Here is a 108179-nt window from a genome sequence, read left to right on the forward strand (position 1 = left end):
AACACATGTTTTTTTACCCTATACAAATGACAGATTTCCTGAGACGGTGTGGAAACCAGTTTCAGGTATTTTTTTGTTCATTTTTAGAAATAATGTATGTCATTATTAAATTAAATAATTATGGCTAACTAGAAGATTTGCCTTTAATAAGCTATCTTTGCTATTATCAATAGTGTTATAATAAGGGAATGAAAAAATTGTAGATACATGTTAGAAAACATATAGGAGGTACTTATAATGGCAGAGATTTCAAAAGATCAAGTGAAGCATGTTGCTCACTTAGCTCGTCTAGAGTTAGACGATGAAGCTGTTGAAAAGATGTCGGACGAGTTGAGTGCGATTATTGATTTTGCTGAACAATTAAATGAACTAGATACGGATTCTGTAGAACCGACTACACACGTACTTAATCTTAAGAATGTAATGCGAAAAGACGAACCGAAGAAATGGATTAGCCAGGAAGATGCATTGCGTAATGCTCCTGATCATAAAGATGGTCAAATTCGTGTTCCATCGATATTAGAGTAGGGAGGAGAAAATCATTATGAGTTTATTTGATTACACAATAAAAGAATTAGAAGAAAAGCTACATAACAAGGAAATTACCGTTGAAGATCTTGTGAAAGAATCATATCAACGTATTCATGAAGTAGATCAAGAGGTCCATGCTTTTCTTACATTAGATGAAGAAAAAGCGTTAGAAAAAGCGAGAGAACTTGATCAACTCGAAGATAAAACAGGTATCTTATTTGGTATGCCTGGTGGTATTAAAGATAATATTGTAACGAAAGGGCTTCGTACAACTTGTGCAAGTCAGTTCTTAGATAATTTCAATGATCCTTTGTATGATGCGACAGTCGTTCAAAAACTACAAAAAGAAAACATGGTCGCTGTTGGTAAGTTAAATATGGATGAATTTGCAATGGGTTCCTCTAATGAGAACTCTGGTTATGAACCAACACGTAACCCATGGAATATAGAGCACGTACCTGGTGGGTCTAGTGGTGGCTCTGCTGCTGCAGTAGCTGCAGGAGAAGTGCTATTTACATTAGGGTCTGATACTGGTGGTTCGATTCGCCAACCAGCAGCATTCTGTGGAGTAGTTGGAATGAAACCAACGTACGGTAGAGTTTCTCGTTTTGGATTGGTTGCCTTTGCTTCTTCTCTTGATCAAATTGGACCAGTTACTCGTACAGTAGAAGATAATGCACGAGTGCTTGAAGTTATTGCCGGACATGATCAAATGGATACAACAAGTGCGAATGTAGAAGTTCCTTCTTATACAGAAGCATTAAAACAAGATGTAAAAGGGCTTAAGATTGCAGTACCAAAAGAATATCTTGCAGAAGGTGTATCTAAAGAAGTAAAAGACGCAATTATAGAAGCGTTAAACGTATATGAATCCATGGGTGCTACATGGGAAGAAGTTTCTTTACCGCACTCTAAATATGCACTTGCAACTTACTATTTACTTTCATCTTCAGAGGCCTCTGCTAACTTAGCACGTTTTGATGGGGTACGCTATGGTGTGCGTTCAGAGAATGCAGATAACATGATTGATATGTTCAAAAAATCCCGTAGTGAAGGCTTTGGAGAAGAAGTGAAGCGTCGTATCATGTTAGGAACCTTTGCGCTAAGCTCTGGTTACTATGATGCTTACTATAAGAAAGCACAAAAAGTACGTACATTAATAAAAAATGATTTTGATAAAATTTTAGAGGAATATGATGTTATCGTTGGACCAACAACACCAACTCCAGCATTTAAAGTCGGAGAAAAAACAAGTGATCCATTAACGATGTATGCGAACGATATTTTAACCATTCCAGTTAACTTGGCTGGTGTACCAGGAATTTCTATTCCATGTGGGTTTTCTTCAGAAGGATTACCTATTGGGTTACAAATTATCGGTAACTATTTCGATGAAAGTACAGTATACCGCACTGCATACGCATATGAACAAGCAACGGAACATCACAAGAAAAGACCTCAACTTGGAGGTGCAAAATAATGAATTTCGAAACAATTATAGGTCTAGAAGTACACGTAGAATTAAAAACAAACTCAAAGATTTTTAGTCCAAGTACAAATGAATTTGGTTCTAATCCGAATACGAATGTGAACCCAATTGACTTAGGCTATCCAGGTACATTACCTGTACTAAATGAAGAGGCAGTTAACTTTGCAATGAAGGCTGCAATGGCTTTAAATTGTGAAATAGCAACAGATACAAAATTTGATCGTAAAAACTATTTCTATCCGGATAATCCGAAAGCTTATCAAATTTCTCAATTCGATCAACCAATTGGCGAAAACGGTTGGATTGAAATTGAAGTAAATGGTGAGAAAAAGAAAATTGGCATCACACGCCTACATTTAGAAGAAGATGCTGGTAAATTAACGCACGGTGAAGACGGATATTCCTATGTAGACTTTAACCGTCAAGGTACGCCGTTAATTGAAATTGTATCGGAACCAGATATGCGTTCTCCAGAAGAAGCATATGCATATTTAGAAAAACTAAAAAATATCATTCAATATACTGGTGTTTCCGATGTAAAGATGCAAGAAGGTTCTTTACGTTGTGATGCGAATATTTCTTTACGTCCAATTGGACAAGAAGAATTTGGTACGAAAGCGGAATTGAAGAACTTAAATTCTTTCTCTTATGTTCAAAAAGGATTAGAGTTTGAAGAAAAACGTCAGGAAAAAGAATTGTTATCAGGTGGAGAGATTCTACAAGAAACTCGCCGTTATGATGAGAAAACAAAAGAAACAATTCTTATGCGTGTAAAAGAAGGTTCGGATGATTATCGTTATTTCCCAGAGCCAGATTTAGTCCCATTATATATTGATGAGGAATGGAAAGAACGTGTAAGAAGCGAGATTCCTGAATTACCTGATGCTCGTTTAGAACGTTATATTAATGAGCTTGGGCTTTCTGCATATGATGCCAATGTATTAACAGCTTCCAAGCAAATGTCTGATTTCTTTGAAGAAGCAACTGCACAAGGCGCTGATATGAAGCAAGTTTCTAACTGGTTGATGGGTGAAGTATCTGCTTATATGAATAAACACTATAAAGAATTAGATGAATTGGCAATCACACCTGAAGCACTTGCAAAAATGATTAACTTAATTGAAGATGGAACCATTTCTTCTAAAATTGCTAAAAAAGTATTCGCAGAGCTTGTAGAAAATGGTGGCGATCCTCAGAAAATTGTGGAAGAAAAAGGGCTCGTACAAATTTCTGATCCAGAACAACTAAAACAGATTGTGAACGATATATTGGATGAAAATGAACAGTCCATCATTGATTTTAAAAATGGAAAGAACAAAGCAAAAGGCTTCTTAGTGGGACAAATTATGAAAGCAACAAAAGGACAAGCAAATCCACCATTAGTAAATAAAATTCTTGCAGAAGAACTTAATAATCGCTAATACTCTAAGAGAGGCTGTCATTATGAATTAATGGCAGCCTACAAAATTATCGAATATCCTTTTCAAACTATAAAAAAAGGACTATGATATTGGGTAGGCATGATTATTAAGATCGATATCAAGAAACCTAGGAGATACTTCTTCAAAAAGTAAAACACCCAAGGGTTCTCCGATATATATGATAAAGTTTCTATCTGTTGAACGTATGGGGAGGAAATAACATGAAAAAGGCCCGAATCATCTATAATCCAACTTCGGGACGCGAAGCAATAAAAAGAGCTTTACCGAATATACTTGAAAAATTAGAAGTTGCTGGTTTTGAGACATCTACACATGCGACAACATGTGAAGGAGATGCTACGGAAGCTGCAAAAATAGCTGTGGAACGCAGATATGATTTAATTATTGCAGCTGGTGGAGATGGAACGATTAATGAAGTAATAAATGGACTAGCAGAACAAGAACATCGTCCACAATTAGGAATTATCCCGGCCGGTACTACGAATGACTTTGCACGAGCTCTACATATTCCTCGAGATATTGACAAAGCAGTTGATATTATTATCGAAGGAAATACAATGGAGCTTGATATTGGTAGAGTCAATGATGATCATTATTTTATTAATATTGCTGGTGGAGGAAAATTAACGGAACTCACATATGAGGTTCCTAGTAAATTAAAAACGCTCCTTGGTCAGCTAGCTTACTATATAAAAGGTATTGAAATGCTCCCATTCTTGAAAGCAACAAGAGTGAAGATAGAATATGATGACCAGGTCCTAGAAGATGATATTATGCTGTTTCTTATTTCCAATACAAATTCTGTAGGGGGATTTGAGAAGCTTGCCCCAGATGCAAAATTAAATGATGGGTATTTCGATCTTCTAATCCTAAAGAAAACAAATCTTGCAGAATTTATACAGATCGCAACTTTAGCTTTACGCGGGGATCATTTTAGAAGTAAAAATATTATCTATACACAAGCAAAGCATATAAAAGTATCAAATGAAGAAAAAATGCAATTAAATATCGATGGAGAGTATGGCGGATTACTCCCCGGAGAATTTTTAAATCTGCGGCAGCATATTGAATTTTATGTGCCGAAGGACTTTATAGAAGCACAGGAAGACTTGGATTAAAAGTCTTCCTTTTGTATGTTTAGAAGTACAAAAAAGATGGGATTCTATTCTTGAGACGGCGCTTATGGTAGAATAATTATTTAAGACGAATATGGTAATAAAAAGGAAGAATGTTATGGCAAAAACGAAGCCTCCAGTAAATAAAAATGAAATATATACACTTACCTTCGAGGATTTAACACATGAAGGGAACGGTGTAGCAAAAATAGAAGGATATCCGTTGTTTGTACCGGATGTTTTACCAGATGAAGAAGCGAAAGTAAAAGTAGTAAAGATCAACAAGAACTTTGGATTTGGGAAATTACTTGAACTAACGAAAACAAGTTCCCATCGTGTAGAACCTACATGCCATGTACATTGCGGTGGATGCCAATTACAACATATGAGTTACGATCTACAGCTTCAAATGAAGCAAGATCAGGTGCATAATGTGATGAAGAAAGTAGCTCATCTTGATCATGTGCTGGTACATCCGATATTAGGGATGGAAGAACCTTCGCATTACCGAAACAAAGTACAAATTCCTGTAGGAGAGAAAAATGGAGAAGTGATTGTTGGCTTTTATCAGAAACGAAGCCATCGAATTCTAAAGAATCAAGATACTTGTCATATTCAAGATGAAGCAATTAATGAGGTATTACCTTTCACTCGACAATTGATGAATAAATATGGCATCCAAGCTTATGATGAAAAATCTCATCGAGGTCAACTTCGTCATATTATGGTTCGTGTCGGTCACCATACAAAAGATATTATGATTGTATTTGTGACGAAAACTTCCAAGTTCCCGGAAAAGGATCGAATTATTAAGGAATTAACAGAACAATTTCCTCAAGTGAAATCGATTGTTCAAAATGTGAATGATCAACGAACGAATGTGGTACTTGGTAAAAAGACAAAGGTTCTTTGGGGAGAGAATTATATATATGATAAAATTGGGGATCTTACATTTGCGATTTCCCCTAAATCGTTTTTCCAAGTAAATCCTATTCAAACAAAGGTCTTATATGATAAAGCATTAGAATATGCCAATATTGATAAGGACGATGTAGTAATTGACGCGTATTGCGGTATCGGTAGCATTTCCTTATTCTTAGCTCAAAAAGCAAAGAAAGTATATGGCATTGAAGTCGTTCCAGAAGCTATAGAAGATGCGAAAATGAATGCAGAGATAAATGGGATGAACAATGTGGAATTTTCTGTTGGACAAGCAGAAAAAGTGATGCCGAAGTGGAAAGAACAAGGATTAGATCCGGATGTCATTGTCGTCGATCCGCCTCGAAAAGGATGCGATGTCGATTTCTTAGAAGCAATGATTGCAATGAAACCAAAACGTATTGTCTATGTTTCTTGTAACCCTTCCACATTAGCTCGTGATCTTCGTATATTAGAAGATGGTGGTTTTGAAACAAAACAAGTACAACCTGTTGATATGTTCCCTAGCACAAATCATGTTGAGTGCGTAGCGGAATTGACTCTAAAGTTGTCTAACTAAAATAAACTCTTGCTAGTCCGACCCTGATTTCGTAAAAATAAACATTTGCGAAATCGGGGTTTTTTTAATACTATCCAGGTGTTTACCCCAATAAAATTTCAATGTTTTCCCACTCTTAGAACCACCAAAAACCACTCTATTACTGGAATCTACCGCTATCATTTCAATGATTATTTTTAATAATAATCCAATAAAATTACTAATCATTTTTATCCGAACAACTTGCTTTGTAAAAAAGCGTGAATGTATGATTATTCGGGTACATATATTGATAGACTTTTCAATGCAGTAAAAGATATAAAAACTTGTCCCATTTAACATAGAGTTAATGAAATTAGGAGGATATATATGACTGATAATAATAACAAAGAATCTTCAAACCAGACAAATGAAACGAAAGAGATCCCAGAAAGGCAATTTTTATTTCCAGTCCAGGTAATGCAGTCGTTTAGTAATAAAGGAAAAGAACACCTTGATACAAATACTCCTTCGCAGTTAGTCCTTGCTTTAAAAGCAGGTTCATTTATGACCTTTGGTGCTGTATTTTCTGTATTGTTAGCCATTGGTGTGGATGCAAAAGGACTAACATATATTTTACAGGGGATTGGCTTCACTGCAGGTTATCTAATGGTATTTATGTCACAATCAGTATTGTTTACGGAAGTTAATGTTCTTTTGCCAACATCTTATTTACAAAAGTCTTACTGGAGAAAGCATAAGTTTATCAAATTTTGGGCTGTCGCATATGTTGGCAATCTTATAGGTGCGTTATTTGTGGCATTATTAATAATTATTTCAAACTCTTTAACACCTGAATTTTCAAAAGAGCTTGAAACACTAATCTCACATAAAATGAAATTTACTGAATATGGATGGGTAGGCTGGTTCCAAGTAATGCTGTCAGGAATTTTAGCCAATTGGCTTATCGGTATGGCTACATTTCTAACAACATCTGCTAGGGACGTAGCAGGTAAGATATTAGGAACAGCCCTTCCCGTTATTTTGTTTGTGGCAGGTAATTTTCAACATAGTGCGGCAAATATGGGGTATTTTAGTTTAGGGATTTTAACAACTGATAACTATGCGTGGCATGATTATATATTGTTAAATTTAATCCCAGCCAGTATCGGAAATATTATTGGTGGAGCTATATTCATCTCCTTGTTGTTCTTATATGCTTTTCGGAAAGAGATGCGAGGTTAAACAAAAATTTATACTCCTCTATAGACTGAAGGCGTGTGACGTTTAATTCCTCTCTTTTTTTAGCGCTTTTATCTACAATGTACAACTAAATAAACCTTTGCTCGTAAAATAAAACAATTGTAAAATCACCCTGATTCCGTATAAACATTTGCGAAATCAGGGTTTTTGTGTTTATGGAATAGTCTTGGTTGAGTCAAATGTAATACGACAGAGAAATCCTAAACCAATAAGATAATAAAAGATGAATTTGTCGAATTTTTAATAAAAATGTAAAAAATATATTGATTCTAAATAAAGAGAGGTATAGAATTAACAGTAATTATCTAAATATGTAGACAAATTACGGTTTTCTATTAATTGTGATAAGGACTATAGAGAAAGGGATGAAATAATGGACAATCTTGTAAGGCAACTGAGTGAATTAAACGGTCCTTGTGGCTATGAACAAGATGTTGCTTATTTTATTAGAGACTATGTAAAGGATAAAGTGGAAAGTGTAGAAGTTGATGCAATGGGGAATGTAATTGCAAGGAAAAAAGGTGGCAAGCCGGGTCCGGTTACACTTATAACAGCTCATATGGATGAGGTCGGTTTTATCATAAAGAAAATTGAAAATAATGGATTATTACGTTTTGAAAAATTGGGTGGCCATGATGATCGTATTTTGCTGGCACAGGCTGTGAAAGTGCTAGGTTCAAAGCAAGAGCTTGATGGTGTAATCGGGACGATGTCTGCACATTTTGTGAAATTTGACGATCCAAAAAAAGTACGACCACACGCTAATTTATACATAGACATTGGAGCAACATCGAAACAGGATGCCCTTAAAATGGGAGTAGAGGTAGGAACACCTGTTACATGGGCTACTAAGAGCAGGTTTATTGGTCCTGAAGATAAACAATTGATTGTTGGAAAAGCACTTGATGATCGGGCAGGATGTGCCGTACTTTTATCCGTATTAGATGAGATTGACAAACAAGAATTTGCAGGAGAAATTGTTTTCCTTTTCACGGTACAAGAGGAAGTGGGATTACGTGGTGCACAAACGGCAATTAATGGTTTGGAAGATGTAGACGTAGCTATTGCAATTGATACGACTGCTGTAAGTGATACACCTGAAGAAACGATGGATCAAAGTCTTTTCCTTGGCGATGGGACTGGGATAAAGGTGTTAGATTTTAGCTTGATTGTACAAAAGAGCATATTGGAAGAATTGAAAAAAATCGCAGCCCAAGAAGAAATTATACATCAGATGGAAGTTTTTCCTGGGATTGGAACAGATGGGGGAGCAGTAGCTCTAGCCAATAAAGGTATACCAACAGGAGTGCTATCCATTCCTTCCCGTTATGCACACTCTCCTGTTGAAGCAATCAGTTTATCCGATCTAATTGCAACGAAAGAATTAGTGAAAGCATTTATATTCAATTTAACCGATAATACCAAATTTACATTTTAATACATAATGGAGGAAGATCAGCATGACAACACGTAAAATCTTAGCTGCACTTATCGTAACATTTGTGTTCAGTTTATTGCTTGCTGCCTGTGCCAGTGAGCCAGAAGAAAATAGTGACAGTAATTCAGAAGAAGGTGGAAGTCAGGACGGTGACTTAGTAATTGCTAGTCAAGCAGATGCAGTATCACTAGATCCTCATGCAACAAATGATACACCTTCTGCAAATATTCGTATTAATATTTTTGATAATTTGGTTACACAAAATGAAGATATGGAACTGCAGCCTGCTCTAGCAGAAAGTTGGGAGCAAGTAAATGATACAACATGGGAATTTAAGCTTCGAGAAGACGTCACTTTTCATGATGGTTCCGTGTTCAATTCAAACGTAGTAAAAGCAAATATCGAACGTATACTTGATCCTGATATTGGGTCACCAGTAGCATTTATGTACGATATGATAACAGAGGTTCAAGTGGTTGATGATTATACGGTACGCTTTAAGACAGAATATCCTTTTGCCCCGTTGCCAGCTCATTTAGCACATCCGGGTGGACAGATGGTGTCGCAGGAATTAATTGAAGAGGATTATGCAGCAATGGAAAATGGGGAAGATCCAAGCAATGTAATTAATTCAAATCCAGTGGGTACTGGTCCTTTTAAATTTGAGAATTGGCAAACTGGTGAATCCGTTAAGCTAGTGAAGAATGAGGGTTACTGGCAAGAGCCAGCAATGCTCAATTCAGTTACCTTTAAAGTAGTTTCAGAGGATTTGACTCGTATCTCTGAATTATCTACGGGTGATTCTCATATTATTACACCTTTAAGTCCATCCGATGTTGCAGAAGTTGAAAATACAGATGGAATGAAGGTACAGCGCCAGGAAAGTTCTTCTTTAGCTTATATAGGTTTCAATATGGAAAAAGAACCATTTGATGATGTGCGTGTACGACAAGCAATTTCGATGGCTATTAACAAAGAAGAAATCATTAATGGAATTTATGAAGGAGCTGGAATCCCAGCCAAGGGACCAATTGCACCAGGGATTTTTGGTTATGATGAGCAACTAAATGGATTGGAATACAATATGGAAGAGGCAAGGGCATTGTTAGAAGAAGCTGGTTATCCAGATGGATTCTCTGCAACGATCTGGACGAATGATGATCGCCAACGGATTGATACAGCAACAAATGTTCAGGCTCAACTTGCCGAAATTGGAATCGATTTAGAGGTTGTAACAATTGAATGGGGCGCGATGCTAGATCAAACTGCCAATGGAGAACATGAGATGATGGTATTTGGTTGGACAACTGTTACCGGTGATGCGGATAATGGCATGTATCCACTTTTCCATTCTGAAAATGTTGGATCAGCAGGAAATCGCACATTTACAGTAGATAAAGAATTGGATTCTTATTTGCAAGAAGCGCGTCAAACGGCTGATCCAGAAAAACGTCTAGATTTATATAGTAAGACACAGGAAAAGCTAGTTGAGCTTTCTCCATTTGTATACTTACTTCACCAAGAATATTTACTTGGAGTTCGTGATGAAGTGAAGGGTCTGACCCAGTTGCCAACGCAGTTACTGCAATTGAAAAATGTTTCTTTAGAAGAATAAATATTATAAAAGTCTGATGTCCACTGTTTTATGTGGATATTGGGCTTTTTTAGTGGTTCTAGAGAAAATCAGATTCTACTGGTTCACAACTTTAAATGAAAACGCTCAATCATTTCCTCCTTAAACCGGAAATAGGTTAGGTTTAGTTAAAAAATGGTATCAAATAAAATATAACTATAGAAGAAAAAGCTTTATATACAGGAAGCGAGCAGATGATGAACTTGGTCACTCGGTTATCCCCCAAGGCAGTTAGTCACTTAAGAATGAACCCATAAGCATAGTCCAAGCTATTTCACTCATATTCAGAGCCCGTCGGTAACAAACAAGCCTGAAACAAGCGGAAGCGGGATTTGTGTTTTTCTAAAGTGGTTATTTTTTAAAATATCTGTATTTTTTGGATATTTTTATAGAATTATAGGATATCAAGAATATAGGTGAATTGCTACAATCTTTGTAAGCGCTTAATAAATGAGGGGGAATATGATGAAAACGATTAAGCTTTTACTGCTGGGTGTAGCAATTACTTTTATTCTTGCAGCCTGTGGGGACAATGAGGAAGCACAATCCGAGGATGGGGTGATTGAGCTAACTTTATGGAATGATTGGACAGAGGATCGACCTGAAAATACAGTGTACAAAGATATAATAGAAAAATTCAATGAACAACATGAAGACATTCAAATTATTAACGAAAGTATTCCACATGATGATTATGAGATAAAGTTGCGGACACAGGCAGCTGGTAATCAGTTGCCGGATATGATGCGTGTCTGGCCAGGGACTCGTATTCAACCATTAGTTGAAGGTAATGCACTGCTGCCTTTAAATCCGATTATTGATCATTGGGAAGGATTGATTCCTGAAGAGATTTTACAGGATTATGCAGTAGATGGAAATTATTTTGCTATTCCATCTAATATTAGCGAAACAAGCTTGATTTTTTATAATAAAGCAATTGTGAGCGAAGCTGGGTATGATGAATTTCCAACAACTTATGATGAATTTAAAAGTTTAGTAGAGGAATTGAAATCAAATGATATTACACCAATTTCTCTTGGCAATAAGGCGATTTGGCCATTGCAATCTGTATTTATTTCAGGAATTGCGGATCGTTACACAGGAAGTGATTTCCTGGGAAATGTTCTAAATGTTGATGGTACGTTTGAGGATGAACAGTTCATTAATGCTTTATCTGTAATTGATGAATTGACCAAATTAGAAGCGTTTAATGAAGATATGAATACAGTAGATGAGGCTCAATCAAGAAACGAATTTATTAAAGGATCTACTGCAATGCATTTTGCAGGTTCCTGGGCAATCGGACCAATAATGGACAGTGTAGAGGATGTGGAAAATATCGGCGTTGCTGCGTTCCCTTCTTTTGAAGGTGGTGAAGGAGACCCATCTAAAATTTCTGGAGTTGCTGGTGGTGGAATTGCGGTTAATAGTAATTTAAGTGAGGCGGAACAAGAGGCAGCTTTTGAGTTTCTTAAATTTTACTATAGTGAAGAGCTGTTCCAGCAGCTTGTTCAGGCAAATATAATTGTACCCGCTGATGTAGAAATGGATGATAGTATTCCGCAAGTGTTTAAGGATGCAAATAGCATGGCTCAAAATGGGTTATCACCTGTTTATGACGCGACATTAACACCTGAATTAACTGACATTATTAATAATGGTCTCCAATCAATAACACTTGGTGATAAAACACCAGAAGAGCTTGCTGCAGAAATGCAGGCAGAATGGGATAAATCTAATGAGTAATCAATTAATTTACAGGTTGCCGGTTTTACTGGCAACCTGTGAAAATTGGAGTGATAGAAGATGCAGCTAACGCGTAAAAGCAAAGCAGCGATCATCATTGGGTTACTTCCAGCTTTTCTTATCTATGCTGTTTTTGCTATTTATCCAATCCTTCAATCATTTTATTACTCATTAATGGAATGGGATGGATTTACCGATATGACCTTTATTGGTCTTGATAACTTCAGAAATCTATTTGAAGATCCCTTGTTCTGGAACTCAGTCAAAAATAATCTTTACGTTGTTTTTGCTTCTGTTTTAGGTCAGGTACCAATAGCACTATTCTTCGCGCTTTTACTGAACCGTAAGATTAAAGGAGTAAAGTTTTTTAGAACAGTTGGTTTTCTTCCAGTAGTCTTATCAACGGTTGTAATTTCTTTAACATGGAGCCTTATTTATAATTCTCAGAATGGAATGCTGAATGAGTTTTTGCGAAGTATTGGTCTTGGATTCATGGCGCAAAATTGGCTTGGTGATACGAAATGGGTCATGATTGCCGTTTTAGTTACCGTGGTTTGGCAATTCGTTGGGTTGTACTTCATTATTTTTCTGGCGGCATTACAAAACGTGCCGACGGAAGTACTGGAAGCAGCTAAAATGGACGGTGCTTCAGAATGGACGACCACGTTCAAAATTACGATACCGATGATATGGGATACGATTATTGTGGCAGTTATTCTATGTATTTCTGGAAGCTTGAAGACATTTGATCTAATTTATGTGATGACGAATGGTGGTCCAGCCCATTCATCAGATGTTATGGCGCTCTATATGTTCCATGAGACATTTAATAACCTGCAATATGGGTACGGTAGTGCAGTTTCTGTATTTATCTTCTTCTTTAGTCTCATTTTAATTTTTATAGTTACGAAATTACTAGGAAAGAAAATGATATGAGGAGGGGTGTAAATGGAGTCCACTGTGACTACTAAAAATAACCGACGGACCAATGGAACGATAAAAAAACGAATATCAAGAATTATCATCTATACCTTGCTTGGCTTATTCGCAATTGTGAATGTTTACCCGATTATCTGGATGGCGATCAACTCTTTTAAGTCTGAACAGGAATTTACGGTGAATCAGTTTGGTTTTCCAAATGAATTTATATTGGACAATTATGCAAATGCATGGGAAATCGCTAATCTTGGTGTGTTGTTCAAAAATAGTATATTCGTCTGTGTCACAGCAACAGTCGTCACCGTAATTATTGGAGCATTGGCATCGTATTTCTTAGCTAGATTCAAGTTTAGATTTAATAAGATTATGTATACATTTTTTATATTCGGTTTATTAATTCCGATTCACGCTACGCTCGTTCCGATGTTTATTCTGATGAAAAATCTCGGATTGCTTAATACTGAAATTACACTATTATTCCCGTATGTGGCTTTCCATCTGCCAATTACGATATTTATTTTAACAAGTTTTATGAAAGCTTTTCCAAAGGATATTGAAGAATCGGCAATTATGGATGGTGCTGGAATATTCCGGATCTTTTGGTCGATAATCCTTCCTATGTCCAGACCAGCAATTGCTACGGTTGTTATTCTTAATTTCATCTATAACTGGAATGAGTTTTCTTTTGCATTAGTACTAATTAATGATCCAGAGTTGCAAACATTGCCACTTGGATTAGCGAATTTTGCTGGGCAATTTACAACCAACTATGGGGCACAGATGGCAGGATTAACGATGTCATTAGTTCCGATTGTCATCTTCTATTTATTTATGGAGAAAGAGATTGTGAATGGAATGACTTCTGGAGCCGTAAAGGGTTAATGAAGAAATAAATGCTAAAGGACTAGGTTGGATGAAGAGATGGGGATTAAAGAGGAAGTTCATTACATTTTTTCTTGCATTAATGATACCAATACTGTTTGTTAGTTTATTAATCTATTATCAAACAAGTATAGCATTGAAGAATCAAGCAATAGAGGAAGCAACGGAAAGACTAAGCAGAAATGAACAAAATTTATTGACCGTATTTTCAACAGTAGAAGCGATGTCGTCCTATATGATTTACGATCGTAATTTCCGGAAAATTTTTATCTCCGAAGAGCATGAAATGTATCAACCCGAATACCAAGAGGCTATGGAAGTTATTAAAGGCTATTTTACATTTCAGCTAATATCTAATCCATATATTAATTCCATTTTATTAGAAGGAAGAGATGGGCATTTGGTGAAACATGGAGAACCAGTTACTGGGGAAGAAGAGGAGTTGGATAAAGTCGCCAAGGAATCGAAAGGAAGTCCAGTATGGAGTAATCCCTATCAAGTGAAAAGTGATTGGAATGATGATAAAAATGTAATCAGCTTAACCAGAATAATTAATGATATGAACAATATCAGTGAACAAATCGGAATCGTACGGATACGACTTGATCAAATGGAATTGTATAACCAAATTGAGGTGCCGTCTCAACAGAGTGATTATTTTATTGTATCTGATAAAGGGGATGTCATCTTACATCCGGATGCAGATCTGGTCGGTAAGCAATTTCCAGACACAGGTTTGATTAAATGGGTCATGGATGGAAAGGAGGAATCATACAGCTATCAGGATGGAGAAAGCCATTTTGTAGTAGTAAAAAATCAACTTACGAATACCGATTGGTTTTCTGTTACTGCCATCGATGAAGATAGGCTTGCAGCGGATTTAACAGAAGTTCGAGCATTGATCGGGTATCTAATTGGTATCCTTCTTCTTGCAGGTATGCTGTTCTTTATCTTCTTTTACCATTCCAATATTAAACGAATAGTAGAATTGACTAAACAGACAAAGCAATTGGAAAATGGAAATTTTACTGCAAGTGTTCATGTGGACTCTGACGATGAGATTGGGAAGCTAGGGTACCGTTTTAATAAGATGGTTAAAACCATTCAGAAACATATTGATACAGAGTATCGATTAAAAATAAAGCAGAAGGAATCAGAGCTAAGAGCCTTGCAAAATCAAATAAATCCACATTTTCTCTATAACACACTTGATATGATCCGTTGGAATGCAAGACTGGAAAACGCACCAGAAACTGGTCAATTGATAGAACGACTTTCCAAAATATTTCGCATGAATCTAAATAATGGAAAATCCTTGGTAACGTTTGAGGAAGAAGTGGAATATAGTCAGGCTTATCTCGAACTACAAAAGAAACGATTAGGTGAAAAACTCGATTATCAAATTGTGATGGAGGAGCAACTTAAAGGCTTTTATGTTATGAAGCAAATGATTCAACCTTTAATAGAGAATAGCATTCAGCATGGTTTTAAGAACCTTCCGAAACAAGGGATTATTCGAATTCATTATTATCGTAATGAAAATCAAGCAGTAATTGATGTTATCGATAATGGTTGGGGATTTAGTGAACACAAGAAGAATGGTCAACTGCGTGCTGGATATGCTTTGAAAAACCTAAACGATCGGATCTCGATTGTTTTTGGAGAACCTTATGGGCTTTCTATTTTGGATCCAGATGAAGGTGCATTCCTTCGCATGATCCTTCCGCTATTAAATGAGGATAAATCAAAAGAATTAGGTGATTAGATGTCGTCATACAGAATATTGATTGTCGATGATGAACCGATAATTCAATTAGGTCTTCAGCAAACTATACCATGGGGAAAATATCAGATAGACAAGGTCGAGATAGCTTGTGATGGATTGGATGCCATTCGAATAATAGACGAGTTGGGCGGTATCGATCTTGTCTTATCTGATGTCCGCATGCCGAACATGGATGGATTACAATTAGCATCCTATTTACACAAAAACCATCCACAGACAAAAACTATGCTAATTAGTGGATATGATGAATTCGCATACGCAAAAAAAGCAATCCAGTCAGGTGTGAAGGATTACTTATTAAAGCCAGTGGACATAAATGAACTGGAATCTAAAGTGAATACCCTTGTAAATGAACTCGAAGAGGAACACAATGTGAAAAACGAAAGTAGACAAAAGGAAATAAAGAATACAATTTTTCAACAGGTTTATCATTTTCCAGAAGATACTGTAAACCCTAATAGATATCTAGATAACAAGATTTACCCATTTATCAGTACGGTAAAAGAATATGATAAACAAACTGCTCATCTATCTGAACAAGGTCTAGCATCCTTTAACGAACAATGGAAGGACACAATTGAGCAGACGACGAAAATGCTTGGGTTTGACACTGTATCGATTTTTGTTCATTGCAATCAATTACTTACCTGTTTGATACAACCAATAGATTCTGAAATTAATCCAATCCAGGTAGCTGAAATAATCAAGGACAAACATTCCTTTTCTTTTATAGGGAGCGATTCGGTTATTAATGTGATGGATTTAAAAAACAAATATAATCAGCTAAAAACAGTCTATGACTATTTACCGTTAATTAGAGAACATGATGTTATTTTCTCCAATTATCAAATGGACCGACCTGATATGCAAACTTATCCGTACAAAATAGAGAAGGAATTGATAGATACATTATTTCACAGGAAACCAATACAACATAACCAAGTAGGAAAAAAGATAACAGACTTATTTGACTATTTTCGAAGTCATTCATTTTTACTTCAAGAAGTACAAGAGGTATGTAGCCATATGCTGAAGGTAATTATGAAAGAATATGAGGCACTACTTGGGGAAATATCTGTAAAGTTAGATTGTCATTTCTTAAAAGAACTGGATCTCATTCTTTTTAATTCCTATTCTTCAATACAGTATTTATTTGAACAGGATTTGGAGCTAATTATCAAAAAGCTAGCTCATCATAAGATTGAAAAAGCAGATTGGCTCATTAAACAGGCAGAGGAATACATCAAGGAATATTTCCGTACGACAATAAAAGTTCAGGAGGTTGCGGATGTCATAAATGTATCATCCAATTATTTTAGCACCTTATTTAAACAGAAGACAGGAGAAAATTTCAATGAATATGTCAACAAATTAAGGGTAGACGAGGCCAAAACATTGCTCATAAATACCCCTTTTAAAGTAAGTGAAATTTCAAGACAAGTAGGCTTTCAGGAGTATAAATATTTTGTCAGTGTGTTTAAGAAGTTTTCTGGATTGACTCCAACAAATTACCGGAAATTAACTGCAATTGAATAGAAGCTACAAAGGAGGAGTTTGAATGAAAAATGTAACAATAAAGGTGCCGAGTAATTTTATGCTAGGGGCAGCAGTTTCGGCCTGGCAGACAGAGGGATGGATAGGAAAGAAGGACTCCCAGGACTCTTATTTGGATATCTGGTATAAAAACAATAAACATGTTTGGCATAACGGGTACGGTCCTGCCGGAGCAACGAATTTCTATCAACGTTATGAGGAAGATATTCATTATATGAAAGAAATAGGATTAACCCATTTTCGGACATCGATTAACTGGTCACGTTTTTTAGTAGATTATGAGAATGCTACTGTTGATGAAGAATATGCAGCATATATGGATAATGTTATTGAGAAATTAATCCAAAACGGTGTAGAGCCAATGATCTGTCTGGAGCATTATGAAATTCCAGCTGTTTTATTTGAAAAATACGGTGGATGGGAATCAAAGCATGTAGTGGAATTATTTGTTCAATATGCTAAAAAAGTTTTTGAACGGTATGGAGACAAGGTAAGGAACTGGTTTACCTTCAATGAACCCATCGTAGTTCAGACTCGCGTTTATTTAGATGCTATTCGCTGGCCATTTGAACAGAATACAAAAAAATGGATGCAGTGGAACTATAACAAAGTATTGGCGACAGCCAAGGTAGTAAGATTATTCAAAGAGATGCAACTTAAAGAAAAAAATGGAGCAAAAATAGGTGTCATCTTAAATCCTGAGGTCACCTATGCACGTTCAACTGCCGCACATGATCAACAAGCAGCAAAGATGTACGATTTGTTTTTCAATCGTGTATTTCTCGATCCCTCGATTAAAGGAGAATATCCGGAGGAATTATTTGATGTAATGAAGAAACATGAGATTACATTTGATTATACAGAAGAAGAGTTAGCTTTGATTAAGGATAATACGGTTGATTATGTCGGGTTAAATCTATATTTTCCACATCGAGTTAAAGCACGTACAGCTGTGTGGAATGAACAGACCCCATTTCACCCTGCGTATTATTATGAAATGTTTGAACTTCCGGGAAAGAAAATGAATCCCTATCGTGGATGGGAAATATATCCGCAAATTATGTATGATATGGGAATTCGGATGAAAGAGGAATATGGCAATATCGAATGGTTTATTGCGGAAAATGGGATGGGAGTAGAAAACGAGAAAAGATTTAAAGATGCTTCTAATATAATTCAGGATGATTATCGAATCGAATTTATTCGTGAGCATTTGAAATGGTTATTAAAGGCAGTAGAAGAGGGCGTAAATTGTAAAGGTTATATGCTCTGGGCATTTACCGATAATGTATCACCTATGAATGCTTTTAAAAATAGATATGGATTAGTAGAAATTGATTTGGAAAATAATCGTAATCGTCATTTGAAAAAATCTGCTTATTGGTATAAACAGCTAATAGAATTGAGGGAATTTGAAGCGGAAAATGATGAGAATTTCAAATAGGAAAGCAAGTAATCTTTACTAGCAGAAGATTTATAGATAAATCATTAAGGGGTGGATAAATGGACAGGTATTTAGCGTTCGATATTGGTGGAACCTTTTTGAAATATGGAGTGGTAGCTGAGAATATGACAGTGGTAGAAACCAATAAAGTGAAGACTCCAGATTCATTGGAAGGATTATTACGTACTATGGAGGAGATCTCACATTTGAATAACGAAGTGAAAGGAGTGGCGGTGGGCTGCCCAGGAGCAGTTTCGCCAGAAGGAATTATAAAAGGTTCTAGTGCACTTCATTATTTACATGGGCCAAATATAAAGCATTTAATAGAAGACCGACTAAACGTACCTATTTTTATGGAAAATGATGCACACTGTGCTGGCTATGCAGAATTTTGGAAAGGTGCCGCAAAAGGAAAGAAAGACGTACTTGTTATGGTGCTTGGAACTGGTATTGGTGGTGCTGTATTTAAAAATGCGGAGCTCCATAAGGGAGCAAATTTGCACGGTGGTGAGTTTGGCTACATGCTTTTGAACTCGGATATTCATGATAGTAATGATGTGTGGAGCAGAGTAGCTTCAACAAAGGCATTAGTGAGAGTGGTCGCCGAACGAAAGAACATTGCTGTGGACTCCCTTTCCGGTGAACAAATTTTTAGCATGGCAGAGGCTGGAGATGCGGATTGTTTGCAAGCATTAGATAGATTTTATCATCTATTAGCAGTAGGCATTTATAATCTCCAATATATTTACGATCCGGAAGTTATCTTACTTGGTGGGGGCATTAGCGCTAGAGAAAATTTAATAGAAAAAATTGATGAAAAGCTGGACGGAATTTTGGCAGTTGTGGATTTAGCGAAGGTCAAACCTAAGATAGCAGCTTGCAAGTTTAAACAAAATGCTAATTTATTAGGTGCTGTATATGGCTGGTTGAAAGAATTTAATCGTTCAAAAGTTGCTTCTATTTAATTGATTGCTGCTGGTTAAATTTTAATAGACGCTTTGAAGCGAAGTTTGTGGAAACAGGATGATTATGGAGTAGATGAATACAAAAAATCGTGAGTCTTAATCACTTTAATGGATGATTATAATCATATCGTGGTCAGAACTAGATTTACTAGTTTAAATAAAAGATTTACAAAGGGAGTTTAAAATGGAAAACAGCAAATTTATGCAGTTTATGGAACGGTTCTTTTTACCTATTGCAGATAAGCTCAATAACAATCGTTACTTAGGTGCTTTGCGTGATGGATTTATGGTAGCATTGCCTATCATTATCTTTGGATCAATTTTTGTCGTTATTGCTAATATCCCATTTTTAGATCAATTACTAAGTGAAGATGCTTACAATGCATATAAAGATGCACTCGGACCAGCATCAGCGGCTACGTTATCAATAATGGGGATGTTTGTTATTGTTGGAATTGCCTATAAACTGACAGCCTATTATGGTGGAGACGCTATTTATGGTGGAGTTACTGCATTAGCATCCTTCCTCATTTTGACACCTCAAGTACTAGAAGATGTCACAGGAGTAATTCCGACATCAAGTTTAGGAGCGGAAGGACTGTTTCTTGGAATCTTAACGGCATTTATTTCGACAGAGCTCTTTCGATTTTTTGTAAAGAAAAATTGGATGATTAAAATGCCACCAGGTGTTCCAGAAGCAGTATCAAGGTCGTTTAGTTCTTTAATTCCAATTTCGTTTACATTGTCTATATTTTTGTTAATTCGTATTCTTTTTAGCATCACACCTTTTGAAACGATACAAAACTTTATTTATTCTGTTATCCAAGAACCAATAACAGCATTGGGAAGCGGATTGCCTGCAGCGATCATTGCAGTCCTTTTAATCCAAGTTTTTTGGTTCTTTGGTTTACATGGTCAGATTATCGTTAATTCAATAATGGATCCAATTTGGATGACGTTGTCTTTAGAAAACTATGAAGCATATCAAGCAGGAGAAGAAAGACTGCATATCGTAAACAACCAATTTATCGATACGTTTATTGTTGGAATGGGCGGATCAGGAATGACAATGGCAGTTATCCTTGGTCTATTTATAATAGCTAAAAGTAGACAATTAAAGCAGCTCGGTAAGATTGGTGGTCCGCCTTCGGTATTTAATGTAAATGAACCTATTATATTTGGGTTACCAATTATTCTTAATCCGCTAGTTTTAATACCTTGGTTATTAGCACCAGTTATTATTACAATTGTTACTTATTTTTCCATGTCGATAGGTCTTGTTCCTGTTTCTACTGGAGTACATGTACCTTGGACGACCCCCATCTTCATCGGTGGGATGCTGACAACAAATTCGATAGCTGGTGGAATTATGCAGTTAGTGAACTTAGTAATTGTTACGCTTATTTGGATTCCTTTCCTAAAACTTTTGGATAAGCGGTATTTTAGTGAGGAATTGGCAGGTGCGAGTAAGGAAATTGCAGCTGGTAAAGATAAAGGATGATTGGTCTTGCTTAAGAAAACTATGGGGAAGACTAATCTTTTAATTGTTTAAAAAAAAAGAAGAGAATAGCCCTGCGTTACAGCAGGGCTTTTTAGCATAATAGTAAATAAGTTTTCTGGTGGTTATGTTGTTCATTGTTTTTAGTCTATTACAGTTCCTTGTAATTTCGTATAAAAGAATATTTTTATATATGAATTTTGACATCTTTTTCTTAAATACTTTTACAACTATAAGTAAAAGGAAAAATATGAAGGTAGGTTTCGCATTTATCCAATGTACTTTATAATATAGTAGTGCTCTATCCAGTCGCAATAGTGGCGATTATTGGAAGGGTCTATTTGAGGCAATCCGTTTGTTTAACGTGCGGAAAAATGATATAAGTGTAAAAGAAGAAAAGATATATTGGGATAAGGGTTAGCTATAACCCACAATGAGAGGATTGAAATGTAACAATGATAGATAATTTTTGGCGCGATTTACCACGTCCGTTTTTTATACTTGCACCAATGGAAGATGTGACAGATGTTGTTTTCCGTCATGTAGTAACAGAAGCAGCTAGACCGGATGTGTTTTTTACAGAGTTTACAAATTCAGAGAGTTATTGCCATCCAGATGGACGACAAAGCGTGCGAGGACGCTTAACATTTACGGAAGACGAGCAACCAATTGTCGCTCATATTTGGGGAGATAAACCAGAGTACTTCCGACAAATGAGTATTGGTATGGCCGAAATGGGATTTAAAGGCCTAGATATTAATATGGGTTGTCCTGTAGCAAATGTAGCAGGGAATGGAAAAGGTTCTGGTCTGATTAATCGTCCAGAGGTCGCTGCTGAATTGATACAAGCAGCAAAAGCTGGAGGGTTGCCTGTTAGTGTGAAGACAAGGCTTGGTTACACGTATATCGATGAATGGAAAGAATGGCTGAGACATGTATTGGAACAAGATATTGTGAATTTATCGATCCATCTTCGAACGAGAAAAGAAATGAGCAAAGTAGACGCTCATTGGGAACTTATTCCTGAGATTAAAAAACTTCGTGATGAGATTGCACCAGATACCCTGTTAACTATAAATGGAGATATTCCTGATCGCCAAACGGGTTTGAAACTGGTTGAAGAGTACGGTGTTGATGGAGTAATGATTGGACGAGGTGTGTTTAAGAATCCTTTTGCTTTTGAGAAGGAGCAGCAAGAGCATACCAGCCAAGAAATGCTTGACCTTTTACGATTGCATTTGGACCTTCATGATAAATATGACAAGTTAGAATCACGTTCATTTAAACCACTTCACCGTTTCTTTAAGATTTATGTTAAAGGGTTTAGAGGCGCAAGTGAGTTAAGAAATCAAATGATGAATACAAAATCCACTGCAGAAGTACGTGCATTACTTGATAACTTTGAAATAGAAAATACGATTGAAGTAGAGCAATAGAAGTTGTACAGAGCTACTATAACAAAAAAGGCTGAAAATCATAATTCCAGCCTTTTTTGTTATATACAATGCTTGCATTAAAGTTGTACTTGATTCAGTGCATTCAAAGGAGGCAGAATATTGATGAAAGTCTATGGGAAGGTTGTCGACCATCAATCTCGATGTGAACACTATCATTCTGAGAAAGATATTATCAGCATTAAATTTAAATGTTGCAATACTTACTATCCTTGTTATAAGTGTCATCAAGAGTGTGAAGATCATGAAATAGAGAGATGGCCGAAAAGAGAATTTGATAAAAAAGCTATCTTATGCGGTGTTTGTCAGACGGAATTAACGATAAATGAATACATGAAAATGAATTCTTGTAAAAATTGTAAGGCTCTATTTAACCAAAATTGCCAATACCATTATCATCTTTATTTTGATTATAAATAATAGAGAGCCCGCCCACTTAATAAAGAAAAGTTAGGCGGGCTCTGTTAGTTAGTAGAGTAAATATCTAATTTTTTGTTTTTATGAATATCTTCTGTCCCTGCATCTAAAGCAGTCTTATAATAATCGCATTTATGATCGATAATTGCCATTGTTTTAGTTAATTCTTCTAATTGCGCTTTTACATTTGCTTTTCTTTCCACGAAAGGCAGTAAGCCTTCCTTATCATAATAACGTAGTGTATATACAGTGAGATTCAGTTTATTTGCAACTTCACTGATAGAATATGTTTTCATCACCAGTATCTCCTTTCAGTTAAATTTATACTTCGAGTTAACTCTAGGATTTTGAAACAGTCTACCATATTATATTTTGATGGTCAAAATTAACTGATTTCTAAAAAATATTGGAGAACCTATTGACTTCGAGTTAACTATAAGGGTTACCATTATTTTGTAATAAACTTAAATTTCTAGGAGGTTCTTTTTATGTATACTGCTAAAGCAAGGGCTGTCGATGGGCCACATCAACCATTTCACGCAACGGAAATTAAACGACGTAATCTGGATTCACATGATGTATTAATTGAAATTAAATATTCAGGTATATGCCATTCTGATATACACACTGCTCACGGTGAATGGGGAGAAGTAAACTATCCCCTAGTCCCAGGACATGAAATTGCTGGGGTAGTATCAGATGTTGGACCTGAGGTCACCAAATACAAAGCTGGTGATCGAGTAGGAGTCGGATGTATGGTTGACTCTTGTGGCGAATGTGAGAATTGCCGCAGAGGAGAAGAACAATATTGCCATCAAGGAAATATTCAAACATATGGTGGTGTTGATAAATATGGTGAACCAACTCAAGGTGGATACTCTACTCATATTGTCGTAACGGAGGATTTTGTACTAAGAATTCCTGACAATATCGAATTGGATGTTGCAGCACCGTTACTATGTGCTGGTATTACAACATATTCTCCACTAAATCATTGGAATGCTGGTCCTGGCAAGAAAGTAGCTGTTGTTGGTATGGGTGGCCTTGGTCATATGGCTGTTAAGATTGCACATGCCATGGGAGCAGAAGTTACCGTTCTATCCAGAACATTAAATAAAAAAGAAGATGGATTGGAATTCGGAGCAGAAAACTATTATGCAACTAGTGAACAAGAAACTTTCGAGAAACTTGCGGGATCATTTGATTTAATCATTAATACAGTAAGTGCTAAGCTTGATATGGATGCTTACTTTAGTCTTCTAAATCTGGATGGTGCTTTGGTAAATGTTGGAGCACCGGCAGAGCCATTGTCCGTAAATGTATTCTCTCTCATTGGACATCGTCGCTCATTCGCAGGTTCTTTAATTGGAGGCATTCGAGAGACTCAAGAAATGTTAGACTTCTGTGCGGAGCATCACATTGTTCCAAAAATTGAAGTGATTTCTGCAGATCAAATTGATGAAGCATATAAACGAGTATTAGATTCAGATGTAAAATATCGTTTCGTTATTGATGTTAGCACAATTTAAATATAATAGTTAAAAGATTAAGATGTTCCATATACTTCGCGTTATGGGACATCTTTTTTTGAGCAGATGTTATCGATTAATGGATAAGGCTTCAATCTTTACAAAAAATATAATTACAATTATAGTTATTAAAGAGTAATTATATCTGTAATTATTATGAAGTATAAAGGAGATAGAAATATAATGGAATTCTGGGAAGCAAGTTTTATAGAAAAACAAGCGATGTGGGGATATCAACCAACTGATTCTGCTATTAAAGCAAAAGACATCTTTATCGATAAAAATGTAAAGGAGGTTTTATTACCAGGGATCGGATATGGGCGAAATGCGAAAGTATTCATAGAAGAAGGAATAGATGTTACTGGCATAGAAATATCAAAAACAGCAATCGATCTCGCTAGAAAAAATGGATTAGATATTCCTATTTTTCATGGTCCTGTGAGTGATATGCCTTTTGATAACAAGCAATACGATGGGTTATTTTCTCATGCACTAATCCACTTACTAAATAAAGAGGAAAGAGAACAGTTTTTCCGAGATTGCTTTAGTCAACTCAAGCCAAATGGATATATGATATTCACAACTGTTTCAAAAGAAGCTCCCATGTATGGTAAAGGGAAACAATTGGGTAAAGACTACTTTGAGACAAAGGACGGTGTGAAGTTGTATTTTTATGATGCGGAATCCATCGATCAAGATTTTAAAGATTATGGGTTAGTAGATTTTTTCGATGTGGAAGAGCCAAATAAAGATAGTAATAATAAACCGTCGATGAAATTTACGATGATTATTTGTAGGAAAGATGAAAAGTAAGTTTAGGCAGCTTTGGGAAAAATACTAAATTCTTGCCTTTTTGCTGTTCATTTCTATGGTGAAGTGGAATATAATAAACAGTTAAAGTTACGGGAGGGGATTGGATGAAGGTTACGATAACTAATGGAGAAACAATACATTACAAAAAAAGAAATGGTGGAGAAGCTATACTCTTATTGATCCATGGAAATTTTGCCTCTTCAGATCATTGGGATAAATTAATGGAACAGTTAACGATGAAATATACGATTTATGCCTTAGATTTGCGTGGGTATGGACAATCTACATATCATACACCAATAGAATCTTTTAACGATTTTGCAGAAGATATAAGATTATTTTGTGATGCATTACATATTCAAATGTGTCATGTGATGGGTTGGTCGAATGGTGGGGGTGTGGCTATGCAATTTGCAGCTAATTATCCAACAAGGGTGAAATCAGTAACTCTACTTAATTCTATTTCTACCAAAGGTTATCCAGCATTAAATTCGAATGGAGAAAGAATGACCACAAGGGAGGAAATTTCAGTTGATCCAATGATCAATAGAATGCTTCAAGCGCAAACGAACAAAGAAAGGTCATTTTTTGAAGCTGCTATGTTACAACTAATGTTTGTTATTAAAAAACCAGAGGAAACTAGATTTAAGAAGTACATCGAAGCAGCATTGAATCAACGGAATATAATCGATGTAGCCAATGCGGCAAATAAGTTTGATATAAGCCGCAACCTAAAAAATATTACTTCTCCAATTCTTATTTTATGGGGAAGGTATGATTTAATGGTTTCGGAGACAATGACATTAGAATTAATGGATGAAATGAAAGAGAATAATGTATCTTTTATTTATAAACAACTGAATACAGGGCATGCTCCATTAGTTGATAATATTGACAGCGTCATTTCAGAAGTAGATTCTTTTTTAGATATAACTTCTTAAATACGTTTACTGTATTATCAATTTTAGTTATAGTTAGATTATCATTAAATGATTGATTTTTCAAAAAAAGAGGTAAATAATTGAATAAGAGTAAATTGCTATTTATTATCATTACACTATATTTGGTTGTGTTTACTTTTTTTATTTCAAAATCTATTTATCTCTTTTTTACTGCCCATATAGAAAAATGGAATAGTGTGATAGATATTATCGCGATAGTCATATTGGTAGTTATTGTCCTCCCGATAACCATATTTATATCTGAAAAACTAACCACTTCTATTTTAAAGAGAAAGTTAGCAGAGAAAAAAATTTATTATACTTTATTACTGTACTAATGTTTATACCAATCATTGTTTTTTCAGTTAGCATGCTGAATGAATATAAAACGAAAAGTCTAAAAGACTACTCGAATACGATAAATCTAGTTTTGAATCGGTATTCGTGAATCATCAAAAGATGACAGAAGATCATCAAGCAGTTAAGAAGATGGTGGAATTTCTTAGTCAATACCAAGTGAAGAAGATAAACGATCGAGATTGGAATTCCGATGTCAGTAAAGAGACTGGTTTTATGATTGAAATTAGGACCGAGAACGAGGTCGTCATGGCTAGTATTTATGAAAATCAATTAATGTCGATAAATAATAATGGTGACTATTATAAAGTAGTGAATGGTCCAATTGAAATACGATGGGTATATGATTATATAAAAGGTTTTGATAATTTTTAGAGGCGCTCCGGTTATTATTTATTCGTACTGAAAACACAAAAAAACTTAGAAGGATGATATAGATGAATGAACAATCTGTAAAAGATATGTGGAATGACTATACAAAAATACAAAGAGATACTCCGAATTTTGATGAAGTAGATGTATGGGCATTTGGAGATGCTCCAGATCACGCTGACGGGCTCGCAAAATTAGTAATGGAAGGGAAGAAAACGGCTACCTCATCAAGCTATAGAAACTATCTAGTTGATGGTGATTCATTGCCTGAACGAGGGCTGCACAATATTATTCTCAATAGCGATGGAGAGGCAGTTGCAATCATTGTTACTACGGATGTAGAAATAGTACCTTATCATGAAGTAACAGAAGAACATGCTTATTTAGAAGGGGAAGGAGATCGTTCTTTGCGCTATTGGCAAGAAGTTCATGAAGCTTTTTTTACTAGGGAGCTGCAACGAATTGGCAAAGAATTTAGTGATGATATTCCAGTTGTTTGTGAAAGATTTGAATTAGTTTATAAACAAAAAAGTAAGTAATTGATTAGAAGGATAATAGAGAAGTAGTGGATCACTACCAGAGAGCAATAGAATTCCCTTTGTTTATAATAAATGCAATTAGTGCGATTCCGACTGATATTAAGAAGAGAGTTATTGCAACATATAAATTAAGATCTAAATATTTTCCAGTTTTAGCTAAACAATTATATTCGCCAAATATATAAGTTAGTTAATGGAGGTAAGAAGGACATTGGAAAAATGGAAGACTTTGCAATCTGAATACATACATAAAAGTGATTTTGGAAACATCAGAAAAGATAATTGTGAATTATTAGACGGAACAATAATCGAAGCTTATCATGTAAATGAATATCCTGATTGGGTTAATGCTGTAGTGATAACTAAGGAGAAAGAAATTGTAATCGTTGAACAATTTCGGTATGCAGGAAATGATACATTTTTAGAGATACCTGCAGGGAATCTTGAAGAATTTGAAACCTGTGAAGCGGGTATTGTACGAGAGGTAATGGAAGAGACAGGCTATATTTCACCTCATCGACCAATCTTATTAGGAGAATTTATGGTGAATCCTGCAACACAAACAAATAAAATTAAAACATTTTTAATACTAGATGCTGAAAAAGAGAAGGAACAAAACTTAGATGATATCGAGGATATAAATGTTCATCTGTTTAATTTTGATACATTTGGTCATATGCTCCGTAGTAGCTCTCTTAAAACTCAATTATTTACCTGCACATGCTTATTATATGGCGAAAGATTATTTAACTTGGGGCCGCAAATTAATAGGCAAATAAGTTACTGTAAAGATAAGGGGATTGATACGTTAAAGGGAGAATTCGATAATACAAGAAGATAATGACAATACTGGAGGAGAAGCAGTAAAAGGTTCAGACATAAATAAAAATCCTGAACCAAATAATAACAACAAGACTAAAGGGACTACAACACTTCCAAATACTGCAACGAATCTATATAACTATTTAACAATAGGTATCGTCATTATATTAACAGGAGCGGGAATTTTATTCTTTCAACGGAAAAGAAAGTTAGCTGTGGATTTATCCGAAAAAGGTAACTCATAGAGCTGATGAGTGCCGAAAAATATTGATATCGAGAAAAAAGGTAACTCATAGAGTTAATGAGTGCCGAAAAATATTGATATCGAGAAAAAAGGTAACTCATAGAGCCGATGAGTGCCGAAAAATATTGATATCGAGAAAAAAGGTAACTCATAGAGCCGATGAGTGCCGAAAAATATTGATATCGAGAAAAAAAGGTAACTCATAGAGCCAATGAGTTACCAAAATTCTTGATATCGAGAAAAAAGGTAACTCATAGAGCCAATGAGTTACCAAAATTCTTGATATCGAGAAAAAAGGTAACTCATTTAATCATTTCTTGTTTACTGTACAATCACTTTTATACATAATAAGTCCATTGACTATTTCCCTTTACCTCATAGTTCTCACTTAGTATTTTGCGTATCCGTTTTTTTGAAGAAATAATAGCGCACCAATCTTGAACTCTGTTTGTAGTAATTTTTAAATCAGGAAAGAGAACTTTTATTTCTTCCACGCTTTTAAGTACACTAGTATTCACATCTTCCTTTTTACCACAATAGTTACATACAAGATATTTACCATTAGCATGATTAAAATAGTGATTACAATCATGACAGTAAATTCCTTTTTTAAGATCTTTGTATTGGTATTTAGGGGTATTTTGAAAAGGAGATGGAGAGGTGTGCAATTTTAGTAGTTGTTCAGCGATCTGTTGTTGATGTTTAATGATTATGTTGGTGGAATTACGCTTGATTTTTTGTACAAATGATTGGACTTGAGTTGGTAAGACAAAGGGGGTTTTTACAGGAGCTTGATATAGTGTGAAGTGAGGATGTATAAAGATAACCAAAGACTTAATAGGGAGAGTATATTTAAATCCTGTCATCAAATTACGAAATAATGCTTCACTTCGATGCAGTTGATGAAGCGGTTGTATAATTTCAATATTCGGCATTTTAATTAACCTATCATTTTCATAAATATATTCGCCTTTATAGTTCTTTATTTCTAATAAATAAATTGTATCTTTAGTAATAATCACCGAATCGATTTGGAAAGTTGTATTATTATGTGTAAACAATAAATCTTGTAGTATTAAGTTATTACCATCGATCTCATCACATAATTGGTCGAATCTTCTTTCTCCTTCATATCCTTGTTTTATCTTTTCATAGATTTGCCGTTCTTTATTAGAGAAATCCATTCTGTGAACCAATAAATCATACAACATTAAATCCCTTGTTTTTTCTCTGCGCTTTGTAATCATAAATCAATTCCTTTCCTATTTTTCCTCTATTATATATGAATATTTAGACAAGTATATGAACTAGTGAAAAAAGAATGATATAATTTTAAGAAACGGTTATAAAGGGTGGTCTAATGAATTATTTACTTTTCACACTTTATGCTATTCTACTCGCAGTACTTGCATTTTTCACTGGAGAGATCGTCACGTTTATTATGTTAGGGATTATATTAGTGGCGTTGCAGAATATTCATGGCACTTTAAAAAATATTCTTAAAATCTTAAAGGAAAATAAAAGTCCTAAAGTGTAACCAAATATTGAAAATCTTTGGATGGCTGACTTACTTACATTCGGTCTTCATTTTGTAACGGCTTTTTAGTTGAAAATAACCTCTTCATTAAAAAAATGATCAAGATCATAAAAATTAGGGAATGATAATAGAAGAAGCTCGATAAGGAGAGAGGATTAATGAAGACAGTTGCAGTCATAATAAATCCAAATGCAGGAAATCAAAAATTAAAGAATGAAATAAATACAATTGAAGCGAGATTAAAAGATGTTTTTGAAGAAGTTACCGTATATACTACAGCAAAAGAAGGCGACGGTAAAAAGATCATTGAAAAAATCTATAGTAAATTGGATTTAATTATTGGTGGAGGTGGAGATGGAACAATATTTGAGCTTGTAAATGCTCTTGCTCCATTAGATCATCGACCAACCTTTGCGGTATTGCCAGGCGGTACATGTAATGATTTTTCTAGAACAATAGGAATGAATCAAAATCCGCTGGTTGCACTGGAACAAATAGTACAAAAACAAACAAAAACAGTTGATGTGGGAAAATACAATGATTATTATTTCCTGAACTTCTGGGGAATTGGACTAATATCTAAAGTAGCTGAAGAAATGGATGGAGGAAATAAAAAGTTACTTGGAAAAATGTCATATTACATCAATACTTCCAAAGTTGTTTTTCAGAATGAAACATTTCAACTGAAAATAACTAGTGAGGAAATGAACTATGATGGGGAAGCGGTAATGATGGTCGTTGGCAATGGACCTTTTCTAGGTGGTATGAAGTCATTTTTCCCTCATGCTGATATTCAAAATGGAAAATTTGATGTACTTATTATTAAGTTAGCGAAGTTACAACACTTTTGGACATGGTTAGAAACGCAAATGCAAAATGATTACCCAGATAATAGAAACGATGAAGTTATTTATTTTAGAACAAGTAAACTTCACGTGGAGAGTTCGCCAGAGCAAAATATTGATAGTGATGGAGAGGTGTTGACGCAAACACCTTCTGAAATTACAATACTACCAAAACATCTAAATGTAGTTATAGGTGATGAAGCATTTGGCACAGTTTAGATGAATAAGAAAGGGGATTGTATGAAAAAAGCAGCATTATTTATCTGTAGTGTGATTATAGTATATTTTGTCTTACAAGTAGGCTCGGGTATGATTTTAACGACATTATATGTACCTAATATATCGGAAGTGTGGCTTAGTATTGAAGGACTCTTACCTGAAATTACTTTCGGATCGAGTTCAATTGCTTTAGCTCCTGTCCTAATTTTTGGGGTTTTATCCATTTTCATCGCTTATGCGATTACATTGTTGTTCAGCAAAAAATTAAACATAAATTAATCAAAAGGAAGTCCAAGCTATGGTTAGCTTGGACTTCCTTTTGATAATATTACAGATGGTTCAGGATTGCTTGCTAATTGCAAAAGGATGAAAAGCTTAGGTGGAAAATTAAGTAAATAAACTGGGTGGATGCTATCAATTAAAAATTACTAAATAATTATGTAACAAAAAGATGTACCCTTATTGAAGGGTGCATTTTTGTCATTTATCATTGATTTCTCTTTTATTTCACAGTTCTCCAATCACTTCTAACACAAACCTTTTTACCCAAATAAATCTCTTTTAACAATCCAAAATATCTAATTATTTTATATGGTATTGGATAATCAATACTTTAAACCCATTACGTTATAATTATGAAAAATTTTTATTTTCTTAATTTACAATACATTAACGTTAACTCCACAATCTATTAATAGTACTCCACTATACTTCAAATAGAGAAAGAGAATCTATTAAAAATGGAAGTGTAAATAGTATTACATATATTCAAAAATGTAAGAGTACTTTCACATACCAAACACACCTCTAAATTTCTAGGAGTGATTACGTGAAAAAACACCATATGAAGATAAAATTCAATATACCTTTTCAATTATTCGCCATATTGTTTTTATCCATTTATATTGTTGCGTTGGTAACATCACCAACAACCGCCGTATTCCGGGCTGAAACGGAGTTGTTGCAAGGATATATTTTGGCTACCGATCCATTTGCAGGATATGAGGATGATGACGAAGCTAATAAAACAGATGAAACAATTGATAATGAATTAGAAAATGAATCAACAGATAGTATGAACAAGCAATCAATAGATGAACCAAATTATAAATCAACGAATGGCACGAACAAGCAATCAGCTGAGGAAACAAACGATTCCAACAAGCCATTAACAGAAGATGCAGTAGAGAAAAGTGAGAAAGATGAAAATGAATCACCAGAGAAAGATACAGATGCAGAACTTGACGATACAACAGGCGATGCATCATAGCGTAGAAAGTTTTCTATCAACGCCATTTAAATAAGAAAAATTCAAGGAAATAAAATATATGAGGTGGTATTCGATGATGTGGAGAAGAATGAAAAAGTTAACCAGTGGTCTGATAACAACCGTGCTCTCTATATTACTGATTGTTACGGCGTTCACAGTGATTTTTCATCAAGCAACCGATGGAGAGCCAAATGTATTCGGTTATCAATTAAAAACAGTTTTATCTGGATCCATGGAGCCAGAATTTCAAACCGGATCCATCATTGCTATTCAAGCAAAAGAAAATATTACAGAATTTCAAAAGGGTGACATCATTACTTTTCATAATTCTGATGGAATGGTAATCACTCACAGAGTTGATGAAGTAAAGGATAATGGAGCGCAATATGTGACTAAAGGTGATAACAACAATAGAGCAGATTCTGAGTTGGTGCTCGCTGAGAGTATCGTAGGGCAATACACCGGGTTCACCATTCCGTATGCAGGATATGTGACTCAATTTGCCAATTCAAAAGAGGGTGCACTTTTCTTATTGATCTTACCCGGCGTAATACTAGTTGGCTATTCGATTATCAATATTGGACGAGCGTTAAGGCAATTAGAAGCCTCAAGTAAACAAGAACCGGAAGTAAGTAATAATCAGTGACTCCGCCTTATTCAGGTCTTTCACCTGATGAAGCGTTCACAAATAAAATCAAATATCTTAAGGAGGAATCATGATGGGAATCAAAAAGCAATTGGGCATGGGTGTGGTGACAGCAGTACTGGGGTTATCATTAATAGGAGGGGGAACATTCGCATACTTTAGTGACACCGTAGAAACAAGCAACACATTCGCTGCGGGCACGTTGGATCTAACAGCGAAGCCAACGGAGATTATTAATGTTGGAAATATGGCCCCTGGAGATTCGATGGTTCGTGACTTTGAACTTCATAACAGTGGCACACTCGACATTAACACAGTATATTTAGAAACTAATTATACTGTTGAAGATGCACAGGGTGATAATTCGGAGGATTTCGGAGAACACATAGTAGTAGAATTTCTTTATAACGTAAATAACTTGGATGAAGTGATTTACCAAACAACATTGGCAGAATTGCAAGAAATGACACCGGAAGCGATTAATGAGCATATTTTTTATCCAGCAATTGGTGATGAAGGTCTTGCAGCAGGAGACTCCCATGACTTTGTGGTTCAATTCAATTTCAATGATAACGGGGAAGACCAAAATCAGTTCCAGGGTGACGCTTTAAACCTTGAATGGACATTTATTGCTACGCAAGGTGATGGAAAAGATATCTAAATGAAAAAAGTGATTATCTATTAAATTGGCGAACTGATAATGTAATTTTTTTATTGCTCTAATAAACTAAGAATCTTGATTTTTTCAGGGAGGAAACTTAATTATGAAAAATGTAATAAGAGATTTGAAAGGTGAGAAAGATTTGAAATTGAAAAAGCGTTCCATAGCTGCGTTGCTTGCAGTGGGGATTATCTTACCAAGTGCAGTAGCTGTGGCCGATCAACAAGAGCATCCAGATGCAGAAACGTACAAACCTAGTCCGGTTCCAGACCGAGTTTTATTAGGATGGGAAGGCGATACAACTACTACTCAGTCTGTTTCATGGAGAACGGATGATAGTGTTACGACTCCTGTTGCAGAGATTGCAGCAGCTGAAGAAGGTCCTAATTTTACAAGTAATACGTTAACGGTTGAGGCAGAAACTAGTGAAGAAATTGAGGCAAACCTTGGCTATACGAATCAATACCATACAGTGAATTTTGAAGGTCTTGAACCAGGTACGCAATACTTGTACCGCGTAGGTGATGGTGCAAACTGGAGTGAGTGGTATGAGTTCACTACAGCAGCAGCTGAAGATGAGCCATTTTCATTTATTTACATGGGTGACGCTCAAAATGATATAAAAGAACATTGGTCACGCGTGATGCGTAGTGCTTATTCAGATTTAGCTGATGCGAGCTTTATTGTGCATGCTGGAGATATGATTAATCACGGTGACGCAGATCAGCAATGGGGTGAGTGGTACGAAGGAGCTGGATGGATAAACGGTATGGTACCTAGTATTGCGACAGCAGGGAACCATGAGTATTATAGAACTACAAATGAACCTAGAAAACTGTCCGAATATTGGGGGCCTCAATTTGCATATCCTGGTAACGGTCCCGAGGGATTAGAAAAGCAAGTGGGCTACTGGGATTACCAAGATATGCGAATTATCTCTTTAGATTCAAATGTCGGATATGCAGATATTGATCAGCAAGCAGAATGGTTAGATGAAGTTCTTGAGAATAATCCGAATCAATGGACAGTCATTACGTTTCACCATCCCATTTTTTCTTCTGGTGAGGGACGTGATAACGTAGAGCTTCGTGAAGCGATACTTCCTGTAATCGAAAAGCACAATGTAGACTTAGTTTTTCAAGGTCATGATCACACGTACGCTCGAGGACATTTGAGTAATGAACAAAATGGGGAAAGAGAGTACACTACTGGTACGATGTTCGTTAACTCTGTATCTGGTCCAAAAATGTATGATAGATCTGAAGTAGTTTGGGAGGAAAATAACGCATATGTGAGAAGCGGGGCAGAAGATACCCAGATGTATCAACATATTTACGTTGATGGTGAAGAGCTGAAATATGAATCATATAACGCTTTGGGTGAATTATTCGATGAGTTTACAATGACAAAACAGTCTGATGGTCAAAAACAAGTTACAGAAGCAGAAGGATCGGAAGAAGAACCTATTGAATCTTCTATCGAACAAGTGCAAACACAAGTGGACGAATTTTTAGTTTCGGGAGATATTACGAGTCAAGAAACAGGTAGACATTTACAAACTCACTTGACCTCCGTAGGGCATTACCAAGAGGCACAATCAGTGGATAAGGCGATAAAACACATGAATAGTTTTATAGAGTTATTGGAAGTTATAAAAGAAGAACAATTAATCACTGAGAATGCTTTTAATTCACTTAAAGCTAGCGCGGAAGAATTAATTGAGCAGTGGGGATAAAGTTAAAACCAATTAAAAAACATCTCTTGTGGCCGAATGAAAATTTGCTGCAAGGGATGTTCTATTTTGTTTCTTAATCTTAATTATAGTAAGAGGGTGACAACAACTGTTCCCTAAGCTAGAATATTTTAATGTGTAAAATGATTAAACTAGCTAGGTTAGTCATTGTATTTTACTGTTGCATTTATCCATAAAATAAGTATAATAATCTTAAATATTACATCGTCGATGACAAAGAGAGTAATTGCTGTAGCGTGCACAGCGAACTAGGGGAAGTGAGAGCCTAGTCATTAAGCAGTAATGAACCGCACTTTGGAGACTCTTGTTCGAAAAATTGGAGTAGAATAAGACGGGGATGACCTCGTTATCAACTAAAGCGGTAATAATTATTAAATTACAAGTGGAGTGGTACCACGGGATTATAGACTCTCGTCTCTTTTTCAAATAGAAAAAGAGGCGAGAGTTTTTTAGGAGGAATAACTAATGGATGCAAAACAAATCTTCGTTCAATCATTATATGAATGCATGGACGGGAATTTAAAGAAGGAACGATTATATTCTTTAATTGAAAAACCAAAACAAGCAAAGATGGGGGATTTAGCTTTTCCTTGTTTTGAATTAGCACGTAATTATAGAAAAAATCCTCAAGAAATTGCGACACAGCTAGTCGAAGAAATAAATTCTATTTACTTTGAGCGGGTAGAGGCAGTGGGAGCATATGTCAATGTTTTTCTGAATAAAGCTTTATTCACAAAAAAAATTCTCCAACAAATTAGTAAGGAAAAAACAAATTTTGGTTATTCAAATCTTGGTGAAGAAAAAGTAATCACAATCGACCTCTCGTCTCCTAATATCGCAAAACCTTTTTCAATGGGACATTTACGTTCAACCGTAATTGGAAATGCAATTGCTAATATTGCAGAAAAAGTAGGATATAAAACGGTTCGTATCAATCATTTAGGAGATTGGGGTACACAGTTTGGTAAATTAATGGTGGCATATCAAAAATGGGGAAATGAGGATCAAGTACGAGCGAATCCAATTAAAGAATTACTTCAACTTTATATTCGTTTTCACGAAGAAGCGGAAGTTGATACTAAGCTCAATGATATAGGAAGAAAATGGTTCAAGCGATTAGAAGATGGAGATGCACAAGCTGAAGAATTATGGGGTTGGTTTCGTGAAGAATCGTTAAAAGATTTCTCAAGAATTTATGAGCTATTAGGGATTTCATTTGATTCTTATAATGGGGAAGCTTTTTACAATGACAAGATGGATCGTGTCGTTCATGAACTGCAGCAAAAAGGTTTATTAATTGAATCGGAAGGAGCAAAAGTTGTTACGTTAGAGGAAGAAAACTTACCACCTTGTTTGATTCAAAAACGTGATGGAACTACGTTATATGCAACACGTGATTTAGCTGCTGCTATTTATCGTTATGAAACATATCATTTTGCAAAATCCTTATATGTTGTAGGCAATGAACAGACTCTGCACTTTACACAGCTGTCTTATGTACTACAAAAAATGGGATATAATTGGGCTAAGAATATGAAGCATATTTCGTTTGGTATGATGTTAAAAGAAGGAAAGAAAATGTCTACTCGAAAAGGAAAACTTGTGTTATTAGAAGAAGTACTACAAGAAGCAATTCAGTTAGCAAATAATAATATTATGGAGAAAAATCCTTTATTAGAGAAGAAGGAGGAAGTAGCAAGACAGGTTGGCGTAGGAGCTGTTATTTTCCATGATTTAAAAAATGATCGACACAACGATGTGGAATTTTCTTTAGAAGACATGTTGCGTTTTGAAGGGGAAACAGGTCCGTATATTCAATATACCCATGCAAGAATGAATTCATTGCTGAAAAAAGGAGGATATCGTGAAACGAACAATGTTAGCGTAGTTGATATAAATGAAGCATGGCCTATAATTACGCGTCTTATGGCTCTTCAAGATACAGTTATGAAAGCTTACAATGCTTCTGATCCTTCTAAAATAGCAAAATACCTTATTGAGCTAGCAAGAGAATTCAACAAGTATTATGCGAATGTACGAATTTTAGGGGATGAGGAGAATAAACAGGCGAGATTACAACTTGTATATTCGGTAAAAACAGTTTTAAAAGAAGGACTGCGATTATTAGGAATTCAAGCGCCAGATGCTATGTAAAAAAAATCAGGATAATGTATAAGTAGTATTTTTGGCGATTATAGTAATACAATTCGTCGCCGTTACAGGAATATACTCTGCTTATCAGAGGCGGCTGGTGAGCCTCCGGGTGCTCCGCATTCCGGGACTCATCTATGCCTTCCTCCAACAGTCATCCATGTATCCTAAAAAATAGCTATACACCACAGAAAATTGAATTCCTTATTTGTACGAGTTCCGTATAGTTCTTACGCTTATTCTTACTATTTGTCTTTTGAACTTTTTACTATCTCCCAACCTCATTCCCAAATATATTCAAGTAACCTAGCTCATACGATGTGTAATAAGCTACGATTAATGCAGAAATCATTCCAAATAGGAATATCCAGTCGTTCCTATTAATCTTCATTTGATGATAGTACGTACGCTCACGTTCTCCCGTGAAACCTTTGGATTCCATTGCAATTGCAACTCGTTCGGCTTTTCTTATCGAGTTAGCAAGTAATGGAATAGCATATTGTTTCATATTTTGTATTCGATTCTTCCAGCCTTCTGCTCTGCTAATTCCACGGATACGATGCGCTTGTTTCAGTAATTCAAATTCATGTTGTAACGTTGGTAAAAAGCGATAACCAGCTAATATACCATAGGTTAATTTTGGAGATAATTTACATTGTTGCATTAAACTCAACATGAAATTCGTAGGATTGGTAGTGAATACAAATAATAAGGATAACGCTATAAAACATAAAGATCGTAGTGCAAGACTTATCCCGACTTCAGCACTACCTGTAGTTATTTCAAACCAAAGAAATTTAAATACGACGTCTCCAGTTGCATAGGATTCATCGGTGTAAAGCATCGTCATCCAAGCGAGTGATATCGCAAACAACGAAAGTGGCATGAAAATGAGTAACCATCTCTTCAATGGGATGTTTGCTAGAAAAAATGTTATCGCTAAAATATACAATAAATAGATTAATGGTGTAACAATATCGAAAGAGAAACTAAGAAATATCCCGGGAATTAAAACTGCCACAGCTTTCATGCTAGGATTTCTATTCTCTATCATCGTACATGCACCACATTTCGATTTCGGCACTCACGAACGCGATAAGGTTCTCTCAATCTAGCATCTTGTAATAACTCTTTCTGATTCCAAAGTGATTGCGGGCTTCCGTCAAAGCATACTCTTCCTTCATTTATCACTAATGCCCGTTCACAATATGTATCTACTAAATCCATATCATGTGTTACAAAAATAATAGCGGTCCCTTGACCTTGAAGATCCAATATCATATTCATCAGTTCCTTTGTTGTATGAGCATCTTGACCAAATGTAGGTTCGTCAAATAATAGTAAGTCTGGTGTTTCATCTAACATCGTAGCTACACTCAAACGACGCTTTTGACCGCCACTCAATGTAAAAGGATTCTTCCATTGATGATCTAAAAGACGAAATGCCCGCAGTAACGGAATAGTACGTTTATTAATTTCACTAGTAGAATAATTGTTTAAACGCATACCAAAAGCGACTTCATCAAATACTGTATCACAAATAAATTGATGCTCAGGTTGTTGAAAAACAAACCCAGTATGTTTCGATAATGTTTTTCTATCCAAATCTTGTAGCTCTTTTCCTTGAAACAAGATACTGCCACTGTAATATTTTTTTAATCCGATTAAACATTGCAGTAGGGTTGATTTTCCCGCACCATTTTCTCCTAAAATCGCCATAAACTCACCTTGGTTAATAGAAAAAGAGATTTCATTCAATATAGCAGACTTCTTCTGGTAATAGTGAAGATGATGAACTTCTAAACACACATCCATAGTTTTTTTGTGCGCTACTTTCCTAGTCGTTGATGGATTATCAAGATACTTCATTGGAATTGCGATTTGATGTTTTTCCAGTACATTTTGATGTACTTCAAAAGCTGTTTTGGGCTTTTCATCTAGTTGAATTTGACTTTCCTTACTCAAAACGACTAGCCGGTGCGCATAGATTTCCCAATCATCGACTTGATGTTCAATAACTAGTATGCCGATATTTGTTTCCTTTTGTATTGCAATAATAAGCTCAATAAATTCTAACCTTGACATAGGGTCAAGATTTGCTGTAGGTTCGTCTAAGATAATGTATCTTGGTTCCATTAATAAGACGGATGCTAAAGCGATTTTTTGTTTTTGTCCTCCGGATAAATGGTGAATGTCGGTATTCATGTACTCGAGCATTCCTATTTGTTGCAACACATTCGTTATTTTTCTTTTCATCTCAGAACGTGGAATAGAAAGATTTTCTAACACAAAAGCTAGTTCATCTTCTACTCGAACCATACAAAATTGACTTTCAGGGTCTTGAAATACGATACCAACTTCTTGATTAATAACACCTCTTGGATAATCAGCAATAGTCTTCCCTTTATACAAAAGAGTTCCTTTCGTGGTTCCTTCTACGGCTTCTGGATAAAGTCCATTTAAACAAAGCGCTAAAGTACTTTTCCCTGAACCGCTGGCCCCCATAAGAATAGTGATTTCATTCTCATAAATCGATAGAGATAGCTGGTTAATACTAGCAGTTTGGTTTGTATTATAAAAGAATGAAAAATTATTTAATTTAAAAAGAGGTTGGTCAAGAAGCTCTTTGTTCACGTTTTTTCTGACGCTCCCTTCCTAGTGGATATCCACTCAGCACTCCAGTTGAGGCAAGTTGATCAGCTATTACTTTTCCAAGAAGACCAGATAAGATTGCGCCACTTATAATTCGAGTGACAAACATTAATCCTACTAACCATGAGGCATATGCATCGTATCCAGACATGAAGTAATGGTAAGGAAAACTGATCACTGCGGCACCGATTCCTGAAAATATAAGTATTCTTAGGCGATAATCTTTCCAACCAGTAGCTGCGAAAGCAAGTTCTGCCCCGAGACCTTGTACCATACCAGATAATATTAATGTTGGTCCAGAAGTAGATCCAATTAGTACTTCTGTAAGAGCGGCAATCGTTTCAGAAGTAAAAGCGACTCCTGGTTTTCGGATAATGTACGCAGCAACAATAGATACAATAAACCATATCCCAAATATAAATTCATAACCTAATGGGCCTAACCCTAATGGAGTTAACGCTCCAAACAATATATTTCCCACTCCAAAGAAAGCAAGATAAATTAATCCAAAAACCACTCCTAGCATTGACATTAAGACAACATCTTTTAATTTCCAGTTTTTAGTCATCGCTATCCACCTTATAATCTTTATTTGAAGGACTATTTGCAGATATAGTAAACGTCATCGTCACATGTGATACGACTTTTTGCACATTATCAAATGATTGTTGCAGTGCAGAGAAAATAGCATTTACATCTCCATCAAGCCGTGTTGCATAATGAGAGTGACTGACCTTTACACCTGTATTTTTCGATAAATCGATTTGTTCATAGATTTTATCCATATAATCTTCACGTCCAAGAGGATAAAGAGAAAATTTACATCCTGCTTGTTGTTTCAGGCTTATTGAGTCGGATTCGTTCATTAATATATCAGACTCTTCCATATATACATCTCCAGAAGAATCACCTGGGCATCCAATAGAAAATGTTCCACTCATTGCTACATGTTCTCCAGTTTTTGCTGCATGTAAGAATATAGACTTTGTAACATCAAAGATATGAATCGATTTTCCGCGAATACATGTAGTTACATCATCAGTTTCTTTCCATACTTTTGACGTGTCCACTTCTTCAAGGGTAGATAAAATAATATCTACAAAGTCATTACTCATTGGAAATAAAGTAAATTGGCATCCTGTAATCCTGCTTGTACTGCAAATTTTTGTCATCTTGTCTTCCTCCTTATTATTGGGTAATAAAAAAACTGCACTCCTAAGGGAATGCAGTTTGTGTATGTCAATGAAAAGAATCGTAAATATATATCCATACAACGAACTACACTTCCCCACGCTAGTATTATCTAGTTCGGGTTATAAGGGTCAGGCATTGCCTTCTCAGCCATAAAAATAGCACCCCTAGTGCGTACGATAGAATATGCAGTTTTGTTTATTGTAGTTTCATCATAAGCAATATTCAATCAAATGTAAACCATTCATTTTATTTTATATTTTTAATTGTTTTAAATACTTGTCTGCCTCTTTTGCGCTCTTTGAATAGCTATTGTTTTTCCAATGATTCCAAATCTCCGACAATGCTAATGCCAGTACTGATAATCCCGTGGCAATTTCTTCATTCGTAAAAGGAATGAGTTGATGGCCAAATATCATAGATACTGTATTAGCAAATACAACGATAAGTATAAACAGGCGGACCCATTTATTATTGATACTTTCTAAAGCTGCTCTCATGGACAATCCCTCCTTAATTAATAAATATGGAGTGCACGTATAAGTTATGATTAAGTTCGGAAAATTTTGTTATAATTGATGTAGTAGATATCGTTATATGAAGAAGGAAAGGAGGATGAAAACTGAAAGGGAAAATTGTATTTTTAAATGGCGTACCACGAGCAGGAAAATCAAGTGTTATAAAAGAACTTCAATCACTATCAAAGGAAATATGGATTAATCTAGGGGTAGATCAAACAGCAACCATGATAGATAAAAAATTTTCGCCTGGAATGGGATTGAGACCTGGTAAGGAGTTTCCTGAAATAGAAGGGACCGTAAAAAATCTATACATTGCTTTGTTTCATTCAGTTGCTTGTTATAATAACCAAGGTTTTCACGTTATTGTCGATGTAGGTTTTCATACAGATTATCATATTGAATTTAATCCATACGATGAAATGAAAAAAATACTCAACGAAGAAAATGTGCATCTTTTTACTATATATTGTCCACCTGATGTTGTGATGGAAAGAAGAAATCAAACATGGAGACAAGAATGGGACGGTAAACAGGTGCCAGAATATGTTTATCGTTGGGATCACGCAGTTTATAAGAGCAATTTATCAACATATCAATTTGATACTTCGTGTATCTCTAGTAAACAAATAGCTCAAAAGATTCTTCAAATAATCAATTAGAGGGTGGCTTTGGTGAAGAAAGTGCTTATTATATTTTTGACTGGATTGGTATTTCTTACTTTTCTTGGTATGGTTACATTTTTTATACTACCTAGTTCCAATCAACCGTCTTCGGGCACCTCCAACTTAAACGATTCAGATATGCAAGATCATGAAATTCCTATAAATGAACAAGAAGGAACTCTGCAAGGATATTATTTCAATGGTTATATCGATATGCGTGATTCGTTCGAAAATTTTGAGGAAGAATCAGAGTACATTTACTATATGAGTCACCATTTTGACTATTATCGTAATCAAGCTTTTGTCCATGGTAAAGATGAACCAAAAGAAGAATATGTAGAGTATTTTAAGCAATTAGATCCTTTAAATGCTCTTGTCTCTTTCTCTAACAATACAAAAACGGACCTACAAAATGGTGACTATATAAAAGTGACCTTCAAGGGTGGAATTATGGAATCCTATCCAGCACAGATTGGAGAGGTTGTTGATGTAGTAGTAATTGACCGAAGAAAGTAATAAAGGAGTTTATGAAATGAAACGCTATGTCATTATCACTGTAGGAAAGACACATAGTGGTAAATCCACCTTTGCCAAATTATTGAATAAACAACTTACTAATTCAATCATTGTCGATCAAGATAACCATGCAGAATTCATTAATCAATATTACTCGAATTTGCAGCCCAAATCGGGACCAAATATATTGAAACACGCCGTATCAAAGCTAGTGGTTGCTTATGCGGTGGAACACACAAACGATCACCTAATTATTTGTAACTCGAATCGAAACAAAATTAGAAGACAACACTTAATCCAGTGGTATAGAAATAATGAATTAATCCCAGTTATCGTTCATTTTGATATACCAGATGACGTTCTTTTGAAACGGGTTCAAACATCTACACGTAAAACGAATATATTTCGATTTGCTAGTAATTTTGAAGAGGTTTTGGCACGTCAATGTGAAGATGCTAAAGATGACGATATTCAAGAACCTAATGAAAATGAAGCAGATTACTTTTTCCGGATAACACATGAAATGGATACAGATCTAGTTATTCATAAAATACAAGAAATAGTTAGTTCTCAATTCGAAAATTAGTCGGAAATAGTATTCTAACGAACTGTTTTTTGAATTATTCACATACTAGTAAAACATAATATTTAAATATGATATCGTTATAATGTTTAATAACATATTATTTATAACTTATAGCAATTAATGATGACTTATTAATTGAAATCGTAAAGAATAAAATCCTTTAAAATTACATTCATGTTAAAATTTTACATTATTGTAAAACATTATAATCTTTGTTGACGCTTTCAAAACGTCCATGTAAGATATAAAAATATAGGCGGTTCAGAAAATTAATGCAATTTAATCAATTTCATAGCTGTGATACTCCACTTATAAATGAAGCAAATAATACTTCGTTTTGACTGAAATCTATTCGTATGCGCTTACAAACTCATTCAATTATGAAATTGTTTTCTCATGTATTAATACCGCTAATATTTTTAAAGGAGGAGTAACATGAAAGCAGTGTTTAGAACAAAGTCGATGAAATTATTGGGAACATCTATTGCTACACTCGCCTTTTTTACGTTTGTTGCTTGGCAAACAGCTTCTGCACATGGTTACATCGAAGAACCACAATCAAGGAGTCTATTATGTCACGAACAAGTGAATACGGAATGTGGAGCGATTCAATGGGAACCGCAAAGTCTTGAAGCACCAAAAGGATTTCCAGGGCCAAGTATTCCTGATGGACAAATTGCATCTGCTGGAGGAGCTTTTCCAGAATTAGATGAGCAATCTGCAGACCGTTGGGAAAAAGTTAATTTGAACTGGGGAACCAACACGTTTACTTGGCATCTAACTGCGATGCATGCAACTACAAAATGGCATTATTACATTACAAAACCCGATTGGAATCCAAATGAACCACTTACAAGAGATCAATTTGAATTAGTACCATTTTATGAAATCTATGATGGTGGAGCACGACCAGGGCAAACAGTTACGCATCAAGTAACTATACCAGAACGATCAGGATATCATGTGATCTTGGGAGTTTGGGACGTAGATGATACGGCAAATGCTTTCTATAATGTTATTGATGCTAATTTTGGTGGTGAATCTAGTAATCCTGATCCAGATCCAGGTAATCCAGAAGAACCTGAATTACCAGATGTGCCGGAATGGAATGCTAGTACGGTATATGTTGGTGGTGACCAAGTAACTTATAATGGTAAATTATATCAAGCGAAATGGTGGACCAGAGGAGAGACTCCTGGTAACTCTCAAGTTTGGGAAGAAGTAGTTACAAGCGCGACTACATCTCAAGATGCTTTTGAATCAATTACTGCTTGGAATACTTTTGCGTATTAATAGAATTATATAATAAGAAAAAAGTTCCGATCACTAGTCTAAAATGGTCGGAACTTTTCATTGTTATTGAACTTTTTTAAAAAAGTTTGGTAGATAATCTTTATGTGCTTCTAACATTTCATTTAGAATCTTCTTAGCAATCGTATCCGATGGTACAAGGGGATTAATCGTCATTGCTAAAAGCGCTTTGTTGTAATCACCTGAAATAGCAGCCTCAGATGCTACTCTTTCGAAAGACTTGATTTGACTTACTAATCCTTGAACTGATACAGGAAGCTCATCCATGATAAGCGGCTTTGGTCCTTCTTTGGTAATAACACAACTGATTTCAACTGCAGACTCATAAGGAATACTTTGAATCGCACCACGATTAATCGTATTTACTGGTTGAATGTCTCTACGATCATTGTATATTGAATCAATTAAGCTACATGCAGCATCACTATAGTATGCTCCGCCCCGCTTTTCCAATTGAGGTGGTTTAATTGATAAAGTCGGGTCTTTATACAGTTCAAATAATTCATCTTCTAATTTTTTTACTACTTCTGCACGAGTACCGCTTGAAGCTGCATTTTCTTTTTCATTGTCAAGCATCTCATCTGTTTTAAAATAATAACGATGGTATGGACATGGTAGTACACCTAGTCCTTCAACGAAAGAGGGTTCCCAACCTAAGTCAATGATATTTTCCATTGTTCCAGTCGAATTTGTCTCTGTCATTCGCTTTAATACATCAGATGTAGATTCTTTTCCGTCTACATAAATATGTAAACCAAAGACCATATGATTGAGGCCAGCGAAGTCAATTTCCACTCGATGTGCCTCAACTTCTAAAAATTTTGCAACCATCATTTTCATTCCGATTGGCACATTGCACAGACCAACAATATTTTTCCAATTTGTATGTCTCAGCACAGCTTCAGTAACCATTCCGGCTGGGTTTGTGAAGTTAATTAACCATGCATCTGGACATAGTTCTTCCATATCTTTGACAATATCTAGAATGACAGGAATAGTTCGAAGTCCTTTAAATAATCCACCTGGCCCATTTGTTTCTTGCCCAATTACTCCATATTTTAAAGGGATCCGTTCATCTTTTGCCCTAGCTTCAAGCAGTCCAACACGAAATTGTGTGGTCACAAAGTTTGCGTCTTTAAGTGCTTTTTTTCGGTCAAGTGTCAGATGAATATCGATAGGTACATTTGCTTTTTTTACCATTCTTTTTGCTAATTCACCTACAATTTCTAACTTTTCTTTTCCTGCTTCAATATCTACTAACCAGATTTCATTCACGGGTAATTCTTCATAACGCTTAATAAAACCTTCAATAAGTTCAGGAGTGTAGCTTGATCCTCCACCTATAGTGACAATTTTAATTCCATTCATAAAATGAAAACATCCCTTCTAATAATTTTAAATTATCAAAATCTGATTTATAATAAATATACATACTAAAGAAATGGCGAGTGAATGCATGATGTTTACCAATATTGAAATTACTGAATTCTCCGATCTAGAGTTCTCTTTATATAATTTTATCGTAACTCATCCAGAAAAAGTGATTTATATGCGTATTAGAGACTTAGCTAATGAAACGCATGTTTCACCAACTAGTATTTTGCGTTTTTGTAAAAAGCTTGGATATGATGGATTTACCGAATTCAAAGTTCAACTAAAAATGTACATGAATCAAACGGAAAATTTAAGTTTTATTCATTCTACTACCTCTTTAACAGAATACTTAGAACGTACAATGCAACATGACTATAATCAGCGAATTAGTACAATATCTCAATCCATTGCTGCTGCACAAACAATTATTTTTATTGGAAGTGGAACATCGGGTATTCTAGCAGAATATGGTTCTAGGTATTTTTCTGCTTTAAAAAAATTTTCACTGCATATAAATGATCCTTATTTTCCAATGTACACTTCTTCTTTGGAAAATAGTGTTGCTATTGTATTATCTGTTTCTGGTGAAACGGAATCTATCATAAATATTGCAAATAGAGCAAAGGAAGAAGGAACAAAAATAATTAGTATAACCAATTACCCCGACTGTACTTTGGCAAAGTTATCCGATTACAATCTTTCTTATTTCGTTTCTACCGAGTATCGTGAAACATTCAATCTGACTACGCAAATACCTGTCATTCATTTATTAGAAAGTCTAGCTAAAGAAACGTATAAATATATTAATACTTAAGTTTTATTCAATAGTTAAGCGCTTATATCTAACTTATATGAGATAACTAATTTCTGTAAATAGATATACGATGTTCTGTTTTTTGTTTCATCATGTTGGGAGCTGTTTCAAAGTAGGAACAGGGTGTACCTTTATTTTTTTATATTAAGTATGCTAATTTTTGTACTTGAATTTCATAATAAGATATTTCGTATGAAATCCCAATGTTACGCTGCTTGATTTCCAATGCATATGGAAAACTTTAACTCACCTTTATAAAAGTTTTTTAGATTTCAAGCGTATTAGTTTTTGTACACAATAGTGCTATAATTAAATAACAGAATTTTTATAATTTAAATTCAGAATGGGGGCCACACATGACTAACAAAATCATTGATTGGATGCACCCAAATCCACTTTTTGTACATCCAGAAGACCCTTTAAAACGTGTGCTTCACATCCTATTGGAAAATAATAGGACAGAAATAGCAGTAGTAGAGGAACAGAAATGGAAAGGAATTATTAAGTTACAAGATGTGATTCAAAAAGATAGTAGTGGTAAAGGAATTAGCTTATTCGTAAGGAATTGTGATCGTGTCGCTTCTGCTGATTTACTAATTGATAAGCTTCAGGATATTCCTACATATATTGTTAATGATGAAGGAGAATTAATTGGAGAAATAACAGCTAAGGAATGGTTTCATTATCATACAGAGATAACAAAACAATTAAAACAAAAAGATGAAATGTTAAGTTTGTACGAAATGGTTTTTGATACGGCATACGAAGGTTTGACGGTGGTAGATGATAAAGGAATAATTCGTTTATTTAATGAAGCATATAGTAGATATGTAAATGTACCTACAGAAGAAGCAATCGGAAAAGATGCTGCATTAATTATAGAAAATACGCGATTACCGGTGGTATTAAAAACAGGTGTACCAGAACGAAGTCAGGCGCATCGATTACAAGGGCAAAATTTAGTCGTGCATCGAATACCAATATGGAAAGATAATAAGGTGATTGCAGCAGCTGGTATTTTGGTTTATGAAGGTGTATCTGAAATTTATCAAGTAATCGATCAGATGGAAGAATTAGATAAAGGGAAGCATAGTAAATTAAAAAAGGATCAACCGTATAAGAAAAATTTGCTGACTCGATTTGAAGATTTACTAGGCGATAGCCCTTGTTTTACAAAGACCAAAAAAATAGCTAGAAAAGCTTCGCAATCAAAAGCTCCGGTATTAATAACAGGAGAGAGCGGAGTTGGGAAAGATATTGTTGCAAAAGCTATTCATAATGAGAGTCCTTTAACTAACGGAAGATTTATAAGCGTAAATTGTGCTGCTATCCCGGAAGCATTATTAGAATCAGAATTGTTCGGTTACAGTTCGGGAGCATTCACAGGAGCAGAAAAAGGCGGGAAACCTGGAAAAATAGAATTAGCCCATAGGGGGACGCTTTTTCTAGATGAAATTGGTGACATGCCATTAACAATGCAAGCTAAAATTTTGCGTGTTATTCAAGAGAAAAGTGTGGAAAGGGTAGGAAGTAATCATCAATCAAATATCGATTTCAGGTTGATAACTGCAACAAATAAAGATATCAAGCAGATGGTACTTGATGGAACATTTAGAGATGATTTGTATTATCGTTTGTATGTTATACCTATTCATATTCCTCCTTTACGAGAGAGGGCGGAGGATATCCCAATCATTGTTTCACATAAAATAGCCGAATTAAATAATGAATATGGTGATGAAAAAACGATTGATCAATTAGTAGTTCAATGGATGTATACTCAACCATGGAAAGGAAACATTAGAGAGCTTATCAATTTTTTAGAAAGATTATATGTGCTAGCAGAAAATCAACATATGACATTAGAAAATATACCTGATCTAGATGACAGACAACGATTAACATCTTATAACTTTCTAACAAATAAAAAAGCATCAGAGTCGTTATCGGGAGAAGAAGAGAAGGAACGTATAAAAGAAACATTGGAACATGTAAATGGCAATAAGACAAAGGCTGCAAAATTATTAGGAATATCCCGTGCTACGCTCTATAATAAAATATCTCGCTATACCCTTGAATAAACATGTCAAATTAGGCAGTGCTGACATTAAGTGTCTAGACAGTTAGACAATAATAAATCCTTGAAATGGAGATGCAGTAACTTTGACCTGAGTTGGCATACTTTTTGCATGTATACAATTGAAAGGAGGTTTTTAGCGTGAAACTTACTGAAACGAGATCTTTGTTTCCTGAAGAAAAAGGAATAGAAAAAGTTAGCTATTCCATTACTTTAAGTGAGGACGAACAACTAATTTCTAAAACGATACATCAATTAGTGGACGAGAAAATTCTCCCTTATATGGACCAATTGGAAGATCATGATTATACGTTACAGAAAAAGAGAATGAAAGAAGTTGGCCAATTAGGTTTAATGGGTGCAGAAGTTCCTGAAAAATATGGTGGACTTGAAGCTGGAAAACGTATGTCTGGAATTATTGCAGAAAAAATGGGGTATGCTGCTTCCTTTAGTGTAGCATTTAATATTCACTCTGGTGTAGGTACGTTACCATATGTATATTTTGGAAATGAAAATCAGAAAAATCAATATCTACCAAAACTTGCTTCAGGAGAATGGGTGGGGGCGTACGCTCTAACCGAACCAAACGCTGGGTCCGATGCATTGGCTTCCAAAACGACTGCAAAATGGAACGAAGAGAAGCAGGTGTGGACATTAAATGGAGAGAAGCAATGGATTACAAATGCACATATTGCAAATGTATATGTTGTATTTGCTAATACAGAACAAGGTATTACTGCCTTTATTGTTGAGAGAAAGTTTAAAGGAGTATCCATAGGGCCTGAAGAAAAGAAACTAGGTATCAAAGGTTCATCCACAGCAACATTAATTTTAGAGGATGTAGAATTGGATTCTGCACAGGTTCTAGGAGAAATTGGAAAAGGTCATTATATCGCCTTAAATATATTAAATCTAGCAAGGTTGAAAATTGCTTTTTCCAACATTGGCATGTCAAAACAAGCACTTGAACTTGCTATTAAATACGGAAATGAACGTCAACAGTTTGGCAGAAATATTGTTGAATTTGGATTAATTCAGGAGAAAATAGCGAATATGGCTACAGCCATCTATAAGTCAGAGTGTACAGCATACTACACTGCTAGTTTACTTGATCAGCATTTAATAGATAATGGTAAAGATAATTTTATAACATTACTTGCGCGTTATTCTATGGACTGTTCCATCAATAAAGTGCTAGCATCTGAGTCGCTTGATATGATTGTAGATGAAGCATTACAAATCCATGGTGGATATGGTTATATGCAAGAATATGAGGTAGAAAGATTGTACCGTGATGCGAGAATCAATCGTTTATTTGAAGGTACATCTGAAATTAATCGCTTAACGATAGCGAAATCGTTTTTGAAACAATACAATCAAGACAAATTAAATAAGGAAATTGAATTAGAACAAAATGTATATATTCGATACGGGAAATTATTATTAAACAAAATGTTGAAAGCAGTTACTTCGGGTGATGATGAAGTAAATCAAATTTATCAGGGAGTAATTGCAGACAGTGTGATGGATGTTTATGTGATGATAACGGCTGAGATTAATAGTGATCACTCCGAAGTAACAAAGCAAATGGCACAAATAATATTAGAAGAGAATTTACAACGTATTCTTGAAAGAACCAAGCGTATAATTGTAGCTCTAGTGGAGGATGAATTAGTACAACAGAAGTATTTAGATGAAATCGAGGAATTAATCATTCCTAATTATATTAATATATATGAAGCTAAGGAGAATATAGCAAAATCACTAATAAGAAAAGGGGGATATTATGTCTAAAATCGGGTTTATTGGATTAGGGAATATGGGGTTACCGATGTCTATTGGATTAATGAACAGTGGATATGAAGTCATAGGCTATGATGTAAATGAGGAAAGGTCGCTGCTTTTTAAAAAGTCTGGAGGAAATATTGCTCTTTCATGCGCTAACTTAGTTGCAGAAAGTGATGTAATCCTTACTAGTTTGCCATCTAATAAAGCGGTTGAAGCTGTATACCTAGACAAAGATGGCTTGCTTGTTCATTGTAATTCTTCACAAGTAGTGATTGATACAAGCACAGTTGCTCCTGAGTTAAATCAGCAATTGGAAGCCTCCTTGTCGGAAAAATCGATTCCATTCTTAGCAGCTCCGGTTAGCGGTGGTGTGGTTGGTGCAGAAAACCAAACCTTAACCGTGATGGTGGGAGGGAAGAAAGAGTCTTTCCAAAAAGTAAAAGATATTCTGAATGTCATTGGAGGAAACGTCTTTCATGTTGGCGAACAAATAGATAAAGGAACGACTGTTAAACTTATCAATAATCTATTGATTGGATTTTATACTGCAGGAGTAAGTGAAGCACTTCAAATTGCTAATCAAAAAGACATTGATTTAAATGATTTATTTTCGATGATGAATGTTAGTTACGGACAAAGTAGAATTTATGAAAGAAATTATAAAACATTTATAGAGCCCAATGATTTTAATCCAGGTTTTGCATTAAAGCTATTAAGAAAAGATTTAGAGTTTGCTATGGAAGTTGCAGACAATAATCAATTGGATTTGCCAATTAGTAAATCGTTGTTAGATTTGTATAGGAATTTAGAACAACAAGGTTATGGAGATCAAGATATGGCAGTTTTATATAAATATTTAAAAGATACCATTGATAAAAATAAGGAGGCGACGACATGATCAGTTCTGAAACAAAACATATGCAAAATTATATAAATGGGAAATGGGTAGATGCCAAAAGTGGGAAGCAAGAAGTGATTCCTAATCCCGCAACTGGAGAAACAATAGCTACGGTCACTATCTCTGATGTAGAAGATGTCGATATGGCAGTTGCTGCGGCAAAAGAAGTGTTTCCAGAATGGTCAGACACACCAGTACCAAATCGTACAAGATATCTACTCGATTATTGGAAGTTACTACAAGATAATAAGCAAGAGTTAGCTAAGATCATTACTTTAGAAAATGGAAAATCACTGAGAGATGCACAAGGTGAGGTGCAACGAGGAATTGAAGTAGTTGAATTAGCTACTTCCACTCCTTCTATGATGATGGGGGATGCGCTTCCTAGTATTGCAAAAGGTATAGATGGTTCGATATGGCGCTATCCTTTAGGGGTAGTAGCTGGAATTACGCCTTTTAATTTTCCGATGATGGTTCCACTATGGATGTTCCCTTTAGCAATTGCGTGTGGAAATACATTTGTATTAAAGACTTCAGAAAGAACACCAATATTAGCAGAAAGACTCGTTGAATTATTTTATGAAGCTGGATTTCCAAAAGGAGTTTTAAATTTAGTCCATGGCGGAAAAGAAGTCGTTAATCGATTCTTAACTCATCCAGATATTGAAGCAATTTCTTTTGTTGGTTCGGAGCCTGTGGCTAAACATGTTTATCAAACAGGAACTGCCCACGGGAAACGTGTTCAGGCTCTTGCTGGAGCAAAAAATCATGCAGTAGTAATGCCTGATTGTGACATGGAAAAGACAATTCAAGGGGTTATTGGAGCAGCATTTGGAAGTAGTGGAGAAAGATGTATGGCATGTTCGGTAGTTGCGGTAGTTGATGATATAGCTGATGAATTTTTAGAGCAGTTAGTAAAAGAAACTAATAAACTTCGAGTTGGGGATGGAATGGATGACGCTAATTTTATTGGACCAGTTATTCGAGAATCCCATAAAGAACGAGTACTCCGTTACATCGATTCTGGTGTAGAGGAAGGAGCGCATCTTTTAGTTGATGGAAGGAAAATCAAAGAAGATACTCCAGATGGTTACTATGTTGGAGCAACGATTTTTGATCATGTAACACAAGAAATGAAAATCTGGCAAGATGAGATTTTTGCACCAGTTTTAAGCGTAGTACGTGTATCAGATTTGGAAGAAGGTATTCAGGTAACCAATCAATCGAAATTTGCAAATGGTGCTGTGATTTACACAAATAGCGGCAAATCTGCTCAACAGTTTCGTAACAGAATAGATGCAGGGATGATAGGGGTAAATGTGAATGTTCCTGCACCGATGGCTTTCTTCTCCTTTGCAGGAAATAAAGCATCTTTCTATGGTGATCTAGGAACGAACGGAAAAGATGGTGTACAATTCTATACTCGTAAGAAAGTAGTTACCGAAAGATGGTTTTAAATTTAGATTAACTAAGATTGATGGGAGAGGTCATCTGGATGACCTCTCCCATTATTATAGTGCGTGGAGCCGGATTATTAATTAAAATAGGAATCTACTAAATCACTTTTAACGTCATCTAACTTCTTATATTGATAGTTTGGTTTTTTATCTTTATCGATAACGATAGATCTCACTCCTTCATAAAAATCATTTGATTTTAAGAAGTTCTTAGCAAGTATTAAATCCATATTAAAGCAATCCTCTAAAGATTTTTCTTTCCCTCTCCTTAATTGCTCTAATGTTACTTTCAAGGAAATAGGTGATTTTGTTAATAATAGTTGTTTAGTTTTGTTGGAAAAATCACTATCCGCACTCTCTAAAGATGCAAAAATCTGTTCTAAAGTGGAATGAGAAAAATATTTGTCGATTGCAGAACGGCGATTCTCTAAATTACTTTGACCTAATGATGAAGTGAATTTCTGCACAATATTATCTATAGAATGGTTAATATCCTTCTCTGTTGTCCAATCTTTTTCCATAATTTCTTGGATGAACGTGTCTAAGTTATCTGTTGTAATATAGTGATCTGCTGCATTTGCATAAATCGCATCAGTCCCAGAAATAACGGATGCAGATAAAGCAAGATAATAACCAATTTTTCCTGGAGCTTGATTAAAAAAGTAGGATGCTCCAACGTCAGGGAAAAAGCCAATATTCATTTCTGGCATTGCCCATTTTGTTCGTTCTGTTACAATGCGGTGACTTGCCCCGTACGTTAATCCAACTCCTCCTCCCATCGTAACACCGTCTAGAATCGCTATTATAGGTTTTGGATAATGATAAATAAGAGCATCTGTCTTGTATTCTAGTTGAAAAAAACGAATAGCTTGTTGATATTTAGATTCACTCTCTTTTGCTTGATAAAGTGTTTTGATGTCTCCTCCTGCACAAAATCCTTTAGGGCCATTCCCTGAGAATATGATAAATTTAATACTGGAGTCATTTTTCCAACTTTTTAATTGTTGATAAATCAATTCAATCATGCGTTGAGATATCGAATTAATCGCTTTTGGACGATTTAACTCTATGGTTCCAACCCCATTTTTTTCACTAAATAATACAACATCTTGTTCCATTTCAATCTCTCCTTCACTCTTCGATTTTTGGATAACGCTTACATAACCGAAGATCAAATCTTGAATTTAATCATCTATTCTAAGTATTCTATTAATTATATTGTACCATCCATTACTATAAAGTGAAACTTCATTCAATGGGTATTCTCCACTGAATGAACGATCAGTTTATCCACTTCTATCACCTTTGATAAGCAAGGATTACTGCATCTTACATACGGAATAAAATCACATTGTATAATAATGATTAAATTATCTTATTATAGGGAACAAAAGATGTAGAACTTAAAAGAAAGAGGGATAAGATGAAAGCAATTGTAATTCATAACTATGGACACGCGGATGAACTTTATGAACAAGATGTCCCTGAACCTAAATTAAAAGATAATCAAATTTTAATCGAACAATATGCAACATCTATTAATCCAATCGATTGGAAAATACGTGAAGGTTATTTTAAGGATGGATTTAATTTCGATTTTCCAGTTATTTTAGGCTGGGACTCTGCTGGTGTCGTAGCTGAAGTTGGAAAAGATGTAAGTCAGTTTAAGGTTGGTGATCGTGTATTTTCACGACCAGCAACAACAGCTCAAGGAACTTATGCAGAATTCGTAGCTGTAGATAAATCGAGAGTGGCGAAACTTCCAGAAAATGTATCGTTTGAAGAAGCGGCAAGTGTTCCTCTGGCAGGTCTTACTGCTTGGCAATGTCTGATAGATTTCTCAAATATAAAGAAAGGTGACAACGTTCTTATTCATGCTGGCTCTGGTGGGGTTGGTAGCTTCGCCATTCAATTTGCCAAACATTTTGGTGCTTATGTAGCCACTACGGCAAGTGACAAAAATGAATCATTAGTAAAAGAATTAGGGGCCGATCGATTCATTAATTATAAAGAAGAGAATTTTCACGAAGTTCTAAAGGATTATGATATTGTTGTCGACACATTAGGTGGAGACATATTAGAACAAAGTTTTGAAGTATTAAAAGAAGGTGGAAAACTAGTTTCCATTGCTGGTAATCCAGATGAAGAAAAAGCAAAAGAAAAAGGGATAAAAGCTGGGTTCCTTTGGTTAGAAGAGAACGGCAAACAACTTAGTGAAATAGCTGAGCTTTTGAAAACAGGTGAAGCAAAACCGGTTATTGGTCACACATTCCCATTTACGGAACAAGGATTGCGAGAAGCACATCAATTAAGTGAAACACATCATGCTAGAGGGAAAATTGTAATAAAAATTAAATAAAATTGAAAGAGGATGGGACATAATTAAAAGCTTTGCTCAAAATACGGATGGATATCTAGAATAAGCGTAAGAAATATAGGACTCCTTGAAAATCAAAAATTGATTTTCTGCGTGCGATGCAATGCTGTCGAGGTCTTCCTTGTCCTGTGGGAAAAAGGACTAGGTGAGCCCCCGATGCATTAGCAACCGTAGGCTCATCAGCCACCCACGAAAAACGAAGTATATTTCTGAAGCGGGTTTTCAAAATTCAATTATTCGGATTTAGCTTTTGTATGTATACTTTTGTCCCCTCCTTTTGAATGATTAAATTGTCTACTGAGTTAGAAATACAATATATTGTAGGCCATCTTTGTTTTTATACAATTCCACTAGAAAAGGAATTTGTTGTATACAAATTAAATTAGAGCTTCTTACTACTTTTAATTTATGTATAGAAAGAACATCTAGGAGATTATTCAAAACTTCTATATTGGTATTATCACTAGCTGAAATTTCGAAAACATATCCATCTAACCCTTCTATTTGGGCACATTTACAAAAATGTATAAAAGAAGGGACGCTTTTCTCAATATTGTTCTCTATACTTCTATTAGAATTCCATTCATAACTGCCCCATAGTTTCTTTTCTGTAATTTTACCAGTCGATTGATTGATAAGAGCTCTATATCTTTTTAATGACAATGTTGTTGTTGGATCATGCATTAAGGAAAAGCGGTTTTTATCTCTTTTAGCAGATTTTTTAACACACGATCAATAGAATGGAATAAGTTAAACTTAAAGTTATTTGCAAGAAGAAAGAGATATTTATGTAAAAAAGCAACTTCCAAACCTAAATTTCGATCTTTTTCAGTAGGTTTTTTTATTTTGTCTCCATCATAATGATTAATGATTCGTGCAATTTTACCTGCTTGAATTTGGATATAAAAAAATAGATCCGTGACAGAATGATCACTGCTTAGCTCTTGTAATTCTTTTGTTTTTGTTGGAATATCTATTTTATTATATACTTTTTCTAAATTATTTTTATATTGGTTAGCTAAGCAAGTGGAGATAATATAAATATCCGCTATTTCTTCTTTCAACTCATCTATTTTAGAATTTTTTTCTAAAATTAACTCTGCTAATTCCCCAATCTCTTCTTGTAGCCTGGCAAGCGCAGATATGGATCGCCAGTATCCGCCTAAGTTTTGAATATGTTTGTCAATATTACTCTGATATATATAAATGTCATGCATATATACCCCTCCTTTTCGTAAGTATAACAAAAAGTTTTAATCTAATTATTCAAACAATTATTCCTTTTAATTTTAATATCGTATACAATACATATAACTAAAAAGTTATCTAAAGGAAGTAACACACATATGGTGAATTTATATAAATTACTTGCAGATCCAACTAGAAAAAAAATACTCTCCCTAACAGCGAAGAGAGAGTATACACAAAAAGAACTGGTTTCGTCATTTGACATGAGTCAGCCTGGAATTAAGAAACATATTGATATGTTAATTGATGAAAAATTACTTTTAATAAGAAGGGAGGGAAAGTACAATTACTATCGTTTAAATCAATCATTGTTTGAAAAAGAAGCAATACAGGCGAAGAAAGAAATTAATCATATACTGAAGTCTAAACTAGATCGTCTAAACGATTTTTTAGAGGAGGAATAGAATGGAATGGGTTAGTATAGCAAAAAAGGAAATAGTTATAAATACACGTATTGAAAAGGTTTTGGGAAGCAGTAACGATACCTGAGCTTCGAAATAAATGGGAAACAAGGCAGTGTGAAATTGATTTGCGAAAAGGAGGTAAGATATATTTAGATTATGGTTGGAATGTAACTTATGAAGGGGTAATTATTGAATTTATAGAAAATGAAAAATTAGTATTAGAAGATGTAGATGGTTTTCATACTACATGGACGCTTCAATCACAGGGAGAAGGAACGAAAGTCTCCATTGAATACACGGGAAATTGGATTGGTGATCACGGTATTGCAGAAATGGAAAATATGCTTTTTGGAACATTTCAGTTCATGTTAAATCTAAAAACTGTAATCGAGGACAATTATGACCAACGTAAGCAGTTCTGGAATAGTTGGTTAGGATTAAATACTCGAACAGAAATAGATCGAATTAAAGTTGTTCATGTGCATGAAAATACTCCTGCTTCGGGTAAAGTTAAAGAGGGAGACTATATTCATGCTGTAAATGGAGAAGTTGTGAATCATTATGATGGTTGTGAAATTGCTATAACACATCAGCCGGTGGGAACAAAAATAAAGCTTGATATAGTAAGAAATGATGAAAAAATCAAAGTTACAGCAAACACCATTCCTTTTGGAACGATAATAAAATAATAGATTATTGCCTTTTTCTGAAAATAGCCTTGCGAATTAATTTAAAATTGTGTAAGATATGTTTAATATTAAGAAGTGCGAAGATAAGGACATGAATTACTTGGTATAGTTCCCAGAGAAGGAAGAATTGGTGAGAACTTCCTAACTAGTAAAAGTAATTTACCACCTTGGAGTTGTGTTAGGGTAACAACTAACACCGTTAGCGACGTTATAGCAATTAAGCCAAGAATAGCTATAAGCAGCTGTTCGGAAATTTGGGTGGAACCACGGAAAACACATTTCGTCCCTTGTTATAGGGAGAATGTGTTTTTTTTACAATTTTTTCTCGCATGTAATAGGTAGCAAGTCTATGTAGCTTAGTCAGACAGGATAAGTAGGGGAAGAACAAACCCGCCATTAAATCAAGTATAAATTTATATTAAATGTTGAAGAGGACATGAGAAGCTTTACTACATTTACAGAGAAGGAAGATAGCTGAGAACTTCCTAATTGTTTGTAAGTTTCTTACCACCTTGGAGTTGTGTTTGGGGTAACAACCAACACCGTGAATGCGACGTTATAGCAATGAAGCCGAGGATAGTTAGAATAGCTATTCGGAAATTTGGGTGGAACCACGGATAGAACATATTCGTCCCTTGTATAGGGATGGATATGTTTTTTTATATATTTAAAAAAAGGAGTGAAAGAAATTGAATGAGTTCATAGTTATCGAATTAGCAGATAATCAACAAATAAAGGTGGAGAAAGGTACGGCACTTATAGAAGTGGCAAGGAAGATTGCAACAAGTTTGGGTAAAAAAGCAATTGCAGGTAATTTCAATGGTTTACCTGTCTCAATAAACGATTTATTAATGGAGTCTGGCAAGCTAGAAATCATTAGCATCGATTCAAATGAAGGCTTATCCGCTATAAGACAAACAGCAGCACGTGTATTCATCCATGCAATACAAAGAGTATTTGGCGATGCAAATTTAGGAGTTGGGAATCAAACAGAGAATGGATTCTATTATGATTTTCACTCAAATTATCGTATATCAAAAGAAAATTTTAACGTTATTGAAGAAGAAATGAAAAAGATTATTTCCGAAGATATCCCGATTGTCGCAAAATTGCTCTCACGTCAGGAAGCAATTCAACTATTTGAATCATATAATCAAAGTTACAAAGTGGAACTTATAAATGAGTATAAACAAGATATGGTAAGTGTGTATCGACAAGGACAATTTGTTGATATCTTTGAAGGTCCTCATCTTCCTTCTACAGGTTGGTTAAAAGCATATAAGCTTTTAGAAGTATCCGGAGTTTATTGGAAAGGAGAAGATACAAATGATGTTTTGCAACGAGTATATGGTATTGCCTTTCGTAACAACAAAGAATTAAATGAACATTTAAAAAGGATAGAAGAAGCTAAGAAAAGAGATCATCGAAATTTAGGCAAACAACTAGAATTATTCATGTTTTCAAATGAAGCGCCAGGTATGCCTTTTTACTTACCTAAAGGTCAAATAATACGACAAGCTTTAGAAGATTATTCAAGAGAAGTACAGCGTAAATCGGGATATAATGAAGTACGCACACCGTCTATGATGAATCAAAAGTTATGGGAAGAATCCGGTCATTGGAATCATTATCATGAAAATATGTATTTTTCGGAAGTAGATAAAACGAACTTTGCTTTAAAACCGATGAATTGTCCTGGTCATATGCTGATTTTTAAAGATAAATTGTATTCTTATCGTGATCTTCCTGTACGAATCGCAGAATTTGGTCAAGTGCATCGGCATGAATTTAGTGGTGCATTAAATGGACTCCTCCGTGTACGAACTTTTTGTCAAGATGACGCTCATATATTTATACGTGAGGATCAGATGGTAGAAGAGATACGCAATGTTTTTCGACTAGTTGATGAGGTATATCAAACATTTGGTTTTTCATACAAAGTAGAATTATCTACTCGACCTGAAAAATCACTAGGAAATGATGCGTTTTGGAACGATTCTGAGGCAGCACTTATACAAGTGCTGGATAGTTTGGGCATAGACTATGTGCTAAACGAAGGGGATGGTGCATTTTATGGCCCAAAAATCGACTTCCATATCGAGGATGCTTTACATCGGAGTCATCAATGTGCAACGATTCAACTGGATTATCAAATGCCAGAGAAATTTAATTTGTCTTATATTAATGAGAATAATGAGAAAGTGCGACCAGTAGTTATTCATCGCGCAATTTTTGGATCAATTGACCGTTTCTTAGGAATTCTAATCGAGCATTATGCTGGTGCTTTTCCAACATGGTTAGCTCCGACTCAAGTCAAAATATTACCAGTAGCCGGGGCGCATGAAGAATACGCTAATGCTCTAAAAGAAATTTTGCTTAGTCACAATATTCGTGTGGAAATTGATTACCGTAATGAAAAGTTAGGATATAGAATCAGGGAAGCACAGTTAGAAAAACTTCCGTATGTTTTAGTAGTTGGTAATCAAGAGGTAAATGAAAATATTGTTAATGTAAGAAAATATGGAGAAAAAACATCGGTGATTGTAAATGTTGAGGATTTTATTTCAAAAGTATGTGATGAGATAAAGACAAAAAGATAATATTCGCTGATTATTGAGTGAATATTCGTCTATAAGAATAGGATACAAACATAAGAGTTTGTGGTCAGTTTTAGTTCGGTTCTATTAACGAGAGTTGCTACAGAATGCGATGAAAGTGGTGAATAGAACCGGTCTATAAACAGAAAAAGCTTTAGAATTTCATGATAATCGTAAACAGGATGAGCTATTAACTAAAAGACTATCGAATTTAAACAAGCTTTATATATTCAGAAATATAAGATAATATATAGATATGAAATGATAAAGGAGAATTGTAATGACAATTACTTTTAGGAAAATAGATGCTTCTAATTATAAAAACGCAATATCCTTAAAGGTGAATGAGAATCAAGCAGACTTTGTAGCACCGAACTGGTTCTCGATATTGGAAGCAAATTATGAATCAGATGAAAAGCATCCATATGCGATTTATAATGATGAGGATCTTGTCGGTTTTTTCATGTACTGTTTTTATCCTGCTGATGAAGATTATCCACGTGACTCATGGTGGTTGGAACGTTATATGATTGGAAAGGATTTTCAAGGAAGAGGTTACGGTAAGAAAGCATTAAAGCAATTTTTGAAATACTTTTTTGAAAAATATAAAGTTAATGACATTCTTATTTCTGCTGTCCCTGAAAATTATCTTGCCCTTACATTGTATGAACAAGTTGGATTCATGAGGACTGGAGAATACGTGGGTAAAGAGATAGTTTTAGAGTTATCATATTCAAGATTTAAAAAATAGTAAGGTATGGTGATAGTGTGCAGGGTAAAAAAATAATTACACTTCTCGCGTTGATTTTAACCATCTTTTCTGTCGTTTTAATGATGACTTTGTATTTTGACTGGAATTACTTAATGAACATCACATTTATTCGTGTGGGAAATTTTTTTATATTAACCTCATTAGCCTTTTCCATCTTAGCATTTATAATGGCAATCTTTTCTCATAATAAATGGAAATTAGTTTTACAATTAATAAATTTTTCATTAGTAATCATATTAGCTGTAATTAATATTATGGCTTTAGGGTTTAATGATCCGTAAATTTATATAAAGGAGTTTGGAAATGAATAGCCTACAAATTTTAAAAGATGGTAACTTAGAACAAAAAAAGGTATATCAGGCTGTGCAGAAATTACAAGTTTTAGAAGATTTCACCACATATCATCCTGTGGTTTGTGGTACATATCCAATTGATGTTTATACCGAAGAATCCGATATTGATATCATCATGTTTGTTGAAGATTTTCAATTATTTTCGCAAAAACTACAATTGCATTATTGTCACTTAAGAACATTTAATGTAAAAGAAAAATTCATTCGTCGCAATCAAGTTGTTAAGTCGCAATTTGATTTCAAAGGATACAAGTTTGAATTATTTGGTCAAAATGTTCCTACTTCTGAACAATACGCGTATTTACATATGAAAATTGAAAATCATATATTGAAGTTAAATCCTTTGATGAAAGATGAGATTCGCTTATTAAAAAAAGCAGGAATCAAAACAGAGCCTGCTTTTTGTATGTTGTTGGGAATTGCAGGAGATCCATATGAGGAATTAATTAGTTATGGGATAGATCAAGGGATTATTTAATATTTCTACTAGACTCTTTCCTCTTTAGCCAATCGACATAACGTTTACCCTCAAGTAAAGAAAATCCAAACGTTTCACGTGCTAATTTTACTGCCTTTACATCTTGTTGTTGATCAATGAGCAGTAATAATTGTTGATGTATTGGATGATCAGTATGATGGAAGTTTTCCTTTTTATTCACAATTTGGGTATTTGATTCAATAGATTTTAATTTACTTCGAGTTTTCATTAATTGAATTGTCAAATAAAGTACGATGAGAATAAGTAAAATAATGATTGTCAACTCCATATTTTATCCTCCATTTGTTTATTTTTAAATACATTGTAACACCAAAAAGAATCAAGTGCTCTCCTTCGATTCAACTATTACTCGTGGTATACTTATAGATATAACAACTAGGTGATTTTTCAATGAATATTATTGAAAATGTACGAGTACCAAAATGAAGCGTAACCAGAAAAGAAGTAACACATAATTGATGAATGCCCAGCGTAGCAAGGGAAAAAGGTAACTCATAAGTAAGATGAGAGTCCAGAATGAAGTATAGCCAGAGAGAAAGGTAATTTCTTTATTGTTCTGATGGAACCACCATCCATATTGGGTTATAAGGAGTGTGAGGATGGGGACGATTTTAGCTTTTATTAGTATTATTATAATCGCTAGTATATTTCAAACAAGTACTGGATTTGGCTTTTCAATTATGGCCACTCCTTTTTTACTTTTATTATTTTTACCACAGGATGCTATTCAGCTAAACATTGTACTTTCGTTAATTATATCAATTGCATTGATATGGAAGATTAGAGCAGATGTAGACAAAATATTATTGAAGCGGATGGTAGTTGGAAGTATTATTGGGGTGCCGCTTGGGATTATTATTTATATGACGGTGGATATTATAATATTTAAATTAATGATTAGTATTATATTATTGTTATTAACACTCCTTCTTTTATGTCGTGTAAAGATGATTTCAACACCCAAAAGAGATTATTTCGTTGGATGGATCTCTGGTATTTTAACTACTAGTATTGGCATGCCAGGACCTCCCCTATTGTTGTATTTTACTGGTACTAAAATAACAAAAGAAAAGCTTCGTGCAACTACACTTGCTTTCTTTCTATTCATTTATAGTATTAGTCTGATTACGCAAATAACATTTAGCGGGACGACAACATCGGTTTGGCTCTCAAGCTTGTATGCTATACCTCTAGTGATTATTGGTTTAGGATTGGGACAATACTTATTTAAAAAGATGAACCAACAAATATTTACAGTCATTACTTATGCTTTGTTGCTAATAACAGGTATATATTTATTATTTGATAGTATGAATTCAATTTTAACAGCTTAGATATGGAGGAGAAATTATGGATTGGTTTGAGCGATTAAATAATTATTTCCCAGAGGATGAAATGAAAGCAAAACAACAGATGGATATACTGCTTAAAGAAAAAGGAGACCACTATCATAAAGATGAAAGTGATGTACATATTTTGATGTATGCTGAATTTGAACATTTTGTATTTATTGATTTTTTATGGGTCTCTGAAAAAGCAAGAGGAAAAGGAATCGGGAAAAAACTAATTCAAATGTTAAAGGATAAAGGTAAAACAATCTTGCTTGAAGTTGAACCTGTGGATGAAAATAATCAGGATACGGAAAAGCGATTGCGATTTTATACAAGAGAAGGATTTAAGCTTGCATCAAACATAGGTTATGTATTCCAGGCTTTTGTGGCAAATGCAGAGACGCCACTTAGTATTATGTATTGGGATAGTTATGAGAAGACAGATAATGAAATATATCAACATATGAGAACCGTTTATCAAGAAATCCATACGTATAAAGCATTTGAAATATATGGATATAAGCCTAAACAAATATCAGATGTAATTTGGATGAAAAATCAAGGGGGATTTTATAATTAATATTAAAGGACTGAATCATTTGCTGTTTTCTGTGTCTAATTTGGAACAATCTATCGACTTTTACCAACAGGTTTTTGATGCAAAGCTGTTAGTTAAAGGAAGATCCACAGCATATTTTGATTTGAATGGGATCTGGTTAGCGTTAAATGAAGAAAAACATGTCCCGCGAAATGAAATTAATGAATCTTATACTCACATGGCATTTTCTATCGATGAATCAGAGCTAGAAAGTACTTATCAGCAATTAAAAGCGTTGAATGTTAACATTCTAGAAGGTCGAGAACGTGCTGAGCAAGATAAGCAATCCATTTATTTTACAGATCCAGATGGGCATAAATTTGAGTTCCACACGGGGACATTGCAAGATAGATTAGACTATTATCGTAATCAAAAAAAGCATATGACTTTTTATTAAGTAAAAATGACATAGAATTTTCTTTTCTATGCCATTTTTTAATATTGCAGTTCTTTTTTTTGAAAGTAATGAATGATTAAGCTAAAAATTAAAGATATAAAAGTATAAATAATGGTCCAGATAAAAAAGCTTGAGTTGTATACAAAAAAGGTAAGAGTCATAAAAACAATGAGAGTGATGGATGGAAAGACAAACCATTTTCGGAATAAAAAATATCCAAAAACTGATGCAAGGATTACAAAAATCGGATAAACGATAAGAACTAATAGAAATTCCAAAGCTATCAGCTCCTTGGGCTTTTATCTTAGTATACATTAAATCCAAGGATCTGAATATTCCAATTTTATTTCAATTGGTAAGAAAAAATTAAAAACAAATGAGAGTGCAGGAATTAACAGATTGATATAGAAGTAAATATGGAAGTCGTAAAAACAGGAGAGATGTTATGGTTACGTCCTTATTAGAAACTATTGGGATTGAATATCCTATTATCCAAGCGCCAATGGCAGGAGGAATTACAACTCCAGAATTGGTAGCAAATGTCTCCAAAAATGGAGGATTAGGGATGATAGCGGCGGGTTATTTAGATCCTGACCAATTAAAAGTTGCCATTCAAGAAGTAAAAAAAAGAGTGGATAAACCTTTTGGGGTTAATTTATTTGTTCCCAATGATTTTACATATTTTTCTCAACATGTGGAAAACATGCAACTAATGATGAAAAGCATATATGATGAACTTCAAATAACTGACTATAAAGTAGGTGAACTTCCAAAATTTAAAGATCAACAAGCAATATTCGAACAACATTTGCAGGTGATTCTCGAAGAAGCAATAAAAGTGTGCTCATTTACTTTTGGATTGCCAAGCGAAGAGCAGATAAAACAGTTAAGGCAAGCAGGTGTCTATACAATTGGAACAGCTACTACTGTAAGAGAAGCTCTTTTTATACAAGAGCTAGGAATGGATGCTGTCGTAATGCAAGGTAGTGAAGCTGGAGGACATCGTAGCCATTTCTTAAGTTCTTTTCAAGAAGGTAATATCGGCTTAATGGCCCTTGTTCCTCAAGCAGTTGAGGAAATCAATATTCCTATTATCGCTGCTGGTGGGATCATGAATGGGAGAGGGGTACGAGCGTGTTTACAACTTGGAGCTCAAGCTGCCCAAATGGGAACAGCTTTCTTAACATTAAAAGAAAGTGGCGCACAGGACCTTCATAAAACTGCTGTTCTTTACGCTACTGAGGATAAAATGGTATTTACAAAAGCTTTCTCTGGAAAATGGGCAAGGGGAATTAAGAATGAATTTACAGAAGAAATGAATTCAAATGAAGCAATGACTTTACCATTTCCTATTCAAAATACATTGACACAATCAATTCGTAAAGAAGCTGCTAAGCAAAAGAAGTCTGAATATATGTCATTGTGGTCCGGGCAGGCTCCACGTTTAGCAACAAATATTGATGTTACTACGTTCATGGATCGACTGATTAGAGAATTAAATTATTAGATATGGAAGAATATAGATTTTTAGATAGATGAGTATGATTCGTCTAAGGAGTGATTACATGGAGGTAATATTAATATTTGTAATAGGGTTCGTGGTTCTATTACTTGCGTTTATTGCCTTAATCAAATCAATAACTCATCGAATTCAAAATTCGGGTAAAGAAGTAAAAGAAAAGATTAAACATTTAGAGAAAAGGTTAGATGAGTTAGAAAATAGCGAGGATAGTAAGAAATAGTCATCTGTTTCTCTGTATAGATGGTAATGTGTTGGGTAAACTATCGGTGATATATCATCGAAAGGAGCTTGTTGGATGAACCAATTAACACAAACAGAACTAGAAAATCTGCGGAAAATGATTGGAGAGCATGAAATGATTGCCAATAAATTAGAATCTTATGCTCAAGATGCAATGGATCCGGAATTAAAGTCAATTTTACAACGTGATGCTCAAGCAGCTCGACAAGCACAACAACAGTTACTCCCATTTTTACAGTAAGGAGAGAGGTACATGTTACAAGATAAGGATATTGTTAATGATTATTTAAATGGGTTAAATGCGAGTATGAAAAGCTATGCTGGATATATTACAGAGGCAAATAATCCAGAACTACGTCAAAAATTAATCAGCTTACGTAATGGTGATGAGGCAAGACAGTTAAATGTATATCAATATGCATTACAAAAAGGTTTATATAAGCCTGCACAGCAAGCTACTCCACAAGAAATACAGCAAGTACAAACTGAATTAAACCAAGGAAGTTAATAAGCTGGTGATACCCAGCTTATTTTTTATTTTAAAGTAAAATTCTAAAAGTTACTTTTCCTAAAGTTAGAATTTCTAGCAAACATGGTCATTCTATCGTTTACTCACTATTCTATTAGGCATTTCTTGAAATTAAACAAAATTTTCTTTTTTCCGATAGTGAAAGTAGATCACTTTGGAGGATAGAAAATGTTTAATTTATGGAGAACAAGTTTTATAGTTGTAGTAGCATTATTTTTTTTAGTAGCATGTAAACAAGAAGCAATGGAAGATCACGTAGAAGTAGCAGCTAAGGAGGAAAAAGTAGAATCTGTAGAAGTGAGTTTTGAAGAAACTATAATAGATATGTATCTTCCAGAAGAGAATTCAGAACCAAGAAAAACATTAATAACTCACGTAATGTTGCACTTTAGTAGTAATGTACTAAAGAAGCCAGAGGATCCCTTTCATGTGGAAGATATTTATGAGTTATTCCGTGATTATGGGTTATCTGCACATTATGTAATTGATCGAACGGGTCAAATATATCGATTTGTGTCAGAAGAAAGAATTGCTTATCATGCTGGTGAAGGGAAGATAGAAGGGATTCTAAAGTATGAAAACAATTTGAATCCTTATTCTATAGGAATTGAACTATTGGCAATTGGTACAAAAGAAGAAATGTTGCCAATGCTGAGTGCTGAACACTATGATACAATAAGTTCTAAACATGTAGGTTATACAGATGAACAGTATGAAGCTTTACAAGATCTATTAATTAATATTTCAACAAGACAACATAAATTAAAACTGGATCGGAACCACATCATTGGTCACCAGGAATATGCACCAGAACGAAAAACTGATCCAGGTGCACTCTTTGATTGGGAAAGGTTAATGAGCGGGATTGAGAATTAAAAAAGGAGGTATAGTACATTTGTTTCGGGTTCTTATAATTGAAGATGATCAAACATTGTTAAAAGAGTTAATTAGTCAGTTAAATCAATGGGATTATGAAACTTTTGGGGTTGAAGATTTTAATTTTGTAATGGAGCGTTATAATGAAATTCAACCTGATCTGCTTATTATCGATATTCAACTTCCAAAATATGATGGTTTCCATTGGTGTAGAACGATACGATCTCGCTCTGATGTACCTATAATTTTTTTATCCAGTAGAGACCATCCTATGGATATGGTTATGGCAATGCAACTAGGGGCAGATGATTATGTTCAAAAACCATTTCATTTTGAGGTATTACTTGCTAAAATTCAAGCTATTCTTCGTAGAACGTATCGTTATAGTCAATCTGCAAATGTTGATATAAGAATTTGGAATCAAGCTACCATCAACTTTAGTAAAGGTGATATTCATTATAAGGATGGTAGGGTGGAGTTAAGTAAAAACGAAAATAGTATTCTTCGCATTTTGGTCGACCAAAAAAATCAAATTGTATCTCGAGATGAACTTATTCGAGCATTATGGGATGATGAGCGATTTATTAGTGATAACACACTTACGGTAAATGTAAATAGACTTCGTAAAAGCCTTGACCATCTAGGACTTGGGAAATTTATTGAAACTAGGATTGGACAAGGTTACATAGCAATAGAGGAGTAAGGCAAATGATTTTCAGTTATATGAAAGAAAGAATTAGTTGGATTATATTGTTTTTAGCGCTACAATTAACCACCTTAATCGTTGGATATATTGATATGACTATACCTATGGAATCTATTTACTATATTATATTTATCCAATTTATTATTGGGATTACTTTCTTTATAGTACGCTACAGGAAAGAAACTAAGTTTTATAAAGAATTAATGGAATGGAAGCCAGAGATAGATTTAATAGATATGCCTGAAGGAGACACATTATTTTCTAGAATTGTAACTAATGCACTAGAAGATCAATCTCAAATATACCGTGAAGAATATAATCAGCTCCAGTTAGATGTACGAAGAGAAAAAGATGATCTCCTTGTGTGGATACATGAAGTAAAAACTCCATTAACCACAATGCAGTTAATGTTAGAACGGGTAGAAGATAAAGAATTGCGTTCTCAATTGTCCTATGAATGGCTTCGTATTCATTTGTTATTAGATCAACAACTTCATCAGCGAAGAATTCCCTTTATGAAAAATGATTTGTATATAGAAAATGTTGATTTGGAATCTATAATTAATGAAGAAATTAGAACATTGCGTTCTTGGTGTATGCAGAAAGGGATAGGTTTTCAAATTGAACTAAACATCACTCAGTTGCTTTCCGATGCGAAGTGGCTTCATTTTATACTCCGTCAACTTATTACTAACGCGGTTAAGTATAGTGAAAAGAATGATATAACGATTCGAAGTTTAATCATGAACAATCAAAATATACTCTATATATCAGATAAGGGGCGGGGAATATCCGCTAAAGATTTGCCGCGAATTTTTGAGAAAGGTTTTACATCAACAAAGGAGCATTTTGATCAAAGTTCCTCGGGCATGGGTTTATACTTGGCGAAACAAGCTGCTGATTCATTAGGAATTAAAATAGAAGTTTCTTCTGAATGGAATAGAGGTACTTGTTTTCAGTTGATTTTTCCAAAAAAGAATGATTTATTACATATAACAAGCATGTGACAGCAATGTCACATGCTTTATTATATTGTTCGGAGAATCGAAGGAATTTCTTTATTTATATACGATAAAATAGGTTCATACTAGAAACTAGAATTAAAAAGGAGTAATAAATAATGAGTATATTGCAAGCTCAACAAGTTTATAAAAGTTATGGAAATAAATTCAATCGTCAAGAGGTATTAAAAGGAATTGATTTAACAGTAGATAAGAGAGAGTTTGTAGGAATAATGGGGGCATCGGGGTCTGGGAAAACCACTTTACTTAATGTGCTATCTTCTATCGATAAAGTGAGTCAAGGAAAAATTCAAATTGAAGGAAAAGAATTTACGAGTATGAAAGATAAGCAAATTGCAGAATTTAGAAAGCAGCATTTGGGATTCATTTTTCAGGAATATAATTTACTGGATACTTTAAAGGTAAAAGAAAATATTTTATTACCATTAACTGTACAAAAAATATCTAAAACAGATGCCCAAATTAGATTTCAACAGGTGGCTCAGGAATTAGAAATTTTTGATATACGGGATAAGTATCCAAATGAAATTTCAGGAGGACAAAAACAGCGTACTTCTGCTGCTCGAGCTTTTATTCACAATCCTAGTATGATATTTGCTGACGAACCAACAGGGGCGTTAGATTCAAAAGCAGCTTCAAATTTACTTAATCGATTAGTAGATTTAAATGAAAAAAGAGCATCTACAATTGTGATGGTTACACATGATCCATTAGCAGCTAGTTATTGTAGTAGGGTGATTTTTATTAAAGATGGAAGAATATACTCTCAGTTAAATAAAGGTGATGAGACACGTAAATCTTTTTTTGATGACATTATAAAAACTCAAGGCGTGTTAGGTGGCGTACATCATGACTATTAGAAAGCTGATTTTTACAAATTTAAAAAAGAGCGCCAAAAATTATTATTTATATTTATTTGCTCTGACATTTTGTGTCGCATTATATTTTTCATTTGTTACATTGCAATACGATCCGGCGATGAATGAAGTAGAAGGTTCTATCAAAGGGGCTGCAGCTATACGGGCAGCTTCAGTGATGTTAATTATTATTGTAGGAGTATTTTTAATATACGCAAATAATCTATTTATCAAACGTAGAAGTAGAGAAATTGGATTACTACAATTAGTTGGCTTTACAAAAGGAAAAATCTTTCAGGTTATTAGTATTGAAAATATAATTATGTATACCATAGCTTTGATTACAGGTATTTTCATTGGATTTATTTCTTCAAGGCTTATGATGATGATTTTAATTCGATTAATGGACTTAAATGAAGTGGCTGAATTAAATTATTCTAATCAGGCAGTAATACAGACACTTTTAGTTTTCATGGTAATTTACATCGTTATTATGGTAGTAAGTGCTTTATTTATTCACAGACAAAGGTTAATAAACTTATTCCAGCTTCAATCCTCTACTGAGTTAAAAAGTAAAAAGATATCTAAATGGCAATTATTAATTGGAATAGTAGGTATTGTCGCTATTTTGTTTGGATATTATATGTCGTCTAAATTATTTGATGGTGATTTTGTCACAATAAATAGTTTATTCGCCGTGATGCTTCTTATATTGGCATCAGTAATCATTGGTACGTATTTATTTTACAAAGGATCAGTAAGTTTTATATTTTATTTGATAAGAAAGAAAAATAATGGATATTTAACTATTAATAAAGTACTTTCACTATCGTCAATTATGTTTCGAATGCGTTCAAACTCTCTCTTATTAACGGTAATAACAACAATTTCAGCTTTGGCAATCGGATTTTTATCTCTAGCATATATATCTTATTACTCTATTGAAAAACAAGCGGAGAACACAAATCCCAATCATTTTTCTATTCCAAGCTTTGAGGAAGCAGAGGATTTTTATATTGCACTAGAAGATAATGACATTAACTATAAAACTATAGAAATGGAATTATATGAAGTTGGTGCAGATTTAAGTAACGTTATAAATGGACCAACAGATGATAACTTTTTCAAACCGGACGATACTACAATGATCGTGATCAGTGATGAATATATTACTGATGTAGATTTAAATCGAGAAGAATCTATTTTTATGAATGTACAAGGTGTTTTAGATGAATTTATGCAAATGGATGCAGAGGAAGAATTTACGCTCTTCACTGAAACTGAAAACATTACATTAGACTATATAGAAGGAAAAGAAGAAAGTATTGTTCCATTTTCATATAGTAATGGAGGGTTTCCGTTAGCTGTTGTGGATTCCTCTGTTTATAAACAATTAACAACAGGCTTAGAAAGTTATGAGGAGTATGCAGGAATTGATATTGAAAATGAAAGAGAACTAGAAGAAGCAAATGATCTTTATAATTCTATTTATGGTGAGAGTGGCCTAGGATATGGTTCATACCTACAATCAATTCAATCTCAGAAATATACAATGGGAATGATTATGTTTATCGTAGGATTTTTAGGACTAACTTTCCTCATTACTTCGGGATGTATCCTTTATATTAAACAAATGGATGAATCGGAAGATGAAAAAAGAAACTATACTATTTTACGGAAAATAGGATTTACTCAATTTGACTTACAACGTGGCATACGGATAAAACAATTATTTAATTTCGGAATACCTTTAATTCTTGGAATTAGTCATAGTTATTTTGCTGTTAGATCTGGATGGTTTTTCTTTGGTACAGAACTTTGGACACCGATGATAGTTGTTATATTAATTTATACACTCCTTTATTCCTTGTTTGGAATATTATCTATCTCTTATTATAAAAAAGTAATAAAAGCATCACTTTAAAAAGGTTCAGAGCTGTTATCAGCTCTGAACCTTTTTAAAATTTATATCCATCCTTTGCGAAATGCTAACAGCATAGCATTCGTACGATCGTTTACGTCCAGTTTACGAAGAATGGTAGTGACATGATTTTTAACCGTTTTATCTGATATTTCTAGATTTAAAGCGATCCGGTCATTGTTATTCCCTTTTGCAATTTCAATTAATATATCCCATTCTCTATCTGTAAGCAAGCCCTCTGGTCGTGCTTGTAATGTATTAGCGATACGAACATATTCTTCATGAAGTAGTTTTGCGAGTTCGGGATATACATAGGTATAGCCGCTCTTAATAAATTCAATGCCAGATATAATATCTTTTTCCAACATAGAATGGTAAAAATATCCATCAAATTCCATTTCAAACAATCTTGTTACATGAGCCATATCAATATCAAAAATGACAATAGCAACAGGTGTAGGGAGTGGATTATATTCTTTTATCAGTTGTTCACTATCTTTATGGTCTTTAATCATTACGATTAAAAAGTCAGCTTTTGTTAGCTCTTCTTCTGTCATATGAAATAATTCAACTGGGGTTTTAACATATGTAGCTAGATTCGTAATTTGAGTTAATGTTGAAGAATTAAAATGGTAAGCCTGTCCATTTGTAGTAGGTGCCATACTCATTATGATCAGCTCCTATCTTTGATTTGAGTAATTGGTCTTTTTAATATATCGAAAATATAAATAAAGTTGTATAAAAATTCTATTGACTTGAATAATTTTATGTTGTTATGAGAATATTTTCAACCCTTTTAAAGCGAATTACTAGGAATTTATAAAGTTGTAATCATATTATAATATATCATAAAATTAAGATAATTTATATATAATACTTTAGCTTGGAAATAAATATGTAATAACACCTAGACTAATTGGTCCAGGTGTTTGATGAAGTATCAGAAAAACAGTGCTGTTATGCCCAACTGAGAATTCCATTATCAAATGTAGCTTGCTGGCTGATATTTTCTATTGGGAAAATGAAAGCCCAGGGCATGCTTGTCTTAGAGGGAATAGTTACTGTGTTTAAGGTAAAGAAATGGGTCGCGAGTACTTGATCGTCTTCCATATAATTAATTGGTGTTTGATCAAATGTTAACTTGTCCTCACTATAATTGTTAATAATAACGGTTACTAGAAGCTCGCCTTTGTAATTTCGGGCTTGCCAAAGCGGTGTGAAAGTAATGGACTGCTCAGTAGTATTATGATTAATCTGTTGAAAAGTTTGTTTAATCTTTACTCGATCTTGGTCAGGTAAAGCTTTATCCCATGAGGGCTCGAATTTCAATGTTTGTGGCATGTTTTATACCTCCTATATTAACCATAATTATATAAAATAGAATGACTTACAAGTATTCCGATCATTTTCTTGAAAAATGATGAAAATGCCATTAAACTTATGATACTATTAGAGAGGATTCAAGAAAATGTAAATAAATCTCTATCGAATGAAAGGAATAAAATTTCCTAATATGAAATAAATGTTTGAAGGAGGCCCAAACATGGAACAAGAAAACACACAACCAGTGAAAAAAGAAGATATGGCAGAGGTTGGGGAAACAATTGATATTGTTCGAGGAGAACACAAAGGCAATAAAGCTAAGGTCTTAATTGTGAGAGAAAACTCTGTAATTGTAAATATTGGCAATCATCCCTCCACAGGGGAACCTGTTAAGACAGTTGTTAATCATAAGAACTATAAAAGAAAATAATAACGAGCAAGAGGTAAGTATGATAAAACATACTTGCCTTTTTAGTTGTGATAAGTTTATATACCTAAAATTAAGGAAGAGCAAGGAAAGTGGTAAGATAAATGAATGCACTTGTAAATAACTGTAAATGTAAAAAAGGCATACATTAATGAATGTATGCCCGTAGGTGATTCTTATTTCGTTACAGTTTTTCTCCAAAATCCTAAAATTATTGCGGTAATGATTGTACCGATTATTAAGGATAACAAGAAGAATAGAGGTCCTTCTGCCAATGGTATGACGAAAATTCCGCCATGGGGTGCTGGAATGGCACTATTCCAGAATTGTGTAAGTCCACCTGCGATTGCGGCACCTATTACAGAAGAACCAATGACACGTAATGGATCTGCAGCTGCAAATGGAATTGCACCTTCTGTAATGAAGGAAAGCCCCATTACATAGTTTGTAACACCTGATTTACGTTCTGCTTCATCAAATTTATTTTTGAATAATGTAGTTGCAACAGCGATTGCTAGAGGCGGGACCATACCACCAGCCATTACAGCGGCCATAAGACTACCGTCACCTGTACTTGTAAATATACCAATAGAAAATGTGTATGCAGCTTTGTTAAATGGACCGCCCATATCGATAGCCATCATACCACCAAGTAATGCTCCTAATATTACTGCATTTCCAGTCCCTAATCCTTGTAAGAAATCCACCATTAAACCATTTAATCCGGAGAAAATTGGTCCTATAATAAAGTACATAAATAATCCTGTGAAGAATAGGCCAAATACAGGATACAATAAAATTGGTTTTAATCCATCAAGGGACCGGGGAAGACCTTTAAATACATATTTCAATCCAACGACGATATAACCTGCAAGGAAACCACCAACTAGTCCACCGATAAAGCCCGCATCACTATTAAAAGCCAATAGCCCTGCTACCATACCAGGCATTAGGCCAGGTCGGTCAGCAATACTCATTGCAATATAACCTGCTAATATCGGTATAAGGAAATTAAAAGCACTACCTCCAAGATCGTTTAGGAAACTAAATATTTCACTTTCTGAACCCAGTACACTTTCGAATAAGAAAGAGATGGCCATAATAATTCCGCCACCAATAACGAATGGTAGCATATGAGAAATACCGTTCATTAAGTCTTTATATATTTTTCCCCATACAGAAGTAGATTGATTTTCTTCATTTTCACTTTTACTGGATGAAGATGATCCCTGATACACTGGTGCATCTTGATTAATTGCTTTAGTTAAAAGTTCTTCAGTTTTCTTAATACCGTCACTTACTGGCCGTTCAATGACATGTTTGCCATTAAATCGTTCCATTTCCACTTTTTTACTAGCTGCGACAATAACTGCATTAGCACGTTGAATATCATCAGAAGTTAATTTATTCTTCGCTCCATCTGAGCCGTTCGTTTCCACTTTAATATCAATATTCATTTTCTTTGCTTGTTTTTTAAGTGCATCCTCTGCCATAAATGTATGAGCGATACCTGTTGGACAAGCAGTTACTGCTACAACAAATGGTCGTTCATTCGAATCGTTTTGAAAATTGTCTTTCTGTATCTCCTCTTTAGGAGTATTTTCCTCAGCTTCGTTTAAAAAGAGTTGCTGTACATCTTCTGGAGTAGAAGCAGCGTTTAATTTCTCAACAAACGTTGGTTCCATTAAAAGTTTGGATAAAGAAGCAAGTGTTTGTAAATGTGTATCATTATTTCCATCAGGAACAGCAATCATAAAGAATAAGTGAGCTGGTTGTCCATCTAATGAGTCGTAATCTATTCCTTGACTACTTTTAGCAAACAATACAGCCGGTTCCTTTACTGAACTTGTTTTAGCGTGTGGCATAGCAATACCGTCACCAAGTCCAGTGGAAGATTGTGCTTCACGGTTAAGAATTGCTTCTTTAAACGTATCTACATCGTTGATAACTCTATATTTATGAAGGTTATTGATCATTTCTTCGATAACGGATTGCTTATCCGTCGATTTCAAATCCATAATCATAATATCTTTGCGTAATAAATCAGTTACGGCCATTTATAACATCCTTTCTATATTTATAATATCGTTACTTCAATTTCTGAAAGTAAATTATCAATTTTATTTCTGGTTGCTAGATCATACGAAAAAGCAGTGGCACTTCCAGCGGCTATACTCATTTTGAATGCTTCAAGTACGTTCTGACTTTTTAAGTAGATGCTAAGGAAACCAGCAATCATAGAATCTCCAGCTCCGACAGAATTACGTAATGTTCCACTTGGAGAAGTACCTTTATATATTCCATTATTCGTTATCAAAATAGCTCCATCAGCTCCCATAGAAACAATGACATGCTGAGCTCCTTTCTCTAGCAGTTTCTTTCCGAATTTAGTGACGTCTTCATCAGTTGAAATAGATACTCCAAATAATTCCTCAAGCTCATGTTTATTTGGTTTGATAACTAACGGCTGATAAGCAAGTGATTGCATTAATGCATCTCCTGTTGTATCAATTGCAAATTGTGCGCCAGCTGCTAACACTTTTTTGATGGCTTTTTCATAGAAGTCAGTTGGTAAAGAAGGAGGTTTACTTCCAGACATAACTACAAAATCGTTTGCAGTAATTTTTTCTAACTGTAAAAGAAGTTTGTTGGCCTTATCATTAGATATGGAAGGTCCTCGACCATTAATTTCGGTCTCCTCACTTGACTTCAATTTAATATTGATTCTTGTATCTTCGCTCACAGATATAAAATCAGTTTTAAGATTTCTTTTTTCAAGAAAATCAATAATAAACTTTCCTGTAAAACCACCGATGAATCCTAATGCGGTGGAGGAGGTTGAAAGTTCCTGTAAGATACGAGATACGTTAATTCCTTTTCCGCCAGGAACTTTATACTCATCGTTCATGTAGTTTAACTTTCCGAGTTTCAATTGATCCACTGGTACAATGAAGTCAATGGATGGATTAAGTGTGATTGTGTAAATCATTTACTTTGCCTCCAAGATGTTAGTATGAAGTTGAAAAGCTTCCTGTAAGGATGTAAGTTTCTCTGTAATAAAAATAACATCATTAATATTACAGATTTTTGCAAAGTTAACGTTGTTCCATTTACTCTCATCAGCGAGCATATATGCGGTTGATGCTTGTTGAAGTGCTGAACTTTTCATGGCAGCTTCTTCTGGATCTGCAGTAGTACATCCATATCGCAAATCAATGCCATTAACCCCTAGAAATGCTTTGGTAAATTGGTATTCTTTTAATTGGCGTAGACTACTTGACCCAACTATTGCGTTTGTAGAGTGCTTTAATTTTCCACCAACTAAATAAGAAGGGATTTGTTTATTTGTAAGCATAGATGCATGAACTATTCCATTCGTAACAACAGTAAAAGAAATATCTGGCAAATAGGGTATCATTTCTAGAGTGGTTGTTCCTGCATCTAAATAAATGACATCATTTTCCTCAATCAAGGATGCTGCAAATTTTCCAATAGAAGCTTTATGTTGAACGTTTTTGATTGTTTTTTCTTGGTAGGTTGGTTCTTTATCAAATGAATAGTGTTTTTTTGCTCCGCCATGTATACGAGTAAGCAGTCCATCTTCTTCTAATTGCGCTAAATCTCTTCTTATTGTAGATTCAGAACAATTCAGATCACTTATAAGATCAAGAGATTTAACTACACCGCTTTCATTTAGTTTCTTTAAAATTTGTCTATGTCTTTCATCGGTTAACACATCATCACCTCAAACATAATAATAACATTATTACCATCCCTAAACAATCATAAACATTCAAAAACAATCATTTTCATTCATATTAATATATGTTTAATATAAATCACTTCCAGATAAACGAATCTATTCTGAAAAAAATAACTATTGACTCTAATTTAAAATAGGTTTACTATAGTAACAATTTACAACATGAAAGGGGCATAAATTCAATGTGTGAAACAGCTGTAAACCAAATAGGAATTTTAATTATATGACTATAAGATAAGATGCTACAGATTGGAATTATTATAACCATATCTGATTCTTGTAGTCTTATCGAAGCCCATGAAGAGAAGGGCTTTTTTTCATATCTGCAGGATTAAAACAGAGAAAATTAGGAGGGTCTATAGATGAAGCAATCAACAAAGAAATATATTATCGATAGAATGTATAAAGGTTCACAAGGATTAGCGAATGCGGTGTTAGTAACATTAGGTATAGGCCTTCTAATTGAAACATTTGGTACATTTACTGGTTGGGAAGGATTTATTACGATTGGGAATGCCGCACAACTAATGTTAGCACCGGCAATTGGTGCAGGAATAGCCTATCAGTTAGGTGGAAATACACTAATTATATTTAGTGCTATGGCTGCTAGTACAGTAGGTGCAAATGCGCTGGCGATGACGCCTGATGGAGCCTGGGTATTAACCACTGGACAACCTATTAGCGCTGTATTAGCTGCTGCTGTAGCTATCTGGATAGGAAAGAAAGTTGCTGGAAAAACGAAACTTGATATGATGTCCATTCCTTTCTCTGCTATTTTTGTGGGAGGAATTGCAGGAGTCGGTTTGGCTGCAGTAACCACACCAGTATTAGAGGAGATTAGTCGTATTATTGCCAATTCAACTGTAGGATCACCACTTGTGACATCTGTAGTTATTGCACTTATATGGAGTATTTTCTTAATGTCACCTGCGTCATCAGCAGCGTTGGCGATAGCTTTACAACTTGATCCCGTATCTAGCGCAGCAGCGTTAATTGGGTGTACGGCGCAATTTGCTGGATTTACAGCTATGTCATTGAGACAAAATAATTTAGGAGCAAACATTGCACAATCATTTCTGACACCAAAAGTTCAAGTTCCAAATATTGTTAAGAATCCACGTTTAGTTGCAGGGCCTTTTTTATCATCGATCATTTGTGCTCCAATCGCCATTTTAGTATTTGATTTTCAAGTGCCGTATGAGTTAGCTGGTCTTGGTCTGAATTCATTTATTGCACCGTTAAATATACTAGCAAATCAAGGTCCAGGAGTGTTGTTAATGTATATCGTTATCGGAGTTGTTATTCCAGCGGTGATATCAGTTACTGTTTACCATTCGTTAAAATCAAGAGGGTGGGCAAAAACAGGGGACTTACATATGGAAATACAATAATTCATTTACAGAGAGTTAGATAAAACATAGGAGGATGAGACTGTATATTGATGTCTCATCCTCCTATGTTTATTGTTTATTCTCTATTTTTACTCTCATTACATTGCTTTTAAAAGCAATTTTTTGAGAAGAGGAGTAAAATGTTCTGGTAGTTCTTCAACATGAGGGATCATGATTCGCTCTTTTCCGTAAATGTTTTTCATCGTGGTGTCGTTTTTCTCCTGGATTTCTCCATTGGCTAAAAACATACCGATTACATCGATATGATGCTTTCTTGCTTCTGTTACTGCTTGATGAGTATCAAGAATCCCATTTTGATCATACCCACTTGCGGCAGGTTCACCATCGGAAAATACGAGCAAGAATTTATTTTTTTCATTACGCTTCATTAATTGTTTTGTGATATAACGAATACTAAAACCATCACGATTATCTTCTTGTGGTTCAAGTTGCATAATTTTTGCACCATTATTTTCATATAAAGAATCTTTTAACTCATGAATATATTGTAAATAGTTAGGTTGATAATTCGCTTTTACTTCATTGGCGTCTTCCCAGAAACCAATGATTTCGTGTGGTATTCGTAATTCTTTTAACACTTCATGGAAAAGAACAACTCCACGTTTGGTTTCTTCCATTTTATTTACCATTGATGCAGAACAATCAATAAGTAAAGTGAATACTGCATCAAACTCTTTTGATTCTTGTTCCTTCTTATAAAATACTCGAGGGGACTCATCTACTATGATTGGTAATAATTTCTTAGATAGTCGACCAAATAAAAGCTCGGTTCTTGGGAAATTACGTTTGTGCTCTAATGTTAATTGAATGGTTTTTGCTAGTTTTCGTTTATAAGGGTCAATCTCCATTAAATATTGGTCATATTTTTCTTGGTGTTCTAGAGAAGGCGGGTCTGCTTTTTCAATAAGCATGACTGCATCTTCATTTTCTTTTCCAAATTCAGAACCACTACTACCAGATTGTTGTTCCTCTTGTTTGGATAAGGTTTCTTTATCTGAATAATCCTGTTGTTTACTTTGAACGGAAGAACCTTGAACAGAAGCCATGGCTTGATCAGCATCCTCTGTTTCACGAGCTCCTCCACCCATCATATTGGTTTTCGTACCTTGTTCAAGTTCAAATTGCAGGAAATTTTGATTCCTATTCTCATTTTTGTTCTCACGATGCCATGTTGAAAAAGTCTCATCAAAGTATTCATTCTCATCATCTTCGTCTAGCCATTGTTCATCATCATTCACAACATCGTCTGTGCGTGTCAACTCATCAAACAAAGTGTTCTTTTCATAAACTTCGATATGCCCAATGGGAAATACAAAGTATTCATGGATGCTATCTTTATAGTCCGCTGCTTGAATTAAACGAACAATAGACAAGCATAAATTGGTATTATCTAATGTTTTCTTTGCTTCAAACACACGATAGAGATATGGTTTTAATTTTTCTAGCATATCTAATTGCGCCTGAGGAACTCTAGGAAATGAGGGGTCAGGTCCATCAGCATGTATAAGAAGATATATCATACAAAAAAGCTCATCGGTAGCATAACTTCTCGTTATGTTCGATTGTAATTGAGTTTGAAAATAGCGTTGAAAGAATTGATGACGTTTTTCAAACCATTGTTTTGATCCTGGACGATTTTTTCGAATAATCTCTTCTAAGCGTATATCTTCTAATAGTGTTATTATTTGATTCGCAAATTTAGGTATCATTAACTCGGATACATCTTCTTTAAAGGTTTGCATTGTTGGAATATGGGTTTCCATCATTGTTCCGACTGTACGAAGAAGTACATCTGATTTTGTTCCCGCTGTTTTTGTTTCTATATCTAATTTATCCCAAAAACGACTAGCAGTAATTTTATTGTCAGCAATATCGACAAATGAGCCATAGCTATTTTCAAATTGCAACTGAGCATTACCAGACAGTACAGTAGTTAAATCTTGTAATTGCATAAATAAACGCGTATCTACTTTGGATTCATGAAATCGATACATTTCATATTCTCCTTAATCAAATAGTGTATCCGCAAGATTTTGTACAAAGGCTTTTTCACGATCTTCATCTAGTTTATCTACTATTGCGCGAAGTATCGCGCGTTTTGGAGGAATGAAGGTAGTAAGATCACATGCATCTAACAAAGCTCTAATAGATGCGGCATCTTCTGATAGCTTACCTTGTTCCACAGCAGTTATTAAATCTTTTGATAAAGTAACAAACAGATTGATAAGAGTTTCATCTTCTAACTTTGTGCTATTAGATATTAGTTGTTTTAATTGACCTCCTTGAATGTAAGGAACATCGATAACAATAAAACGGTTTTTTAATGCTTCATTTAATGGAACAGTTCCTATATATCCTTCATTAATTGCTGCGATTACACCAAACTGTTCCTGTGCAGTGATTATTTCATTGGTAAATGGGTTAGTAATCGTACGACGATAATCTAGGACACCATTAATTAATGGTAATGTTTCTGGTTTAGCCATATTTATTTCATCGATATATAAAAACGTACCGTGTTTCATCGAATTAGTTACAGGACCTGGTACAAAATCAATTGTTTGTTTGTCATTTTCATAACTTAATGTTTTAAATCCCATCAAGCTCTCAGCATCTAAATCAACCGAACAATTAACACTAAACATCGGTTGTTGAAAAAGAGAAGAGAGTGTTTCAGCAAACTTAGTTTTCCCAGCTCCAGTTGGACCTTTTAAAAGTATATTTTTCCCCATACTTAGAGCAGTAATCGCATCAATAATTAGTTCTTCATTAGGAGGCATATATCCACCATCTCTAATTAAATCTTGAAAATGTTCATGTTTGTATTGATTATTTTTAACTAGTTGTTGTATTTGTTGTGGTAAAGAATCGGTGTTCATTTCATTACTCCTTTCCATGACATTGTATTACTAGTCTGGTAAAAAAACAAAGAATGCGCAGTTCGTTGCGATTTAATAGGAAGGTTGATAAGATAATTAATAGTTAGATTTTTCGAAAACTTACTTATAATGGAAGTCCTTTGTATGATGGATTTCTGGACGGGAGGAACTATGACAAAGAGATCAATTGCAATTAATTTAAATTTAGATGAACAAAACTTACAAGCAATTCAGGAAGTCGTTCCAGATTGGGATATTTATACCGGGAAAGATATAGCAGAGGAAAATTTAAATAAGGCAGAGATACTGGTACATTGGCGTGAATCACAAGCAAATAAATATGTAAATAGTAACAAATTGAAATGGGTTCAATCATGGAGTGCTGGAGTAGATTATCTTGATCTTGATCATTTACAAAAGAACGATATACATTTAACAAGTGCTAGTGGAGTTCATGCTTATCCGATTTCTGAAACGATATTTGCGTATATGTTAGGTTTTACACGTTTAATACATACGTATATTAGACAACAACAAGAGAAAAAGTGGTATCATGCAAATTTAAAAGCAGAAATTCATGAGAAAACGATTGGAATTGTAGGAGTAGGAGAAATTGGCAAGGAAACGGCTAAAATTGCTCAAGCATTTGGAATGAAAGTGCTAGGAGTACGTCATTCTGGAAGAGATGTTGACTATGTGGATGAAATGTATACTCCTTCAGATTTATCACTAGTTTTAGAGCGAAGTGATTTTGTAGTGGTCACGTTACCTTTAACAAAAGAAACACATCATATGTTTGGTAAAGAACAATTTGCAAAAATGAAAAATAGTGCATTCTTTGTCAATATCGGAAGAGGGTCGATAGTGGATGAAACTGCTTTAATTTCTGCTTTGCAACAAAAAGAAATAGGGGGAGCAGGACTTGATGTGTTTGAATCAGAACCGCTTCAATCGGATAGTCCATTATGGGAGATGGACAACGTAATTATCACACCGCATTCAGCTGGTGCGACAGAATACTACACGAATCGAGTGATACAGGATATTTTTATTCCTAATTTGAAGAGCTATCTTGTTAAAGGAGCGCCTACTATCAATGTGTTTCAGCATAACCTAGGATATTAAATTATAACCTTTTCATAAGCACGGTCTAAAATCTATGGTAAAGACAATGTTGCACGATAGATTTCTGACTCGTGCTTTTTCGTGTTGTATACAGCAACGCAATGTATTAATCCTATTCTATATACTTGAATCAAATTAATATGTTTAGATTAAAGCAATAACTTGGCTTTGATTGTTATGAAAAACGGAAATTCCTGCTCAAAATAGCGAGCTGAAGTTCCACTTGAAAAGTGTTCTTCTTTTCAAGTTTGCTAAAAACCGGTGCCTGCTAAAAAGCGTCCGTCTGTAATGAAAAACAAAACAGCTAACATACGAATTTACTTAAAATATCTTATTATGAAATTAATTCATTATATAGATTGAAAAAAAGTGTTTTCATATACATCTAATTAGATTATAATCTAATTAGATGAGGAGGTGTCATTATGCAATTAGATCGTATCGTTAATTTTCATAAGACAATAGGAGATAAAACTAGAATTCGTATTATTACTTTATTAAAACAAGGTCCGCTTCACGGTCAAGCAATCGCAGGAAAATTAGGGTTAAAGCCACCAACAATTTCTCATCATTTAGCAAAATTAAAGGAAATTGATATTGTTTATCAACGACGTGATAAAAATACCATCTATTTCTATCTAAATGAAGACAAACTAGAAAGAACGGCTTTAGCAATCACTCGATTAGGAGGTAAAGAAATGCTTGGGAACTTTGATGTTACCGATCAAGAGAAAGCAAATGTCATAAAAAACTTTGTAGATAGTAAAGGAAGGATAGAGGCTCTACCAGCACAGAGAAAGAAAAAGTTAATTATTTTGGAGTATATGATACGAGGATTAAATCATGGAGAAACATATAAGGAAAAAGAGATTAACGAATATATCATGCAATATCACGAAGATTATGCAACAGTGAGGCGTGAACTCGTTATGAATCATTTTATGTTTCGACGAAATGGTATTTATGAACTTAATCCAATAGAAATGTGGCCTGTGTAATCAGGTCTATTTTTAAATTAACTAATTAGATGAATGTCTAATTAGAAGAGGAGAATAGTCTATTATGATGATTCCAAAGATTCTGTATGAAGAATCCACCTATACAATGATATTTTGGAGTTCTATCTTAAATGGAATCGGTAGTCGCTTTGCACAAGTAGGGTCATTAGCTTTGCTTTACGAATTAACTGAATCAGGAATGGCACTAGGTATATTGTTATCCTTGCAAGTCCTCCCGACTATTGTTTTTGCTCCAATTAGCGGTTATTTAGCGGATCGATTTCATAAAGGAAATCTATTATTCTGGGCAGATTTATTGCGAGTCCCCTTTGCGTTACTTCCAATAGTAGCTGTAAGTACGGGGCAACTTTGGTTATTATACTTTAGTGCATTAGTTATTTCTATTGGAAATGCTATTTACAGGCCAGTACGTTTTGCGATTATACCTGAAATTGTCCAGAAAAAGAATTTGGTTTCCGTTAATGGTTTAGAACAGAATGCAATTGGAATCACACTCGTATTTGGTTCATTACTAGGTGGGCTAATGGGTTATTTTTTTGATGTCATTATCTTATTCTTCTTTCATTCTTTATTTCTTTTATGTGCTGCGTGTCTCTTATGGCGTCTCAAAAAGATTGGCTTTTATCAGAGGATAAAAGATGTTAAACCTCAAACTTCTTTTAGTGAAATGAGCAGACTAATACTTAACGTTGCATTGTTACGTGTATTACTTATTGTATTCGCAGTGATGCCTCTCGCAAATGGTATTGATAATGTCGTTTTTAATTTGATCGCATTAGATGTATTTAGTCAAGGTAATATTGGAGTGGGACTAATTTATGGTGCGTTAGGTATTGGTTTTGTTTTGAGTTCGTTTATTACGAAATGGATTCGAGGAAAATACATTATTATCGCAGTTGTAATGATTTTCTTTGAAGGAATAGGACACCTTTTTCTAAGCCAATCTTACCTTTTTTACCAAGCTATTTTATTAGCAATAATGATTAGCTTTGTAGGGGGGATCAGCAATATTTGTTTCGATACAGTGTTAATGAAAATACTTCCGAAGTCCAAACGCGGTTTTTTATTTGGTACTTTTTCTATGATACAAAACAGTTCAATGGGAATTGCAATGATATTAGCAGGATTTTTAACGGAATGGCTTTCTCCACTGTCTAGTGCATTTTTGGTTGGAGTTAGTTATGTAATCTTTGCTCTTGTATTCATGATTGCATTTAAACAAATAAATATTCGTCATTCACTAATGAAATTAAAAAACATTACTTAAAGAATCAATTTCATAATTAAATAAGTTTTTCCATTTACGATTTTCATCTCGTGTTATTCCTCTGGGAACTTATGACTCTCATTTATTGAATGTGCTTGGGAGTTATGAAATTGATTCTGATACTAATTTACTACAGGTAAGGAAATTTTAACTGCTAGCTTAGTTTACAATTTTAAGTTTACGATTAATTATATTCCAATAAAGAGTGCTTATTCGATTGTTTCCAATTATCTATACTCATTCCATGTAATATCCATGGTGAATCAATACTGAATGGATGATTAGATGGGAGATGATGTATATGCGCTTCTGGAATATCTAACCAAATATATACTTTCTGTTCAGGATGAGTAAAATTAAGATTAAGGTAGTCATCATATACCGTTTCCCACAATCCTGGTTGTGTAAAAACATCTGCAAATGGATAAATAACTTGTAAAAATATATCCTTTTTTACATCTTTCTTCGTAACAAGAGGATAATCATGTTGACGACTTTCATATACGTTCCAATTATCGATATATGAATTGGTAAATAATGTATTTGTCGCTGGAAATGGATAGTAACATTCAAAAGGAAATATACGCTCATCCTGGATATAAGTATCTTTAAGTAAGCTAACTTTATCATTAAATTTCTCAATGGAGTGCCATTTCTTATTTCCGTTAATAAACAGATCAATTTCTCTTGTTATCGCAGGGTATAATGTCTCTTGCTCGGTTAAACCGATATTCGTCAATACACGTCTTGCTGCAAGATTATTTTCTTGTGTATTCCCTCCAACCCAAGTTATATTTGGCAACTGGAAAGCAATGTCTCTAATGTATTTCATTATTTTTGTAGCGTAGTTTTTCCCTCGGTATCTGCGGTCGCTCCGCAGTCTGCCGAGCATTACATAACGATTGGCAAATATTGAGTAACCAGCAATACTTACCAGTTGTTCATCAACAAATAACCCGTATATACGATTTTGACCAGTGCTTAATCGTTCAAAAACTTGAATGACATAATCATCTATAATACCAGTATCCATGGATAATAGTAATGGTAAGTCAGTTGTTGTCAGTACTTTAATATATTCTTTCATCATGACACCTCCTCTAGATAAGATTATTATAGCCGTTGGAAAACATATACGTCTATCAATAAAATTTCATCCTTTTTAGACAAATTAATATTTGAAATGACAACCTTTTCTACTAAGGTTGACTAGTACCTTCCAATTACTATCAATATAAATGAAAGAAGATAGGAAAAAATATATGCTTGTTCCAATAAAATGATAGGAGTATAATGTAATAGATGCTTAAATAATAGGAGGGGTAGTGTGGCTACTATTAGTAAGGGTGAAAATAAATTTTATGTAGGTGAAGATATTCGTAATCCTCAAGCTGAAATAACATTTGTCGAATCTGGGGAGAATCGTTTAGTCATTGATCACACCTATGTAGCTACTGATCTTCGTGGCCAAGGTATTGCCCAACAATTACTAGACCATGTGGTGACTTACGCTAGAGAAAAGGGGAAAACAGTTGTGCCTCTATGTCCATTTGCTAAAGGGCAGATTCAAAAACAAGCAAAGTATAATGATGTACTAAACGTACAACATATATAATATAATGGAGAAAGGTGCTTGGACATGTACATTACTATTCCTGAAGCAGCTGAATACTTATCAATGAGCGAATCAACAGTATCTGCACTTGTCCTGCAAGGGAAAATTAATGCAATACATGACGGCAAGCAATATTTAGTAAATAAGCAGCAGTTCACAACTCACTTTGAACAAGTGGAAAAATATAGAAAAATGATAGAAGAATATTTACAAGAGCCAATTCCTGAAGATCCAGATGTAAATGATGAAGATTAGAAAAAGGTGAAAGGAATAAAGCTCTATTCTAGTTAGGGTGAGTTATCATCTTAACTTTTTTATATAAGGAGTTATGATATATGAAGAAAAGAAAACCTCCCCGATCGAAGAAGGAACCTGCTTCCCTCACGTATGAGGTAGAAGAACCAGAACAGCTTTTACCATTTTTATTAAAGGTAATGAATAACCGGAGCAGGAATTCCGTTAAGTCGATTTTGACGAGAGGGCAAGTGTCCGTAGATGACCATATCGAGACGAAACATAATTTCATGTTGAATAAGGGTAGTACTGTGCGAATCTTGAAAAACAAAGCAGCAATTCAACAGGATGTATTTGTAGGAATGTCGATTATGTATGAGGATGAAGATATTATTGTAATTGAGAAAGAGTCTGGGTTACTCTCGATTGCAACGGAAAAAGAACGAAAACATACGGCGTTACATCAATTAATGCACTACGTGAAGCAACAACATCCAGCTAATCGTGTATTTGTTGTTCATCGACTTGATAAGGATACATCTGGGGTAATGATGTTTGCCAAAAATGAGGGAGTCAAACGCAAGCTTCAGAATAATTGGAAAAATATTGTAAAAGAACGCACTTATGTTGCACTTGTAGAAGGTCAGGTAACTAAAGAGAAAGGGTATATCGTCTCTTGGCTCAAAGAAAGTAATACTCGAAAAATGTATTCTTCACGAGTAAAGAATGATGGTCAACGAGCTGCTACACGTTATCGAGTTCTCCAAACAAATGATCGTTATTCATTATTGGAGTTGCAATTAGAAACAGGAAGAAAGAATCAAATTCGTGTACATATGGAAGAGCTTGGACATCCAGTTGTTGGTGATAAACGTTATGGTTCCAAAGGTAGAAGTGTCATCGGTAGGTTGGGTCTTCATGCGAAGATACTTTCATTTTATCATCCGGTAACTAATAAATTAATGCTCTTCCGTTCTGATGTCCCTAATGTTTTCTTTCAAAAATCAAAATAAAGCTGGCCAAATCGAACTATAGCTAATTGTAATTGTTAGCTATAGCTCGGTTTTTTTATTGCAGGAAATTATAAAATTAGATGCAGTGGATAACTAATCGTCTGAAGCTAGTGCCTTTGTTCTTATAACGGAGCTTTCTCTAATTTATGTCCTGATCGTCCTAATGTAGTTTCGGATTTCTGAAGAGAATGAAGTACACAGGATTCAATTAACTCGACAACGGCCTGAAATATTTGATTCATCATTGGATGATCATCGCGAATATAAGTTGCAGTTGTCAGATGATTTTTTGAATCATGCAACACTTGGTTTGCTGTAGAAAAAGCAATCGCTATATCTCCACTTCCATGGTCGATAGCACTTCCTGTTCGTCCAAGACCTGCAGCGCATCGTTTGGTAATTCTCTTTAATTGGCGGTCGGATAATGGTGCATCTGTAGCTAATATCATCATAATAGATCCATCTGGTGTTTCCTGCTCTGTGTGTTCCCAATTAGCAAATGTTGCTTGTTCTCGCTTTCCGTAATTACTAACAACGAGTCCTCCTAAGGTATAGGTAACATCTTCAACTTCAATAAGACGAGATGCTGTTCCAATTCCTCCTTTGTAGCCAAAGCATTGCATACCTGTCCCCGCACCAACTGCACCTTCTTCGCATGATTTTGTACTTGCTGACTCAATTGCTTTAATAGCATGCGATGGTGTAATCGCTTGTAATCGAATAGAATTTAGATAGCTGTCATTACATTCACCAACAATCAAGTTAATCGTACCTGTTGTATCACCAATTTCCTTTGTACGATTTAGCATATACGTCAATGTCCCTTGCATTACCGGTGCTACGCTTAGTGTGTTCGTAAGCATAATGGGAGATTCGATAAGGCCTAATTCATTTAATTGAACGAGTCCAGTTGTTTTACCAAATCCATTAATTACGGAGCACCCCGCTATGACTTTTTGACGAAACAAATTGCCTGGATGTGGCAATATTGCTGTCACGCCAGTACATATAGTATCTATCTCATTTATTTTTTCATAAAGCGTTGTATGTCCAACCTGTACTCCATCGACATCGGTAATACAATCTTTCAAACCGGTTTTTAATGTCATAATGATCAGCTCCGTCTTTTATACCATTTATTTACTTGAGGCAATTTAAAAATTCATTGACCTTTATCCCGCTTGTTATGGCAGTTATCCTCACACTTTAAGATGGTGAGGCTAATGCAAAGAGGGCAAGTGGAGTTAGCTGATAGAAAATGCCCGAATCCATAATCCTGACTGAATGAAGTTTCACTATAGCTCCCCTAGTAACGAATTTTCCCACTTTTGAGTATATATTTCAAGTTACTTTTTATGCATTAAAGTAAGAAAAATTTAAAATTTATTTACGATGCTTACATATTTACAGTAAAACATGATGAAATTTTTCTTGTATGCAAATTCAAAGAACAGGAAAACTAAGTTTAAAGCTTGTAATGGAGGGGGATAAATGAAGTTTTTAAAATATGTTATGGTGATAAGCATTAGCATGTTTTTACCAATCATGACTGTTTATGCGAATGGGACTGAAGTTGGCGAACGTGCACCAGATTTTGAATTGAAAACAATAGATGGTCAACAACTCCGACTTTCAGATTTTAAGGGAGAACGAGTTATGATAAATTTTTGGACTACATGGTGTCCTCCATGTAGACATGAAATGCCTGATATGCAACGATTTTATCAAGATTTACAACCCAATATTCTAGCTGTTAATCTAACCGATACGGAAATGAATAGGGAACAGGTAGTACGTTTTTCACAAGAATTAGAGCTGACATTTCCAATCCTATTAGATGAACAAGGTGAAGTATCAAAAGCGTATCGAATTAGTCCAATTCCAACCACATATATGATTGATTCTGAAGGTATTATCAGGCATAAATCTTATGGTGCCCTAACCTATGAGCAAATGGTAGCAGAGTATAACAAAATGGAATAGCTGTTAAGGACGGAAGAAAAATCAAACGGAATGAAATCATTTCGGTTGATTTTTCTTTTTTTATTCCATGAGTGAATTTTACAGTAAGATAATTTGTATGAAATTCGAATATTATGCTGTTTGATTTCTATTGCAGACGACGCTTTTTAACAGGCAGCGGTTTTTAACTAATATGAGGATTAGTCGCACTTATGCCCTTGGGTGAAAAGAAGACTTGCTGCATGTTGCACATGAAGGCTCTTTTCGCTTTCAAGTTCACCGTGTTTTCTTTATCTCAAAAGAAAAAGGAAGTTGAACTATTGTCGAAGCGCCCTAAAAACATAGCCAACTCGTACGTTTCTAAACGGTCGTTTGTGCCTCTATTCTTATAACACTTCAAATACTAAAACACTCTTTTTATATTATTTTTGGTTTTAGGGTGTGAAAATTGACGAATACATGCCTTTATACAAAAAAGGAGGTGGGGACATGGATAAAGGAACGATTATTCGAACTATCGTACTTGTTCTAGCTTTAACGAATCAATTTTTGGTCACTGCTGGATACCATCCCATACCTGGAACACAAGAGCTGTGGGGAGAAATACTTTCTTCAATTTTTACTATTGTAGCTACATTAACAGCTTGGTTCAAAAATAATTATGTGACATACAAAGGCAAAAGACAGCATCAAGTACTTGTGGATCATCAGTTAGCAAAATAATAAAATATGGACAAGGAGGATAAGTATGAAGCGAATTTTTATTGATCCTGGTCATGGAGGAAATGATCCTGGAGCAACGGGAAATGGATTACAAGAAAAGAATATCACTTTAGATATTGCGCTTCGTATGAAAGAATACTTGTTACAAACATTTGATGGTCATGAAGTACGATTGTCTCGTGAAACAGATAAAACGGTCTCTCTGTCGCAAAGAACGACAATGGCAAATAATTGGCAAGCTGATTATTTAGTTTCCATTCATATTAATGCCGGCGGAGGTACTGGGTTTGAATCATTTATTTTTAATGGTAGCTATTCAGGAAAGGCGGAAACACATCGTTTGCGTCAACTAGTACATCAATCGATTGTCAATGAAACTAGCTTTTATGATAGGGGTATGAAAGAAGCGAATTTTCACATGCTTCGTGAATCGCAAATGCCAGCAGTATTAACTGAGAATGGATTTATTGACCATAGAGAAGACGCTAACAAACTTAAATCTTCCTCATTTCTTAATTCGATAGCAAGAAGTCATGCAACGGGTGTTGCCAATGCACTTGACCTGCCAGGTGGTGGAGGTACATCCCAAGGGTATTTAGAGATTTTGGCAGATTCTTTATGGACATATAATAGTCCTGACTGGGAAAATAGAGCAGTTATTGTTCATAAAGGCGAAGTATTCACAGTGATAAAAGATAAGTTTCCTGTAGGTGATGGACATATGTATCAAATTAAAAGTGGTTTATATATTACTGCAAATAAAAATTATGTGCGTTACTATACTCGCTCATCTTCCAAATTGAAATCAGTCCTAAGTTAAAATATTTCATTTCATTACCATAGAAAAATATCTACGTATAAGATAAACTATACGTTAGGTATTTTTTTATTGAATGGAGAGAGTCAAAAATGAAGCTATTAGTTGGACAACTCGTGATTACAGCATTAATTTGGATGGGGATGGCTAGCTTTTATAATCAAATGAATGAATTAAATACATGGATATTTTATCTAGTGACTTCTTGGATGTTATTATTATTAGTATTGGTAATTAAAGAATGGTTTCGATTAAAGAAAAGCACTAAAGAAGATAATGATATTAACGAATAAAGAAGGTCTGTACAATGTTAATCATAGATAATTTAAGTAAAACATATGGGGATAAAACTTTATTTAACCAAATCTCCGCAACTATAGGCCAGAAGGAACGAATTGGTCTTATAGGAGTAAATGGGACAGGTAAATCAAGTTTTCTTAAAGTAATTGCAGGAATGGATAGTCCGGATCAGGGCGAGATAAGACATTCAAAAGATTATCATATAGAATACGTTACACAAGAAACGAATCTGCAAGAAGATTTAACGGTGTTGGATCAAATATATTATGGTGATTCTGTAATCATGCGAGTTATGAGAGAGTATGAGCAGGCGCTTTATCATTTAGAATATAACCCAGATGACGTAGCTTTGCAGCAGAAATTAATTCATATACAACAAAAAATGGATGAAGTAGAAGCTTGGGAAGCCAATACCACTGCAAAAACTATACTAACTAAATTGGGTATAACTGATTTTGGCGCTACTGTTGGAAAACTATCGGGTGGCCAGAAAAAAAGAATCGCTATCGCGAAAGCATTAATACAGCCGGCAGACTTGCTAATTATGGATGAACCTACGAACCATTTAGATCATGATACGGTTGAATGGCTAGAAAAATATATGCAATCCTATTCCGGATCTGTTTTACTTGTCACGCATGATAGGTATTTCTTAAATCGGGTAACGAACCGAATTTTTGAATTAGATAAAGGAAATTTATATACGTATGCAGGAAATTATGAATTATTTTTAGAGAAGAAAGCGGAAAGAGAGTCTCTAGAGCGTAGTAATGAACAAAAACATCAAAATACGTTAAAACGTGAGCTCGCATGGCTGAAACGTGGTGCAAAGGCTAGATCGACAAAACAACGAGCTCGTGTAGAACGTGTAGAAGAGATGAAAAATCAAACATTTGATACGAGAAAAGAAGAAGTTAAATTTCAAGCGGGTTCTAAAAGACTAGGAAATGATGTTATTGAGATTGAAGATCTTCATAAATCATTTGGAAATCAGAAAGTATTAAGTAACTTTTCTCATCTTATTATACCAGGAGATCGAATTGGTATTATTGGTAATAACGGTACGGGAAAAACAACGCTTCTAAATATGATGGCAAAACGGACAGAACCAGACCAAGGTTTTGTCAAAATAGGAGAAACGGTGGTAATTGGTTATTATACCCAGGGAGAAGAGGAATTAAATGATCAACAGCGTATTGTCGAATATATTAAAGATGTAGCTGAGGTTATTCATACAGAGGATGGAGAAGTAATTACTGCTGAGCAGATGCTTGAACGATTTTTATTTAACCGCGCTCAACAATGGTCCTATATTCGAACATTATCTGGAGGAGAACGTCGTCGTTTGTATTTATTAAAAGTATTAATGCAAGAGCCCAATGTGCTTTTTTTAGATGAACCGACAAATGATTTGGATACACAGACGCTATCTGTTCTGGAAGATTACTTGGATCATTTTCCTGGAGTAGTAATAACTGTATCGCATGATCGATACTTTTTAGATAGAGTAGTTGATAAATTAATTGTATTTAAAGGTGATGGCAATACGGATACTTTTTATGGGAATTATACTGAATTTCTTGAAAAGCAAAGGGAAACAGAAGAAATACAACCAACACCCAAAAAACAATCACCGACTAAAACTTCTCAAAATGAGAAGAAGAAAAAGAAGTTATCTTATATGGAAAAAAGAGAATGGGATACGATTGAGGATGAAATTACAGAATTAGAAGAACAAATTGTAGAAGTTGAACAAGCGATTGTTGATGCTGGAAGTGATTCAGAAAAAGTACAAGAATTATATGCGAAACAACAAGCAGTAGAATTAGACTTAGAGAGAAAAATGGCACGATGGGAAGCATTATCTATAAAAGTAGAACAACTTGAAACATGAAGAAATATAAATTCTTCATGTTTTTTTATTGAATTTATTAGGGGTTATAAGCTAAACTAACAAAGCCGAGGAAAGTTATTTCACTTTATACATTTTTTTCAGTAGACTGTACTTACTATCTAATTAGAGTCAGGTGATTATTTCATGCAACAAATTTATTCAGATCTAATAACTTTTAGAGGATCACATTATCAGTTTGGAAAAATGCAAGGAGATAGTATCAAAAATTCTTTTGTAATGGAAAACCGTAAGAAGCAATGGAAACTAAGGAGGCCGAGATTTACGGTTAATATCGATGAAGTAAAAGCTATGATTAATGCTTATGCACCTGGAATATGGGAAGAGCTAGAGGGAATTAAAGATGGAATTGAGTGGTCACTTTCCGATACTCTTCAGGAATTTGCTGGTTATCGAATTAATTTGCCTTCGAGTGGATGTTCAGTATTTACAAGTAGCGAATATATGATTAGGAATTATGATTATCATCCAAAAACATATGAAGGTAGATTGGTATTGTTTCAACCTACGGATACTGGATTAGCAAGTATTGGACCGTCTCAACGTATTACGGGAAGGTTAGACGGGATGAACCAACATGGGCTCGTGTTGGGATATAACTTTACCCATCGTAAAAAGCCTGGGGAAGGATTTATCTGTAATATGATTAGCCGAATTGTATTAGAAACATGTTCTAGTGTAGAGGAAGCAGTACAATTACTACAAGAAATTCCACATCGGTATGCATTTAGTTATTTAGTATTGGATCAACAAGAAGAAACATTTATAATCGAAGGATCTGCACGTGGAACATCGGTGAGAAAAGGAAATTTGTGTACCAATCATTTTGAAAATTTAACATCAGAAAATCGAAATTACTTAGATGATTCCTATCGCCGATTAGTTGCAATGCAAAACAATAGCGTTAATAAGTTAAGTGCAGAAGAAGCTTTTCGCATGATGAACGATACGGATAAAGGAGTTTTCTCTAAACAATATAAAAATTGGGGAGGTACGATCCACACCTCTGGGTATCTGCCTGCAGACAGGAAAGTTTGGTTCAGTTTAGGAGGAGATACTGATCCATATGTTATTGATTTTAATAAATGGACAGAAGGTATAGAATTTCCTGAAGAAAGGCTTTATGGTGAGGTAGACACCTCATTACCATTTGCACATATGAAAGCAAATGTACATTAATCAAAGTTCTATGTTTAAAAAGTCGCGTTTCAAGGGAATATAAAAATGGATTCTAATAAAATTTTATTTATAGAAATGAAATTAAGGAGGCTACATTAAATGAAACTTTATCAAGTTAGAAAAGGTCAATTTGTTTTCTTTGAGAATGAATTGCATAAAGTGTATTCTGTAAAACCCATGTTTAAAAAATCTGTTCATATGTATCGTCTAAAAGATATGAAGCAGATTTTAACTACTGCTAAAGAGATTGAGTTATATCGTCCACAGCATAATGATACATTTATATTTTATGGGAAAAGATACACCATTGATAAACATGCAAAACCAGAGCCGGGTGATTACATTTTAATTGTAAAACCTACTCCTGATTTTCTTGATCACTATTCATTGAATGAAATTGAAAAAGTAGAAAAAGTCGAAAATGGGAATGTATTAACCACCCGCGATAATGGTGTGAAACATAATGAATATGTAGTAATGGTACCAGGGAAATCAGAGGCTAGTCAGGAGATTGCCTATTATGATAAAAATCTTGTTCCAGAAGAACAACAAATTCAAGATGAGTCGATTTCTTATTTAGCAGAAAAAGATGATGCATTAAAGCCGGCAGTGGGTGATATATTCTTAGATGTTCAAAACAATACAAAAGCGATGGTAGTCGCAATGACTGAGGATGAAATTGTATTTGGACATGGTGTGAGAATTCATGTAGCAGAGTTATTAGATGAAAGTAAATATGAACTAATTTATCAATTTGAGGATAATTAATATATTTTTATGTAACATCTTTTCATTACGTAGCCTTCTAGCATCGTCGATGATAAGATGTTTTTTATAAGAATGAAATACTCTCCCCCTCTAAGTAGCCAGATTATAATTACATCTGTTTCTTAGAGGGGGATCTCAATGTCAAATTCGTAAGGGCATAATCAATTCCCAAGCTGTTCCATAGCTTTGTAACCTAGTATATTCAAAGGGTCTTTTGCACTTGAATAGATAGGGGAATAACCTAATTCCAACGAAGCTAAATCTGCTACTGTTAACTTTCCTTTGATTGCTGTAGCTAAAACAGCCATCCGTTTATCTGCACCTTCAAATCCAATTACGCTTCCACCAAATAATTGTCCAGTATTTTTATCAAAGACAATTTGCATCCAAAGCTCTTTTGAACCCGGATAATATGCTGCATGAGAATATCCTTTCATTATAGTTTCTTCAAATTCAATCCCATTATCGATTAAAGTTTGTTTGTTTTGCCCAGTAGCTGTAATAGTTAAATCAAAGACGCGTAAAATCGATGATCCAATTATACCATCATCGTATATAGGGTTGCCACTCAAGTAAGAAGAGATAATGAATGCTTGCCTATGAGCCGGCCAAGCTAAGGCAATATGAGCAGGTTCTCCAGTTATAAAATCAGTGACTTCCACTGCATCACCAAGAGCAAAGATATGTGGATCAGTAGTTTGCATATATTGATTTACTTTAATCCCACCGGTTTCTCCAATTTCCAATCCGGCATCAATGGCAAGCGCTGTATTTGGTTTTATTCCTATAGCCATAATAGTCATATCTGCTTGGATCGTTTTCTCGCTGGAAAGGAGTAAGGAAGTACCATCATTTGAAAAGCTTTTTAATCCATCATTGACATACAAAGTTATTCCTTTTTCCTGTAAATGTTCATCTATATGTATAGCCATTTCTTTGTCGATTCTTTTTAATACATGTTCAGAACTATCTATTAAGGAACAAGAAAGACCTCGATTATATAGACTTTCTACCATTTCTAACCCGACAAATCCACCACCAATAATAGCAGCCGATTGAGGATTATTAAATTGAATAAATTTTTCAATTTCATCCATATCTTCAATCGTCCTTAAGGGAAATGTATTTGCTTGTTGTAATCCTTCTATATCTGGTAGTACAGGTGAAGCTCCTGGGGACAATATTAAAATATCATAGTAAACACTATGTTCTGTCTGATGCTTTTCATATACAACACTTTTCTGATTACGGTTAATTTTTGTTACATTTGCATGTGTTTGTACAGTCAGATCATATTTTTGTGCAAACTTTTCCTCAGGATAAATTAATTTTTGACGATCAGTAATTGTACCGCTTAAATAATATGGCATACCACAATTTGCAAAGGAGACATATCCATTTCGTTCTAATACAAGAATTTCTGCCGTTTTATTGGTTCTCCTAATTTGTGCAGCAACGGTCGCTCCGCCCCCAACTCCACCGACAATGATAATTTTTTTAGACATACTATCACTCCTTATCTTGAAACCCGGATTATAAAAAACCTCTCATCAAATAGATGAGAGGAACAAAAATCTATTTAGTTTTATATTACCCCGATTGAGTAAAGAAAAACGATAATTATTGTGAAGGGTACTACCCAACGCATGAGTTGATACCATGTTTGGAAGACGCCATTACTTAAATTATTTCCATAACTAAATTCTTGTCTAACAAGCTGTTTATCCATTTTGAAACCGATAAATATAGAAATAAATAAACAACCAGCTGGAAGCATAATGTTACTGACAAGAAAGTCACTTGCATCAAAAACGGTTTTCCCAAAAATATGGAAGTCAGCAAGTACATTTGAAGATAATGCAGCTGGAATACCAGCAACCAATACAAGGATACCTGCTATCCAAGCAACAGATTTTCGAGAAACATTCTTTTTTTCAGTTACAGCTGCAGTGATAATTTCTAGCATGCTGAAAGAAGATGTTAGGATGGCGAATAAGAATAAAAGTAAAAATAGACTTAAGAATAGTTCACCAAACGGCATTTGCGCAAATGCTTCAGGAAGAACGATAAATAGAAGTCCTGGGCCTTCCGTTGGCTCTAATCCAAAAGAAAATACAATTGGAAAAATCGCAAGTCCTGCCAGCAATGATACAAATATATTCATAATCGAAACGGAAGCTGCTGAACTTCCTAAGCTCACGTTTTTATCTAAATAAGAACTATACGTAACCATTACTGAAATACCTACAGCAAGTGAGAAAAATGCCTGACCTAATGCATATAAGATATTTTCACCATTTAATTTTGAAAAGTCTGGTTGAAGGAAGAATTGTATTCCTTCCATAGCTCCTTCAAAAGTAACAGATCGTATAACGATTATAATAAAGAAAATAAATAACAATGGCATTAAGACTTTACTATATTTCTCAATTCCATTTTTTATACCAGAAGATATAACAAAAGAATTAATAAAGATAAATAGTGCAAGTCCAACAATAGTAAGTAATGGATTACCTGTTATCGATGCAAATAATTCTGCGTATTGTGCACCATCAGTAATAACCATTCCAGGAATAGAAAGAAGACTGTAGATTAATACCCATCCTCCAACAACGGAATAGAAAGACATTAATATAAAGGCACCTATTACTCCCCAATGACCTATAAAGGAGAATATACTTTTTGGAGCAAGCTTTTGATAAGCTGAAATTGCCTCTTTTTGTGCACCTCTACCTATGATAAATTCAGCAATTAACAAAGGCAATCCGATAATGATTGTAAATAGGATAAAGATAAAGAAGAAAGCTCCTCCGCCATTCATCCCTGTCATATAAGGGAATTTCCAAATTGCTCCTAAACCAACCGCAGCGCCAGCGGAAGATAAGATAAACCCTAGTTTTGATGCCCATTGATCTTTTCGTTGATCCATAATGTCAAATTCCTTTCGTTATAAAAAAATTATTTTATAAGTATAACATAAAAGAAGAAGATGTTAAGAGAAGGTATTGAATTGTGAATACAATGAAAAGATTAACAGATTAAACTATAGTTATAAGCTTTCGTAAGAGATTTCCCGTTTAGTGAATATAAATAATAAAAATCAAATACATTAAGTAGTGATTTATTAGTAAATTTACGTATTTTAAAAATAGTTGTAAAATTTAAACATTGTCATTTATACTTGAGTTGGTAAGGTTTATTACTTTTTCTTGCTTCAAATTTTAAAGGAGGGATTATTAGTGACAGCGCTTACATTAGAGACCGATGTATTACAAAATTTTATTGATGGTAAATGGGTAGATGTGGAAAATACTACTGCCGTTACAAATCCTGCAAATGGTGAACGTATTGTGCAAGTACCATTGTCTAATCGATATCATGTTGAAGAGGCAGTAAAAGCTGCTAAAAAAGCTCAAAAGAACTGGGCACTTGTACCGGCACCACAACGTGCAGAAGTATTATACCGTGTTGGAATGATTATGAAAGATAAAAAAGAGCGACTATCTCGTCTATTGACTATGGAGAATGGAAAAGTATTAGAAGAAGCAAGAGGAGAAGTTCAAGAAGGAATTGATATGGCATTTTATATGGCTGGAGAAGGTCGAAGATTGTTTGGTCAAACTACACCAGCAGAATTAAAAGATAAATTTGCGATGAGTCAGCGGTGTCCTGTAGGGGTAGTAGGTATCATTACGCCATGGAACTTTCCAATTGCAATTGCTACATGGAAGTCATTCCCAGCAATTGTCGCTGGTAACGCGGTGATTTGGAAGCCAGCAACAGAAACACCTATTATGGCATATGAATTAGCTAAAATATTTGAAGAAGCTGGATTACCTAACGGTGTTATAAATGTTGTATTTGGTAAGGGATCAGAAGTTGGCGATTCAATGGTTCAAAATGAAGATATTAGAGTAATATCTTTTACTGGATCAAATGACACGGGAAGAAATATTGCATCGGATTGTGGGAAGCAGTTAAAGAAAGTATCACTAGAAATGGGCGGAAAAAATGCAGTTATTGTTATGGATGATGCAGATTTAGACTTAGCAGTAGAAGGGATTCTCTGGAGTGCGTTCGGAACGAGTGGGCAACGCTGTACGGCATGTAGTCGTGTGATTGTTCATCATAAAGTGAAAAAGATATTAGAAGAAAGACTTTTAGCTGCAATGGATCATTTAACGATTGGAAATGGTTTGGAAGAAGGAATTAAAGTAGGTCCGATTATCAATGAAGCAGGGTTAAATAAAATCAAGAAATATATTGAAGTTGGAAAACAAGAGGGCGCTACGTTATTAGCAGGAGGGTCTGAATGGGAAAGCAATAATCAAGGATATTATTTTACTCCGACCTTATTCACCGATGCTAAGCCTGACATGCGAATTGCGCAGGAAGAAATTTTTGGGCCAGTAGTTTCATTAATTGAAGTAAGTAGTTTTGAAGAAGCTATTGAAGTAAATAATCAAGTTACTTATGGGTTATCCAGCTCTATTTTTACAAGGGATATAAATCGTGTTTTTAAAGCACAACGTGATTTAGATACAGGTATTGTCTATGTCAATGCAGGTACTACTGGTGCTGAGATTCATTTACCGTTTGGCGGAACGAAAGGAACTGGCAATGGACATCGTGATTCTGGTGTCCAGGCGTTAGATGTTTTCACTGAATGGAAAGCCATTTATGTTGATTATAGTGGAAAATTACAACGTGCCCAGATAGATACAGAGGAGTAGATTTATCGTTCGCCTTGTTTATAGAGTACCTTTTAGTGATTATGGGGAGGGAATAACATGAAGATTGGTGTATTAGGTTCTGGTTTAATGGGGAAAGAAGCAGCACGTGATTTAACACAAAGTGAAGGAGTAAAACAAGTTGGTTTAGCAGATATTGATTTACTTCGAGCTCAAGAAGTCTGTGATCAATTGAATTCTTCTAAACTAACTGCATACCAAGTTGATGCGAGTAATCAGGATGAACTAGCAAAATTCATGCGGCAATTCGATGTAATTATTAATGCATTATTTTATTCATTTAATGAGGTAGTGGCTAGAACTGCTATTGAGGTAGGTGTATCCTCTGTTGATTTAGGTGGACACATTGGGCATGTGACCGATAAGGTATTGACTTATCATGAAGAGGCTAATCAAGCTCAAGTAACGATTATCCCTGACTTAGGAGTAGCGCCAGGAATGATTAATATTTTATCTGGATATGGTGTAAGTAAACTGGATCAAACCAAAGCAATTAAATTATATGTTGGTGGAATTCCTGTTAAGCCAGAACCGCCACTTGAATACAACCATGTTTTTTCCATGGAAGGAGTCTTTGATCATTATACTGATCCATCCCTGATTATAAGAAATGGTTCTGTTCAAGAGGTGCCTTCTCTAAGTGAAGTAGAGCCTATTCACTTTGAAAAATTCGGACCGTTAGAAGCATTTCATACATCAGGTGGTACGTCGACTTTATCGTTATCATATCCTTACTTGAGTACACTTGAATATAAAACTATTCGCTATCCGGGACATGCAGAAAAATTTAAATTGTTGGTAGATTTAAATCTCACTCGGTTAGATTATCATGTTGATATAAACGGACATAAAGTAAATCCGAGAGAAGTGTTTTTAAAAGTACTTGATCCAATAGTTGAATTAGGAGACAGGGAGGATGCGGTACTATTACGGGTAGTAGTCGAAGGAGAGAAGGACGGACAATCGACTTCTCATATTTTTGAAATGACTACTTATAAAGATAGAGATACAAATGTTACTGCAATGGCAAGGGCAACAGCGAATACTATATCTGTTGTGGCACAAATGATTGCTAATAGAACAATTACGACAAAAGGTGTCTTACCGCCAGAAAAAATGGTACCTGGAAAGCAATATATTGCTGAAATGAAGAAAAGAGGGGTTACAATTAAAGAAAAAGTATCCATAAATAAGCAAACATCAGTGTAGGTTATAAGGGGATGGTTAGGGTGAATACAGTATTTATTGCAGGACACGCAAAATTGCCTTCAGGTATGGCAGCTAAAAGTATCTATGAAACATTAACCATTACTGCGGAAATCGATAAAAAATATGGTGTGATTGTGAATGCAGGTTGTACACTTGCTACTGATCATGGAAAGCAATTTGTACAGACAATATTAAAAGGACATAGTTTACAAGACGGTATTCAATTTCCGATTGATCAAATTAAAAAGCATTATTTGGGGAAAGCAGGTAATGCATTAGCTTCTGCATTAATGGATTTATTCAAGCAGTATGAGCAATATCAAAAGTCTATTGTTGTACAACAATAAGAAAAAGAAGGGGGTTAAAGATATCTTACGGTGAAAAAGAAAAAACAGTTGAGTAATCACCGCACCATCAAGCAGAAGAAATAGGTGAAGATAGAATAATACACCATAAGCCAAAAATCCACTCTGAAAGCGTACTTGCTTCCTCGAGTGGATTTTCGGTGGGTGACGCGTAAAATGTATTAAGCTATCGCTATGTCTCTTCATGAGTAGAAACTACTTTGTTTCTTCCCATGCAGGAAGCATTTGATTAAGCAGTTTATCTTCTCGATAACCTAATACGTATTCAGCTTGCATTATTGTATGAACTTCCCGTGTCCCTTCGTATATGACGGGCGCTTTTGAATTACGTAAAAATCTTTCTACAGGGTATTCATCGGAGTACCCGTAAGCTCCGTGTATTTGTACAGCATCATCAGCTGCTTTGTTAGCAAAATCACAAGCTTGCCATTTTGCTAATGATGTTTCTCTCGTATTACGTTTTCCTTCATTCTTCAATTCTCCTGCACGGTAGACGAGTAGCTTACTCATCTGATATCCGGCTTCCATTTTAGCTATCATTTGTTGAACTAATTGATGTTTTCCGATTTCTTTTCCAAATGTTTTTCGCTCATGGCAATATTTTACGCTTTCTTCTATACATGCCATAATTTGCCCAACTGCACCTGCAGCAACCGTAAAACGACCATTGTCTAATGCAGACATGGCAATCTTAAATCCTTCTCCTTCTTCTCCAAGCAAATTTTCTTTTGGAACTTTAATGTTGTCAAAGAATAGCTCTCCAGTATTCCCTGAACGAATCCCATGTTTTCCTTTGATTGCTTTAGAAGAGAAACCCTCCCAAGATCTTTCCACGATAAATGCAGATATACCTTTATGTTTTTGGGAGCGATCCTGTGTGTAGGCGAAAACAATGAAATGATCTGCAACATCACAAAGAGAGATCCAAGTTTTTTGTCCATTTAAAATATAGTGATCTCCATGCTTCACCGCTGTAGATTGAAGAGCGGCAACATCGGATCCAGCACCGGGTTCTGTTAATCCAAAGGCACCAATTTTTTCGCCTTTTGCTTGGGCTGTAAGATATCTTTGCTTTTGTTCTTCATTTCCCCATTGTAATAATGTCATACTGTTAAGCCCGGTATGCACCGAAACTGCGGTTCGAAAAGCTGTATCGCCACGTTCCAATTCCTCACATACGATGGCAAGTGAATTATAATCCATTCCACTACCACCATATTGTTCAGGGATACATACACCCATTAATCCTAGTTCTGCTAATTTATTCAATAGTGTCGGATCAAATTTTCCATTACGATCCCAATCGCCAATGTAAGGCATAATTTCCTTGTCAGTAAATTCTCTGACTGTTTTTCTTAATAGTTCTTGTTCTTCGCTAAAATGAAAATTCATTATTCCATATCTCCTTTCAAATGTATATAATCGTTGTTATGTTCTCCAGGGTTAGGTGGTGCATGACGATAAGTGACTGGTGTTCTGGATAATTTCAGTGGGTTACCAATAAGTTTGATAGGCCCCGCGGTTTGGTGATGCATAGATACAAACATCTCTCTACTTTTTAATTGTAAGTCTTCGGGAAGATTATCTATGGTTTGAATTGGACCACACGGAATTTTTTCTTCTTGTAAAGCTTTTATCCAGTACTTAGAAGTTTGGAGTGTTAGAGATTCTTGGAGTAAAGGGATCAACAGGTCACGATGTTGAACACGGCTGGCATTGGTTCGGAAACGATTATCGTTTGATAGATAATCTAGTTGGAGGATGTGGCAAAGTCTCTTAAATTGTGCATCGTTTCCAACAGCAATTACAACATCCCTATCTTTAGTCTTAAACGTTTGATAAGGTACAATATTAGGATGACTATTTCCTAGTAATTTCGGTTTTTGACTAGACATTAAATAATTACTAGCAACATTAACTAAAGAACTAACAGCGGTATCATATAAAGAAATATCAATTTTTTGGCCTTTACCAGAGTGTTGTCTTTCTAATAATGCTGCTTGGATTCCAATACAGGTATATAAGCCAGTTAATACATCTGTTATAGCAATACCGACTTTTTGGGGACCGGATTCAGGGCTACCTGTAATGCTCATAAGTCCACTCATTGCTTGAATAATGAAGTCATAACCAGGCATATCTTTGTAGGGACCAGTTTCACCAAAACCAGTAATAGATGCATAGATAATGCTTGGATTAAGTGTAGAAAGGGTTTGATAATCCAATCCAAAACGTTCCATCGTACCAGTCTTAAAATTATTTACAATCACATCTGACTCTTTGATAATTTCCTTCAGATATTTAATACCATTCGACGATTTAAGGTCGATCGTAATACTCTTTTTATTACGATTTGCACAAAGGTAATATGCACTAACTCCATGTTGAAATGGGGGACCCCAATCTCTAGTTTCATCACTTCCTCCAGGAGCTTCTACTTTTATTACTTCAGCTCCTAAATCAGCAAGAATCATAGTACAGTAGGGGCCAGCAAGAACACGAGTGAGATCCAAAATCTTTAATCCTTCTAAACTCATCGACAAAATTGTAATCCCTCCTTATACATGAATGAAAAAAGCCAGTTCAAATATCATTGCATTAAGCAATCATTTGAACTGGCTTTTTGTGGGTAGCTACTCTGGCAATGAGTATGCATACAAAATAGTCAGCATGGCATATAAAAATAATATGGTCAAGGCATGACGCATATTACATGACCACAGAGATGAACGTGGAATACGCTTTCATGTGGCTCTAAAATTATTATAAATCGAAACAGTATATTTGTAAACGCTTTTATTTAGAAAAAATAGAATTCCACACAATACTATAGAATAATTTGTGTGGAATTTGCTACTTATTTCTCGTGTAACAGGCATGAATCCTGTAGGTTATCCAAGGTTAACTACCTGTCATGAACGATTCTGTTTAAGGGTCTTTGGGTAATGCCCTTAGGGTACTAATATCTAGTGGGACGGCGTTCTTCCACCAGAATGCTTGTTTCATTTTATTTTGCAGCTTTTTGTAATTTATGAATCATTTTTAATGCACGGCCGGTTCCGATAGCAACTGATTCTAATGGATTTGGTGCCATATGCACAGGTACACTGATTTCGTCAGATAACCATTCTCGCATACCATTAAGCAATGCTCCTCCTCCAGTAAGAACAATACCGTTGTCTACAATATCGCCACTTAATTCTGGAGGACACTCTTCAAGAGTGGAACGGATCGTTTCTAGAATTTGTTCTAAAGACTCTTTGATAGCTTGATAGATTTCTGTTGAAGTAACTTCGATTGTTTTTGGTAATCCAGTAACCATATCACGTCCACGAATTTCCATAGTAACTTCTTTATGATTTGGATGAGCATAACCGATTTCCATTTTAATATTCTCAGCAGTTCGTTCACCTATTAGAATATTATATTGCTTTCGAATATGTTGAATAATTTCATCATCCATTTTATCTCCAGCTGTACGGACAGAATTGCAGGATACAATTCCACCAAATGAGATAATTCCTACCTCAGATGTTCCTCCACCAATATCAACAATCACATTGGCGAATGGTTCATCTACTGGTAAATCTGCACCAATTGCTGCTGCTACTGGTTCTTCAATTAGATGAACTTGTTTTGCTCCGTAACTAGATACAGCATTATGAATCGCTCTTCTTTCCACGCTCGTACTTCCAGAAGGTGTACAAACGACTACATTTGGTTTACGCATAGACATACCAAGCTGTTTACTTACTTTTTTTAATAGTTCTTTCAACATTTGTGCGGTTACATCATAATCCGCAATAACTCCATCTTTTAAAGGACGGATTGGAATGATATTTTTCGGTGTCTTACCGACCATTTCTTTAGCTTCAGCTCCGACAGCCATTACCTGTTTAGTATTAACATCAATCGCCACTACTGATGGCTCATTTAAAACTATTCCTTTTGTCTTTGAATATACAAGAATATTAGCAGTACCTAAGTCAATTCCGATTTCAGCGTTTGAAAACATATAATAAATCCTCCATTGATGACAGAATATATTTGAAAACATATTTATTGTAGACAAATTTCTATATAATACTTTTCTATTCTACAAAAATTTTTGTGGGGGTGGATAATTTTATTCCGCAGAGTACATTAATTTAAAATTGTCCATTCCTCATAATATAATACATTAAAATCTACAAGTACAAGTAACAATTTCGTTACATTTATGCTCAACTTGTAATATATAGCCTATTCTAGAAGGTTGTCAACAATAACTTTATAGTAAATTTTCCCTAAATAAATTAGTTTTTCCAAGCTTGGGTAAGATAGCCTGAAATAGAATTATAGAATACATAAGGGATTAATAGAGTTGAATGTATAAACTATACGCATCTACAGTCGCATTGGTAAAGGATACCACTAATATTTCAATTATTACATCAAAACTCATGCTATAGTGTTATTGCACACAGCAAACAACAAAAAACAAAAGGAGCGTGCGTTTTACATGTTTAAAAAAGTAGGAATTGTTGCTGCACTATCAGCATCATTAATATTTGGAGGAGCTTTTGCAGGACAAGCAGATGCGTCTGCAAATGAGCAACCATCTATTCAAACTTCATATAAATTCTTGTATTCTGTAAATGGTCAGTGGAATGAACTTTCACAAGAACAAATCAATTCTATTAAAGATAAATTATCAAAATTAGATTGGCAGAATATTAATTTAGAGACTATCATAAATAAAGTGAAGCAAGAACAACCTAAAGCAGATACTCCTAAAAAAGAAGAAGAAAAACAATCTGAATCTAATGAAACACCAGCTCAACCAGAACAATCTGAAGAGCAAAACACTGAAGAGCAAAACACTGAAGAGCAAAACACTGAAGAGCAAAACACTGAACAGCAAGCTAATGATTCAGAAGAACAAGCTTCAGAAGAGCAAGCAACTGCACCATCTCAACAACCAGAACAAAACAATAACCAAGATCAACAAAATCAAGAGCAAAGCGAAGATGTAAGTCAATTTGAACAAGAAGTTGTTGAACTTACTAACCAAGAAAGAGAAAAACAAGGATTACAACCACTTGAGCTAGATACTGAGCTTAGTAAAGTAGCTAAAGAAAAGTCTCAAGATATGCAGTCTAATAACTATTTCGATCACAATAGCCCGAACTATGGTTCTCCGTTTGACATGATGCAAAGCTTCGGTATTGATTACAATACTGCTGGGGAAAACATTGCACAAGGTCAACGTTCTCCAGAAGAAGTAGTTAATGCATGGATGAACAGTGAAGGTCACCGTGCTAATATCCTGAATGGAGACTACACTCACATTGGGGTAGGACACATTGAAAATGGAAACTACTGGACTCAAATGTTCATTGGAAAATAATAGCGTAATAAAGAAGAATGGCTGACTGATAGCCATTCTTCTTTTTTATGACACATATTATCAGTGCTGTCTTGAATATTATTCTAAGTCTATTGACGAGTATGATGGAAATGAGAAGCAGTATTGGTTAATAGAAGGGTACTATTGACGAGTATGATGGAAATGAGAAGCAGTATTGGTTAATAGAAGGG

105 protein-coding genes, 1 riboswitch and 1 other annotated feature are annotated in these 108179 nt (G+C 34.7%); of the genes, 79 read left to right on the forward strand and 26 right to left on the reverse strand.

Annotated elements, in window-relative coordinates; all coding sequences use genetic code 11:
• Nucleotides 1-237: 237 nt before the first annotated feature.
• From gatC to C794_RS04440, 18 genes are all read left to right on the forward strand, one after another.
• A complete protein-coding gene (gene gatC, locus C794_RS04350) occupies nucleotides 238-528 on the forward strand; it encodes an Asp-tRNA(Asn)/Glu-tRNA(Gln) amidotransferase subunit GatC (protein WP_011065172.1) in 291 nt (96 codons plus the stop codon).
• A gap of 16 nt (nucleotides 529-544) precedes the next feature.
• Nucleotides 545-2011: an Asp-tRNA(Asn)/Glu-tRNA(Gln) amidotransferase subunit GatA gene (gene gatA, locus C794_RS04355; protein ID WP_017795913.1), complete on the forward strand. Its 1467-nt coding sequence runs from the start codon at nucleotides 545-547 to the stop codon at nucleotides 2009-2011.
• Nucleotides 2011-3441 carry an Asp-tRNA(Asn)/Glu-tRNA(Gln) amidotransferase subunit GatB gene (gene gatB, locus C794_RS04360; RefSeq protein WP_017795914.1) on the forward strand — a complete coding sequence of 477 codons (1431 nt, stop codon included), beginning with the start codon at nucleotides 2011-2013 and terminating at the stop codon, nucleotides 3439-3441. Before gatA ends, gatB begins: the two co-directional genes overlap by 1 nt.
• Nucleotides 3442-3662: 221 nt before the next feature.
• Entirely contained in the window at nucleotides 3663-4580 is a 918-nt protein-coding gene (locus tag C794_RS04365) for a diacylglycerol kinase (protein WP_017795915.1), read from the forward strand.
• 115 nt (nucleotides 4581-4695) lie between these two features.
• A complete protein-coding gene (gene rlmD, locus C794_RS04370) occupies nucleotides 4696-6075 on the forward strand; it encodes a 23S rRNA (uracil(1939)-C(5))-methyltransferase RlmD (protein WP_026133718.1) in 1380 nt (459 codons plus the stop codon).
• Between the two features lie 348 nt (nucleotides 6076-6423).
• A complete protein-coding gene (locus tag C794_RS04380) occupies nucleotides 6424-7278 on the forward strand; it encodes a formate/nitrite transporter family protein (RefSeq protein WP_017795919.1) in 855 nt (284 codons plus the stop codon).
• Between the two features lie 391 nt (nucleotides 7279-7669).
• On the forward strand, nucleotides 7670-8734 hold the full coding sequence (locus C794_RS04385) for a M42 family metallopeptidase (protein ID WP_017795920.1): 1065 nt from the start codon (nucleotides 7670-7672) through the stop codon (nucleotides 8732-8734).
• Between the two features lie 22 nt (nucleotides 8735-8756).
• Nucleotides 8757-10349, forward strand: a complete 1593-nt coding sequence (locus C794_RS04390) for a glutathione ABC transporter substrate-binding protein (protein WP_017795921.1) — start codon at nucleotides 8757-8759, stop codon at nucleotides 10347-10349.
• Nucleotides 10350-10832: 483 nt separating this feature from the next.
• Nucleotides 10833-12113 (forward strand): extracellular solute-binding protein, encoded by a 1281-nt coding sequence (locus C794_RS04395; RefSeq protein WP_017795922.1) that lies wholly within the window; start codon nucleotides 10833-10835, stop codon nucleotides 12111-12113.
• 60 nt (nucleotides 12114-12173) lie between these two features.
• On the forward strand, nucleotides 12174-13049 hold the full coding sequence (locus tag C794_RS04400; RefSeq protein ID WP_017795923.1) for a carbohydrate ABC transporter permease: 876 nt from the start codon (nucleotides 12174-12176) through the stop codon (nucleotides 13047-13049).
• A 12-nt stretch (nucleotides 13050-13061) separates the two neighbouring features.
• The gene (locus tag C794_RS04405; RefSeq protein ID WP_017795924.1) at nucleotides 13062-13934 is read left to right on the forward strand and encodes a carbohydrate ABC transporter permease; all 873 of its coding nucleotides are present in this window, start codon (nucleotides 13062-13064) and stop codon (nucleotides 13932-13934) included.
• Nucleotides 13935-13965: 31 nt separating this feature from the next.
• Nucleotides 13966-15699, forward strand: a complete 1734-nt coding sequence (locus C794_RS04410; RefSeq protein WP_039819580.1) for a cache domain-containing sensor histidine kinase — start codon at nucleotides 13966-13968, stop codon at nucleotides 15697-15699.
• Nucleotides 15700-17256, forward strand: coding sequence for a response regulator (locus C794_RS04415; protein WP_017795926.1), 1557 nt, complete (start codon nucleotides 15700-15702; stop codon nucleotides 17254-17256).
• Nucleotides 17257-17278: 22 nt separating this feature from the next.
• The gene (locus C794_RS04420) at nucleotides 17279-18718 is read left to right on the forward strand and encodes a glycoside hydrolase family 1 protein (protein WP_017795927.1); all 1440 of its coding nucleotides are present in this window, start codon (nucleotides 17279-17281) and stop codon (nucleotides 18716-18718) included.
• 59 nt (nucleotides 18719-18777) lie between these two features.
• Complete coding sequence (locus C794_RS04425; RefSeq protein WP_017795928.1) at nucleotides 18778-19683, forward strand: ROK family protein; 906 nt, start codon at nucleotides 18778-18780, stop codon at nucleotides 19681-19683.
• 184 nt (nucleotides 19684-19867) lie between these two features.
• Complete coding sequence (gene celB, locus C794_RS04430; RefSeq protein ID WP_017795929.1) at nucleotides 19868-21184, forward strand: PTS cellobiose transporter subunit IIC; 1317 nt, start codon at nucleotides 19868-19870, stop codon at nucleotides 21182-21184.
• A gap of 452 nt (nucleotides 21185-21636) precedes the next feature.
• On the forward strand, nucleotides 21637-22617 hold the full coding sequence (locus C794_RS04435) for a tRNA dihydrouridine synthase (protein WP_017795930.1): 981 nt from the start codon (nucleotides 21637-21639) through the stop codon (nucleotides 22615-22617).
• 120 nt (nucleotides 22618-22737) lie between these two features.
• Nucleotides 22738-23055: a CHY zinc finger protein gene (locus C794_RS04440; protein ID WP_026133719.1), complete on the forward strand. Its 318-nt coding sequence runs from the start codon at nucleotides 22738-22740 to the stop codon at nucleotides 23053-23055.
• 44 nt (nucleotides 23056-23099) lie between these two features.
• Here the strand turns inward: C794_RS04440 and C794_RS04445 are convergent, their stop codons facing one another.
• The gene (locus tag C794_RS04445) at nucleotides 23100-23348 is read right to left on the reverse strand and encodes a MerR family DNA-binding transcriptional regulator (RefSeq protein WP_017795932.1); all 249 of its coding nucleotides are present in this window, start codon (nucleotides 23346-23348) and stop codon (nucleotides 23100-23102) included.
• 192 nt (nucleotides 23349-23540) lie between these two features.
• Here C794_RS04445 and C794_RS04450 point away from each other — a divergent pair, with 192 nt between their 5' ends.
• The 7 genes from C794_RS04450 (at nucleotide 23541) to C794_RS20295 (ending at nucleotide 28670) form a co-directional block, all read left to right on the forward strand.
• The gene (locus C794_RS04450; RefSeq protein ID WP_017795933.1) at nucleotides 23541-24581 is read left to right on the forward strand and encodes an NAD(P)-dependent alcohol dehydrogenase; all 1041 of its coding nucleotides are present in this window, start codon (nucleotides 23541-23543) and stop codon (nucleotides 24579-24581) included.
• Nucleotides 24582-24764: 183 nt separating this feature from the next.
• On the forward strand, nucleotides 24765-25394 hold the full coding sequence (locus tag C794_RS04455) for a class I SAM-dependent methyltransferase (RefSeq protein WP_017795934.1): 630 nt from the start codon (nucleotides 24765-24767) through the stop codon (nucleotides 25392-25394).
• A gap of 104 nt (nucleotides 25395-25498) precedes the next feature.
• Nucleotides 25499-26335 (forward strand): intracellular short-chain-length polyhydroxyalkanoate depolymerase, encoded by an 837-nt coding sequence (gene phaZ / locus C794_RS04460; RefSeq protein ID WP_017795935.1) that lies wholly within the window; start codon nucleotides 25499-25501, stop codon nucleotides 26333-26335.
• A gap of 444 nt (nucleotides 26336-26779) precedes the next feature.
• Nucleotides 26780-27067 carry a hypothetical protein gene (locus C794_RS04470; RefSeq protein ID WP_077595894.1) on the forward strand — a complete coding sequence of 96 codons (288 nt, stop codon included), beginning with the start codon at nucleotides 26780-26782 and terminating at the stop codon, nucleotides 27065-27067.
• A 62-nt stretch (nucleotides 27068-27129) separates the two neighbouring features.
• Nucleotides 27130-27603 (forward strand): ASCH domain-containing protein, encoded by a 474-nt coding sequence (locus C794_RS04475; protein ID WP_017795938.1) that lies wholly within the window; start codon nucleotides 27130-27132, stop codon nucleotides 27601-27603.
• 211 nt (nucleotides 27604-27814) lie between these two features.
• On the forward strand, nucleotides 27815-28444 hold the full coding sequence (locus tag C794_RS19675) for an NUDIX hydrolase (RefSeq protein ID WP_230199318.1): 630 nt from the start codon (nucleotides 27815-27817) through the stop codon (nucleotides 28442-28444).
• A 37-nt stretch (nucleotides 28445-28481) separates the two neighbouring features.
• Nucleotides 28482-28670 (forward strand): LPXTG cell wall anchor domain-containing protein, encoded by a 189-nt coding sequence (locus C794_RS20295; protein ID WP_230199334.1) that lies wholly within the window; start codon nucleotides 28482-28484, stop codon nucleotides 28668-28670.
• A 337-nt stretch (nucleotides 28671-29007) separates the two neighbouring features.
• Here the strand turns inward: C794_RS20295 and C794_RS04485 are convergent, their stop codons facing one another.
• Nucleotides 29008-29916, reverse strand: coding sequence for a nuclease-related domain-containing protein (locus C794_RS04485; RefSeq protein ID WP_017795939.1), 909 nt, complete (start codon nucleotides 29914-29916; stop codon nucleotides 29008-29010).
• A gap of 113 nt (nucleotides 29917-30029) precedes the next feature.
• Between C794_RS04485 and C794_RS20805 the strand changes: the two genes are divergently transcribed.
• From C794_RS20805 to argS, 8 genes are all read left to right on the forward strand, one after another.
• Nucleotides 30030-30206 (forward strand): hypothetical protein, encoded by a 177-nt coding sequence (locus C794_RS20805; RefSeq protein ID WP_017795940.1) that lies wholly within the window; start codon nucleotides 30030-30032, stop codon nucleotides 30204-30206.
• A 158-nt stretch (nucleotides 30207-30364) separates the two neighbouring features.
• Nucleotides 30365-31270, forward strand: a complete 906-nt coding sequence (locus C794_RS04495) for a diacylglycerol/lipid kinase family protein (protein WP_017795941.1) — start codon at nucleotides 30365-30367, stop codon at nucleotides 31268-31270.
• A gap of 21 nt (nucleotides 31271-31291) precedes the next feature.
• Complete coding sequence (locus tag C794_RS04500) at nucleotides 31292-31549, forward strand: hypothetical protein (RefSeq protein WP_017795942.1); 258 nt, start codon at nucleotides 31292-31294, stop codon at nucleotides 31547-31549.
• A 550-nt stretch (nucleotides 31550-32099) separates the two neighbouring features.
• Nucleotides 32100-32540, forward strand: coding sequence for a hypothetical protein (locus tag C794_RS04505; RefSeq protein ID WP_017795943.1), 441 nt, complete (start codon nucleotides 32100-32102; stop codon nucleotides 32538-32540).
• A 73-nt stretch (nucleotides 32541-32613) separates the two neighbouring features.
• A complete protein-coding gene (gene sipW, locus C794_RS04510; RefSeq protein ID WP_017795944.1) occupies nucleotides 32614-33186 on the forward strand; it encodes a signal peptidase I SipW in 573 nt (190 codons plus the stop codon).
• A 73-nt stretch (nucleotides 33187-33259) separates the two neighbouring features.
• Nucleotides 33260-33847 (forward strand): CalY family protein, encoded by a 588-nt coding sequence (locus C794_RS04515; RefSeq protein WP_017795945.1) that lies wholly within the window; start codon nucleotides 33260-33262, stop codon nucleotides 33845-33847.
• A 103-nt stretch (nucleotides 33848-33950) separates the two neighbouring features.
• On the forward strand, nucleotides 33951-35582 hold the full coding sequence (locus C794_RS04520) for a purple acid phosphatase family protein (RefSeq protein ID WP_017795946.1): 1632 nt from the start codon (nucleotides 33951-33953) through the stop codon (nucleotides 35580-35582).
• 219 nt (nucleotides 35583-35801) lie between these two features.
• Nucleotides 35802-36022 (forward strand) — a binding site (T-box leader).
• A gap of 43 nt (nucleotides 36023-36065) precedes the next feature.
• On the forward strand, nucleotides 36066-37754 hold the full coding sequence (gene argS, locus C794_RS04525; RefSeq protein ID WP_017795947.1) for an arginine--tRNA ligase: 1689 nt from the start codon (nucleotides 36066-36068) through the stop codon (nucleotides 37752-37754).
• Between the two features lie 265 nt (nucleotides 37755-38019).
• Here the strand turns inward: argS and C794_RS04530 are convergent, their stop codons facing one another.
• The 5 genes from C794_RS04530 to C794_RS04550 form a co-directional block, all read right to left on the reverse strand.
• Complete coding sequence (locus tag C794_RS04530; RefSeq protein WP_017795948.1) at nucleotides 38020-38805, reverse strand: energy-coupling factor transporter transmembrane component T family protein; 786 nt, start codon at nucleotides 38803-38805, stop codon at nucleotides 38020-38022.
• Entirely contained in the window at nucleotides 38802-40385 is a 1584-nt protein-coding gene (locus C794_RS04535; RefSeq protein WP_017795949.1) for an ABC transporter ATP-binding protein, read from the reverse strand. Before C794_RS04535 ends, C794_RS04530 begins: the two co-directional genes overlap by 4 nt.
• Nucleotides 40366-40971 carry an ECF transporter S component gene (locus tag C794_RS04540; RefSeq protein ID WP_017795950.1) on the reverse strand — a complete coding sequence of 202 codons (606 nt, stop codon included), beginning with the start codon at nucleotides 40969-40971 and terminating at the stop codon, nucleotides 40366-40368. The genes C794_RS04535 and C794_RS04540 overlap by 20 nt, the downstream gene beginning before the upstream one ends.
• The gene (locus C794_RS04545; protein ID WP_017795951.1) at nucleotides 40964-41575 is read right to left on the reverse strand and encodes a YkoF family thiamine/hydroxymethylpyrimidine-binding protein; all 612 of its coding nucleotides are present in this window, start codon (nucleotides 41573-41575) and stop codon (nucleotides 40964-40966) included. Before C794_RS04545 ends, C794_RS04540 begins: the two co-directional genes overlap by 8 nt.
• Nucleotides 41576-41671: 96 nt before the next feature.
• A riboswitch (TPP riboswitch) is annotated at nucleotides 41672-41773 on the reverse strand.
• A 75-nt stretch (nucleotides 41774-41848) separates the two neighbouring features.
• Nucleotides 41849-42094 (reverse strand): phage holin, encoded by a 246-nt coding sequence (locus tag C794_RS04550; RefSeq protein WP_017795952.1) that lies wholly within the window; start codon nucleotides 42092-42094, stop codon nucleotides 41849-41851.
• A 134-nt stretch (nucleotides 42095-42228) separates the two neighbouring features.
• Between C794_RS04550 and C794_RS04555 the strand changes: the two genes are divergently transcribed.
• The 4 genes from C794_RS04555 (at nucleotide 42229) to C794_RS04570 (ending at nucleotide 45172) form a co-directional block, all read left to right on the forward strand.
• Nucleotides 42229-42774 carry a phosphotransferase-like protein gene (locus C794_RS04555; protein ID WP_083900513.1) on the forward strand — a complete coding sequence of 182 codons (546 nt, stop codon included), beginning with the start codon at nucleotides 42229-42231 and terminating at the stop codon, nucleotides 42772-42774.
• A gap of 12 nt (nucleotides 42775-42786) precedes the next feature.
• Nucleotides 42787-43293 (forward strand): DUF3221 domain-containing protein, encoded by a 507-nt coding sequence (locus C794_RS04560; RefSeq protein WP_017795954.1) that lies wholly within the window; start codon nucleotides 42787-42789, stop codon nucleotides 43291-43293.
• A 16-nt stretch (nucleotides 43294-43309) separates the two neighbouring features.
• Nucleotides 43310-43879 (forward strand): AAA family ATPase, encoded by a 570-nt coding sequence (locus C794_RS04565; protein ID WP_017795955.1) that lies wholly within the window; start codon nucleotides 43310-43312, stop codon nucleotides 43877-43879.
• A 435-nt stretch (nucleotides 43880-44314) separates the two neighbouring features.
• Nucleotides 44315-45172, forward strand: coding sequence for a lytic polysaccharide monooxygenase (locus C794_RS04570; RefSeq protein WP_017795956.1), 858 nt, complete (start codon nucleotides 44315-44317; stop codon nucleotides 45170-45172).
• 63 nt (nucleotides 45173-45235) lie between these two features.
• On the opposite strand, the gene C794_RS04575 is transcribed toward C794_RS04570, so the two are convergent.
• Nucleotides 45236-46558, reverse strand: a complete 1323-nt coding sequence (locus tag C794_RS04575; RefSeq protein WP_017795957.1) for a 6-phospho-beta-glucosidase — start codon at nucleotides 46556-46558, stop codon at nucleotides 45236-45238.
• Between the two features lie 91 nt (nucleotides 46559-46649).
• On the opposite strand from C794_RS04575, the gene C794_RS04580 reads away from it, so the two are divergent.
• The 5 genes from C794_RS04580 to C794_RS04600 all read left to right on the forward strand — a co-directional run bounded on the left by C794_RS04580 (nucleotide 46650) and on the right by C794_RS04600 (nucleotide 53598).
• A complete protein-coding gene (locus C794_RS04580) occupies nucleotides 46650-47378 on the forward strand; it encodes a MurR/RpiR family transcriptional regulator (protein ID WP_026133721.1) in 729 nt (242 codons plus the stop codon).
• Nucleotides 47379-47734: 356 nt separating this feature from the next.
• Nucleotides 47735-49459, forward strand: a complete 1725-nt coding sequence (locus tag C794_RS04585) for a sigma-54-dependent Fis family transcriptional regulator (RefSeq protein WP_017795959.1) — start codon at nucleotides 47735-47737, stop codon at nucleotides 49457-49459.
• 137 nt (nucleotides 49460-49596) lie between these two features.
• A complete protein-coding gene (locus C794_RS04590; protein ID WP_017795960.1) occupies nucleotides 49597-51249 on the forward strand; it encodes an acyl-CoA dehydrogenase family protein in 1653 nt (550 codons plus the stop codon).
• Nucleotides 51242-52141: an NAD(P)-dependent oxidoreductase gene (locus tag C794_RS04595; RefSeq protein ID WP_017795961.1), complete on the forward strand. Its 900-nt coding sequence runs from the start codon at nucleotides 51242-51244 to the stop codon at nucleotides 52139-52141. The genes C794_RS04590 and C794_RS04595 overlap by 8 nt, the downstream gene beginning before the upstream one ends.
• Entirely contained in the window at nucleotides 52138-53598 is a 1461-nt protein-coding gene (locus tag C794_RS04600) for a CoA-acylating methylmalonate-semialdehyde dehydrogenase (RefSeq protein WP_017795962.1), read from the forward strand. The genes C794_RS04595 and C794_RS04600 overlap by 4 nt, the downstream gene beginning before the upstream one ends.
• A gap of 77 nt (nucleotides 53599-53675) precedes the next feature.
• Here C794_RS04600 and C794_RS04605 read toward each other — a convergent pair whose 3' ends face one another.
• The gene (locus tag C794_RS04605; RefSeq protein WP_017795963.1) at nucleotides 53676-54716 is read right to left on the reverse strand and encodes an enoyl-CoA hydratase/isomerase family protein; all 1041 of its coding nucleotides are present in this window, start codon (nucleotides 54714-54716) and stop codon (nucleotides 53676-53678) included.
• A 305-nt stretch (nucleotides 54717-55021) separates the two neighbouring features.
• Here C794_RS04605 and C794_RS04610 point away from each other — a divergent pair, with 305 nt between their 5' ends.
• Nucleotides 55022-55957, forward strand: coding sequence for an NADP-dependent oxidoreductase (locus tag C794_RS04610; protein WP_017795964.1), 936 nt, complete (start codon nucleotides 55022-55024; stop codon nucleotides 55955-55957).
• A 701-nt stretch (nucleotides 55958-56658) separates the two neighbouring features.
• Here C794_RS04610 and C794_RS19680 read toward each other — a convergent pair.
• Entirely contained in the window at nucleotides 56659-57192 is a 534-nt protein-coding gene (locus C794_RS19680) for a MazG nucleotide pyrophosphohydrolase domain-containing protein (protein WP_017795966.1), read from the reverse strand.
• A gap of 129 nt (nucleotides 57193-57321) precedes the next feature.
• On the opposite strand from C794_RS19680, the gene C794_RS04625 reads away from it, so the two are divergent.
• The 5 genes from C794_RS04625 (at nucleotide 57322) to C794_RS04655 (ending at nucleotide 62516) form a co-directional block, all read left to right on the forward strand.
• Complete coding sequence (locus C794_RS04625) at nucleotides 57322-57627, forward strand: ArsR/SmtB family transcription factor (protein WP_017795967.1); 306 nt, start codon at nucleotides 57322-57324, stop codon at nucleotides 57625-57627.
• Nucleotides 57628-57677: 50 nt separating this feature from the next.
• Nucleotides 57678-58316, forward strand: a complete 639-nt coding sequence (locus C794_RS04635; protein ID WP_083900514.1) for an SRPBCC domain-containing protein — start codon at nucleotides 57678-57680, stop codon at nucleotides 58314-58316.
• A gap of 689 nt (nucleotides 58317-59005) precedes the next feature.
• Nucleotides 59006-60916, forward strand: a complete 1911-nt coding sequence (thrS, locus tag C794_RS04640; protein ID WP_017795969.1) for a threonine--tRNA ligase — start codon at nucleotides 59006-59008, stop codon at nucleotides 60914-60916.
• A 277-nt stretch (nucleotides 60917-61193) separates the two neighbouring features.
• Complete coding sequence (locus C794_RS04645) at nucleotides 61194-61664, forward strand: GNAT family N-acetyltransferase (protein WP_017795970.1); 471 nt, start codon at nucleotides 61194-61196, stop codon at nucleotides 61662-61664.
• 324 nt (nucleotides 61665-61988) lie between these two features.
• On the forward strand, nucleotides 61989-62516 hold the full coding sequence (locus C794_RS04655; RefSeq protein WP_017795972.1) for a DUF4269 domain-containing protein: 528 nt from the start codon (nucleotides 61989-61991) through the stop codon (nucleotides 62514-62516).
• Here C794_RS04655 and C794_RS04660 read toward each other — a convergent pair.
• The gene (locus C794_RS04660; RefSeq protein WP_017795973.1) at nucleotides 62509-62805 is read right to left on the reverse strand and encodes a hypothetical protein; all 297 of its coding nucleotides are present in this window, start codon (nucleotides 62803-62805) and stop codon (nucleotides 62509-62511) included. The genes C794_RS04655 and C794_RS04660 overlap by 8 nt on opposite strands.
• Before the next feature lie 331 nt (nucleotides 62806-63136).
• On the opposite strand from C794_RS04660, the gene C794_RS04665 reads away from it, so the two are divergent.
• The 3 genes from C794_RS04665 to fosM are packed head-to-tail and all read left to right on the forward strand — an operon-like array spanning nucleotide 63137 to nucleotide 64863.
• Nucleotides 63137-63871, forward strand: a complete 735-nt coding sequence (locus C794_RS04665) for a sulfite exporter TauE/SafE family protein (RefSeq protein ID WP_017795974.1) — start codon at nucleotides 63137-63139, stop codon at nucleotides 63869-63871.
• A 16-nt stretch (nucleotides 63872-63887) separates the two neighbouring features.
• Nucleotides 63888-64448, forward strand: coding sequence for a GNAT family N-acetyltransferase (locus C794_RS04670; protein ID WP_017795975.1), 561 nt, complete (start codon nucleotides 63888-63890; stop codon nucleotides 64446-64448).
• Nucleotides 64444-64863, forward strand: coding sequence for a FosM family fosfomycin resistance protein (gene fosM, locus C794_RS04675; protein ID WP_026133722.1), 420 nt, complete (start codon nucleotides 64444-64446; stop codon nucleotides 64861-64863). The genes C794_RS04670 and fosM overlap by 5 nt, the downstream gene beginning before the upstream one ends.
• A gap of 38 nt (nucleotides 64864-64901) precedes the next feature.
• On the opposite strand, the gene C794_RS20300 is transcribed toward fosM, so the two are convergent.
• Nucleotides 64902-65141 (reverse strand): DUF2651 family protein, encoded by a 240-nt coding sequence (locus C794_RS20300; RefSeq protein ID WP_230199319.1) that lies wholly within the window; start codon nucleotides 65139-65141, stop codon nucleotides 64902-64904.
• Between the two features lie 167 nt (nucleotides 65142-65308).
• Here C794_RS20300 and C794_RS04680 point away from each other — a divergent pair, with 167 nt between their 5' ends.
• The 9 genes from C794_RS04680 to C794_RS04720 all read left to right on the forward strand — a co-directional run bounded on the left by C794_RS04680 (nucleotide 65309) and on the right by C794_RS04720 (nucleotide 72539).
• A complete protein-coding gene (locus C794_RS04680) occupies nucleotides 65309-66370 on the forward strand; it encodes an NAD(P)H-dependent flavin oxidoreductase (RefSeq protein ID WP_017795977.1) in 1062 nt (353 codons plus the stop codon).
• A 58-nt stretch (nucleotides 66371-66428) separates the two neighbouring features.
• Nucleotides 66429-66605, forward strand: coding sequence for a hypothetical protein (locus tag C794_RS20810; RefSeq protein WP_017795978.1), 177 nt, complete (start codon nucleotides 66429-66431; stop codon nucleotides 66603-66605).
• A 75-nt stretch (nucleotides 66606-66680) separates the two neighbouring features.
• The gene (locus C794_RS04690) at nucleotides 66681-66866 is read left to right on the forward strand and encodes a hypothetical protein (RefSeq protein WP_017795979.1); all 186 of its coding nucleotides are present in this window, start codon (nucleotides 66681-66683) and stop codon (nucleotides 66864-66866) included.
• A gap of 12 nt (nucleotides 66867-66878) precedes the next feature.
• Nucleotides 66879-67133 carry a spore coat protein gene (locus tag C794_RS04695; protein WP_017795980.1) on the forward strand — a complete coding sequence of 85 codons (255 nt, stop codon included), beginning with the start codon at nucleotides 66879-66881 and terminating at the stop codon, nucleotides 67131-67133.
• Between the two features lie 189 nt (nucleotides 67134-67322).
• Nucleotides 67323-68030, forward strand: a complete 708-nt coding sequence (locus C794_RS04700) for an N-acetylmuramoyl-L-alanine amidase (protein ID WP_017795981.1) — start codon at nucleotides 67323-67325, stop codon at nucleotides 68028-68030.
• 19 nt (nucleotides 68031-68049) lie between these two features.
• On the forward strand, nucleotides 68050-68733 hold the full coding sequence (locus C794_RS04705; RefSeq protein ID WP_017795982.1) for a response regulator transcription factor: 684 nt from the start codon (nucleotides 68050-68052) through the stop codon (nucleotides 68731-68733).
• A gap of 5 nt (nucleotides 68734-68738) precedes the next feature.
• Entirely contained in the window at nucleotides 68739-69743 is a 1005-nt protein-coding gene (locus tag C794_RS04710; RefSeq protein WP_017795983.1) for a sensor histidine kinase, read from the forward strand.
• A gap of 113 nt (nucleotides 69744-69856) precedes the next feature.
• On the forward strand, nucleotides 69857-70618 hold the full coding sequence (locus C794_RS04715; RefSeq protein ID WP_017795984.1) for an ABC transporter ATP-binding protein: 762 nt from the start codon (nucleotides 69857-69859) through the stop codon (nucleotides 70616-70618).
• Nucleotides 70608-72539 (forward strand): FtsX-like permease family protein, encoded by a 1932-nt coding sequence (locus C794_RS04720; RefSeq protein ID WP_017795985.1) that lies wholly within the window; start codon nucleotides 70608-70610, stop codon nucleotides 72537-72539. The genes C794_RS04715 and C794_RS04720 overlap by 11 nt, the downstream gene beginning before the upstream one ends.
• A gap of 41 nt (nucleotides 72540-72580) precedes the next feature.
• On the opposite strand, the gene C794_RS04725 is transcribed toward C794_RS04720, so the two are convergent.
• Nucleotides 72581-73204, reverse strand: coding sequence for a response regulator transcription factor (locus tag C794_RS04725; protein WP_017795986.1), 624 nt, complete (start codon nucleotides 73202-73204; stop codon nucleotides 72581-72583).
• Between the two features lie 289 nt (nucleotides 73205-73493).
• Nucleotides 73494-73877 (reverse strand): SLAP domain-containing protein, encoded by a 384-nt coding sequence (locus tag C794_RS04730; RefSeq protein WP_017795987.1) that lies wholly within the window; start codon nucleotides 73875-73877, stop codon nucleotides 73494-73496.
• 202 nt (nucleotides 73878-74079) lie between these two features.
• On the opposite strand from C794_RS04730, the gene C794_RS04735 reads away from it, so the two are divergent.
• Nucleotides 74080-74289, forward strand: coding sequence for a DUF2187 family protein (locus tag C794_RS04735; RefSeq protein WP_017795988.1), 210 nt, complete (start codon nucleotides 74080-74082; stop codon nucleotides 74287-74289).
• A 173-nt stretch (nucleotides 74290-74462) separates the two neighbouring features.
• On the opposite strand, the gene C794_RS04740 is transcribed toward C794_RS04735, so the two are convergent.
• Genes C794_RS04740 through C794_RS04750 form a run of 3 tightly spaced genes read right to left on the reverse strand, consistent with a single transcriptional unit; the run spans nucleotide 74463 to nucleotide 78022 of the window.
• Entirely contained in the window at nucleotides 74463-76343 is a 1881-nt protein-coding gene (locus C794_RS04740) for a PTS fructose transporter subunit IIABC (RefSeq protein ID WP_017795989.1), read from the reverse strand.
• Between the two features lie 20 nt (nucleotides 76344-76363).
• A complete protein-coding gene (gene pfkB / locus C794_RS04745) occupies nucleotides 76364-77275 on the reverse strand; it encodes a 1-phosphofructokinase (RefSeq protein ID WP_017795990.1) in 912 nt (303 codons plus the stop codon).
• Nucleotides 77276-78022, reverse strand: a complete 747-nt coding sequence (locus tag C794_RS04750) for a DeoR/GlpR family DNA-binding transcription regulator (RefSeq protein WP_017795991.1) — start codon at nucleotides 78020-78022, stop codon at nucleotides 77276-77278. It abuts the gene before it with no gap.
• A 389-nt stretch (nucleotides 78023-78411) separates the two neighbouring features.
• Between C794_RS04750 and C794_RS04755 the strand changes: the two genes are divergently transcribed.
• The gene (locus C794_RS04755; RefSeq protein ID WP_017795992.1) at nucleotides 78412-79440 is read left to right on the forward strand and encodes a PTS sugar transporter subunit IIC; all 1029 of its coding nucleotides are present in this window, start codon (nucleotides 78412-78414) and stop codon (nucleotides 79438-79440) included.
• Between the two features lie 98 nt (nucleotides 79441-79538).
• On the opposite strand, the gene C794_RS04760 is transcribed toward C794_RS04755, so the two are convergent.
• Nucleotides 79539-81455: a vWA domain-containing protein gene (locus C794_RS04760; RefSeq protein ID WP_017795993.1), complete on the reverse strand. Its 1917-nt coding sequence runs from the start codon at nucleotides 81453-81455 to the stop codon at nucleotides 79539-79541.
• 12 nt (nucleotides 81456-81467) lie between these two features.
• On the reverse strand, nucleotides 81468-82340 hold the full coding sequence (locus C794_RS04765; protein ID WP_017795994.1) for an ATP-binding protein: 873 nt from the start codon (nucleotides 82338-82340) through the stop codon (nucleotides 81468-81470).
• A 171-nt stretch (nucleotides 82341-82511) separates the two neighbouring features.
• Between C794_RS04765 and C794_RS04770 the strand changes: the two genes are divergently transcribed.
• The 3 genes from C794_RS04770 (at nucleotide 82512) to C794_RS04780 (ending at nucleotide 85751) form a co-directional block, all read left to right on the forward strand.
• Entirely contained in the window at nucleotides 82512-83465 is a 954-nt protein-coding gene (locus tag C794_RS04770) for a D-2-hydroxyacid dehydrogenase (RefSeq protein WP_026133723.1), read from the forward strand.
• Nucleotides 83466-83890: 425 nt separating this feature from the next.
• Nucleotides 83891-84463 carry a DUF2087 domain-containing protein gene (locus C794_RS04775; RefSeq protein ID WP_017795996.1) on the forward strand — a complete coding sequence of 191 codons (573 nt, stop codon included), beginning with the start codon at nucleotides 83891-83893 and terminating at the stop codon, nucleotides 84461-84463.
• Nucleotides 84464-84527: 64 nt separating this feature from the next.
• Entirely contained in the window at nucleotides 84528-85751 is a 1224-nt protein-coding gene (locus C794_RS04780; protein ID WP_017795997.1) for an MFS transporter, read from the forward strand.
• 184 nt (nucleotides 85752-85935) lie between these two features.
• Here the strand turns inward: C794_RS04780 and C794_RS04785 are convergent, their stop codons facing one another.
• Nucleotides 85936-86838 carry a GNAT family N-acetyltransferase gene (locus C794_RS04785; protein WP_017795998.1) on the reverse strand — a complete coding sequence of 301 codons (903 nt, stop codon included), beginning with the start codon at nucleotides 86836-86838 and terminating at the stop codon, nucleotides 85936-85938.
• A 240-nt stretch (nucleotides 86839-87078) separates the two neighbouring features.
• On the opposite strand from C794_RS04785, the gene C794_RS04790 reads away from it, so the two are divergent.
• The 3 genes from C794_RS04790 to C794_RS04800 all read left to right on the forward strand — a co-directional run bounded on the left by C794_RS04790 (nucleotide 87079) and on the right by C794_RS04800 (nucleotide 88613).
• Nucleotides 87079-87366, forward strand: coding sequence for a GNAT family N-acetyltransferase (locus C794_RS04790; RefSeq protein ID WP_011065253.1), 288 nt, complete (start codon nucleotides 87079-87081; stop codon nucleotides 87364-87366).
• Between the two features lie 24 nt (nucleotides 87367-87390).
• Nucleotides 87391-87621, forward strand: coding sequence for an excisionase family DNA-binding protein (locus C794_RS04795; protein ID WP_026133724.1), 231 nt, complete (start codon nucleotides 87391-87393; stop codon nucleotides 87619-87621).
• 80 nt (nucleotides 87622-87701) lie between these two features.
• Nucleotides 87702-88613: an RluA family pseudouridine synthase gene (locus tag C794_RS04800; RefSeq protein WP_017796000.1), complete on the forward strand. Its 912-nt coding sequence runs from the start codon at nucleotides 87702-87704 to the stop codon at nucleotides 88611-88613.
• Between the two features lie 122 nt (nucleotides 88614-88735).
• Here C794_RS04800 and C794_RS04805 read toward each other — a convergent pair whose 3' ends face one another.
• Nucleotides 88736-89722: a P1 family peptidase gene (locus C794_RS04805; protein WP_017796001.1), complete on the reverse strand. Its 987-nt coding sequence runs from the start codon at nucleotides 89720-89722 to the stop codon at nucleotides 88736-88738.
• A 382-nt stretch (nucleotides 89723-90104) separates the two neighbouring features.
• On the opposite strand from C794_RS04805, the gene C794_RS04810 reads away from it, so the two are divergent.
• The 7 genes from C794_RS04810 to C794_RS04840 all read left to right on the forward strand — a co-directional run bounded on the left by C794_RS04810 (nucleotide 90105) and on the right by C794_RS04840 (nucleotide 96274).
• Entirely contained in the window at nucleotides 90105-90596 is a 492-nt protein-coding gene (locus C794_RS04810) for a peroxiredoxin family protein (RefSeq protein WP_017796002.1), read from the forward strand.
• A gap of 468 nt (nucleotides 90597-91064) precedes the next feature.
• Nucleotides 91065-91298, forward strand: coding sequence for a phage holin (locus tag C794_RS04815; protein WP_017796003.1), 234 nt, complete (start codon nucleotides 91065-91067; stop codon nucleotides 91296-91298).
• 25 nt (nucleotides 91299-91323) lie between these two features.
• Nucleotides 91324-92118 carry an N-acetylmuramoyl-L-alanine amidase gene (locus C794_RS04820; RefSeq protein WP_017796004.1) on the forward strand — a complete coding sequence of 265 codons (795 nt, stop codon included), beginning with the start codon at nucleotides 91324-91326 and terminating at the stop codon, nucleotides 92116-92118.
• 89 nt (nucleotides 92119-92207) lie between these two features.
• Nucleotides 92208-92408 (forward strand): hypothetical protein, encoded by a 201-nt coding sequence (locus tag C794_RS04825; protein WP_017796005.1) that lies wholly within the window; start codon nucleotides 92208-92210, stop codon nucleotides 92406-92408.
• A 14-nt stretch (nucleotides 92409-92422) separates the two neighbouring features.
• Nucleotides 92423-94309 carry an ABC-F family ATP-binding cassette domain-containing protein gene (locus C794_RS04830; protein ID WP_017796006.1) on the forward strand — a complete coding sequence of 629 codons (1887 nt, stop codon included), beginning with the start codon at nucleotides 92423-92425 and terminating at the stop codon, nucleotides 94307-94309.
• A gap of 144 nt (nucleotides 94310-94453) precedes the next feature.
• Nucleotides 94454-95506 (forward strand): C45 family autoproteolytic acyltransferase/hydrolase, encoded by a 1053-nt coding sequence (locus C794_RS04835; RefSeq protein WP_017796007.1) that lies wholly within the window; start codon nucleotides 94454-94456, stop codon nucleotides 95504-95506.
• A gap of 99 nt (nucleotides 95507-95605) precedes the next feature.
• Nucleotides 95606-96274 carry a hypothetical protein gene (locus tag C794_RS04840; protein WP_017796008.1) on the forward strand — a complete coding sequence of 223 codons (669 nt, stop codon included), beginning with the start codon at nucleotides 95606-95608 and terminating at the stop codon, nucleotides 96272-96274.
• Between the two features lie 161 nt (nucleotides 96275-96435).
• Here C794_RS04840 and C794_RS04845 read toward each other — a convergent pair whose 3' ends face one another.
• Together C794_RS04845 and C794_RS04850 are read right to left on the reverse strand one after the other, a co-directional pair.
• On the reverse strand, nucleotides 96436-97779 hold the full coding sequence (locus C794_RS04845) for an FAD-dependent oxidoreductase (RefSeq protein ID WP_017796009.1): 1344 nt from the start codon (nucleotides 97777-97779) through the stop codon (nucleotides 96436-96438).
• A gap of 80 nt (nucleotides 97780-97859) precedes the next feature.
• Nucleotides 97860-99203, reverse strand: coding sequence for a sodium-dependent transporter (locus tag C794_RS04850; protein WP_017796010.1), 1344 nt, complete (start codon nucleotides 99201-99203; stop codon nucleotides 97860-97862).
• A gap of 310 nt (nucleotides 99204-99513) precedes the next feature.
• On the opposite strand from C794_RS04850, the gene C794_RS04855 reads away from it, so the two are divergent.
• Genes C794_RS04855 through C794_RS04865 form a run of 3 tightly spaced genes read left to right on the forward strand, consistent with a single transcriptional unit; the run spans nucleotide 99514 to nucleotide 102581 of the window.
• Complete coding sequence (locus C794_RS04855) at nucleotides 99514-101007, forward strand: aldehyde dehydrogenase family protein (RefSeq protein WP_017796011.1); 1494 nt, start codon at nucleotides 99514-99516, stop codon at nucleotides 101005-101007.
• Between the two features lie 57 nt (nucleotides 101008-101064).
• Nucleotides 101065-102234, forward strand: a complete 1170-nt coding sequence (locus C794_RS04860; RefSeq protein WP_017796012.1) for a saccharopine dehydrogenase family protein — start codon at nucleotides 101065-101067, stop codon at nucleotides 102232-102234.
• Nucleotides 102235-102254: 20 nt separating this feature from the next.
• On the forward strand, nucleotides 102255-102581 hold the full coding sequence (locus C794_RS04865) for a DUF3870 domain-containing protein (RefSeq protein ID WP_017796013.1): 327 nt from the start codon (nucleotides 102255-102257) through the stop codon (nucleotides 102579-102581).
• Between the two features lie 213 nt (nucleotides 102582-102794).
• Here the strand turns inward: C794_RS04865 and C794_RS04870 are convergent, their stop codons facing one another.
• The 3 genes from C794_RS04870 to mreBH all read right to left on the reverse strand — a co-directional run bounded on the left by C794_RS04870 (nucleotide 102795) and on the right by mreBH (nucleotide 106614).
• Nucleotides 102795-103991, reverse strand: coding sequence for an acyl-CoA dehydrogenase family protein (locus C794_RS04870; protein ID WP_017796014.1), 1197 nt, complete (start codon nucleotides 103989-103991; stop codon nucleotides 102795-102797).
• Nucleotides 103991-105142 carry a CaiB/BaiF CoA transferase family protein gene (locus C794_RS04875; RefSeq protein ID WP_017796015.1) on the reverse strand — a complete coding sequence of 384 codons (1152 nt, stop codon included), beginning with the start codon at nucleotides 105140-105142 and terminating at the stop codon, nucleotides 103991-103993. The genes C794_RS04870 and C794_RS04875 overlap by 1 nt, the downstream gene beginning before the upstream one ends.
• A gap of 464 nt (nucleotides 105143-105606) precedes the next feature.
• The gene (gene mreBH / locus C794_RS04880; protein WP_017796016.1) at nucleotides 105607-106614 is read right to left on the reverse strand and encodes a rod-share determining protein MreBH; all 1008 of its coding nucleotides are present in this window, start codon (nucleotides 106612-106614) and stop codon (nucleotides 105607-105609) included.
• Nucleotides 106615-107100: 486 nt separating this feature from the next.
• Here mreBH and C794_RS04885 point away from each other — a divergent pair, with 486 nt between their 5' ends.
• The gene (locus C794_RS04885; protein ID WP_017796017.1) at nucleotides 107101-107988 is read left to right on the forward strand and encodes a CAP domain-containing protein; all 888 of its coding nucleotides are present in this window, start codon (nucleotides 107101-107103) and stop codon (nucleotides 107986-107988) included.
• Nucleotides 107989-108179 lie beyond the last annotated feature (191 nt).

The organism is Oceanobacillus kimchii X50 (genome assembly GCF_000340475.1).
GTDB lineage: Bacteria > Bacillota > Bacilli > Bacillales > Amphibacillaceae > Oceanobacillus > Oceanobacillus kimchii.

Coding starts and splice junctions, on each gene's coding strand:
- gatC (WP_011065172.1), top strand. CDS start 238: ATGGCAGAGATTTCAAAAGATCAAGTGAAGCATGTTGCTCACTTAGCT.
- gatA (WP_017795913.1), top strand. CDS start 545: ATGAGTTTATTTGATTACACAATAAAAGAATTAGAAGAAAAGCTACAT.
- gatB (WP_017795914.1), top strand. CDS start 2,011: ATGAATTTCGAAACAATTATAGGTCTAGAAGTACACGTAGAATTAAAA.
- C794_RS04365 (WP_017795915.1), top strand. CDS start 3,663: ATGAAAAAGGCCCGAATCATCTATAATCCAACTTCGGGACGCGAAGCA.
- rlmD (WP_026133718.1), top strand. CDS start 4,696: ATGGCAAAAACGAAGCCTCCAGTAAATAAAAATGAAATATATACACTT.
- C794_RS04380 (WP_017795919.1), top strand. CDS start 6,424: ATGACTGATAATAATAACAAAGAATCTTCAAACCAGACAAATGAAACG.
- C794_RS04385 (WP_017795920.1), top strand. CDS start 7,670: ATGGACAATCTTGTAAGGCAACTGAGTGAATTAAACGGTCCTTGTGGC.
- C794_RS04390 (WP_017795921.1), top strand. CDS start 8,757: ATGACAACACGTAAAATCTTAGCTGCACTTATCGTAACATTTGTGTTC.
- C794_RS04395 (WP_017795922.1), top strand. CDS start 10,833: ATGAAAACGATTAAGCTTTTACTGCTGGGTGTAGCAATTACTTTTATT.
- C794_RS04400 (WP_017795923.1), top strand. CDS start 12,174: ATGCAGCTAACGCGTAAAAGCAAAGCAGCGATCATCATTGGGTTACTT.
- C794_RS04405 (WP_017795924.1), top strand. CDS start 13,062: ATGGAGTCCACTGTGACTACTAAAAATAACCGACGGACCAATGGAACG.
- C794_RS04410 (WP_039819580.1), top strand. CDS start 13,966: ATGAAGAGATGGGGATTAAAGAGGAAGTTCATTACATTTTTTCTTGCA.
- C794_RS04415 (WP_017795926.1), top strand. CDS start 15,700: ATGTCGTCATACAGAATATTGATTGTCGATGATGAACCGATAATTCAA.
- C794_RS04420 (WP_017795927.1), top strand. CDS start 17,279: ATGAAAAATGTAACAATAAAGGTGCCGAGTAATTTTATGCTAGGGGCA.
- C794_RS04425 (WP_017795928.1), top strand. CDS start 18,778: ATGGACAGGTATTTAGCGTTCGATATTGGTGGAACCTTTTTGAAATAT.
- celB (WP_017795929.1), top strand. CDS start 19,868: ATGGAAAACAGCAAATTTATGCAGTTTATGGAACGGTTCTTTTTACCT.
- C794_RS04435 (WP_017795930.1), top strand. CDS start 21,637: ATGATAGATAATTTTTGGCGCGATTTACCACGTCCGTTTTTTATACTT.
- C794_RS04445 (WP_017795932.1), bottom strand. CDS start 23,348: ATGAAAACATATTCTATCAGTGAAGTTGCAAATAAACTGAATCTCACT.
- C794_RS04450 (WP_017795933.1), top strand. CDS start 23,541: ATGTATACTGCTAAAGCAAGGGCTGTCGATGGGCCACATCAACCATTT.
- C794_RS04455 (WP_017795934.1), top strand. CDS start 24,765: ATGGAATTCTGGGAAGCAAGTTTTATAGAAAAACAAGCGATGTGGGGA.
- phaZ (WP_017795935.1), top strand. CDS start 25,499: ATGAAGGTTACGATAACTAATGGAGAAACAATACATTACAAAAAAAGA.
- C794_RS04475 (WP_017795938.1), top strand. CDS start 27,130: ATGAATGAACAATCTGTAAAAGATATGTGGAATGACTATACAAAAATA.
- C794_RS04485 (WP_017795939.1), bottom strand. CDS start 29,916: ATGATTACAAAGCGCAGAGAAAAAACAAGGGATTTAATGTTGTATGAT.
- C794_RS20805 (WP_017795940.1), top strand. CDS start 30,030: ATGAATTATTTACTTTTCACACTTTATGCTATTCTACTCGCAGTACTT.
- C794_RS04495 (WP_017795941.1), top strand. CDS start 30,365: ATGAAGACAGTTGCAGTCATAATAAATCCAAATGCAGGAAATCAAAAA.
- C794_RS04500 (WP_017795942.1), top strand. CDS start 31,292: ATGAAAAAAGCAGCATTATTTATCTGTAGTGTGATTATAGTATATTTT.
- sipW (WP_017795944.1), top strand. CDS start 32,614: ATGATGTGGAGAAGAATGAAAAAGTTAACCAGTGGTCTGATAACAACC.
- C794_RS04515 (WP_017795945.1), top strand. CDS start 33,260: ATGGGAATCAAAAAGCAATTGGGCATGGGTGTGGTGACAGCAGTACTG.
- C794_RS04520 (WP_017795946.1), top strand. CDS start 33,951: ATGAAAAATGTAATAAGAGATTTGAAAGGTGAGAAAGATTTGAAATTG.
- argS (WP_017795947.1), top strand. CDS start 36,066: ATGGATGCAAAACAAATCTTCGTTCAATCATTATATGAATGCATGGAC.
- C794_RS04530 (WP_017795948.1), bottom strand. CDS start 38,805: ATGATAGAGAATAGAAATCCTAGCATGAAAGCTGTGGCAGTTTTAATT.
- C794_RS04540 (WP_017795950.1), bottom strand. CDS start 40,971: ATGACTAAAAACTGGAAATTAAAAGATGTTGTCTTAATGTCAATGCTA.
- C794_RS04545 (WP_017795951.1), bottom strand. CDS start 41,575: ATGACAAAAATTTGCAGTACAAGCAGGATTACAGGATGCCAATTTACT.
- C794_RS04550 (WP_017795952.1), bottom strand. CDS start 42,094: ATGAGAGCAGCTTTAGAAAGTATCAATAATAAATGGGTCCGCCTGTTT.
- C794_RS04565 (WP_017795955.1), top strand. CDS start 43,310: ATGAAACGCTATGTCATTATCACTGTAGGAAAGACACATAGTGGTAAA.
- C794_RS04570 (WP_017795956.1), top strand. CDS start 44,315: ATGAAAGCAGTGTTTAGAACAAAGTCGATGAAATTATTGGGAACATCT.
- C794_RS04575 (WP_017795957.1), bottom strand. CDS start 46,558: ATGAATGGAATTAAAATTGTCACTATAGGTGGAGGATCAAGCTACACT.
- C794_RS04580 (WP_026133721.1), top strand. CDS start 46,650: ATGTTTACCAATATTGAAATTACTGAATTCTCCGATCTAGAGTTCTCT.
- C794_RS04585 (WP_017795959.1), top strand. CDS start 47,735: ATGACTAACAAAATCATTGATTGGATGCACCCAAATCCACTTTTTGTA.
- C794_RS04595 (WP_017795961.1), top strand. CDS start 51,242: ATGTCTAAAATCGGGTTTATTGGATTAGGGAATATGGGGTTACCGATG.
- C794_RS04600 (WP_017795962.1), top strand. CDS start 52,138: ATGATCAGTTCTGAAACAAAACATATGCAAAATTATATAAATGGGAAA.
- C794_RS04605 (WP_017795963.1), bottom strand. CDS start 54,716: ATGGAACAAGATGTTGTATTATTTAGTGAAAAAAATGGGGTTGGAACC.
- C794_RS04610 (WP_017795964.1), top strand. CDS start 55,022: ATGAAAGCAATTGTAATTCATAACTATGGACACGCGGATGAACTTTAT.
- C794_RS19680 (WP_017795966.1), bottom strand. CDS start 57,192: ATGCATGACATTTATATATATCAGAGTAATATTGACAAACATATTCAA.
- C794_RS04625 (WP_017795967.1), top strand. CDS start 57,322: ATGGTGAATTTATATAAATTACTTGCAGATCCAACTAGAAAAAAAATA.
- C794_RS04645 (WP_017795970.1), top strand. CDS start 61,194: ATGACAATTACTTTTAGGAAAATAGATGCTTCTAATTATAAAAACGCA.
- C794_RS04655 (WP_017795972.1), top strand. CDS start 61,989: ATGAATAGCCTACAAATTTTAAAAGATGGTAACTTAGAACAAAAAAAG.
- C794_RS04660 (WP_017795973.1), bottom strand. CDS start 62,805: ATGGAGTTGACAATCATTATTTTACTTATTCTCATCGTACTTTATTTG.
- C794_RS04665 (WP_017795974.1), top strand. CDS start 63,137: ATGGGGACGATTTTAGCTTTTATTAGTATTATTATAATCGCTAGTATA.
- C794_RS04670 (WP_017795975.1), top strand. CDS start 63,888: ATGGATTGGTTTGAGCGATTAAATAATTATTTCCCAGAGGATGAAATG.
- C794_RS04680 (WP_017795977.1), top strand. CDS start 65,309: ATGGTTACGTCCTTATTAGAAACTATTGGGATTGAATATCCTATTATC.
- C794_RS20810 (WP_017795978.1), top strand. CDS start 66,429: ATGGAGGTAATATTAATATTTGTAATAGGGTTCGTGGTTCTATTACTT.
- C794_RS04690 (WP_017795979.1), top strand. CDS start 66,681: ATGAACCAATTAACACAAACAGAACTAGAAAATCTGCGGAAAATGATT.
- C794_RS04695 (WP_017795980.1), top strand. CDS start 66,879: ATGTTACAAGATAAGGATATTGTTAATGATTATTTAAATGGGTTAAAT.
- C794_RS04700 (WP_017795981.1), top strand. CDS start 67,323: ATGTTTAATTTATGGAGAACAAGTTTTATAGTTGTAGTAGCATTATTT.
- C794_RS04710 (WP_017795983.1), top strand. CDS start 68,739: ATGATTTTCAGTTATATGAAAGAAAGAATTAGTTGGATTATATTGTTT.
- C794_RS04715 (WP_017795984.1), top strand. CDS start 69,857: ATGAGTATATTGCAAGCTCAACAAGTTTATAAAAGTTATGGAAATAAA.
- C794_RS04720 (WP_017795985.1), top strand. CDS start 70,608: ATGACTATTAGAAAGCTGATTTTTACAAATTTAAAAAAGAGCGCCAAA.
- C794_RS04725 (WP_017795986.1), bottom strand. CDS start 73,204: ATGAGTATGGCACCTACTACAAATGGACAGGCTTACCATTTTAATTCT.
- C794_RS04730 (WP_017795987.1), bottom strand. CDS start 73,877: ATGCCACAAACATTGAAATTCGAGCCCTCATGGGATAAAGCTTTACCT.
- C794_RS04735 (WP_017795988.1), top strand. CDS start 74,080: ATGGAACAAGAAAACACACAACCAGTGAAAAAAGAAGATATGGCAGAG.
- C794_RS04740 (WP_017795989.1), bottom strand. CDS start 76,343: ATGGCCGTAACTGATTTATTACGCAAAGATATTATGATTATGGATTTG.
- pfkB (WP_017795990.1), bottom strand. CDS start 77,275: ATGATTTACACAATCACACTTAATCCATCCATTGACTTCATTGTACCA.
- C794_RS04755 (WP_017795992.1), top strand. CDS start 78,412: ATGAAGCAATCAACAAAGAAATATATTATCGATAGAATGTATAAAGGT.
- C794_RS04760 (WP_017795993.1), bottom strand. CDS start 81,455: ATGTATCGATTTCATGAATCCAAAGTAGATACGCGTTTATTTATGCAA.
- C794_RS04765 (WP_017795994.1), bottom strand. CDS start 82,340: ATGAACACCGATTCTTTACCACAACAAATACAACAACTAGTTAAAAAT.
- C794_RS04770 (WP_026133723.1), top strand. CDS start 82,512: ATGACAAAGAGATCAATTGCAATTAATTTAAATTTAGATGAACAAAAC.
- C794_RS04775 (WP_017795996.1), top strand. CDS start 83,891: ATGCAATTAGATCGTATCGTTAATTTTCATAAGACAATAGGAGATAAA.
- C794_RS04780 (WP_017795997.1), top strand. CDS start 84,528: ATGATGATTCCAAAGATTCTGTATGAAGAATCCACCTATACAATGATA.
- C794_RS04785 (WP_017795998.1), bottom strand. CDS start 86,838: ATGAAAGAATATATTAAAGTACTGACAACAACTGACTTACCATTACTA.
- C794_RS04795 (WP_026133724.1), top strand. CDS start 87,391: ATGTACATTACTATTCCTGAAGCAGCTGAATACTTATCAATGAGCGAA.
- C794_RS04800 (WP_017796000.1), top strand. CDS start 87,702: ATGAAGAAAAGAAAACCTCCCCGATCGAAGAAGGAACCTGCTTCCCTC.
- C794_RS04805 (WP_017796001.1), bottom strand. CDS start 89,722: ATGACATTAAAAACCGGTTTGAAAGATTGTATTACCGATGTCGATGGA.
- C794_RS04810 (WP_017796002.1), top strand. CDS start 90,105: ATGAAGTTTTTAAAATATGTTATGGTGATAAGCATTAGCATGTTTTTA.
- C794_RS04815 (WP_017796003.1), top strand. CDS start 91,065: ATGGATAAAGGAACGATTATTCGAACTATCGTACTTGTTCTAGCTTTA.
- C794_RS04820 (WP_017796004.1), top strand. CDS start 91,324: ATGAAGCGAATTTTTATTGATCCTGGTCATGGAGGAAATGATCCTGGA.
- C794_RS04825 (WP_017796005.1), top strand. CDS start 92,208: ATGAAGCTATTAGTTGGACAACTCGTGATTACAGCATTAATTTGGATG.
- C794_RS04830 (WP_017796006.1), top strand. CDS start 92,423: ATGTTAATCATAGATAATTTAAGTAAAACATATGGGGATAAAACTTTA.
- C794_RS04835 (WP_017796007.1), top strand. CDS start 94,454: ATGCAACAAATTTATTCAGATCTAATAACTTTTAGAGGATCACATTAT.
- C794_RS04840 (WP_017796008.1), top strand. CDS start 95,606: ATGAAACTTTATCAAGTTAGAAAAGGTCAATTTGTTTTCTTTGAGAAT.
- C794_RS04845 (WP_017796009.1), bottom strand. CDS start 97,779: ATGTCTAAAAAAATTATCATTGTCGGTGGAGTTGGGGGCGGAGCGACC.
- C794_RS04850 (WP_017796010.1), bottom strand. CDS start 99,203: ATGGATCAACGAAAAGATCAATGGGCATCAAAACTAGGGTTTATCTTA.
- C794_RS04860 (WP_017796012.1), top strand. CDS start 101,065: ATGAAGATTGGTGTATTAGGTTCTGGTTTAATGGGGAAAGAAGCAGCA.
- C794_RS04870 (WP_017796014.1), bottom strand. CDS start 103,991: ATGAATTTTCATTTTAGCGAAGAACAAGAACTATTAAGAAAAACAGTC.
- mreBH (WP_017796016.1), bottom strand. CDS start 106,614: ATGTTTTCAAACGCTGAAATCGGAATTGACTTAGGTACTGCTAATATT.
- C794_RS04885 (WP_017796017.1), top strand. CDS start 107,101: ATGTTTAAAAAAGTAGGAATTGTTGCTGCACTATCAGCATCATTAATA.